The organism is Serratia sp. CY47444 (assembly GCF_052168635.1).
GTDB classification, from domain to species: Bacteria; Pseudomonadota; Gammaproteobacteria; order Enterobacterales; family Enterobacteriaceae; genus Serratia; species Serratia bockelmannii.
This window is the reverse complement of sequence record NZ_JBJNMH010000012.1, coordinates 1-115343: the sequence shown is the minus strand read 5'-3', so window position 1 is coordinate 115343 and position 115343 is coordinate 1. Positions and strand designations below refer to the sequence as shown.

The following is a 115343-nucleotide window of genomic DNA, read 5'->3' as shown; positions in this document are numbered from 1 at the left end:
TTGTCGCGCTCGATCACCAGCCCGTGGGTGGCGTCGATCATGTTGAAGTCGCCGATGGCGTTCTGGTTGTCCTCCAGCACGTACTGCCAGCTGCGGCCGGTCCAGGCCTGCTGTTTCACGTCAAACTCCAGCACCCGCAGGTAGCGTTTACCGCCGACGTTCTCGAACTGCTCGCCGTCCCACAGCGCGCCTTCCAGCAGCGGGTACAGCTTGCTGCCGTCCGGCGAGGCGGCCATGCCTTCAAAGCCCTTGGAACGCGCCACCTGGAAGTTCTGTTTGCCGTCCGGCGCGCCCGGCAGGATCAGCGTCGGGTTGTCCGGCGATTTCACCACCTTGCCGTCCACCTGGGTGTCGAACACCGCCAGCACTTTGCCGTTCAGGTCGGCCTTGATCAGGTAAGGCCCGAACTCTTCACCGATCCATAAGGCATCGTCGGCAAACTGGAAGCTTTCCGGATCGAAATCGCTGCCGGTCAGATAACGCTTCTCGGTGCTCTCGTTGATGATGTGGAACGGCACCTTTTTATCCGGATCGTGCAGGAACACCGTCTTCAGCGGCGCAACCGTGCCGTCTTTGAAATCGATCTTGTAGTGGTTGAGGTACAGCATGGCGTCCGGCGAGTTGGCCTTGCTGCCGAAGCCGTTGTCGGTCAGCACCCAGTAGGTGCCGTCGGGCATGTGTTTGATGCCGGAGTGGCCCTGCAGCGGCTGACCGCTGATCGGCAGGCCGAGGCCGGTCAGGCGATCGGCGGATTTGCCCGCCACGCTGCCCAGCTCGGTGACGCGTTTGCCGCTGGTGTACTTGCCGCTCTGCTGCAGATCGCTCGGCGCGTCCTTCGGTGTGGAAACGGCGGATTTCACCGGCAGCAGCGCATGCCCGGCCAGCGTCGCTTGCACCGGCTGCGCGTCGGCCCACAGGTTGGCGCTCAGCGCCATGCAGCCGACCAGCAGCGCCAACCGGGTTTTGGTGTTGTGCATGTCATTGTCCCTTTTCGTTGTTATCGCCCAGAAGTAAAAGCAACGTCACTATAGGGAGCGGCAATGACAGAAATATTATTCGGCGAACGCCCGCCGGTAGCTGTGCGGATGGAAGCGCCAGGTGATGGCGATCAGCACCACCACCAGCAGCGCGTGGATCTGCCAGTCCAGCACGAAGCCGCCGCTGTAGTCGCGCAGCAGGCCGGAAAGGTAGGGCGTGACGCCCGCCAGCAGGAAGCCGACGCCCTGCATGAAGGCCACCAGTCGCCCGGCCGCCGCCGGCTGGTGCAGGTGATCGAGCGCCAGCACCAGGCACAGCGGGAACGCGCCGCCCAGCCCCAGCCCGGAAAGCAACACCCACAGCCACGGCAACGTCTGCGGCAGATAAATCAGGCCGATAAAGCCGATCAGCTGCATCATCAGCGCCAGCAACAGCAGCGGCCGCCGGTCATGATTGCGCGCCAGCGCCGGCAGCAGCAGCGCCCCCACCACCTGGCCAAAGGTCATCAACGCCAGCAGCGAACCGCTGGCCTGCGGCTGCCAGCCGAGCTGCATGTAATACGGCGGCAGCCAGGCGATCAGGCTGGTATAGCCGCCGTTGATCAGGCCGAAATAGGCGCCGAGCAGCCAGGCGCGCCGGTTGCGCAGCAGGCCTGGCCCGCGGTGTTCTCCCGCCGCGCCCAGGCGAGACAGCCCACGGCTGACCGGCCACCAGGCCACTAGCGCCACCAGGGCCGGCAACGCCCACCAGGCCAGCGCGCTGTGCCAGTCGTGCCCTACGCTCATCAGCCACGGGGTGATCGCCGCCCCCAACCCGCCGCCGCCCATCAGCGCCGCCGACCACAGCCCGGCCACCAGCGCCATGCTTTTAAGGAAGTGATGCTTGATGATGCCGGGCATCACCGCCTGGATCACCCCGATACCGAGCCCGCCCAGCACCGCGCTCATCAGCAGTTGCACGCTGCCGGGGGCCAGTTCGCGCCAAAGCGCGCCCAGCCCGATCGCCAGCAGGCTCAGCGTCACGGCGCTGCGTTCGCTGAACAGCCGATTGATCGCGCCGCCCGCCAGCGCCATCAGCCCCATCATCAGCACCGGCAGCGTGGTCAGCAGCGCCGCGCCGCCAAAGCTCAGCCCGGTAGCCTGGCGCAGCGTCGGCAGCAACGGGCCGATCGAGGTCAACAGCGGCCGCATGTTCAGGCCGATCAACACCAGCGCCAGCAACAGGGGGTTGAACCAGCGGCGCGAGGAGGATGAATTAACAGAATGATTTAACAAGGTATATTCCTGGTACTGCGAAATGAAGAGTGCGGCGTCACAGCGCGATCGCCGCAGCGTTGCGTTACTGTAGGCAACGCCGCTAGTATTGGGAAATTAAATAATAAAATAGCCAACAGTGGGAAAATGAATCGCTACCCGATGTTCAATCCGCAGCTGCTGCTCAGCTTCGTCGCCGTATGCGACAGCAACAGCTTCACCCGCGCCGCAGAGCGGGTGTTTTTGTCGCAGTCCACCGTTAGCCAGCAGGTACGCCGGCTGGAAGAGATGCTGGGCAAGCCGCTGTTTGAGCGCTCCTCGCATCAGGTGCTGCTGACCGAAGAAGGCGTCAAGCTGTTGAGCTACGCGCGCCGCATTATCGCGCTAAATGAAGAAGCCCACGACGCGCTGACCGGCATCTGGCGCGACGGCGTGCTGCGGATCGGCATGCCGGAAGATTTCGCCGTGCCCACCACCGAGCTGCTGGCCGACTTCAGCCGTGAGCACCCGCACCTGCGGCTGGACGTCGCCAGCGGCCTGAGCGCCGATCTGCACAGCGCCTACGCGCGTGAAGAGCTGGATCTGATCCTGGTGAAGCAGCGCCGCCGGCAACCGCCGCGCGCCGCGCGGCCAGAACCGCTGCTGTGGCTGGACAGCCTGGCCTTCCCGGCCATCGAGCAATCGCCGGTGCCGCTGGCGGTATTTCCGCTCAACGGCCTGTACCGCGAAGAGCTGTGCCAGGCGCTGGACACCCTCGGCAAACGCTGGCGCATCGGTTACAGCAGCGCCAGCCTGGCGGCGCTGACCGCCGCTTCCGCCGCCGGGCTGGGCGTCACCCTGCTGCCGGCCGGCTGCCGTCTGCCCGCGCACCGGGTTCTGGGTGAGGCCGAAGGATTACCGCCGATAGACAGCTTCGAACTGGCGCTCTACTACCGCGACGGCGCCCCCGCCGCCACGCTGGCGCTGGCCCAGCGGCTGGCGGTGTTTTGCGGGTTGAAGTGAGACCACTTACGCCACTATCTGCGGATATTCGCGCTGCAGCCAGTCGATAGTCCGTACCCACAGCGCTTCTGTCTGCTCAAGGCAAGCCTGTACCGCCGCATCCGTCACCAAATCACCGGAGTAATCCGCCACATTGCGCTGTTTTCGCAATGCATCCAGGCAGATCATTGCCTCGCGCGGCAACCCTACAGTGAGCGGCAACGTTTGGATCATGGTCTGGTGATGACCAAGCCTGCTGGTCAGCGTACGGTATCCCTTGGCGTGCAAAGCGGCATTAGCCATTTGCATGACCGCCTTATATGCCATGTCGAAACGGCTCTCATTGCTGAGCTGAGTGATACCCGCATCGCGTCGGTTGCGAGCGGCGGCGGCCAGCAATTTTTTAATCGCCCCCGCGTCAGGCGTTATCACCTCCAGTCCCAGCCCGACCAGATTGTCCAGCGTCATCCTTGTCTCCCGCAATCCAGAGTTGGGGTTTCTGCATAATGTCCTGAATAAACGCGGAGTTCTCGGCCAAAGCCGCTCGCCACTCTTCCGGCGAGTACAATTTGGGGTTAATTTCCCGACCCAGCGTTGCCTGCAGCGGATAAACCGCCTGAATTACATCCGTAAAAGACAGTTTACCGACGATCAGAACATCGATATCACTGGCCGCCGTTGCTTTGCCACTGGCGACGGAACCAAAGATGAAAGCCCGTTCGATGTCCTCCCCAAATCCAGTCAGCACCTGCCGTAAGCGCGCAGCCGGGCCGCAGGTCTTGCGGAAAATCGCCGCCAGCTCGGGAAAAATCAGGCAATCGGCGTTAGCCTGATAGCAAATTTGGTTGCCCTGCCGCTGCCTGAGCAAGATGCCGCCTTCAGCCAGCCGGCTCAACTCTTTATGTAAAGTCCCGGCCTGAGTTGCGGTGCGCCGCGCAATTTCTCGCACATGAAACGCCTGCCCGGCTTCAATAAACAGCAGGCTTAGCACTTTTCTACGGTATTCGCTGAACAGTAATTCGAGCATCGGATCGTGCATCACGCTGACCTCAATGTAGCTTTAATGACTACAAATGTAGCCATTAAAGCTGCGAAAGAGCAAGCCAAGAGCACCCTTCCGCCGGCAGACGCCGATCATTACCAAATCGAATAGTCACCAGTGGCAAATGTCGCTGCCAACCGGTCGGTTCCTCTCCTAAATTGGGGGATGTTTTCACTCCCTCACCTCTGGATTAAGGAACCGAACGTGGAAAACCCTCAGCAACCGGGCCGCAGAGCCTTCCTCAGCCAAACCGGCAAACTCACCACCGCCTGCGCGGTGATCGGCCTGACCGGCGGCATGGCGCAGGCCGCTTCGCCTGGCGGCGAGCCATGTGCGCCAACGCCGATGACCCTGACCGATCGTCACTACTGCCTGAGCGAGGTGCGGCTGGAAGACGGCTTTGAATACGACGGCGAAACGGTGATCGGCACCCGCACCGCGCTGTACACACTGGAGATCAAAGACGGCAAGATCGCCGCCATTCACGCCGCCAACGCCGCGTTGCCCGCCGGCGTGCCCCGCTATCAGGCGCGGGGCCAGCTGCTGCTGCCGGCGTTCCGCGATATGCACATCCACCTGGACAAAACCTTCTACAGCGGCCCATGGCAGGCACCGCGCCCGCGCCAGGGCAAAACCATCATGGACATGATCGCGCTGGAGCAGACGCTGATCCCGAAACTGCTGCCCACCTCGCAGCAGCGGGCGGAAAACCTGATCGCCCTGCTGCAGTCCAAAGGCAGCACCGTGGCACGCAGCCACTGCAATATCGATCCGGTCAGCGGCCTGAAAAGCCTGGAACACCTGCAGCGCGCGCTGGAAAACCACCGGGCGGATTTTAGCTGTGAAATCGTCGCCTTCCCGCAGCACGGTCTGTTGCACTCCAAGGTCGATGCGCTGATGCGCGAAGCGATGCAGATGGGCGTACAGTACGTCGGTGGTCTCGATCCGACCAACGTCGACGGTGTGATGGAGAAATCGCTCGACGCCATGTTCCAGATCGCCCTCGATACCGGCAAAGGCGTGGATATCCACCTGCATGAAACCAGCCCGGCTGGGGTCGCCGCCATTAACTACATGATCGCCACCGTGGAGAAAAACCCGGCGCTGCGCGGCAAGGTCACCATCAGCCACGCTTTCGCCCTGACCACGCTGACGCCGGGCGAACTGGCGGAAACCGCCACCCGGCTGGCGGCGCAGCAGATTACCATCGCCTCCACGGTACCGATCGGCGGCCTGATGATGCCGCTGCCGCAGCTCAGCGAGAAAGGGGTGTTCGTGATGACCGGCACCGACAGCGTGATCGACCACTGGTCGCCGTTCGGCACCGGCGACATCCTGGAGAAGGCCAATCTGTACGCCCAGCTGTACCGCGGTTCCGACGAGTATCACCTGTCGCGTGCCATGGCCATCTCCACCGGCGGCGTGCTGCCGCTGGACGATAAGGGGCAGCGCGCCTGGCCGAAAGCCGGCGATGCCGCCGAGTTCGTGCTGGTCAACGCCAGCTGCTCCGCCGAGGCGGTCGCCCGTCTGCCGGCGCGCAACGCCACCTTCCATCAGGGGCGCCTGGTCGCCGGCCAGGTGAGCAAAGCCTAAGGTCGGTCCGCTGTTGTCATCATGATGGCCGTTTTTGGCCTTCTGCCAGAGTCAGTAGCGGCGCAAGATGGTCGCTACACACACTGGCGGAGGGCCGAAAATGTCACAGAGCGCGTTATTGATCATCGATGTCCAGCAATCATTCCAGCACCGTCCATTCTGGCAAGAGGACGACCTGCCGGCGTTTCAGCAGGCGCTGGCCCGCCTGATCGCGGGCTGCCAACGGCACGGCGCGGCGCTGGTCGACGTGCTGCACGTTTCGCCGCAGGGGCCATTCTCACTGGCTTCAGGCCATGTGCAGCGCCTGCCGTTCCTCACCCACCAGGCGGATATCACCGTGCATAAGCATGTGCACAATGCGCTGACCGAATCCGGCCTCGACGCCTGGCTGCGCGAACGGAATATCAACCACCTGATCGTCTCCGGCATCCGCACCGAGCAGTGCTGCGAAACCACCACCCGGGTGGCGTCCGATCTCGGTTATCGGGTGACTTTCGTCACCGAGGCGACGCTGACCTTCCCGATGCGCCATCCCGACGGCGAAGTCTTTACCCCCGCGCAGTTGAAACGGCATACTGAAACCGTACTGGTCGATCGTTTTGCCCGCATCGCCAGCGTGGATGAGGCGCTGGCGCAACTCGCACAGGAGTAACCATGTCGCAGGCCGTCTATTTTCTGCTGTTGCCCAACGTGTTGTCGCTGGACGTCAGCGGCCCGGCGGAAACCCTGCGCCTCGCCGGGCAGTTCACCCTGCGTTATCTCAGCCCGGCGCCGCAGATCGTCTGCTCCATCGGCATGACGCTGAGCGGCCTGCAGCCGTTGCCCGAGCGCCTGGAAGACGGTGCCATCCTGGTGCTGCCGGGCGTCGGCGATTCGCAGCGCTATTTCGCCGGGGAAGAGGCCGAGCAGGCGCGCCGCTGGCTGGCGACGCTGCGGCCCGACCTGCAGCGGCAGCGCATCACCCTGGTGTGCATCTGTTCCGGCGCGCTGCTGGCGGCGCAGGCCGGGCTGCTCGACGGCTATCAGTGCACTACCCACCACGACGTCATCGAACGTATCCGCCGGCAGGCGCCGGCAGCGCAGGTGAAAGAGAACCGTATCTTCGTCGAAGATCGCGGCGTCTACACCAGCGCGGGCATCACCACCGGCATCGATTTGGCGCTGCACCTGGTCCACCGCCACTGCGGTTCCGGCCGGGCGCGCGACGTCGCCCGCGATATGGTGGTCTATTTCCGCCGCGCCGGCGACGATCCGCAGCTGTCGCCCTGGCTGCGCTACCGCAACCACCTGCACCCGGCGGTGCACCGCGCGCAGGACATGATGGCCGCCGAGCCGGAGGCCGACTGGTCGGTGCCGCAGATAGCGGAGAAGGCGCACGTCAGCAGCCGCCACCTGGCGCGGCTGTTTCGCAGCCACGTCGGCATCAGCGTGCGGGAATATCATGAGCAGCTGCGGCTGGCGGTGGCGCAACAGCGCCTGCAGCAAGGGTATGGCTTGGAGAAGGCCGCGCTGGCGGCCGGTTTTTCTTCCGGGCGGCAGCTGCGCCGCGCCCAGCAGCGCCAGCACTCGCCGCTATGACACCAGCCGGCGGGTATCCAGCCGCTGCAGGCCGACAGACAGCAGCAGGCTGAGCCCCAGCGCCACGCCGAACACCCAGAAGATATCCAGCAGCGGGTGGCCGGTGAAGTCCAGGTGCCGGCTGCGCATCACGTTGACGATCAGGGCGTGAAAACCGTAGATCGCCAGCGAATGGCGGGAGAACGCGCTCAGCCAGCCGATCGGCTGCGGCAAACAGTGTTTCACCCACACCAGCAGCGCCACCGCCGCCATAAATACCAGCGGGCCGCTGTAGATGTAGTAGGTATCGGCGAAGTTGCCGTTGATGAACAATTGGTGTTTGGTGCCGCGAGCGATCAGCGCCACGCACAGCGCAAATCCCAATGCCGCCAGCCAGCCCACGGCGCGCCCGCGCGCCTCCATCATGCCAATCGCCCGCCCGGCCAGCGCATACAGCAGGTAGTAGAAGGTATCGCCGTAGATATACAGGTTAACCGGCAGCAGGTGCGCGTTGCCGAAGGTCAGCTTGTCGGTATTCGGGTTGGCGATCACCGCCAACACCACCAGCGCGGCGGCCAGGGCGTAGCGCGACACCGGTTTGACGCTGATCAGCGGCGACAGCAGGTAAATCACCGCGATGGCGTAGAAAAACCACAGATGATAGAACACCGGCTTTTGCAACATGCCGCGCAGCGATGGCCAGAAACCGATCTTGGTAAAGGCCGCGATATAGATCAGCGCGATGGCGCTGTAGAACAGAATGCAGCAGATGATGCGGGTGAAATGCCGGCGGCCGGCGCTCTTTTCGCCGAAGAACAGGTAGCCGGAAATCATAAAGAACAGCGGCACCGATACGCGCGACAGCGAGTTCAGCACGTTGGCGATATCCCAGTTGTGCAGCCCTATCGCCGCGCCGTTGGTGACGTAATAGGTGGTGGCGTGGATCATCACCACCATCATGCACGCCATCGCCCGCAGGTTGTCTATCCAGCCGATTTTCTCGCTCAAACGCTCGCCCGATCTTGTGTCATATTGATATGTTAAGAAGAGGTTATCGGGCACGGCGTTCGGCGACAACCCAAAAGCGAAATATCAGAATGCACTTAAACAACACCTTATGATTGCGAAGGTGAACAATTGGCGGCAAAATAGCCGCCATAACTCGCTCAGTTTGCGCTTCCCGCCCTGGCAGTTCCTTTTTCTCTTTTACTATCAGTACAATAATATGAAAACGACATTACCACCTGCGGCACGTTTGGGCCGACAGGCGCTTTTATTCCCTCTTTGTCTGGTGCTGTTCGAGTTCGCCACCTATATCGGCAACGATATGATTCAGCCGGGCATGCTGGCCGTCGTGGCGGATTTCAACGCCGGCGAAGAGTGGGTGCCTACCTCGATGACCGCCTATCTGGCCGGCGGCATCTTCCTGCAGTGGCTGCTCGGGCCGCTGTCGGATCGCCGCGGCCGTCGCCCGGTGATGCTGGCCGGGGTGGCGTTCTTTATCGTCTCCTGCCTGGCGATCCTGCTGGTCACCAACATCGAGCAGTTCATCGCCATGCGTTTCCTGCAGGGCATCGGCCTGTGCTTTATCGGCGCGGTCGGCTACGCCACCATCCAGGAGTCGTTTGAAGAATCGGTGTGCATCAAAATCACCGCCCTGATGGCCAACGTGGCGCTGATCGCCCCGCTGCTCGGGCCGCTGGCCGGCGCGGCGCTGATCCACGTCGCGCCGTGGCAGAGCATGTTCGTGCTGTTTGCGGCGCTGGCGGCCATCGCCTTCTACGGCCTGTGGAAAGCCATGCCGGAAACCGCCACGCTGCAGGGCGAGGCGTTTTCCGCCGCCAACCTGTGGCGCGACTACCGCCAGGTGCTGGGCAACCGCCGCTTCCTGTGCGGCGCGCTGGCGATCGGTTTCGCCAGCCTGCCGCTGCTGGCCTGGATCGCCCAGTCACCGGTGATCCTGATCAGCGGTGAGTCGCTGTCGACGCTGGACTACGGCCTGCTGCAAATCCCGGTGTTCGGCGCGCTGATCCTCGGCAACCTGACGCTGGCGCGCCTGACCGGCAAAAACAGCGTGGAGCGCCTGATCAAGCTGGGCGCGGGCCCGATGCTGCTGGGGCTGCTGATCGCCGCGCTGGCAACCCAGTTCTCCAGCCACGCCTACCTGTGGATGACCGCCGGCCTGAGCCTGTACGCTTTCGGCATCGGCCTCGCCAACGCCGGGCTGTACCGCCTGACGCTGTTCTCCAGCAATGTCAGCAAAGGCACGGTGTCGGCCACTATGGGCATGCTGAGCATGATGGTATTCACCGTCGGCATCGAGCTGGCCAAGGTCGCCTACGTCTGGGGCGGCAGCGGGCTGTTCAACCTGTTCAACCTCATCAGCGGCCTGTGCTGGCTGACGCTGGTGGCGCTGTTCCTCGGCAAACGCCGCAACGGCGACCCCACACCGCAGCCGACCGGCGCGGTGTAAACGCGACGATAAAACGCCGGTCCGGTTTCCCGACCGGCGTTTTTTTATGCGGCCTCAGCCGAGCAGCCCCCACAGCGCATACCCCGCTCCCACTACCGCCACCCCCAACAGCAGCAACGCCGACAGGACAGAGATCGCCCGCCGCGCGCGCTGCAGCGCCTTTCCCGACAGCAGGGTGATATAGGCCAGCAAGATGGCGAAATCCGCCAGCACCCACAGCGCGGTCAGCAGCGTCAGGCTGGCGCCGATCGAGGGAGTGACGGCGATGAACTGCGGGAAAAAGGCGACGAAGAAGATGATGTCCTTGGGGTTAGCGATGCCTACCAGAAAACCGTTTGCCATCGCCGAGCGTTTTTGCGATGGTGCAACGGGCTGCGCATCGGGGGTTCGTGCGGATAAATCCTCATACAGCGAGGCGATCGCCATGCGGCCGATAAACAGGCAGCCCAGCAGGCCTATCCACTGCAGCAAGCGCATATCCACCGCGAACAGCCCGGTGACAACCAGCGCGGCAATACCGATCAGCAACAAAGAGGCCCCATTGCTGCCCAGCGCGGTCAACAGCGCGCGCCGGGCGCCAAAGCGCGCCGCGGTGTTGGCGACCATCATCACCACCGGCCCTGGCGTGGCGATCAGCAAGAAAATGGCGGCGAAATACGCCGCCAGCAACGACAGGTTCATCTTTATTTCACTCACATTCAGGCGGTTGGCGTCGGATCATTATGGTGCCGTAGCCCCCGCCTTGAAAAAGGAGTAATCCTGTCGTTTACTGTGAGCCAGACTCATTCTTAGAGACGCCGCGATGGCCAGTTCCCTTCCGCCGCTTTACGCCCTGCGCGCTTTCGAGAGCGCCGCCCGCACCGGCTCGTTCACGCTGGCCGCCGACGAGCTGCATCTCACCCCCAGCGCCGTCAGCAAGCACATCAAAACGCTGGAGCAGCACTTCGGCTGTCGGCTGTTCCAGCGCAACGGCCCACGCATCGAGGTCACCCCGCAGGGAAAAATCTTCGCCGCCGAGCTGCAGCAAGGGTTTGGCCGCATCGAACAAGCCTGCGAGCTGTTCAGAAGCCACCGCGATCTGCTGCGGATGAAGGCGCCCTCCACCCTGACCCTACGCTGGCTGCTGGACTGCCTGAGCCGATTCCGGCAAACGGCGCAGGCGTTCGAGGTGCAGGCAGCCAGCGTGTGGATGGACATCGACAGCGTGGATTTTTTCAGCGAACCCTACGACTGCGCCATCCTGCTCGGCAACGGCCATTTCGGCGCCCACACCGCCGCCGCCAAGCTGTTCGACGAATGGCTGATCCCAATTTGCGCCCCCGCGCTGCTCGCCGACGGGCAGCGCGATCTCGCCACCTGCCCGCTGATCCATCCTTCGCCCGATCGGCGCGACTGGCGGCGCTGGCTGCAAAAAAGCGGCATCGCAGCCCCGATCGATCTCACACGTGGCCAGGTATTTGATTCACTGGAACAGGGCAACGCGGCGGCCATCGCCGGGCACGGCGTTTCGATCGGCGATCTGGCGCTGAGCCTGCGGACGATTGAGGAGGGGTTATTGGCGCTGCCTTGTGACGCCGCCGTGCGTACCGGCGACGGTTACTATCTGGTTTGGCCGGAAGAATCGGCAAAACGGCCGCTGATCGAACGTTTACAGGCGTTTCTCACCGCCCAAACGCCCGACGTCAGCCGGGCCGCCGTCAGGTTTATCGGGTAGGGGACTCGCTACCGAACAGCCCGCCGTCGCGCAGCAGATGCTCGTTGCCCTTGCGGCGGGTAAAGCCGCTGCGATCGAAGAACTCCAGCACCTGGATCGCCAGCTTGCGCCCGACGCCGAGCCGATCGCGGAAATCGGCGGCGTTGGCGCCCCCGCGCTCCGCATCCAGCTCGCGGATCAGCGCCGCGAACTGATCGATGCGCCGGCTGAGGTAGTAGCGATCCACCACCACCGCCGTCACATGGCCCAGTTGAGCCGCCTTGCGCAGCAGCGCCCGTACCCGGCTCTCTTCCTCGCCCAGTTCGCTCGCCAGATCGCGCACCCACCACGGCTCGTCGCCGAACAGCGGTTCGATGCGCGCCCACAGCGGCGCCTCGTCGGCGCTGAACGCCAGGCCGTGTTCCGGCAAGTGCAGCCAGCCGCGCGTATTGCGCAGCGCGCCGGCCTTCAGCAGCCGATCGATCATCATAAACACCAGCGCTTCCGGCTGCTGAGGCAGCGCCATGCGCCGCAGGCGGGCGCGTCCTAACCCCAGCTGGTCGGCGTGCTGTTGGTGATACTCCGCCAGCACCTGTAGCAGGCGGCTCTCCGCCTGTTGCACCTGCTCCTGCGCCAGCGCTCGGTCACCGACGATCAGCAGATCGCGGTTCGCCAGCAGTGCCGCCAGGCCGTCGTCGGTCAACTGACGCGCCCAGGCGAACGCCACCAGCGACAACGCGCCGTGCGGCAGCTCAAGCGCCAGCGCCCGCACGTCGTCTTGCGCCTGCGCCAAGGCCTGCAGCCATGCCAGATAGTCCGGCTGACGCTTGCCGCGCTTGGGCGCATTCAGCCTGAGCACCCGGGCCGCGCCCAGCGTTTGCCGCGCGCCGATATCGCGCAGCACCAGCCGATCGTTTTCCGCCAGCCACAGCGGGCGATCGAGGATCAGTTCCGCCAGTCCGTCGTTCAGCAGCGAAATGCGCCCGGTGATGTGGCTGGCGGCATGGTGCAGATGCAGCGGCTGCCAATGGCGGATCGGCCGATCCGTCTCCAGCGCCACCAGAATGCGTTCCGCCGCTTCGGGCGGACGCTGCGCCAGCAGCCAATCGCCGCGCGCGATCCGCTCTTTATCGACATCGCCGCTGATGTTAAGCGCGATGCGTTGCCCGGCCTGCGCCTGTTCCACGGTTTGATTCTGGGCATGCAGGCCGCGCACCCGCACCGGCGCGTCGGCGCCGGTCAGCCACAGCGTATCCCCCACCTTCACCCGGCCGCCCAGCGCGGTGCCGGTCACCACCAGCCCCGCCCCTTTGACGCTGAACGCACGGTCTACCGCCAGGCGAAAACGGCGCGTCAGCGCGTGCTCGCCGGGCGACAACGCCAGCAAATGCGCGCGCAGCGCCTCGATGCCCTCTCCCGCCGCCGCAGCGGTGACAAACAGCGGCGCATCGGGCCAGCCCTGGCGCGCCAGCTCGTCGCGCACCTGACTGCGCACCTCGTCGACACGCGCCGCCTCCACCCGGTCGGCCTTGGTCAGCGCCACCGTCAGCGCCGGGCGCCCGCTCAGGCGCAGGATCGCCAAATGCTCGCGGGTCTGCGCCATCACGCCATCATCGCAGGCCACCACCAGCAGCGCATGGTCAATGCCGCCGACACCCGCCAGCATATTGGCGAGGAATTTTTCGTGGCCGGGCACGTCGATAAAGCCCAACACCCGGCCGTCCGGCTGCGGCCAGTAGGCGTAGCCCAGATCGATGGTCATGCCGCGGCGCTTCTCTTCCGGCAGGCGATCCGCATTGATCCCCGAGATCGCCTGCAGCAGGGTGGTTTTGCCATGATCGACATGGCCGGCGGTGGCGATGATCATGATGCGCTCAACGCGTCGATCAGCGCCCCTTCCTGTGCCAGACAGCGCAGATCCAGCCACAGCCGGCCGTCGCCGAGGCGGCCGATCACCGGCTGCGGCAGGCGGCGCCAGCGCTCAGCCAACGCTTCCAGCGTGGCGCCGCGGCCGTCGCGCGGCGTGAAGGTCAGCGCATAGCTGGGCAGGCGATCCACCGGCAGCGAACCGCTGCCAATCTGCGACCAGCACGGTTCGGCGCGCAGGTCGAAATCGGCGGTGAACCGTGGTCTCAGCGCCGCCAGCAGCCGCTCGGCCGCCTGTTGCATCTCCTGCTGCGGGCGGGTCAGCAGCCGCAGCGTCGGCAGCTGCTCAGCCAGTTTTTCCGGCTGCAGATAGAGCCGCAGCGTGGCCTCCAGGGCCGCCAGCGTCAGCTTGCCGACGCGCAGCGCGCGCTTGAGCGGATGCTGCTGCAGGCGAGCGATCAGCGCCTTTTTGCCGACGATGATGCCGGCCTGCGGGCCACCCAGCAGCTTATCGCCGGAGAACGTCACCAGATCGACGCCGGCGGCCAGCAGCCGCTGCGGCATCGGTTCGGCGGGCAGGCCGTACTGCGCCATATCGATCAGTGAGCCGCTGCCCAGATCGGTGGCGGTCGGCACGCCCTGTTCGGCCCCGAGCAGCGCCAGTTCAGCCTCGTCGACCGCCGCGGTAAAGCCCTGAATGCTGTAGTTGCTGGTGTGCACTTTCATCAACAGGCCAGTCTGCTCGCTGATGGCCTGGCGGTAATCTTTCAGATGGGTGCGGTTGGTGGTGCCGACTTCCACCAATTGGCAGCCGGCCTGACGCATCACGTCGGGAATGCGAAACGCGCCGCCGATTTCCACCAGCTCGCCGCGCGACACCACTACCTCTTTGCCGGGGGCGATCGCCGCCAGCATCAGCAATACCGCCGCCGCGTTGTTATTGACGATGCAGGCGTCTTCCGCGCCCGTCAGCCGGCACAGCAGATCCGCCACAGCCCGATCGCGATGACCGCGCCCGGCGCCGTCCAGATCGTACTCCAGCGTCACCGCCTCTCCCATCACCGCGCTGACCGCGTCCTTCACCGGCTGCGCCAGCAGGGCGCGCCCGAGGTTGGTGTGCAGCACGGTGCCGCTGAGGTTGAACACCGGCAATAACGCCGGGCGTTGCTGCCGGGCCAGCTCCGCCCGCAGCGCCTGCGGCCAGTCGCCGCACCAGGCCGGTAAACGTTGCTGTTGCTTGATAGCGTCGCGCGCCTGGGCCTGCAGCCGGCGCAACAGTTCGCCGATCAGCGTCTGGCCATGCTGAGCCACCAGCGGTTCAATCGCGGGTTCACGCAGCAGACGGTCGATGGCGGGCAGTTGACTGTAAAGAAGGTGGGATTCAGTGCTCATGGTCGCTCGGTTTTCAATTTAGACGTATCGGCATAGCAAAACCCCGCCGCGGCGGGGAGAAAAGAACGTTCAGGGCGGTGCCGTGCGGGCGAAACTTTCGCGGGCGAACAGGCGTTCGGCCAGCTTGACCAGCGCCGGACGTTGGACGCACCAGTTGGGCAGAATGTGGCGGAAATTGAGGTAGCCCAACGCGCAGCCGGTGGCGATATCCGCCAGCGTCAGCCGCTCGGCATTGAGCCACGTTTTTTCCTGCGCCAGCGCCTCCAATGCGTCCAGGCCCTGCGTCAGCTTGTCACGCTGGCGTAGCATCCAGTTTTCGTCCTGCTTTTCCGGCGCGCGCCGGCTTTCGCGGAACAGCGTCGCCGCCGCTTCAGTCACGCCGTCCGCCAGTGCCGCCACCCGGCGGACGCGCAGCGCGGTGGCGCGATCGGCCGGCAAAAACGCCGGCTCCACCGTCAGCAGTTCGAGGTATTCGGCCACGATCGGCGAGTCGTAAAACACCTCGCCGTCATCAGCGATCAGCACCGGCACTTTGCCGAGCGGGTTCTGCTCCTTCACCCGGCTGCCGGGCTCATACGGCGGATCGTTGACGAATTCAAACGCGATCCCCTTCTCCAGCAGCATCACGGAAATCTTGCGCACAAAGGGGCTGGTGTAACTGCCGATAAGCTTCATCCGGTCTCCTCCGCTTCGTCCTGGCCGCGGCGCAATGCCCTTACTTCACCGCCAGAGTATCGATAATCCGCTGCACCAGCGCCTGATGCACTTCCGGCGTTTTGGCCGGCGACAGCATTTGCAGCGTTACCACCCGTTTGTTGAACACCGTCAACACCAGGGTGGACACCACCTTTTGGCCGTTGACGGTCTGCTCGGTATCCACCCGGCGAAACTTCTGTTTGCCGACGGTGAAGTTCTCTTCTTTGGTGGTCTGGATATTCTGATAGCGCTCGGCCAGCACCGTAATGGCGCTCTGCGTCAGCTCTTTCAGCATTTTGTCGCTGGTATTGATCTTCATGCCGTCCGGCGGGATCACTTCGGACGAAACCGCGCTCTGGCGCGACTTGCCATCGAGGAAGCGCTGGATAGTGGAGGTACTGTCATTGACGATGCCGCTGTTCAGCGTTTGATCGCTAAAGCCTGACGGCAACTCGAAGGTGATTTTGCCCTTCTGCAGCGACACGTTCAGCCCCGGCGGCGCGGGCGGGGTTTCTACCGGCGCAGGCGGCGGTGGCGCGGGCTGCGTCACGGTCGGTTTGGTATCCGGTGGCGGCACCGCCGGTTTGGTGTCGTCCTTGTTGTCGCAGGCCGCCAGTCCGATCGCCAGCACGGCGACCGCGGTCAGTTTTGCCAGGGTGTTTAACATCGTGGTTCCTTTCGCTTGGCGCGTCATGGCCTAAACGTAGCAACTCGCCCGGGCGAATGCCAGAAGCCCGTTCTTAAATTGCGGGTCCGGCCCCGCGCGAACGGGGCCGGGCGGTTACTCCGCCGGGAACAGGAACGGATTGATGCTGCTGCGGCCGAAGCCTTCCTCTTCCATGCGGGCGTCCAGCACCAGCGAAGCCAGATCGTCGGCCACCGCTTCAACCTGCGGGTCTTTTTCCTGATAGAGGATCTTCAGGTAAGTGCCGCAGTCGCCGCAGCTTTCCGCCTTCACCGCCGCCTGTTCGCTGTCCAGCGACCAGTAGTTGAGATCGCGGGTCTGCTCACAGTTGCTGCACTTCACCCGCACCACGTGCCATTCGCTTTCGCACAGGTTGCAGTGCAGGTAGCGCAGGCCGTTGACGGTGCCGATATGCACCATGCTGGAGACCGGAATGCTGCCGCACACCGGGCAGAACTGACGCTGCTCGCCGTATTCGGCGCGCGCCTTGCCGGGGATCAGGCTGGCCATCTGCGCCCAATAGAGCGACAGCGCGGCCCAGAGGAACGGCGCCTTCTCGCTGCCCACCTTGCCGAACTCGCGGTTGAGCAAGGCGTCGGCCATCAGCTCCAGCTCGTGCGCCGAGGCCTTCTCCAGGTTGTCCAGCACCGCCAGAATGTGCTCCGGCGCCTGCGGACGCAGCTCGGCGATCAGCGACGTCAGCAGCTTGCGCCAGTGCTCGCTGCGCGGGAACACGCTCAGATCGAGCGGCGGTTTGCCGCTGGCGGCGCCCTGCGCCAACGCTTCGCTCAGATCGAGCGCCAGCGGATTATCGTGCAGCGCATGCTGCTGCGCCTGCGCCAGTTCGGCGGCGAAGTTAAGGTAGTCGCCCAGCGGGTTGTCGACCGCCAGCTGACGCAGACGGTCGGCGCGGCGGCTGTACAGGCTTTTCAGGTTGGCGAAAAGTAACGGCGGGATGTTCTCCGCCGTTGTGGACTTCTCACGCTGTGCCCCTAACTGCTCTTTAGGAACGATGCGGATACTCATCAGGGTTTATCTTCCTGTCGTTTCTCGCGGACCTCACGGTACCAGCGCGGATGATGTTTCTTGGCCCAGGCCGCCGGCACCCAGCCTTCCACCATCGCGGTAATGGTGCCTTTTACCCACAATGCGGCGTAAATGTGCACCATAATCACAATGATAAGGCCGACCGCGGCCAGCGAATGCACCAGCAGCGCGATGCGGATCAGCGGGATGGAGAACGACGGCGCGAAATACGGCCGCCAGATCACCACGCCACTGGCCAGCAGCAGCACCAGGCTGATAATCGCCGCCCAGAACACGCACTTCTGGCCGAAATTATAGCGCCCGGTGTCACCCACTTCCTCGTTCATGGCGATTTTGTGGATGTTCTTGGCCCAGACGATATCTTCCCGGTTGATCAGGTTATGCTTCCAGTAGCGCAGGAACATCAGCAGGAACGCGGCAAACATGATCACCCCGACAAACGGGTGCAGAATGCGCGCCAGCTGCGGCGTCCCGAAGATGTTCATCAGCCAGTTGAAGGAGGGGAAGAAGAACCCCAGCCCGCTGATGGCGGCGAACACGAAGCAAAACGCCACGATCCAGTGGTTGATGCGCTCCGGTGCGCTGTAACGCTGAATGGGCTTTTCCTTTCTCATTTGCGCGTCTCCTCGTCATGCGACTCGTCGTGCTCATCCTCATCGTCGACGCGGTTAGGCCCGACGCCGACATAGTGGAACACGCTGGCCGCGAAGGTGGCGGCAAAACCGATGGCCGCCAGGGGTTTCCACACGCCCTTCCAGAAGGTCACCGCCGGGCTGATGCTCGGGTTGTCCGGCAAACCGTGGTACAGCTGCGGTTTGTCGGCGTGGTGCAACACGTACATCACGTGCGTGCCGCCCACCCCTGCCGGATCGTACAGACCGGCGTTCTGGTAGCCGCGGGTGTTCAGCTCGCTGACGCGATCCGCCGCCACCTGCTTCATCGCTTCCTTGGTACCGAAGTGAATGGCGCCGGTCGGGCAGGTTTTCACGCAGGCCGGTTCCTGGCCGACGTCCACGCGGTCGACGCACAGGGTGCACTTGTACACCCGGTTGTCGTCCTTGTTCATGCGCGGCACGTCGAACGGGCAGCCGGCGATGCAGTAGCCGCAGCCGATGCAGTGCTCGGACTGGAAGTCGACGATGCCGTTGGCGTACTGAATGATCGCGCCTTCCGACGGGCAGGCCTTCAGGCAGCCCGGATCGGCGCAGTGCATGCAGCCATCCTTGCGGATCAGCCATTCCAGCTTGCCGTTTTCCTCCACCTCGGAGAAGCGCATCACCGTCCACGACTTGGCGGTCAGATCGGCGGGGTTATCGTACACCCCGACGTTGTGCCCCACTTCGTCGCGGATGTCGTTCCATTCGGAACAGGCCACCTGACAGGCCTTGCAGCCGATACAGGTGGTGACATCGATCAGTTTGGCCACTTCTTCCTGGTGGTCACGGGCGCGCGGCGCCGGCGTGAAGCCATTGGTGGCGGATTTACGAATGATGTCTTGAGATTGCATGGCCATAATTCGTCTCCGTTACACCTTTTCCACGTTGACCAGGAACGCCTTGAACTCCGGCGTTTGCGTATTGGCGTCGCCGACGAACGGCGTCAGCGTGTTGGCGATAAAGCCTTTCTTCGCCACCCCTTCGTAACCCCAGTGGATCGGGATGCCGATGGTGTCGACTTCCTGGCCGTGCACCTGCAGCGTGCGAATACGCTTGGTCACCACCGCCTTGGCCTTGATGTAGCCGCGGTTGGAGCTGACCTTCACAGTATCGCCCTGCTTGATGCCCTTCTTCTCCGCCAGCTTTTCGCCGATCTCCACGAACTGCTCCGGCTGCGCGATGGCGTTCAGCCGCGCGTGCTTGGTCCAGTAGTGGAAGTGCTCGGTCAGACGATAGGTGGTGCCGACGTACGGGAACTTGTCGGATTTGCCCATCGCCGCCAGATCGTCCTTGAACACGCGCGCCGCCGGGTTGGACACCACATTCGGGTGCAGCGGGTTGGTGCCGAGCGGCGTTTCGAACGGCTCGTAGTGTTCAGGGAACGGCCCTTCCGCCATCTTGTCGGTGGCGAACAGGCGGCCCATGCCTTCCGGCTGCATGATGAACGGCCCGACGTCGCTGCCCGGCGCAGCGGTGCTGTAGTCCGGGATATCGGCCCCGACCCACTTGGCGCCGTCCCACTCCAGCAGCTGGCGTTTCGGATCCCACGGTTTACCCTGCGGATCCGCCGAGGCGCGGTTGTACAGAATGCGGCGGTTGAGCGGCCATGCCCAGGCCCAGCCCAGCGTGTTGCCGAGGCCGGACGGATCGGCGTTGTCGCGCCGCGCCATCTGGTTGCCGGCCGGCGTCCAGCTGCCGGCGAAGATCCAGCAACCGCTGGCGGTGGTGCCGTCGTCGCGCAGCTGCGCGAACGAGCTGAGCAGCTCGCCTTTTTTCACCACCACTTTGCCGTCGGCATCCAGCAGATCCGCCAGCGCCTTGCCGTTGTTCTCCTGCGCCACCTCTTCCGGCGCCGGGTTGTCCGGCGTCAGGTAGTCCCAGCGCATGTTCAGCACCTGTTCAGGCACCGCACCGCCGTCGCGCGCATACATCTCGCGCAGGCGACTGAAGATGCCCGCCAGGATCTCGCCGTCGTTCAGCGCTTCGCCCGGGGCGTCCGCGCCTTTCCAGTGCCACTGCAGCCAGCGGCCGGAGTTGACGATCGAACCGTTCTCTTCGGCGAAGCAGGTGGACGGCAGGCGGAACACTTCGGTCTGGATCTGCGAAGGATCCACCTCGTTGAACTCGCCGTGGTTCTGCCAGAAGTTGGAGGTCTCGGTGTTCAACGGATCGATGGTCACCAGGAACTTCAGCTTGGACAGCGAAGCCACTACCTTGTTTTTGTTCGGGAACGATGCCACCGGGTTAAAGCCCTGGCAGAAGTAGCCGTTGACCTTGCCCTGCGCCATCATCTCGAAGTACTGCAGCACGTCGTAGCCTTTGTCCCACTTCGGCAACCAGTCAAAGCCCCAGCTGTTGTCCTTCTGCGCCTTATCGCCGTAGAAGGTCTTCATCATGCTGACGAAGAATTTCGGGTAGTTGCCCCAGTAGTTTACCTGGCCCGGCAGCAGCGCCTTCGGCGTGTTGGCCTTCAGGTAGGTGTCGAGATCGGTCTGTTTCTCCGACGGCAGCGTCATGTAGCCCGGCAGGCTCTGCGACAGCAGGCCGAGATCGGTCAGACCCTGGATGTTGGAGTGGCCGCGCAGCGCGTTGACGCCGCCGCCCGCCATGCCCATGTTGCCGAGCAGCAGCTGGATCATCGCCATGGTACGGATGTTCTGCGCGCCGACCGAGTGCTGAGTCCAGCCCAGGGCGTACAGGAACGAAGCGGTTTTATCCGCGACGCAGGTTTCGGCGATGTATTCGCACACCTTGAGGAAATCGTCCTTCGGCGTGCCGCAGATGTTGGTCACCACGTCAGGCGTGTAGCGGCTCACGTGCTGCTTCAGCAGGTTCCACACGCAGCGCGGATCCTGCAGCGTGACGTCGCGCTTGGCGAAGCCGTTCTCGTCGAACTGGTAGTTCCAGGTGGTTTTGTCGTACTTGCGGTTTTCCGCGTCGTAGCCGCTGAACAAGCCGTCTTCGAAGGCAAAGTCTTCCCGCACCAGCAGGCTGGCGTTGGTGTAGGCCTCGACGTACTCGCGGTTAAACTTGTTGTTGGTCATCAGATACAGCAACACGCCCGACAGGAAAGCAATGTCGGTCCCGGAGCGGATCGGCGTGTAGAAGTCCGCCACCGATGCGGTTCGGGTAAAGCGCGGATCGATCACGATCAGCTTGGCATTGTTGTGTATTTTGGCTTCCATCGCCCAGCGGAACCCCACCGGATGCGCTTCCGCCGCATTACCGCCCATGACGATAATCAAATTCGCGTTCTTGATATCAACCCAGTGGTTGGTCATCGCACCGCGACCAAATGTTGGAGCAAGACTTGCTACCGTTGGTCCGTGTCAGACACGCGCCTGGTTGTCTACGGCAAGCATGCCGAGAGCGCGACTAAATTTTTGCGACAGAAAACCGGTTTCGTTGCTGGCGGCCGAGGCGCACAGCATGCCGGTGGTCAGCCAACGGTTGACGGTAACGCCCTGGTCGTTGGTTTTGATGAAGTTGGCATCGCGGTCTTCTTTCACCAGCTTGGCGATGCGGGTGAAGGCGTCGTCCCAGCTGATGCGTTGCCATTTGTCCGACCCTGGCGCCCGGTATTCCGGGTACTTGAGGCGGCTTTCGCTGTGGATGAAGTCAACCAGGCCGGCACCTTTCGGGCAAAGCGCGCCGCGGTTTACCGGGTGATCCGGATCCCCTTCGATATGGAAAATGCTTTCTTTGGCGTTCTTGGCGCCATCACCAAGGCTGTACATCAACAGCCCACAGCCGACGGAACAATACGTACAGGTATTACGGGTCTCACGGGCGCGCAGCAGTTTGTACTGCCGGGTTTCCGCCAACGCCACTTCGGGGGCAAAGCCCAGCGCGGCCACCGTCGTTCCTGCCATACCGCCAGCGCAGATCTTAAAGAACTGCCTTCTGCTGACCTGCATGGGGGTCTCCTTTACTCTCGATTGTCACATTGTTTAAATGCGCCTGCCCCGCTAGCGCGGCAAACGCGAATGTCACTGTTGTTATGCTTGCTACGAACGCCGGCCATATTACCACAGCGTGCTTGTGGTTGTTACACACTCGTGCTCATTCAGTGAACGCATTGGCACATTTCGATACATTTCGACCTTGGCGCTCCCTACAGTATAGAGAGTAACCAACGTGCCGGGGCGATGGCTTGACGCGGCCACCCGCCGCCCTCTTCTATCAGTATGTTAGCGCATCGATTTGTACATTAACCACACACTTCACAGGGCATTGATAATCATTTTCAATATCATTTAATTAACTATAATGATCCGACTGCTTACGCGGTGCTCGCCCTTTGCGCCGCCCATACACCACTGGAGATGATGATTATGAGTTATTCACTGCCATCCCTGCCGTACGCTTACGACGCACTGGAACCGCATTTCGACAAGCAGACGATGGAAATCCATCACACCAAACACCACCAGACCTACGTCAACAACGCCAACACCGTGCTGGAAGCCTACCCTGAGCTGGCCAAATACAGCGTTGAAGAGCTGATCCAGGATCTGGATAAAGTGCCTGCCGACAAACGCACCTTCATGCGCAACAACGCCGGCGGCCACGCCAACCACAGCTTCTTCTGGAAAAACCTGAAAACCGGCACCACGCTGGGCGGCGATCTGAAAGCGGCCATCGAGCGCGATTTCGGCAGCGTTGAGAAATTCCAGGAAGAGTTCGAGAAAGCCGCAGCCACCCGCTTCGGTTCCGGTTGGGCCTGGCTGGTGCTGAAAGACGGCAAGCTGGCCGTGGTGTCTACCGCCAACCAGGACAGCCCGCTGATGGGCGAAGCCGTCGCCGGCGCTTCCGGTTTCCCAATCATCGGTCTGGACGTGTGGGAACACGCTTACTACCTGAAATATCAGAACAAACGCCCTGACTACATCAAGGCGTTCTGGAACGTGGTCAACTGGGACGAAGCCGCCGCACGCTTCGCCGCGAAGAAGTAATTCGCCCCCGTTGATGAAGATGCCCGCCGCCGGCGGGTATTTTTTTGCCTGAAATCCGCTAAAGTTTGACCACTTCTTGCCGATGGTTTGTTCAATTGACGTTCGCCCGGAGAAGGAAAAACGCTATGGCGGCATTGCAAGCATTAGCAGGAAAGTTCACTCATCTCACCGTAGGTAAAAAGCTCGGCCTCGGCTTCGCGCTGTTGCTGCTGTTGGCGGTCGTCATCGCCGGCACCGGGGCGCAATACCTGCACATCATCGAATCCCGCGCCGATCGCATCGACTTCAGCAACCGGCTGAACGAGGAGATCAACCAGGCCAAATACAACCGCGCCATGTACGGCCAGACCTACCAGCCGGAGTATCTGCAGAACAATCGCGCCAATATCGATAACGCCGTCAAACTGATAGACCAGGGCCAGGCGTTGGACTGGGACGCCCAAAGCCGCAAGGATCTGCAGCGTCTGGTGACGCTGATTGGGGAATATCAGCAACAGCAAAAAATCTTTGAGCAGGCGGTCTCGGCGAAAGACGCGGTGCGCCAGAGCTGGAACATGTCGGAAGTGCAGGCCAGCCTGAGCCAGGTGGAGCGCCAGCTCACCAACGGCGATCTGCAGTTGGCCTTCATTCAACTGAACCAGAAGCTGACCCAGGTGCGCTACGGCGCGCGCGGTCTGCTGCTGAGCCTGAACAAGGAAACCGAAGCGCCGCTGATGGCGGCCATCGACGACGCGCGCGACGCGGCCAACGCCCTGAGCCGCCGGGTCAGCGACGCGCAGCGCCCGCAGCTGCAACCGCTGCTGGCCGCCCTGGACGATTACAAAAACCGCATCGCGGCCTACCTGCCGGCCTATGAGCACGAACAGCAGATCAGCCGGCAGCTCGGCGAACGCGCGCATGAGATCGGCACGCTGGTGAACGCCTTTATGCAGGACGAACTGGCGCAGACGCGCAGCAACATCAACCTGGCGCAGCTGCAGATGGGCATCACCACCCTGATCGCCATCATCGCCGGGATACTTATCGCCTGGCGTATCACGCTGCAGATCACCCGTCCGCTGCACAGCACGCTGGCGATGGCGGAACGCATCGCCAGCGGCGATCTGCGCCAGGCGCAGACCAGTACCCGCCGCGACGAGCTGGGACAACTGCTGAACGCGGTGGCGGCGATGAGCCAAAATCTGCGCACTATGATTGAGAAGATCCAGATGGGGGTCAGCCAGGTCTCCACCGCCTCCGCGGAAATCGCCGCCGGCAACACCGATCTCTCCTCCCGCACCGAACAGCAGGCGGCGGCGGTTGAAGAAACCGCGGCCAGCATGGAACAGCTGACCGCCACGGTGAAACAAAACGCCGACAATGCCCATCACGCCAATCAGCTGGCCACCGACGCTTCGCAGACCGCGCAACAGGGCGGCAAGCTGGTGGAGAACGTGGTCAGCACCATGCGCGATATCTCCAGCAGTTCGCAGCGTATCGCTGAAATTACCACCCTGATCAACGGTATTGCCTTCCAGACCAACATCCTGGCGCTCAACGCCGCGGTGGAAGCGGCGCGCGCCGGCGAACAGGGACGCGGCTTCTCGGTGGTCGCCAGCGAAGTGCGCAGCCTAGCGAGCCGCAGCGCCCAAGCGGCCAAGGAGATCGAAGGGCTGATCGCCGAGTCGGTCAGCCGGGTGAAAACCGGCACCGAACTGGTGGAAAGCACCGGCAACACCATGGAACAGATCGTCCGCTCGGTCACCCACGTGCGCGACATCATGGCTGAAATCGCCGCCGCCTCCGATGAGCAGACGCGCGGCATCGCCCAGATTGGCCAGGCGATCGTCGAGATGGATCACACCACCCAGCAGAACGCCGCGCTGGTGGAAGAGTCCGCCGCCGCCGCCGATTCGCTGGAAGAACAGGCCGACATGCTGCTGCAGAGCGTTTCGGTGTTCCGTTTGGCGGAGCAGACCGAACCCACCGCCGTGAAAACCGCCGCGCCGAAAGCGCCTGCCGTAAAAACCACGGCCGCCAACGCCGCAGCGGAGGAGAACTGGACCACCTTCTGACGCCACGCCCCCGCCCGAGGATTTTCGGGCGGGTTGTTATGTCCCCCTGACACAACTCAGGCTATGCTGAGCCCTCGACGCGAGACACGGAGGCGCACATGCATCACCCAGACGTTTACATCGGCAATATTCAACCCTATGAAGGCGGGCGCCCCAGCGCCATCGCCAAACGCCAGGTGGATGGCGCCATCCGGCTCACGCCGCTCGGCCTGGAAGGCGACGAGCAAGCCGAGAAAAGCTACCACGGCGGGCCGGACCGCGCGCTGTGCCACTACCCGCGCGAGCATTATGCCCACTGGCGCGAACAGTTTCCGGCGCAGGCCGAGCAGTTTTGCGCCCCGGCCTTCGGCGAGAATATCTCCACCGAAGGACTGACCGAACACAATGTGTTTATGGGCGACATCTTCCGCTGGGGCGAAGCGCTGATCCAGGTCACCCAGCCGCGCTCGCCGTGCTTCAAGCTCAACTACCACTTCGCCATCGAGGATATTTCGGTGCTGATGCAGCAAAGCGGCCGCTGCGGCTGGCTGTATCGGGTGGTCTCGCCGGGTGCGGTCAGCGGCGATCGTCCGCTGGAGCTGGCGGCGCGCAACAGCGACGTGTCGGTGGCCGAAGCCATCGCCATCGCCTGGCACATGCCGTTCGACGCGGAACAATATCGCCGCCTGTTGGCGGTGGCCGGCCTCTCCGCCAGCTGGAGCAAGACCATGCTCACGCGGCTTGCCGAAGGGCGCCTCGAGGACTTCAACCGTCGCCTGCTCGGCCGTTGAAATCGCTGGCGGAAAAGATGAAAAACGTGCGCCGAATGCCGCGTTAACCCTCTTCTTCCGCCTATACTGTAGCCGCGTGTTTTTCAGCCAGGAGCCAGGTATATGACCACCCCGACCCATTCGATTCATCACGCCGCCGCCGAGGGCTATCAGGCCAACGCCGATCGCTATGTGAAAGGCCGGCCGGATTACCCGCCGGAAATCGCCGCCTGGCTGCGTGAGTCTATCGGCCTGCACGCCGGCATGACGGTCATCGATCTCGGCGCCGGTACCGGCAAGTTCACTCCGCGCCTGCTGGAAACCGGCGCGCAGGTGATCGCCGTCGAACCGGTGCCGCAAATGCTGGAAAAATTGTCGGCGGCGCTGCCGCAGGTGAAAACGCTGGCGGGCACCGCCGACGCGATCCCGCTACCGGACGAGTCGGTCGATGCCGTGGTGTGCGCCCAGTCCTTCCACTGGTTCGCCACGCCGCAGGCGCTGGCGGAAATCCAGCGTATTCTCAAGCCCGGCGGCAAACTCGGTCTGGTGTGGAACATGCGCGATGCGCGTGTCGGTTGGGTGCGTAAACTGAATCAGATCGTCGACAGCCACGAAGGGGATGCGCCGCGTTTCTATACCGGCGAATGGCGCAAATTCTTCCCGTTCAAAGGCTTTGAACCGCTGCAGGAGCAGGTCTTTATGCTGGGCCACCGCGGCGCGGTGGAGGACGTGATCTACAACCGGGTACGTTCAACCAGCTTTATCGCCGCACTGCCACAGGCGCAACAGGAGCAGGTTATCGATCGGTTGCGCCAACTGGTGGCGGAAGAAGAGGAGTTGCAGGGCCAGGACACGGTCACCGTGCCCTATCAGACCAAGGCGTATTTCACCACCAAGGTCTGACGCCCGGGGGTTCAGAACGCTTTCTTGGCGTAACCGGTGACCGCTTTCAGGCCCATCTCGCGGCCCAGCGCGGTCATCGGGTGCACCACAATCAGCCCGCGCGCGCTTTTCTTCAGCGCGCCCATATCGGCCTGCTCTTTCTTGGTGATCTCGCGGCTGAACGGCAGCTTGCTCAGCTTCTGCGCTTCGGCGCTCAGCTTCTCGCCACGCACGTCTTTCAGGCGCTCGATCTCCGTCGCCAGTTTCTCTTTTTCTTTGGTGTGCTGCGCGATCAACTCAGGGTTGCCCTGTTGGATCACGGTGGCGTCTTTGTGGTTCAAGGCGTCCAGCAGGTCGCTCAGGCGCTTGATCTCTGCCTTTTCTTTCTCTTTCATGGTCTCTGGCCCGTTGTGCCCAAAATGGCACGCTAATCAATGATACCGGCATTGTAGCAAAAGGCGCGCGCCGTTACCCGTCCTGCGCAATACCGGGCGGCAGGCCGCTCATCTCGCAGGCCTTGGCGCCGAGCCGGGCCAACGCCTGGGTGTAGCGCGCGTTGAACGGGTAGCAGCAGGAGAGCCGCAGCGCATTGCGGTAGCGCCCGCTGGGGGAATACAGGGTGCCCGGCGTCAAACAGATCTGCTCCTCCAACAGCTGGTGGAACAGCGCCACGCTGTCCACGCCGGGAGGGAATTCGACCCAGAACACGAAGCCGCCCGCCGGCTGCGTGGCCAGCGTGCCGCGTGGGAAATGCCGGGCGATCAACGCCCTCGCCTCGTCGACCTGCGCCGCATAGCGCTTGCGCAGGTTGCGCAAATGGTGATCGTAGCCTCCGCTCTCCAGGAAGGTCGCCAGCGTTTCCGACAGCAGCTGCGACTCGGACATCGACGACACCGCCTTCAGCTTGCGCAACGCCTCGTGAAAACGGCCGCCGCAGATCCAGCCGACGCGAAAATCCGGCGCCAGCGTTTTGGTGAAGCTGGAGCAAAACAGCACCCAGCCGTCGCGATCGAACGCCTTCACCGCCGGCGACAGCGCGCCGCCGAACTGGATCTCGGCATACAGCCCGTCTTCAATCAACGGCACCTGATGATCGTTCATCAGCCGCGCCAGCCGCTTTTTCGCCGCCAGCGGCATGGTACAGCCCAACGGGTTTTGCACCGTCGGCATGGCGATCACCGCGTTCAGCCGCTTCTCGTTCAATAGCAACTCGAGCGCGTCCAGCGACAGCCCCAGCTGCGGATCGGTGGGGATTTCCAGCGCTTTCAGCCCCAGGCTGGCCAGCAGCGGCAGCAGATAAAAGTAGGTTGGCGACTCCAGCCCGACGCAGTCACCCGGTTTGGTGGTGACGCGCAGCGCCAGCTGCAGCGCCTCCATGCAGCCATGGGTCAGCACTACGTCGCCCGGCTCCAGCAACATGCCCAGCGTCATCGAGCGGCGGGCGATCTGCTGGCGCAGCCGTAGGCTGCCGGGCGGCAACGGATACTGCCCGATCAGATCCGGCTGGCGGCGCAGCTGAGAAGACAACATACGCCCCAGCTTGCCGCCGGGATAGAAGTCGCTGGTCTGCGGGCAGGCCAGCGCAATGTTAGTGAAGGCCGGATTCTGCTGGGCGGCGAATACCGTATCGATCAGCGCCAGCACGTCGTCCGCCGGCGGCTCGATGCGGCCGCTGGGCGCCGAGGCCATCTTCAGCGCCGGCAGCGTGCTGCGGACATAAAACCCCGACTGCGGTCGCGCTTCGATCAGCCCGCGATCCTCCAGCGTGCGGTAAGCCGACACCACGGTATTGATGCTGACGCGGTGCGTTTGCGCACAGCGCCGCACCGAAGGCAAGCGGTCACCGGGCAGCAGCGTGCCGCGTCGAATGGCCTCGGCCAACGTATCCGCCAGCTGCAGGTAGCGGGTATCCGGGGTTTCATCGAGCAAGGTCACAGTTTCTCTCCAGGTAATGGGTACAGTTTACATTTTGCACAACTGTAACCATGACAATATCCGATTTGTGGTTCTGTCACCATCCCATTGCAGCGATTATGCTGATCCTCTCGTTATCACCGTCATTTTCAAGGAACCTGCCATGCTGGACTCCGCCTTTGTCAGCTACGTCACCGTCATGTCGATCACCCCCGGCCCCAACAACCTGCTGCTGGCCTCGTCGGGCGTCAACTTCGGCCTGCGCCGCACCCTGCCGATGCTGTTTGGCATCTGTGTCGGTTGTGCGGTACAGCTGGCGATCATTATCCCGCTGCTGGCGCTGGCGTTGAGCTGGGCCGGCGTCATCCGCCTCCCGCTGGCGGTGATCGGCTGCGCCTATCTGCTGTGGCTGTCATGGAAGCTGTTTCAGGCGGCCTCGCCGGACGCCAAAGAGCAGGCGCAGCCGATGAGCCTGCTCAACGGTGCACTGTTTCAGGCGGTCAACCCCAAAGCCTGGCTGATGGTGATCAACGTGGCGATCCTGTTCACCCCGCGCGAAGGCGCCACCTTCGTCCATACGCTGTCGGTCATCGCCGGTTTCGCGCTGCTGAACCTGCCGTGCGTGCTGCTGTGGGCGGTGCTGGGCGACCGGTTGCGCAACGCGCTGCGAGTGACCTGGAAACTGCGCGCCTTCAACGGCGTGATGTCCGGACTGATGGCCGCCACCGCGCTGTGGCTGTTGTTCGACGAGTGGCGCGCGGCCTTTGCTTAGCCGCGGCCGAGAGGAGAGAGTCGGGAAGGTTGTTTGGCGCCGATGCCGGCGATCAGATCGGTAATGGACAGCACCATAGTGGAGCGCACCATCTGCTGATAGCGCTGGCGCTGCATGGCAATCAGCGCTTCATCCGCCTCGCCCGGCTGCAGGAAGGTCGGCACCGGCGGCAGCGCGGCCACGCAGTGCAGCTCGCCGAACGGCCCGAGAATTTCGTCATCGACGAAGCGGTATTCCGACCCGTCGTGGTTCAGCTCTTCGCGCATCGCCATCAGCAGTTCGGCGTCTTCATATTCGTGGCGGGAAATCACCCCCAGGCCGTACATCAGCTTCAGGCGCACCGACAGCTCCCCCAGCGGGCCGCTGCCGGACAATAGCGGTTCGACGGCATATTTCACCGCGTAGTCATCCTTGCGGAATACCTGCACCACCAGCACGTTGAGCGCTTCCGCCAGCAGCTCTACCGCTGCGATCAGGAAGCTGCGCACCGTTTTGCCCGCGTTCAGCTTTTCCAGAACCTGGTTTTCAAATGCCTGTGCTTCTTCCATCGTCGCTTTTCGAAAGGCGTGGGGAGGGCCGTCGATGCCGAACTCGGGTTGCAGGAGCGCAGCAAGCTGCGCTCGGGTGTTCATCATCACGATTCTACTTGTGCATGGCGTTATACACAGCAACGGCCTCTTCTACAACCTCGCTTTCCGCCGGCAGGCCGGAAATTTGCGCCAGCGCGGCTTTCGGCCCGAGCGTGTTCAGCAGTTCCGCCAGTTCCTGCGCCTGCGGATCCTGTTCGCTGCGGTAGCTCATGGCGGCGGCGATGCCCTGGATCAGGTTGGCATGCGGCAGGCCGTATTCCAGCGTGCCCAGCAGCGGTTTGATCAGGCGATCGCCGACGCTCAGTTTGCGCAGCGGTTGGCGCCCTACGCGCTCGACGTCGTCGTGCAGATACGGATTTTCAAAGCGGCCGAGGATTTTGTTGATGTAGGCGGCGTGCTTGTCGGCGTCGAAGCCGTAACGCTTGATCAGCACCGCGCCGCTCTCTTCCATCGCCCCTTTCACCACGCGGCGGATCGCCGGGTCGAGAATGGCGTCACGAATGGTTTGCAGCCCGGCCAGTTGGCCGAGGTAGGCGGTGATGGCGTGACCGGTGTTGAGGGTGAACAGCTTGCGCTCGACGAACGCCATCAGGTTATCGGTCAACTCCATGCCGGCGATCGCCGGAGGCTGGCCTTTGAACTGGGTCTGATCGACGATCCATTCGCTGAAGGTTTCCACCGTCACTTCCAACGGGTCGTTGCTGTCCGCCGGCGGCACAATGCGATCGACCGCCGAATCGACGAAGCCGACATGCTGCTCAGCCCATGCCTGCTCATCCTGCGGCAGCGCGGCGAACACATGCTGTTTCAGCTGGCTGGTGCCGCGCACCATGTTCTCGCAGGCGATGATGTTCAGCGGTTGCACATTGCCCTGCTGATGACGCAGCAACAGCCCTTTGGCGATCGTGCCGGCGATTTTGGCGAGAATTTGCGGGCCAACGGCGGTGGTCACCAGATCCGCTTCGGCGATCAGCGCCACCGCCGCCTCACTGCCGCTGTTGACGGCGCTGACGTTGTTGACGCTCTCCACGCGTTCTTGCTCGCCCACCACGTGCACCGCGTAGCTTTTACGGCTGTTCAGCAGATCCAGCACCGTTTGATTGACGTCGGCGAAGGTCAGTTCAACCCCGGCGTCCGCCAGCAGCTTGCCGATAAAACCGCGGCCGATATTCCCTGCGCCAAAATGTAATGCTTTCATAACTCTACCTTCTTAATGTCGAAGGGTGCAGCAAGCTGCACCCTTTAAAATGATTCTGTTATCCAGCTTTTTTGCCGCCGAGCAGGTCCAGCACTTCCTGGACGCTGGTGGTATTCGCCAGCCGCTCAATCACGCTCTCGTCATCCAGCGCGTTGGTCAGGCTGGTGATCACCTGAATATGCTCGTTGTTGCGCGCGGCGATGCCGATCACCAGGCGAGCCACTTCATCCTCTTCATCGCCGAAGCGCACGCCCTGCGGGTACTGGCAGAACACCACGCCGGTGCGCAGCACCCGGTCTTTGGCCTCGATGGTGCCGTGCGGCACGGCGATCGACTCGCCCAGGTAGGTGGAGGTGAGCTTTTCGCGCTCCAGCATCGCCGGCACGTACTCCGCCTCGACGTAGCCGCCTTTCACCAGCTGCTCGCCGGCGAAACGGATCGCCTGCTCTTTGTCGCTAGCCTGCAGGTTGAGGAACACATTGCTTTCGCTCAGCTTGAACAGGTTCGGTTCCCCGGCTTCGAAGCTGTCGTCCAGCGCGCCCAGCACCTTCTGCTGGTTGTCGGTGGTTTTGTTGACCGCTACCAAACGGTCGACCAGATCGCTGTACAGCTTGCTGTCGAGGAAGTTGGTCAGCGAGATGTGCTGGGCCTGCGGCGCGTGGCGCATCGCGCGCTCCGTCAGATCGCGGTGCGTGATGACCAGATCCACATCGTCCGGCAGGCTGTTGATGGCGCTGTTAGTCACCGAGATGTTCTTCAGCCCGGCGTCCGCCACTTTCTTGCGCAACACCCCGGCGCCCATGGCGCTGGAACCCATGCCCGCATCGCAGGCGACGATGATTTTGCGCACGGTGCTCAGATCGCCGTCGACCGACGCTGGCGCCGCTGCGCCGCCTTTGGACTGCGATTTCATCTCTTGCATGCGGCGGGTCGCGGCTTCCAGATCGTCATCCTCTTTCACTTTGGAGGTTTTCAGCAGGAAAGCGGACACCACGAAGGAGACGGCAAAGGCTGCGCACACCGCCGCAATGTTGGCGAAGTAGGCGCCTTTCGGCGTCATCGCCAGCACCGCCAGGATCGAACCCGGGGAAGCTGGAGAAACCAGGCCGCCGTTCAGCATCGTCAGGGTGAATACGCCGGTCATGCCGCCCAGGATCACCGCCAGAAGCAGACGTGGATTCATCAGCACGTAAGGGAAGTAGATTTCGTGGATGCCGCCCAGGAAGTGAATGATCGCCGCACCGCCGGCGGATTGCTTGGCGCTGCCGCGGCCGAAGAACATGTAGGCCATCAGCACGCCCATGCCCGGGCCTGGGTTGGCTTCAATCAGGAAGAACACCGACTTGCCGGCTTCCGTGGCCTGCTGGATACCCAGCGGCGAGAAGATGCCGTGGTTGATGGCGTTGTTCAGGAACAGGATTTTCGCCGGTTCAACGAAGATGGACGCCAGTGGCAGCAGGTTGTTCTTCACCATCACGTGCACGCCCGCCGCCAGCAGCTTGGAGAGCACCTCCACCAGCGGCCCGATGCCCAGGAAGGCCAGGATCGCCAGCAGCATGCCGATGATGCCGGCGGAGAAGTTGTTCACCAGCATTTCAAAGCCGCTTTTGATCTTACCGTCCACCCAGCGGTCGAAATGCTTGATAGCCCAGCCACCCAGCGGGCCGGCGATCATCGAGCCGAGGAACATCGGCATGTCGGCACCGACGATGACGCCCATGGTGGTGATGGCACCCACGACGCCGCCGCGATCGCCGCCCACCAGCCGCCCGCCGGTATAACCGATCAGCAGCGGCAGCAGGTAGGTGATCATCGGGCCGACCAGCTTGGCTAAGGTTTCATTCGGCAGCCAGCCGGTTGGAATGAATAGCGCGGTGATAATCCCCCAGGCGATAAAGGCGCCGATGTTGGGCATCACCATGTTGCTCAGGAAGCGGCCAAAGTTTTGCACTTTAACCTTGATGTCTGGTGAAAACATAAAACACACCCCTATTGTTACGCGCTGACAATAGAGCGCGTGATTATTGTTGTGACGATCCAGCCGTGTTGCCGCTGTATGCGAAACGGACTCTATCACGCTGTTTTTGTCACGCGAACTTCACGAATTTTTTGTGATACAAGTCACACACAACACCCCAGCAAACCCTCATTTATAGTGATAAAGATCACATTTATGACGTGTAAAAAAAGCACAGTGAGAAAAAAGTCGCCACAAAACCCCCAATAAAGTGACTATGATCACATTTTTAAATTGGCGTTTTGTTTTTGAATTGTGACATTAGTCACAATTTATTTTTAGCTGCAGCGCCGATCGCAACGCTCTGTTTGATCTTCCCTGTGAGCACTCATCCCGCCGGGAACTAGCGAAGTGATGAATGAAAGAAAACTACATTGCCTAATGAATGGATTAATTGAAGTGTAGTACAGAAGCCTGCGCAATAAACCAGCAAGCTATTGGAAACGCTGAGGGGAAATAAAACAGGCCGGCAATGCCGGCCTGTTTCGCGCCTGGACGCGTTATTATTGCGTCACGCTTTGAATGGTCTTCTGCGCATTCATCAGGTTCTGCTGTTTGGCCACCAGATTCGACATCATGGTGTTGTACTGCGCCACCTGCTGCGCGGTGCGGAACTGCACGCCGTTGTTGTTGAAGCTGACCTGATTGCCCTGGCTCTGCAGGAAATCGCCGACCTGCACCAGATCCTGCACAAAGCTGGCGGTGGTCGGGATCGCCGGCATCAAGGCGTTGGCCGGTGCGGTGACGATTTTGTCATAGGCCTGGTTGTACACCGCCTTCAGATCGTCAGGCTGTTTCAGCGCCGCGTGGGCAGTATCCGCCTGCGATTTGGCAGACTGGATCTGCTGGCCCAGCAGGTTCAACGCCCCGACCGATTGCTGCAGCGCGTCGCGTTTGTTCAGGTAGTCCTGCGCGGTGCGGATCTGGTTAATCTGATCCAGCGCCGGGGTCAGGCTGGCGCCGACCGATTTGGACAACTGCTGCGAAAAACCGACCAAAATCGCGTAATCGCCGGCATAGTTGCCGAACTTCTGCTTCTGATCTTCGCTCAACGTGGGGATATTCGCCCCGCTGCGCATCACGGTATTCTGTAAGTAATCGATAAATGCTTTGCGCTGTTCCGGCTCTTTATCGCCGCAGGCGGTCAATTGCATGACCACCAACAATGCCAATACCGGTGCCAACCAACGCGCGAAACCTCTGCTCTGGATCCCTACCGCCATGTGACATAACTCCTGTTATAAACCTGCTTTTTCATTGGACTCCGCCCCTTTTTGCGCACTCCGTGCGCCTATAAGAATAGATCAACTGGCGGCGTTCCGATACGCGATTCCGTTTGCGATGAGCATTGCCCCGGCCGGATGCGGTTGAAAATCGTGCGCAAAACGCACTGAGGTTCATTGCCGTCGGCGACCGGACGCTTCAATTTCCCCAAGTAGCCCCCCCAAGTCGCCAGGCGACCTTGCCTTCGCACCCAGGAAACGGAAATAAAAAAGGCGCCCGCAGGCGCCTTTTCACAGCAGAGAATCGCTTACTGCAGCACGGAGATATCCGCCACCTGCAGGAACAGTTCGCGCAATTTGCTCAGCAGCGTCAGGCGGTTTACGCGCACTTCCGCATCGTCCGCCATTACCATCACGTTGTCGAAGAACGCATCCACCGGCTCACGCAGCGCGGCCAGTTCCACCAGCGCTTCCTGGTAGTTGCCCGCCGCGAAGTACGGCTGCAGCTTGTCGCGCAGCACCACCAGGTGAGTCGCCAGCTGGATCTCCGCCGCGTCCTTCAGCACCGAGGCGCGCACGCTGTCGTTCAGCGTTTCGGTAGACTTCGCCAGAATGTTGGAGACGCGTTTGTTGGCCGCAGCCAGCGCCGCCGCCTCGTCCAGCGTGCGGAAGTGGGATACCGCCTTGACGCGCGCGTCGAAGTCGGCCGGCTTGGTCGGACGGCGCGCCAACACCGCCTGAATGGTATCGACCGCGTGGCCTTCTTCCTGATACCAGGCGCGGAAGCGGCCCAGCATGAATTCCACCACCTCGTCGACTACCTTGGCATTGGTCAGCTTGCTGCCGTACAGGCGCACGGCCTCTTCGGTCAGTGTCTGCAGATCCAGCGGCAGGTTTTTCTCGACGATGATACGCAACACGCCCAGCGCGGCACGGCGCAGCGCAAACGGGTCTTTATCGCCCTTCGGATGCTGACCGATGCCGAAGATGCCGGCCAGGGTGTCCATCTTGTCGGCGATCGCCAGGGAACAGGCCACCAGCGACTGCGGCAGCGCATCGCCAGCGTAGCGCGGCTGATACTGCTCGTTCAGCGCAACGGCGACGTCTTCCGCCTCACCGTCGTGGCGCGCGTAGTGCATGCCCATCACGCCCTGGGTGTCGGTGAATTCGAACACCATGTTGGTCATCAGGTCGCACTTCGACAGCAGGCCCGCGCGGGTGGCGTGGTTGACGTCAGCGCCGATCTGGCCGGCAACCCAGCCCGCCAGCGCCTGAATGCGGTCGGTCTTGTCGCGCAGGGTGCCCAGCTGCTGTTGGAACAGCACGGTTTCCAGGCGCGGCAGGTTGTCTTCCAGACGCTTCTTGCGGTCGGTGTTGAAGAAGAACTCGGCGTCGGCCAGACGCGGACGCACCACCTTCTCGTTACCGGAGATGATCTGCTGCGGGTCTTTCGACTCGATGTTGGCTACGAAGATAAAGTTCGGCAGCAGTTTGCCCGCGGCGTCGTACACCGGGAAATACTTCTGGTCGCCCTTCATGGTGTACACCAGCGCTTCCGCCGGCACCGCCAGGAATTTCTCTTCGAATTTGGCGGTCAGCACCACCGGCCATTCCACCAGCGAAGCCACTTCTTCCAGCAGGCTTTCACTCAGATCGGCCTTGCCGCCAATCTTCTGCGCCGCCAGTTCGGCATCGCGCTTGATGAGGGCTTTACGCGCTTCGTAGTCGGCGACCACTTTGCCGCGCTCCAGCAGGATCTGCGGGTATTGGTCGGCATTGTCGAGGGTGAACTCGGCTTCGCCCATGAAGCGGTGGCCGCGCACGGTGCGCGCGGATTCGATGCCCAGCACGGTGCCTGGGATCAGATCGGCGCCCAGCAGCATCGTGACGGTGTGCACCGGACGCACGAACTGCACGTCGGAATCGCCCCAGCGCATCAGTTTCGGGATCGGCAGCTTGCCGAGCGCAGTGCTGACCATGCCGGCCAGCAGTTGTTGCGCCGACTGACCTTTGACGTGGGCGCGGTACATCAACCACTCGCCCTTGTCGGTCACCAGGCGTTCAGCCTGATCGACGGTGATGCCGCAGCCGCGCGCCCAGCCTTCGGCCGCTTTGCTCGGTTTACCTTCGGCGTCGAACGCCTGGGCGATCGCCGGGCCGCGTTTTTCAATTTCGCGATCGGCCTGTGCCGCGCTCAGGTTGGCCACTTTCAGCGCCAGGCGGCGCGGTGCGGCGAACCAGCTCACGTCACCGTGTTCCAGGCCGGCGTTGTCCAGCTCGGCGGTGAAGTTGGCGGCGAAAGATTCCGCCAGGGAACGAAGCGCCTTCGGCGGCAGCTCTTCCGTGCCGATTTCCACCAGGAAAGTCTGTTGAGTCATGGCTGCCTCTTAGTTCTCGTTCTTCTTGTTGCACATCGGGAAGCCCAGCGCTTCGCGGGAAGCGTAGTAGGCTTCGGCAACGGCTTTGGTCAGCGTGCGGATGCGCAGAATGTAGCGTTGACGCTCGGTCACCGAAATCGCCTTGCGCGCGTCCAGCAGGTTAAAGGTATGGCCCGCCTTCAGGATGCGTTCGTAGGCCGGCAGCGGCAGCGGTTTTTCCAGCGCCAGCAGCGATTGGGCTTCTTTCTCGTACTGCTCGAAGCAGGAGAACAGGAAGTCGACGTCGGCGTATTCGAAGTTGTAGGTGGATTGCTCCACTTCGTTCTGGTGGAACACGTCGCCGTAGGTGGTGACACCCAGCGGGCCGTTGCTCCACACCAGATCGTATACGCTGTCCACGCCCTGGATGTACATCGCCAGACGCTCCAGACCATAGGTGATCTCGCCGGTCACCGGCTTGCACTCCAGGCCGCCGACCTGCTGGAAGTAGGTGAACTGCGTCACTTCCATGCCGTTCAGCCACACTTCCCAACCCAGGCCCCAGGCGCCGAGCGTCGGGTTTTCCCAGTTGTCTTCCACGAAGCGAATGTCGTGGATGGTCGGATCCAGACCCAGCTCTTTCAGCGAGCCCAGGTAGAGTTCCTGAATGTTGTCCGGCGATGGCTTAATCACCACCTGGAACTGGTAGTAGTGCTGCAGACGGTTCGGGTTTTCGCCGTAGCGGCCGTCGGTCGGGCGACGGGATGGCTGCACATAGGCGGTCGCCATCGGCTCCGGCCCCAGTGCGCGCAGGCACGTCATCGGGTGTGAGGTTCCCGCGCCGACTTCCATGTCCAATGGTTGAACGATGGTGCAGCCCTGGCGCGCCCAATAATCCTGCAGTGTCAGGATCAGGCCCTGGAAGGTCTTGGTATCAAACTTTTGCATGTTGAATTCGCACGCGATACAAGTGGATTTAGATGGAATGCGCCAGTATACCCTTTGACCGTAAGATATACAGCCAGAATCCGGCAACAAGTGCGAATCGGGGTGAGAAGCGCTGGATTTTCACGCGGCGGGCACCGAGGGAAGGACAACGCGCCGGCCGGTCGCCTCGCCGTTCAGAAAGACACACCCGGCAAAAACATTAGAGTATCTAAACAAAAATATCACTCACCGCCGTTTAAATAGTCAATTAGCTGAACGCTATTTCTCCCCTCGCCGGTCAAATTCAGGCTGATTTCCGTGCGTGTATCTTTATATTTGCCACGAGATAAAGTTGCGACAATGTTATTTTTGTTAATTTTATCAACTAAAAAACTCCCCTCATCGAGAGATAATGTGATCAAGTGCCAGATTATTTCTTATTATCGTGAACAATAAGGCGATATCACGCGGCGTGCCGACGGTCGGGGCATGGGAGGAACGGCCAGGGATGAAAGACGGCGCTAACGGGCCACAGAAACAAATTGACAGTTAATCTTTGGTTATACAATAATAAATAAAATTTTCCCTGGTGTTGGCCAAGTGGCTACCTGATCCTTTCATAGGATCAGTTTTTTTTTGTATTTCCGCCAACGTCATTGCGGCCCGCATAATTCACCCCAGGCCGCCTTCCTCATAAATCCCTTATCAGACCTTATGACTATCCTGCGCCCTTGAGCGCGCCGATGGCCAATTCAAAAACGCGCGCTGACGCCGACGTTATACATAAACTGCTCGCCGCTGCTCAGCCCGCCGGTTTGCGAAACGGTGGCGAAGGCCGATACCCTGTCCGTCAACGGCATGTTGGCCCCCAGCGTGACATCCACCCAGTTTTTGTCCTGGCCCGCACTGTCGCGGGTAAACGAGGTTTGCGTCGATTTCAGGCCGCCGCCGGCGCGGTAGACGTCGTCGCCGAACTGATGCTGATAACTCACTTCCGCATAAGGGTTAAACACGCCGAATTGCGTATCCAGCCGCCAGCCCAGCGCGCCGATCTGCGAGTGATAGGTTTGATCGTTGAAGCGCATGGCGGTGCTGTCATCGCCGTCTTCACCGTAGCCGGAAACGCGGCTGTAATCCCAGGCGAACTGCGCCACCGGCCCGGTGGTCAGGTAAGAGGCGATCGGGAAGTCATAACCGGCGGTCACGCGCGCGCCCCACTGCTTGCCGGTGGTCGACCCGGTTTCGGTACGCGTCAGCGGCCCCAGCCGCATGCTGCGGCGGATGTCGTCATAATCCATCCTCGCATAGTGCAGATCGGCGTTGACCCAACCGTGCTCGAACAGCGCCAGCGAACTGAAGGCCGACAGCAGCAGCCCACGCGCCTTGTAATCAAAACGGCTGGAAGGATGCTGATCGTCGTTGGAACCGGCGATCAACGCACCGATCAACCAGCTGTCGGTCAGTTGATAGTCCACGCCGACGGTCAGGTTGTGGGTGGTGGCGTTGCCGTCCCCCGCCGCCCGATTATCGGCATAGTCGTAGTGCTGGCCGGCGTAGCCGCCGAACACGCCCAGCGAGCCCTGCGGGTTGTCGCCGTTGCGCAGCTGCTGGAAACGGCTGTCGAGCGTAGCGCGGCTGTCACGCGCCATCGCCGCCGTCGCCTGATTCAGCGCCACCACCTGCGCCGGGCCATCCAACACCGCCTGAATATAATCCGTAATCAGCAGGTGCGCCTGCGGGCTGGGGTGGAAATGGTCGGAGAACAGATAGGACTGGCCAGCGTCGAAGCCGGGCATGTCGGAACGGCAAACCGCCGAGGAAACGCCCGCCGGGCAAGCCATGCCGGCCGTGTTGGCGAAGCCGAACTGCGCCGGATTGGCGATCGCTTCGGCGAACAGCTTGTTGACGTCCACCCGCACGATATTGCCGCCCCCCTGCGCCAGCAGACGGTCTTCACTTTGATTATAGAAATCGGTCAGCTGAGCGGCCTGCGCGCTCAGGCTGTCATACGCCGCGATAAGCTGCGCGGCGATCGCCTGCTGCACCTGAGGAATGGCGCTGCCCTGCTTCGCCGCGGCGGCCAACGCCGCGTGGATCGCCTGCGTGCGCGAAGCGTTGTCCGGGGTAGCCACCGAATTAAGCGTGGCATAGGCCGCCTGGATCGCCGCCCCCTGTACCGGCGGCAGCGCCTGCTGAATGATCAGTTCCATCAGCTGCGGCGTGGAGCCGATGTTCGGCACCGTCGGCACGATCACCGTGCCGGCACCGGCGTTCAGCAGCGAATGCACCTGCGCGGCGGCGGCCGCGGCACTGTTATAGGCCACGCCGGGCGCGGTAGCGGCATTCAGCGCCGCCGCCGCCAAATCGTTACCGCCGATCCAGTGAATATACAAACCGTCGCCATCGGCCTGGCCGTTAACCCGATTCAGGTAGCGCTGCACCTGATCTTGGGTGTTGTCGACCGGGTTCAGGCCCGGCACCGCCACGGCGCCGCCGGCGGCGTAGTTTTCACCGCCGTTGTCCGAGGCCACCAGCGCCGCGCCGATGCGTTGCGCCAACGCTTCGTCGTACAGCAGGTGCTGACTGCCGTCATAGGTGAACCGGCCGTTGTTGCCGGTATCGCTCAGGCTATCGCCAAAGACGTACAGTTGATCGTACGCCTGAGCCGGAAGGGTCATACTGCAAAGCAACGCCACTGCAAGCGCCGCCGGGCGGGGCATGCACGTTATTTTTAGAGGCATGAATCGACTCCTGAGAGCCTGCAAATGAAGGCAATGTCGTTTTTATCGTTGGCCGGTTTTCCACCGGCCATGTAGTAACTATTGTCGGCTTTTTCACCACGTCAAGCGGGCTGATGACAAAACAATCAGAGGCTTGCCAAGTTCGGCGCTTCGAGCGATGATTACTGTTCATAAACACAGCATAAGGACAGTCAGGATGGCAGACGAACGTTGCGGTTGGGTGACGGCCGATCCGTTGTATCTCGAGTATCACGACAAGGAATGGGGCGCGCCCACCACCGACGCGCGCGAGCTGTTTGAAATGCTGTGCCTGGAGGGGCAGCAGGCCGGCCTTTCCTGGATCACCGTCCTGAAAAAGCGCGAGAATTACCGGCGTGCTTTCCATGGTTTCGATCCGCAGCGGGTCGCCGCCATGACCGAGCAGGACGTGGAAAACCTGCTGCAGGACAGCGGCATTATCCGCCACCGCGGCAAGATAGAAGCCATCATCACCAACGCCAAAGCCTATCTGGCGATGGAGGCGTCCGGCGAGAATTTCGTTACCTTCATCTGGGACTTCGTCGGCGGCCGGCCGCAGCTCAACCGCTGGCAGGCGCTGAGCCAGGTGCCGGCTAAAACCGAGCAGTCCGACGCCATGTCCAAAGCGTTGAAAAAGCGCGGCTTCAAGTTTATCGGCTCCACGATCTGTTACGCCTTCATGCAGGCCAGCGGGCTGGTGAACGATCATCTCACGGGGTGCATGTGCTACCCAAAGCCACGGTGATCCGCCCCTGTGGCCCAGAGGATATCGAACGGCTGATGGCGCTGTGGCTGCCCAGCACCATCGCCGCCCATCCGTTCGTGGCGGAAAAATACTGGCATGAGAGCGCCGCACTGGTGCGGGAAAACTACCTGCCGCGCGCGCAAAGCTGGGCCTGCTGGCATAACGACGAGATCGTCGGCTTTATCAGCGTGCTGGACGAGCAGTTCATCGGCGCGCTGTTCGTCGATCGGGCGTATCACGGCCGCGGCGTCGCCCAGGCGCTGATGACGCACGTGCAGCAGCGCTACCGCCGGCTCAGCCTGGAGGTGTATCAGCAGAACCTGCGAGCCTGCGCGTTCTACCACAAGCACGGTTTTCAGGTGACGCAACGTCTATTTAACGACGAAACCCAAGCCTATACGCTGATCATGAACTGGCCGGCAATCGAGAATTCAACCGGTTACGGTTAAAAAAGGCGCATTCGCGCCCTGGCGGCGCGCAATTAGGAATCCGCTGCATGGCGCCGCCCGGCGTTTTATCGCATAACTCCCCCAGCACTTACCCGCGCTCATCATTTGTCACGTTTTTCTCCGGAACTGCCGGCGAGCCAACGCGTCATAGTAGCGCGGTGATGCGGGCCCCACCTGCGTCGCCTACTTTTTGCGCCCCCGTGTTGGGCCGGCGCGTACAGAATTGATGCCATTAAGGACAAGAACATGAAAAAACGCATTGCAATTATTGCCGGCGCAGTGAGCGTCGCGCTCACGCTGTCGGCCTGTACCACCAACCCTTACACCGGCGAATCCGAAGTCGGTAAATCCGGCATCGGCGCGGGCCTCGGTGCCGCACTGGGCGCCGGCGTCGGCGTGCTGTCCTCTTCCAAGAAAGATCGCGGCAAGGGCGCGCTGATCGGCGCAGCGGCCGGTGCAGCCCTCGGCGGCGGCGCAGGCTATTACATGGACGTGCAGGAAGCCAAACTGCGCGACAAGATGAAAGGTACCGGCGTCAGCGTCACCCGCCAGGGCGACAACATCGTGCTGAACATGCCGAATAATGTGACCTTCGACAGCAGCAGCGCCACGCTCAAACCGGCGGGCGCCAACACCCTGACCGGCGTCGCCATGGTGCTGAAAGAGTATCCGAAAACCGCGGTCAACGTGGTCGGCTACACCGACAGCACCGGCTCCCGCTCGCTCAACATGAACCTGTCGCAGCAGCGCGCCGACGGCGTAGCCAGCGCGCTGATCACCCAGGGCGTGGCGGCGAACCGTATCCGCACCACCGGTGCCGGCCCGGACAACCCGATCGCCTCCAACAGCACCGCGGAAGGCAAGGCGCAAAACCGCCGCGTCGAGATCACCCTCAGCCCGCTGCAGTAATCCCGTGCGGGGCGCCACCGGTGCCCCGCCGCTTCCTCCCGACTTTCTCCTTATCCTTCAATATTCCCGCTCGCACATCGGGTATGGTAGTCTCCTTGGCAATTAACCGCAGGAGGGATCGGCTGTGAGCACAGGCAAGGCAACGCGCACCTCAGGACGCGCCACCATCAGCGATGTGGCCAGCATCGCCAAAACCGGCAAGACCAGCGTGTCGCGCTATCTGAATGGTGAACAGCACCTGCTTTCCGACGATCTCAAACAGCGCATCGAACAGGCTATCCAGCAGCTCGACTACCGGCCAAGCCAGATGGCGCGCAGCCTGAAGGGCGGCCAGACCCGCCTGATCGGCCTGATCCTCGCCGATATCACCAACCCCTATTCGGTGGACGTGATGCGCGGCATCGAGGCCGCCTGCCGTCAACACGGTTTTACCCTGCTGGTGTGTAACACCAACAACGAAGTCAATCAGGAACAGCACTACCTGCAGCTGCTCAGCAGTTACCGGGTAGAAGGCATCGTGGTCAACGCGGTCGGCATGCGCGAGGAAGCATTATCCACGCTGCAACAGTCGATGCTGCCCATGGTGCTGATCGATCGAAAAATCCCCGACTTCGCCTGCGACGTGGTGGGCCTGAACAACCGCGAAGCCGCCACCGTCGCCACCGAACACCTGCTGCAACAAGGTTTCGAAGCGATCCTGTTCCTCAGCGAGCCGCTCGGTACGGTTAATACCCGTCTCGAACGCCTGCACGCTTTCAGACATACCATGGCGCAGCACCCCGCGCTGTTGGCGGAGCAGGCCGAAACGCCGCTCAACGATCGGCAGAAGCTGGAGCAGGTGCTGAGCGATTTCAGCGGCCGCCATCGCGGCATGCGCAAAGCGGTGATCTCCGCCAACGGCGCCCTGACGCTGCAGGTAGCGCGCGCCATGCGTCGGCTCGGCATCCAGTGGGGCAACGACATCGGCCTGCTGGGCTTTGACGAGCTGGAGTGGGCGGAGCTGGCGGGCGTCGGCATCACCACGCTGAAACAACCTACCTACCAAATGGGACACGCGGCGCTGGAGCGGCTGGTGCAGCGCATTCAGGGCCTGGCCACCCCCAGCGGCGAGCAGATGTTCTCCGGCGAGCTGATCGTCCGCGGCTCCACCACCCGCTAATCCACCTTCTCCGGGGCCGTTGACCGCCCCGCCTCTATCTGAGTCGGCTGTTTTTTGCTCAGCTTCGTGATTGCGATCATATTTTTACACTCTGTCGCTTTTCGCTGGAACCGGTTCCATTTAACGTACCGGTAACAGCAGCGGCGGCGACAATGCCGCCTCAGGAGTCAAAATGAAAACAGAAATCATCGTGGTCACCGGCGCCTACGGCACCGATACCGTCAAACAACACGGCGGCCAGCGCGCGCTGTTGCCCATCATCGCCGGCGCGGGCGCCGACGGAGTGGAGATCCGCCGCGAACTGTTCACCGCCGGTGAACTGGACAGCCTGCCGGCGCTGGCGCAAGAGATCGATCGCCAGCAGCTGTTCGCCGTCTATTCCGCCCCTGAGGCGCTGTTCACACCGCAACATACGCTGAACCCCAACCTGTCGGCGCTGCTGGCGGAAGCGCAGGCGCTGAACGCGCGCCAGCTGAAGCTCTCCCTCGGCCATTTCCGCCCCGGCTTCGATTTTACCGAGTTGAAAGTGGCGCTGGAGCAACACCCGGTCAAGCTGGTGGTCGAGAACGACCAAACGCCGGACTGCGGCATTTTGTCGATGCTGAACGCCTTTTTCCACGCCGCGGAAGATAGCCACCTGCCGGTCAGCATGACCTTCGATATGGCCAACTGGCTGTGGGTGGGGCAAGACGCCTTCGCCGCCGCCGAACGCCTGGCCCGCCACGTCGGTTACGTGCACGTCAAAGCCGCCACCCAAGGCCCGCGCGGCTGGCGCGCCGTCGCGCTGGACGAGACCGACGGCAGCTGGCGCGACCTGCTGGCCCGCCTGCCGCACGATGTGCCGCGCGGTATCGAATTCCCGTTGCAGGGCGATGACCTGGAAGCCGTCACCCGCCATTACGTCAATATCTTGCGTGCGGAGTAACCCCATGATGACAACGTTAACGGCAACAACGGCGCAGCAGGCGCCCCTGGATGTGGTCACGCTGGGTGAAGCCATGGCGATGTTCGTGGCGGCACAAACCGGCGATCTGGCGGAGGTGGAAACCTTCACCAAACGCATCGCCGGCGCCGAACTGAACGTGGCGATCGGCCTGGCGCGTCTGGGTATGAACGTCGGCTGGGTCAGCCGCGTCGGCAACGATTCGTTCGGGCGCTTCACCCTGCAGCAGTTGAAAAAAGAAGGCATCAATTACCGGCAGGTGACGGTCGACGGCCACTACCCCACCGGTTTTCAGGTGAAATCCAAAACCACCGATGGTACCGATCCCAGTGTGGAGTATTTCCGCAAGGGCTCGGCGGCCAGCCACCTGTCGATTGCCGATTTCAACCGCGAGTATTTCGGTTCCGCGCGCCACCTGCACCTGAGCGGCGTGGCGGCGGCGCTGTCCAGCGAGTCGCTGGCGCTGTGCCACCATGCGGCGCGCGAGATGCGTGCCATGGGTAAAACCATTTCGTTCGATCCCAATCTGCGCCCGGTGCTGTGGCCCAGCCGCGAGGTGATGATCGAGCAGCTGAACCAGCTGGCGTTCGCCGCCGACTGGGTTCTGCCGGGGTTGAAAGAGGGACAGATCCTCACCGGCCAGTCGACACCGGAAGGCATCGCCGATTTCTATCTGGAGCGCGGCGTGCAGGCGGTGATCATCAAAACCGGCCCGGACGGCGCCTGGTTTAAAACCGCCGCCGGCGATAAAGCGGCAGTGGCCGCGGTCAAGGTCGACAACGTAGTGGATACCGTCGGCGCCGGTGACGGCTTTGCCGTCGGCACCCTCAGCGCCCTGCTGGAAGGCAAAACGCTAATACAGGCAGTGCAGCGCGGCAACAAAATCGGCTCGCTGGCGATCCAGGCCATCGGCGACAGCGAAGGCCTGCCGACCCGTGCGGCGCTGGCCGAATAACAATAAAAAAAACGACTTCTCCGCATGACGTCAGCCTCTGGCCCTACAACCGGGACGCGTCGGGAGAGCATCTGCCCCTTCGTCTTTCACGCCCAGCGTGCCGGGCGAAGGGGATGCAACACCACTGAAGGATACTGAACATGAACAAAGCGACTGTCGCGGCCAAACGCTGGTGGTACATCATGCCCATCGTGTTTATCACCTACAGCCTGGCCTATCTCGATCGCGCCAACTTCAGCTTCGCCTCTGCCGCCGGCATCAATGAAGATCTCGGCATCACCAAAGGCATGGCCTCGCTGCTGGGCGCGCTGTTTTTCCTCGGTTATTTCTTCTTCCAAATTCCCGGCGCCATCTACGCCGAACGTCGCAGCGTCAAAAAACTGATCTTCTGGTGCCTGATCCTATGGGGCGGCTGCGCCTCGCTGACCGGCGTGGTCAGCAATATCCCGATGTTGGCCGCCATCCGCTTTATCCTGGGTGTGGTGGAAGCGGCGGTGATGCCGGCGATGCTGATCTACATCAGCAACTGGTTCACAAAATCGGAGCGGTCACGCGCCAATACCTTCCTGATCCTCGGCAACCCGGTGACGGTGCTGTGGATGTCGGTGGTATCCGGTTACCTGATCCACGCCTTCGGCTGGCGTGAAATGTTCATCATCGAGGGCATTCCGGCGGTTATCTGGGCGTTCTGCTGGTGGGTGCTGGCGAAAGACAAACCGGCGCAGGCCGGCTGGCTGAGCGCCGATGAGAAACAGGCGCTGCAGCAGCAGCTGGACGAAGAGCAAAAAGGCATCAAGGCCGTGCGCAACTACGGCGAAGCTTTCCGCTCACGCAACGTGATCCTGCTGTGCGTGCAGTACTTCGCCTGGAGCATCGGCGTGTACGGCTTCGTGCTGTGGCTGCCTTCCATCCTGCGCAGCGGCATGCAGATGGGCATGGTGGAAGCCGGCTGGCTGTCGGCGGTGCCTTACCTGGCGGCAACCATCGCCATGATCGTGGTCTCCTGGGCGTCGGACAAAATGCAAAACCGCAAGCTGTTCGTCTGGCCGCTGCTGCTGATCGGCGCGCTGGCGTTCTTCGGTTCTTACGCCGTCGGCGCCAACCACTTCTGGATCTCCTACGGCCTGCTGGTGGTCGCCGGCGCCGCGATGTACGCCCCCTACGGGCCGTTCTTCGCCATCATTCCGGAAATGCTGCCGAAAAACGTCGCCGGGGGCGCCATGGCGCTGATCAACAGCATGGGCGCGCTGGGTTCGTTCTTCGGTTCGTGGTTCGTCGGCTATCTGAATGGCGCCACCGGCAGCCCGGCGGCTTCCTACATGTTCATGGCCATCGCACTGGTGGTGGCGGTGGTACTGACGCTGATCGTCAAGCCCGCCCGCAACGAGATCCAGCCGCAATTGGCTTGATCCAGTTATACTTTTTATCTGTTAACCCAACCGGGGGGGGCACCATGCCCCCTTTGGCCCAGCTGGAGTTCGTGATGAAGCCTTCTATCGTATTGTACAAAAGCCTGCCCGCCGATCTGCTTGAACGTCTGGAACAGCACTTCACCGTGCACGCCTTCAACGGCCTGCAGCCGGATAACCGCGACGAACTGCGCCAGGCGTTGCAGCAGGCCGAAGGGATCATCGGTTCCGGCGGTAAAATTGACGAAGCCTTCCTGCAGCAGGCGCCCAAACTGCGCGCGGCCTCGACCGTTTCCGTCGGCTACGACAACTTCGACGTCGAGGCGCTCAACGCCCATAACGTGCTGTTGATGCACACCCCGACGGTGTTGACCGAAACCGTCGCCGACACCATCATGAGCCTGGTGCTGGCGACCGCGCGCCGGGTGGTGGAAGTGGCGGAGCGGGTGAAGGCCGGCGAATGGCGCGGCAGCATCGGGCCGGACTGGTTCGGCGTCGACGTGCACCACAAAACCATCGGCATCCTCGGCATGGGCCGCATCGGCCTGGCGCTGGCGCAGCGCGCGCACTTCGGCTTCGGCATGCCGGTGCTCTACAACGCCCGCCGCACGCACGAAGAGGCGGAGCAACGCTTCAACGCCCGTCGCTGCGATCTGGATACCCTGCTGGCCGAGTCGGATTTCGTTTGCATCACGCTGCCGCTGACCGAACAAACCTTCCACATGATCGGCCGCGAACAGCTGGCGAAAATGAAGAAAAGCGGCATTCTGATCAACGCCGGCCGCGGGCCGGTAGTGGATGAGCAGGCGCTGATCGAAGCGCTGCAAAACGGCGTGATCCACGCCGCCGGGTTGGATGTGTTCGAGAAAGAGCCGCTGCCGGCCAACTCGCCGCTGCTCAGCATGCCGAACGTGGTGGCGTTGCCGCACATCGGCTCCGCCACCCATGAAACGCGCTACGGCATGGCCGCCTGCGCGGTGGATAATTTGATCGCCGCGTTGACCGGCACGGTGAAAGAAAACTGCGTCAACCCGCAGCTGTTGCGGAAATAACTCAGCGCGGCCGGTGGTCTGAGGATAACCGGCCGTGTTGCTCTTCCTGCTGCGGCGCGAACAGCGCCTGCAGCTGATGTTCTTCGGCGAAGTGCTGCAATTCGGCATCCTGAATTGCCTGAACGATCTCTTCTCGCCAGTTTTTGTCCGTCATCGCTAACCTCCTTTGATGTTCACCGTTTAATCTGCCGCAGCGCGCGCACAAAGCCAAGCCGAATCAATCCGAAAACGCTCCGCCCTTCCTCTCCTCCTCGAAAAACCCTCGCAGGGAGGAGGCCATTTTTCCGTCGTTTGCCACACTGGGCGCTACCCTGCGAGAAAAACGCTTCCTGCCGCGCGTAAGGAGAGCCATGAAACTGTTACCCCTGCCCTTATTGATGCTGCTGTCGCCTTCGGCGCTGGCCAGCTGGACACTGCCGGGTTTCCCGGCCCTCGACGAAACGGCCGCCGGGCTGTTCACCAGCCAGGCCACGCTGCCCAAAGGCCAGCTGCCGCTGCGCCTGTATCAGGATAACCACTGCTGGCAACCGGCGGAGGCGGTAAAACTTAACCAGACGCTGTCGCTGCACCCGTGCGGCGCCCACCACCCGGTCAGTTGGCGGCAGTTCCGCGCCGGCGACTATCAGGTGCGCGTCGATACGCGCAGCGGCACGCCGACGCTGCAGCTCAGCCTGAGCAGCGTGCCGGAAAGCGCCGCCGTTGCCGTCCGCAGCTGCCAGCGCTGGGACGGTAAGCCGGTCACGGTCGACGTCACCTCCACCTTCACCGAAGGCGAAACGCTGCGCGATTTCTATTCCGGCCAAACGGCGCAGGTGAGCCAGGGAAAAATCACGCTGCAGCCCGCCCCCGCCAGCGGCGGCCTGTTGCTGCTGGAATCCGCCGCCACGGCGAAACCGGCGGCGTTCAGCTGGCATAACGCCACGGTCTACTTCGTGCTGACCGATCGCTTTGAGAACGGCAATCCGGCCAATGACCACAGCTACGGGCGCCGCAGCGACGGCCTGCAGGAAATAGGCACCTTTCACGGCGGCGATCTGGCCGGCCTGACGCAGAAGCTGGACTATCTGCAGCAGCTCGGCGTCAACGCCTTGTGGATCAGCTCGCCGCTGGAGCAGATCCATGGCTGGGTCGGCGGCGGCACCAAAGGCGATTTCCCGCATTACGCCTATCACGGCTATTACGCGCTGGACTGGACTCGCCTCGACGCCAACATGGGCACCGAACAAGAGCTGCGCACGCTGGTCGAGCAGGCGCATCGGCGCGGCATTCGCATTCTGTTCGACGTGGTGGTGAACCACGTCGGCTACGCCACACTGGCGGATATGCAGACGTTCCACTTCGGCTCGCTGTACCTGCAGGGCGCGGAGGTGGAGAAAACCCTGGGGAAAAACTGGAACGACTGGCGCCCCGGGCCAGGGCAAAACTGGCACAGCTTCAACGACTACATCAACTTCAGCGACAAGGCGGGCTGGCGCCCATGGTGGGGGAAAAACTGGATCCGCACCGACATCGGCGACTATGACTCACCGGGCTATGACGACCTGACGATGTCGCTGGCCTTCCTGCCGGACATCAAAACCGAAGCGCCCGGCGCCAGCGGCCTGCCGCTGTTCTATCGCCACAAACCCGACACCGCCGCGCGCGACATGCTCGGCGCCACCACTCGCGATTACCTGACCGTCTGGCTCAGCCAGTGGGTGCGCGATTACGGCATCGACGGTTTTCGCGTCGATACCGCCAAGCACGTGGAAAAACCGACGCTGGCGCTGTTGAAACAGCGCGCCACGGCGGCATTGGCGGCGTGGAAAGCGGAGCATCCGCAGCAGGCGTTGGATGATGCGCCGTTTTGGATGACTGGCGAGGCCTGGGGCCACGGGGTGATGAAAAGCGACTATTACCAAAACGGCTTCGACGCGATGATCAACTTCGACTTCCAGGACCAGGCGGCGCAGGCATTGGGCTGCTTCGCCGACATCGACGCCACCTACCGGCAGATGGCCGAGCGGCTGCAGGATTTCAACGTGCTGAGCTACCTCTCTTCGCACGACACCCGGCTGTTCTTCGCCAGCGACGCCAAAGGCTCGCTGCCGCTGCAACAGCGGGCGGCGAACCTGCTGTTGCTGGCGCCGGGCGCGGTGCAGATTTACTACGGCGATGAAAGCGGCCGCCCGCTCGGCCCAACCGGTTCCGATCCGCTGCAGGGTACCCGCTCCGACATGAACTGGCGTGAGCTACAGGGGGAAAAAGCCCCGCTGCTGGCCCACTGGCAACGGTTGGGGCAGTTCCGCGCTCGCCACCCGGCGATCGGCGGCGGCGTGCAAACCCCGCAGGCGCACGCCGCCTATTACGCCTTCAGCCGCCGGCTCGGCGACGATAAGGTGATGGTGGTGTGGGCCGGCGAACGGTCACAATAATCCAGCGTAATATGCTGCTAATCGGCCAATGAGCGAAGTTTGTGCCCATTGGCCGATTTGTCGGCCGCATTGCAGCGGGATTTGTCTGGCGGTATGGTGGGTGATTACCTGCTAAGAAACAGTACTGCTGCACCTATGACTTTCTCACTTTTCGGCGAAAAATTTACCCGTTATGCGGGCATTACCCGTTTGATGGACGACCTGAACGAAGGCCTGCGCACCCCCGGTGCCATCATGCTCGGCGGCGGCAATCCGGCGCAGATCCCAGAGATGGAAGCCTACTTCACACAGCTGTGCCAGGAGATGCTCGACCAGGGCAAACTGACCGAGGCGCTGTGCAACTACGACGGCCCGCAAGGCAAGGACGCGCTGCTGAAAGCGCTGGCCAATCTGCTGCGCGACGAGCTCGGCTGGGAGATTTCGCCACAGAATATTGCACTGACTAACGGCAGCCAAAGCGCGTTTTTCTACTTGTTCAACCTGTTCGCCGGCCGCTACGCCGACGGTTCGCGCCGCCGCGTGCTGTTCCCATTGGCGCCGGAATATATCGGCTATGCCGACGCCGGGCTGGACGAAGGGCTGTTCGTCTCCGCCAAACCGAACATCGAGCTGCTGCCGGACGGCCAGTTCAAGTATCACGTCGATTTCGAACATCTCACCATCGGCGATGACATCGGCATGATCTGCGTTTCACGGCCGACCAACCCGACCGGCAACGTGATCACCGACGAAGAGCTGATGAAGCTCGACCTGCTGGCGCAGCAGCGTGATATTCCGCTGGTGATCGACAACGCCTACGGCGTGCCGTTCCCCGGCATCATCTTCAGCGACGCCACGCCGCTGTGGAACCCGAACACCATCCTGTGCATGAGCCTGTCCAAGCTCGGCCTGCCGGGCTCGCGCTGCGGCATCGTGATCGCCGACGAGAAGGTGATCACCGCGCTAACCAACATGAACGGCATCATTAGCCTGTCGCCAGGCAGTATGGGGCCGGCGATGGCGACGGAAATGATCGCGCGCGGCGATCTGCTGCGCCTGTCGAACGAGGTAATTCGCCCGTTCTACAAACAGCGCGTCGAGCACACCATCGAGATTATTCGCCGCTACCTGTCGCCGGAGCGCTGCCTGATCCACAAACCGGAAGGGGCTATCTTCCTCTGGCTGTGGTTCAAGGATCTGCCGATCACCACCGAAGTGCTGTATCAGCGCCTGAAAAAGCGCGGCGTGCTGATGGTGCCGGGCCACTACTTCTTCCCGGGGTTGGAGCATGAATGGCCGCACACCCACCAGTGCATGCGCATGAACTACGTGCCCGATCCGGAGAAAATCGAGCGCGGCGTGGCTATTCTGGCGGAAGAGATCGAGCGCGCACATCAGAAAGGCTAACGCCGACTGATTGAAAATTGACCGACAAAGATATACGATGCATATATCGTATATCTTTTTTTGGAGGGCCAACGATGACTCGCATCGTGATCGATTTACCTGAAGAAGACCTGCGGCAGCTCGATAATCTGAAAAATATCCGCCACGTTCCGCGGGCCGAGATCATTCGTCAAGCAGTCTCCCGCTATCTGACGGAGAACCACGTGGAAGATCCCAGCAACGCTTTCGGGCTCTGGTCCGGGGCGATGGGAGATGGCGTGGAGTACGAAAATCGTCAGCGCGAGGAGTGGGAATAATGGTGGCTCAACGGGCGTTATTCGACACCAATATCCTGATCGATTATCTCAACGGCATTCCTCAAGCCAGGGACGTTCTGGTCGAGTATCACATCAATCCGGCCATCAGCGCCATCACCTGGATGGAAGTGATGGTAGGTGCTAAAAAACAGGGTCCGGCACTGGAGCTGAAAACACGTCAGTTTTTAGGGCAATTTCTGCTGCTGCCTATTACCGATGAAGTCGCTGAACGCGCCGTAGAACTGCGCCACTCACAGCATGTGAAACTGCCAGACGCCATTATCTGGGCCACAGCGCAGGTGGGATTCCGGATGCTCATCTCCCGCAACCCCAAAGATTTCGGCACTGACAATGGCGTGTTGATGCCTTATCGGCTGTAGACGATCCGCACTACAGCGTCCAGAACAGCACCGCCAGCAGCTGCGGCGACATGATGCGCAGGAACATCGCCAACGGATACACGGTGGCGTAAGACAGCGCGGCGGCGCCGCTGGTGGGATGCAGACCGTTGGCGAAGGCCAGCGCCGGCGGATCGGTCATCGATCCCGCCAGCATGCCGGACAGCGTCAGGTAGTTCATCTTGCCCACCGTGCGTGCCAGAATACCGACGCTCAGCAGCGGAATGGCGGTGATTAACGCGCCATAACCAATCCATGTCAGCCCCTCGCCGTGCAGCAACGTATCGATAAAATTGCCGCCCGATTTCAAACCGACCACCGCCAGAAACAGCACGATGCCCAGTTCGCGCAGCGCCAGGTTGGCGCTCGGCGGCATAAACCAATACAGCTTGCCGATGCTGCCGATGCGCCCCAGGATCAGCGCCGCCACCAACGGCCCGCCGGCCAGCCCCAGCCGCAATGCCGCCGGGAAGCCGGGCACGAACAGCGGAATGGAGCCCAGCAGCACCCCGAGACCGATGCCGATAAAGACCGGCAGCATCTGCACCTGCTGCAGTTTTTGTTGGGCGTTGCCGACGATTGCCGTCACCGCGTCGATGGCCTCCGGCCGGCCGACCAGGTTGAGAATGTCGCCGAACTGCAGCGTCACGTTGCTGCCGGCCACCAGCTCCACGCCGGCGCGGTTGAGGCGTGAAATCACCACGTCATACTTCTGCTTCAGGTTCAGCTCGCGGATTTTCTTGCCCAGCACCTGCTCGTTGGTCACCACCGCCCTCACCACCTGCAGCGCGGTGCCGCGCGTCGACAGCGAAGCGTCCACCTCTTCGCCGATCACCAGCCGGGCGTTCTCCAGATCTTCACGCTTGCCCACCAGATGCAGGTAGTCACCAAGTTCCAGCCGCTCGTGTGGCGCCGGCACCATCAGCAGCTCTCCGCGCTTGAGGCGCGAACAGACGATCGCTTCACCGTTGAGCAACGGCACCTGCTTAATCGCCATGCCCTGCAGGTTGGGATTGCGCACCGCCACGTTGATGGCGTGCAGCAGCTCACGCTGATTGCCCAGGCTGTTTTCAAACGCCTGCGCCTCGCGCTCGATGTTGATGCGGAAAACCAATCGGATCAGCCACATCACCAGCAAGATGCCGCAAATGCCGAACGGGTAGGCCATGGCGTAGCCCATCCCCATGCCGTCCACCAACGCCGGATCGGAACCGAGATCGGTCAGGATTTGTTGACCGGCGCCCAGCGCCGGGGTGTTGGTGACCGCGCCGGAGAACACGCCGAGGATGATCGGCAGCGGCACGTCGAACAGCTTGTGCACCGCCGCCGCCACGACGCCGCCGGTCAGTACCAGCAGCACCGCGAAGGCGTTGAGGCGCAGACCAGAGACGCGCAGCGAAGAGAAGAAACCGGGACCGACCTGGATGCCGATGGTGTAAACGAACAGGATCAGGCCAAACTCCTGGATAAAGTGCAGCATGTCACCATTCAGGCTGATTTGCCCGCTCTGGGCAAAGTGGCCGACCAGAATGCCGCCGAACAGCACGCCGCCGATGCCCAGCCCGACGCCGTACAGCTTCCAGTTCCCCATCCACAGCCCAATGACGGCCGCCAGCGCCAACATGCTGACGGTCAGGGCGATATCGCTCATAGGTCACATCCTTGCCAAAGTTGAACATGGGATTTGCGGACAAAGACACACAATTAACAAGGATTATGGCATCGGGCAGACGGGGGGACTGTGGCGTGCGCCACATAACGCAACGGGGGAGATCCGTCTGGATCTCCCCCGCATGATGATGACCGTTTTTCAGTCGGTTATTTGGCTTCCAGCTCCGGCGTCGCGCCGATGGCAATGCGCTGAGGCTGCAAGGCTTCCGGCACCTGACGCACCAGATCGATGTGCAACAGGCCATTTTCAAATTTGGCCTCGGATACCTGCAGGTGTTCCGCCAGAGTGAAGGTCAGCTGGAACTCTTTGCACACCAACCCCTGATGCAGGTACTCGACCTGTTTTTCCGGCGGCGTGGGTTTACCGCTGACGGTCAGCCGCGGCCCTTCCACTTCGATATTCAGTTCGCTCTGCCGGAAACCGGCCAGCGCCAGAGAAATGCGGTAGTGATTGTCATCGCTTTTCTCGATGTTATACGGCGGGAACCCCTGGGGTTCCTGGCCCCCCATGGAACTGGCCAGTTTATCAAAACCAATCCATTGACGCAGAAGCGGGGATAGATCGTAATTACGCATAGGAACAACTCCTTTCATTAAGCGAGATGTGTTTATTCAGCCCCCTGACGGCAGGCGGATTGTTACTGCATATTTGCCGACAGCGTTCCTGCCGGCGAAAAGGGAATTATTTAATTTCGATACGGCGCGGTTTTAATGTTTCCGGCACGATGCGCTGCATATCGATATACAGCAGGCCGTTTTCCAGTTTGGCGCCTTTAATTTGAATATGTTCAGCCAGCTGGAATTTACGCTCGAAATTACGCTCAGCGATGCCCTGATATAAATAGGTTTTTTCTGCCGGTTCGTTATTGTGCGCACCGCGCACGATCAGCAGATTATCTTGCGTGGTGATCTCCAGCTCCTGCTCGGCAAACCCGGCTACCGCAATGGCGATGCGATAATGATTTTCGTCCACCAGCTCGACATTATAAGGGGGATAACCGCCGTTGCCCTGGCTCTGGCCGGCCTCCAGCGCGTTGAACAGGCGATCGAAACCAATGGCGGAACGGTATAGCGGAGAAAGATCGAAATTACGCATAAAACAGCCTCCTAAGGCACTTCAGCGAGGTTGAAATAAATACGCCTTCCATTCTGGACAGGCTAATTAAGCCAGAATTCCCTTACGGCAAATTCTCAATCCGGCTCTGATGATAAAATGGGGGTTGATTTCATCAATTCAACGGGCGAGGATCAAAAAAAGCGCTTTTCGGTTAGGTGAAAGTTTTTTTACCACTTACACTAAAGTGAGAGAGCCGCCACAGAGCGGGATTTTGCTTCTTTTAAAGCAGCAACAGGATGTTATAAATCAGCTTAATTTAGGGGCACAGCAACCCTGCAGGATGGATTAATGACGACGATGAAAGCGATAGCGACGGGCTGCATGTTGTTGGCGACCAGCGGTTGCTCCAGCGTGATGAGCCATACCGGCCCGAATCAGGGTTACTATCCCGGCACCCGCGCCAGCGTGGACATGCTGAAGGACGACAACACCAGTTGGGCGATGATGCCGCTGGTGGCGCTGGATCTGCCGTTCTCCGCAGTGATGGATACCGTGCTGCTGCCTTACGACTATCTGCGTTCAGGCAATGACGCCACCGCAGACTCGCCAAAAGCGCGCATCCTGCGCAGCGAGCAGCAGAATCTGGCGGCAACCGGCAATCCCGGTGAAGGCAACGAAAGCACTGCCACGCACTAATCACGCACGCAGCGGGCCGCCAGGCCCGCCTACACCTCAACCACAAAGATCTGGTTGAATCCCGCTATCTCGCGCATAAACGCCACTTTCCTGCCATCCGGCGAAAACACCACGGCATCCCCCGACGGTGACTGCACGCTGCGCTGCGTTAAACGCTGCAGGCGGCCGCTGGCGACCTCACACAGCATCACGCTGTTGTCACACACCAGGGCTATCGCCCCGCCCTGCGGGTGCCAGCTGAACGCCGACTGGATGTCATGCTCGCCGCGGCTGACCTGGCGCGGCTCACCGCCGTTCGGCGACACCGTCCACAGTTGCACCACGCCGCCGTCATCCTTCATCAGAAAAGCTATCTGGCTGCCGTCCGGCGAGCTGCGCAGCCAATGGCGCGGCGCACCGACCACGCCCGGAAAACGGCGTTCACCGGTAAAGGTCACCCGCCGCTGCCTGACGCCAAGCGGCGGCGCCGGCAGCTCGCTTTCCGTCCCCTGCAGCGGCAAAGCGCCCGCCCTGGCGTAATCGGCATCGTTCTCCGGCAGGTCGACAATAAACACCTCCGGCAGTTTCTCTCCGGCGGCGGACAACGTATCGCCAATGAACGCCAGCGCCCAGCGCTGCCGACTGCCGTCGGCCTTACGGTAGCCTTCGCGGCCAATCCAGCCCTCTTCGTAGGCGCGATTGATCTGATCGCTGCCCGGCTGCGGCTGCGGCACGGTCTCGCTGACCAGCACGCAATAGTGGCTGCCGTCATATTCACGGGGATGCTGTTTCGGCGGATTGACCCCGTGCAGCGGCACGGCCACGCCGACGTTGCGCAGATCGCGCGCCGGATCGCATTCATGCATCACGTGATCGTTGTAGGTAAAGCTGAGGCGGCTGCCGTCCGGACTGAAAACGTGCACATGGCTGCCGCCGCGCAGCGCGCCGGGCGTGTAGGGCGCGGTGATATCCAGCGCGTCGAGGGTGATGGCCAACTCGCGATCCGGTTCGCTGACGATCACCCCGCGGCGGTGGTGAAAATCATACTGCCAGGCGCTGTCCGGGTGCTCCGGGCCGTGGATGAAGACGTAGCGCGCCGGTGCATCGGGGCTGACCGTAACCACGCCGACGTGCGCGCCGTGCTGGGCGCGATAAACCACCTCCACCGCGCCGCTGGCGACGTTGACCCGCTCGATGCTCAGACCAGTGAAAGAGGCGCCGCGCGGGCGCACGTCATAAGCCAGCCATTGGCTGTCCGGCGTCCAGACGTTGATATTGGTTAACTGATGCCCACGAGGGTCGAAAGTCAGTTGTTTTTCCCGATGGCTCATGGCGGCTCTCCTGCGCATGCTGGCACTGAACGGCCATCTTACCGGATCGGCAGCCGCGTTTCATATGGCCGGCGAGGACGAGCCGGGGGCTTTCCCGCGTCGAAATTTCCATGAGACTTATCCGTTAAGCCTATCGACGACGCCGGCAGGAAATAAACGCCCGGCAAGCCGGCCGTATTCCAGGCAGTGAAACTCAGCGGTGCCCATGCCGTATAGGCAGATGCCGCGAGCGCTATTTTTTCATTCTCATTTACTTGATCAAAATAATTCAGCGGCAGCGCCTTTCTTAACGCAAATAAATAAAAAATCGTGCCGCTAAACGCCCAGTAATGTTTATTTTCACCGCATACGCGATGCCGTACCCCGGCCATTTCCGCTTTCTGGCCGGGTTGCCCGACGGGGTTTACAATCAATACAAAAAAGTACAAACTGGATTTTTAAGTCCAAAATATTCTGGAGCCGGTATGAATCCCCTCTTCGATGCCATTGTTTCTGCCCATCAGCAACTGCGCCCTCAGGTTCGGGTCACGCCATTGGAGCGCAGCGTACTGCTTTCTCAGCAATTGGGCTGCGAGCTGTATTTGAAATGCGATCATCTGCAGCACACCGGCTCCTTTAAATTTCGCGGCGCCAGCAACAAGCTGCGGCTGCTGGATAACGAGCAACGCCGGCGCGGCGTGATCGCCGCCTCAACCGGCAACCACGGCCAAGCGGTCGCCCTGGCGGGGTACCTGATGGGGGTTGGCGTCACGGTTTATGCGCCAGAGACGGCCGCGAGCATCAAGCTCGACACCATTCGTGCACTGGGCGGCACCGTGGAATTGGTGCCGGGCGATGCGCTGAACGCCGAACTGGCGGGGGAACAGGCCGCACGCGAACAGGGAAAAACCTATATCTCGCCGTATAACGACGAGCAGGTGATCGCCGGCCAGGGCACCTGCGGCATGGAGCTGGTTGAACAACTCACCGATCTGGACGCGGTGTTCGTGGCGGTCGGCGGCGGGGGTTATATCGCCGGCATCGGCACCGTTCTGCGGCAACTGTCGCCGAACACGCAGCTTATCGCCTGCTGGCCGGAAAACGCCACCAGCCTGTACAGCGCGTTGGAAGCGGGCCATATCTTCCCGGTGGAAGAGCAAGAAACCCTGTCCGACGGCACCGCCGGCGGCGTCGAGCCGGGCGCCGTGACCTTTCCGCTGTGCCAACAGCTGATCGACCGCAAAGTGCTGGTTAGCGAGGCAGAGATCAAACACGCGATGCGCCGGATCGCCGCCAGCGATCGCTGGATTATCGAAGGCGCGGCCGGCGTGGCGCTGGCGGCGGCGATCAAACTGGCGCCGGAATACCAGGGTAAAAAGGTGGCGGTGGTACTGTGCGGCAAGAACATCGTGCTGGAGAAATACCTCAAGGCCATCGCCGATGCACATCCTTAATCGGCAGCAAATCCTCGCCGCGTTCGACGCCGAGACCATAACGCCGCTGCTGAAGCAGGGTTTTATCGCCTACTCGCAACAGCGAGTGCAACAACCGCCGGTGCAGCATTTCCTGTTCGAGCGTGCCGCCGGCGACTGCTGCATCAAGTCCGCCTGGCTGGAAGGTGACGAACTGTTCGTGGTCAAGATCTCCGCCGGTTTCTATCGCAACGCCGAACACGGCCTGCCGAGCAATCAGGGGCTGGTGATGGCGTTCTCCGCCCAGACCGGCGAACCGCAGGCGCTGCTGCAGGATGAAGGTTGGCTGACCGCGTTGCGCACCGCCCTGGCCGGCCGCATCGCCGCCGAGCTGTGCGCGCCGCCGCATATTCAGGCGATCGGCATGGTCGGCACGGGTCTGCAGGCGCGGCTGCAGCTGCAATGCCTGAAACCGGTGACCGATTGCCGAGACGTATGGGTGTGGGGACGAGACGAACAGGCGCTGGCGGCGTATCGGCGCGATGCCGAAGCCGAGGGTTTTCGGGTGCGGGTTACGCAGAATGCGGCGGAACTGGCAGCGCACTGTCGGCTGATCGTGACCACCACGCCCAGCCGCGAACCGATATTGCAGGCGGCGGATATTCGGCCCGGCACGCACATCACCGCCGTGGGCGCCGACGCGCCCGGCAAACAGGAACTGGCGACCGATTTGGTGGCCAACACAGACGCGCTGCTGGTCGATGCCCTGACGCAGTGCGCGGACTATGGCGAGATCGCGACGGCTTATCGGCAAAACAGGCTGATTTCAACGCCAATCGTCGAAATGGGCGCCGTCTTGGCGCAGGGAGGGCGGGTACGACGCGAGCCGCAGCACATCACCATCGCCGATCTCACCGGCTTGGCGATTCAGGATCTGCAGATCGCCAAAGGGGTGTTGGCGAAAGTATAAAGGGGCGCCGCAGCGCCCACGCGTTATCAGGCGTTGAGCACGAACTTCTCGATAGCGCGCGCCACGCCGTCCTCTGTATTGCCGCTGGTGACAAACTGCGCCACCGCTTTCAGTTCGGGAATGGCGTTGCCCATCGCTACGCCGACGCCGGCATATTCGATCATCGCCGTATCGTTGGCCTGATCCCCCAGCGTCATGATGTTTTCCCGCGCCACGCCCAAATGCTCGGCCAGCATTCTCACCCCGGCGCCCTTATCGACGTTCTTGTGCAGGATCTCGAGGAAATAAGGCGCGCTTTTCAGGATGGTATAACGCTCGCGCGTTTCCGCCGGGATGCGCGCGATAGCGCGGTCCAACAGCTCCGGCTCGTCGATCATCATCACTTTAGGGAACCGCATCTGGCGATCCATCTCTTCCACGCTGCGATATTTCAGCGGAATGCCGGTCATTTCCGCCTCGTGTATGGTGTACTTGCCGATATCCTTGTTCGGGGTATACAGGGTATCGAAATCAAACGCCTGGTAGTGAACGCCGAACTCGCGCGCCATCTGCTCAAAGTGCAGATAATCCTCAAAGCCCAGCGTTTCTTGCAGAATGCAGGCGCCGTCAACCGCACGCAGCACCAGCGCGCCGTTATAGGTGATACAGAAATCGCCGGGGCCCTGAATGTCCAACTGGCGCAGATAATCCTGCACGCCGACATAAGGCCGCCCGGTGGCCAACACCACGTGCACCCCTTTGCGCCGCGCCGCCGCGATAGCCTGCTTTACCGCCGGCGTGATTTGGTGCTGCGGATCCAGCAACGTGCCGTCCATGTCGATCGCAATCAGTTCAATAGCCATTCAACGCTTCTCCCAGTGGTTTTTTCCCATGCTAACGCGTTTCAGCCTCGGCTGTCAGCGCCAAAAAGGGCGCAAAAAAAATCCGCGCAGGTCGCCCGGCGCGGATTTTCACAGCCATTAACGCATCAGATATCGATGTTCGCCGCTTTCAGGGCGTTTTCTTCGATAAAGGCGCGGCGCGGTTCAACCGCATCGCCCATCAGCGTGGTGAACAGCTGATCGGCAGCGATGGCATCCTTGACGGTCACGCGCAGCATACGGCGGCTTTCAGGATCCATGGTGGTTTCCCACAGCTGCTCCGGGTTCATCTCGCCCAGACCTTTATAACGCTGCACCGACAGGCCGCGGCGCGACTCTTTCACCAGCCACTCCAACGCCTGCTCGAAGCTGTCTACCGGCTGACGGCGTTCGCCGCGCTCGATGAACGCGCCCTCTTCGACCAGCCCGCGCAGCTTCTCGCCCAGCTGACAGATCTTGCGGTATTCGCCGCCGTGGATGAAGTCGAAGTCCAGCTTATAGTCGGTATCCACGCCGTGGGTGCGGATGCGCAGCGCCGGCTCGAACATCTGGCGCTCGCGGTTCTCGAAGATAACGAAGTCATAGCTGCTGCCGTGCTGCTCTTTGTCGTTCAGCGCCTGCACCAGCGAAGCAATCCAGGTTTTCACCTTGGCTTCATCGCTGAGATCGCCTTCGTTCAGCGTCGGCTGATAGATCAGGCTGTTCAGCAGCGCGCGCGGGTAGCGGCGCTCCATGCGGCCGATCAGCTTCTGCACGCCATAGTGCTCAGCCACCAGTTTTTCCAGCTGTTCGCCACCCAGCGCCGGTGCGCTGGCATTGGTGTGCAGCGTAGCGCCGTCCATCGCAATAGCGATCTGGTACTGATCCATCGCCTCGTCATCTTTGATGTACTGCTCTTGCTTACCTTTCTTCACCTTGTACAGCGGCGGCTGTGCGATGAACACGTGGCCACGCTCGATGATTTCCGGCATCTGGCGATAGAAGAAGGTCAACAGCAGCGTACGGATGTGCGAACCGTCGACGTCGGCATCGGTCATGATAATGATGCTGTGATAACGCAGCTTGTCCGGGCTGTACTCGTCGCGGCCGATGCCGCAACCCAGCGCGGTGATCAACGTCGCCACTTCCTGCGAGGAGAGCATTTTGTCGAAACGCGCTTTCTCGACGTTGAGGATTTTCCCCTTCAGCGGCAAGATAGCCTGGTTCTTGCGGTTGCGCCCCTGCTTGGCAGAGCCGCCCGCGGAGTCCCCTTCCACCAGGTACAGTTCGGACAACGCCGGGTCGCGTTCCTGGCAGTCCGCCAGCTTGCCCGGCAGGCCGGCCAGATCCAGTGCGCCTTTGCGGCGGGTCATCTCACGCGCTTTACGCGCCGCTTCGCGCGCGCGCGCCGCGTCGATGATTTTGCCGACCACGATTTTCGCGTCGCCTGGATTCTCCATCAGGTAATCCACCAGCTTCTCGTTCATCAGCGTTTCAACCGCGGTTTTCACCTCGGAAGAGACCAGCTTGTCCTTGGTCTGAGAAGAGAACTTCGGATCCGGCACCTTCACCGAGACCACGGCGATCAGGCCTTCACGTGCGTCATCGCCGGTGGCGCTGACCTTGGCCTTCTTGCTGTAGCCTTCCTTCTCCATGTAGCTGTTCAGCGTACGGGTCATCGCGGTACGGAAACCGACCAGGTGCGTGCCGCCGTCGCGCTGCGGGATGTTGTTGGTGAAGCAGTAGATGTTTTCCTGGAAACCGTCGTTCCACTGCAGCGCCACTTCCACGCCGATATCGTCTTTCACGGTCGAGAAGTAGAACACGTTCGGGTGGATCGGGGTTTTGTTCTTGTTCAGGTACTCGACAAACGCCTTGATGCCGCCTTCGTAATGGAAGTGGTCTTCACGGTCGGTACGCTTGTCCTTCAGGCGGATAGACACGCCGGAGTTGAGGAAGGACAGCTCGCGCAGACGCTTGGCCAGAATGTCATACTCGAACTCGGTCACATTGGTGAAGGTCTGGTGGCTCGGCCAGAAGCGCACCATGGTGCCGGTCTGCTCGGTTTCGCCCACCACGTTCAGCGGCGCCTGCGGCTCGCCGTGGCTGTAAGTTTGTTCGTGCACTTTGCCTTCGCGGCGGATCACCAGCTCCAGTTTCTCCGACAGGGCGTTAACCACCGAGACGCCCACGCCGTGCAGGCCGCCGGAAACTTTATAGGAGTTGTCGTCGAATTTACCGCCGGCGTGCAGCACGGTCATGATGACCTCTGCGGCTGAAACCCCTTCTTCCGGGTGAATGCCGGTCGGAATGCCGCGGCCGTCATCCTGCACCGATACCGAGTTGTCGGCATGGATGGTGACCTGAATGTCACTACAGTGGCCCGCGAGCGCTTCGTCGATAGCGTTGTCCACAACCTCGAATACCATGTGGTGCAGACCGGTGCCGTCATCGGTATCGCCGATATACATGCCCGGGCGCTTGCGCACCGCATCCAGCCCTTTTAATACCTTGATACTTGAGGAGTCATAAGAATTCGACATCAACGTTTCTCGCTCATTTTAGTCCTGTGGTTGAACCTCTATTTTACCCTGTTCCACGCGGAACATCTTGCCCTTTTCACCGGCCATGTCGGTCACTTGTTCAGCGCTGACTGCGCTGACAAAAACCTGGGCCTGGGTGGCTTTCAGGCGATCGGCCAGCAACCGGCGACGGCCGGTGTCCAGCTCGGAGGCAAAATCATCAATCAGATACAGGCAACGCCGCCCGCTCTGCCGGGTGAGAAACTCACCCTGCGCCAAGCGCAACGCGCACATCAGCAGCTTAAGCTGACCGCGCGATAACAAATCCTCTACCGGCGTGCCGTCGGCACGAATGCGAAAGTCCGCTTTATGCGGCCCCACCGCGGTATAGGTCAACGCCCTGTCGCGCTCAAACTGGCGCTCCAGCAGCTCGCCGTAGTCGCTCTCTTTGTCCCAGCCGCGTTGGAAGGAGAAGCTCAGGCCGAATTCAGGCAGAAACTGCGCACAGGTCGCGGTGATATCCGCGGCGATCGCGTCGCTGTATTCCGCCCGCCATTCGCTGATGCGCTCCGCGAGCGGGATCAGTTCCTGATCCCAAGCGCGGATCTGCGCATAGCGACTCACCTGGCGCAGCGCGGCATTGCGCTGCTTCAGTAACCGTTTCAGGTTGCTCCAGGCGGTGAAAAAACCGGGTTCGTTATGAAAACAGCCCCAGTCCAGGAAGGCGCGCCGGAATTTCGGCCCGCCGTTCAGCAGGGTAAAACCTTCGGGGGTGATCAGCTGCATGGGCAGCAGCTGCGCCAGCTCGGCCACCTTGTGGCCGTCGCTGCCATCGATGCGTACTTTGCTGTCACCCTGACGGCTCTTACTCAATCCTACCGACAGCTCGCGCTCCGCACCTTCGATGCGGCCATGCAACACGAACTCCGGTTGGTCGTGGCGAATCACCCGACCAGCCTGCAGGCTGCGAAAGGCGCGGCCGTGGCCGAGCGTATACACCGCTTCCAGCACGCTGGTCTTGCCGCTGCCGTTGGCGCCAACCAGGAAGTTGAATCCCGGCGCTAGCGCCAAATCCGCCGCCTCGATATTGCGGAAGTCTTTAATCAATAAACGCGTCAGAGCCATGCAATCTCTTTACCGATGACGGTGCTGTAATTCAAGGTAACGAGACTACAACCGCATTGGCATGACAACGTAGGCCGCCGCCTGGCTGGCGCCGTCTTCGATCTGCACGCTGGAGACCGAGTCGGTCAACAGCAGGCGCACGTCTTCACACTTGAGCGCGTTCAACACGTCCAGCACGTAGCTGACGTTGAAACCGATCTCCATCTCCGCGCCGTCGTAGCTGACGTCGAGGATCTCTTCCGCCTCTTCCTGCTCCGGGTTGTTGGCGGTGATCTTCAGCTGGTTCTGGCTGACGTACAGCCGCACGCCGCGGAATTTCTCGTTCGAGAGAATGGCCGCGCGGGCAAACGCCTGCTTGAGCAGATCGCAGCCGGCTTCCAGCGTTTTATCCGGGTTCTTCGGCAAGACGCGACGATAGTCCGGGAAACGGCCGTCAACCAGCTTCGACGTGAAGATGAAATCGCCGACGTGGGCGCGGATGTTGTTGCTGCCGATCTGCAACTGCAGCAGCGAATCGCCGCCGTCCAGCAGGCGCACCAGCTCCATCACCCCTTTACGCGGCACGATCACCGAATGCGACGGCAGCTGCTGGCCGATCGGCATCGAGCACACCGCCAGGCGGTGGCCGTCGGTCGCGACGGTGCGCAGCTCTTCGCCTTCGGTTTCAAACAGCATGCCGTTCAGGTAGTAACGCACGTCCTGATGGGCCATCGAGAACTGGGTAGCTTCGATCAGGCGCTTCAGCGTCGCCTGCGGCAAGGTGAACTCCACCTCGCTCTGCCAGTCGTCCAGGTTCGGGAAGTCCGCCGCCGGCAGCGTAGACAGTGAGAAACGGCTGCGGCCGGACCGCACCAGCATGCGCTCGCTCTCCAGCGTGACGGCGATCTCCGCCCCTTCCGGCAGGCCACGGCAGATATCAAAGAATTTGCGCGCAGGCACGGTGGTCGCGCCCGGCTCATGCGGTTGGGACAGGGCGACGCGCGCCACCATCTCCATCTCCAGATCGGTGCCAGTCAGCAGCAGGGAGCCTTCCGTCACCTGCAACAGCAGGTTGCCCAGGATCGGCAAGGTCGGGCGGCCGCCCAGCGGGCTGCTCACCTGTTGCAGCGGTTTTAGCAGATGCTCACGTTCAACGATAAATTTCATAGCGCTATGAAGATAATGTTCTGATTAAATTGGAGAAATCTTCTTTGATGTCGTGACTTTCCTCACGCAGCTGCTCGATCTTCCGGCAGGCGTGCAACACCGTGGTATGGTCGCGGCCACCAAACGCATCGCCGATTTCCGGCAGACTGTGGTTGGTGAGTTCCTTCGCCAGCGCCATCGCCATCTGGCGCGGGCGGGCAACGGATCGCGAACGCCGCTTGGACAGCAAATCCGCGACTTTAATCTTGTAATACTCCGCCACCGTCTTTTGGATATTGTCGATGGTGACCAGCTTTTCCTGCAGCGCCAGCAGATCGCGCAGCGCTTCGCGCACGAAATCAATGGTGATAGCCCGGCCGGTAAAGTTGGCGTTGGCGATCACGCGGTTCAATGCCCCTTCGAGCTCACGCACGTTGGAACGCAGGCGCTTGGCGATGAAGAACGCCACTTCGCCCGGTAGGCGAATGTCGTTTTCGTCGGCCTTTTTCATCAGGATCGCCACGCGGGTTTCCAGCTCCGGCGGCTCGATCGCCACCGTCAGCCCCCAACCGAAGCGGGACTTCAAGCGATCTTCCACCCCGTTGATCTCTTTAGGGTAGCGATCCGAGGTCAGGATGATCTGCTGATTGCCTTCCAACAGGGCGTTAAAGGTATGGAAGAACTCTTCCTGCGAACGCTCCTTGTTGGCGAAAAATTGGATGTCATCGATAAGTAAGGCGTCGACCGAACGGTAGTAGCGCTTAAACTCTTCGATGGCATTATTTTGCAACGCTTTGACCATGTCCTGCACGAAGCGTTCCGAGTGCATGTAGACCACTTTGGCGTTGGCCTTGCGCGCCATGATGCCGTTGCCGACCGCGTGCAGCAGGTGAGTTTTACCCAGGCCGGTACCGCCATACAGGAACAAAGGGTTGTAGGCGCCGCCCGGATTGTCCGCCACCTGGCGAGCCGCCGCGCGCGCCAGCTGGTTGGACTTACCCTCGACGAAGTTGTCGAAGGTGTGTTTAGGATTGACGTTGGAGCGGTAAGAGAGCTCGGGCTGCGCCGCCGCGTTGTCCCAGCTCGGGCGCAAAGGTGCAGCCGTACGCGCCGCCGGGGCCGCAGGGGCGCTGCTGACGCTGGCGGTCACGGTCTGGCTGATCACCTGCGTGATCGGCTTGCTGCCGACTTCAAAACGCAGCAAAGGCGCATCCGTGCCGCAGAAATCATTCAGCAGACCATTGATGTTGTTTAAGTACTTATCGCGAACCCAATCCAGCACAAAACGGTTAGGCGCGTACAGCGCCAGGGTGTTGTCACTCAGTTCCGCCTGCAATGGGCGAATCCACATACTAAATTCTGTGGCAGGTAACTCATCCTGCAATCGGGCAAGACACTGCTGCCAAAGCGAAAGTGACACGGCGGACTCCACTCGAACAAGATCAATAAAGAAAAGAAACGGGCAACTTTTTTATAACTCATGATTTTTGACACATACCCGGCATCGGCTGTTTGCCTGTGGGGGATGCGAACCGCCTTTCACGGTTTGTGTCCCTCACGATCCCGGCATGAGGGATCGCGATCGGAATGACGGATCATAGCGCAATCCGAGCAAGAGATCCTCCCCTTCCTCACAGATTAGATCCATTTTATCCACAGGCCGCGGCCGGCGGCGATCTTTTCACCGCCAACGCCGAATGACCGCGCAGATCCCGGCCGCTGCGCCGCGTTTTTTACATTGTCAACCGGTTATACCCTGTTATCCACGTCGGATCCTGGGATCGCGCGCAAAGGATCTCACGGGGATCCTTGCGATTTCACCCCGAGTCCGTATAATCTTCGCCCTACGTGTGATACCTGGTTCCTTATGGTGCGTCATTAGCCAGACAGGATTCTGCGGTGACCACGGGCCAAGACCGGATTTTGTTCCGTTATTGGCAGACAACCAGGTAGGCTGGCGCGATGCGAATTGACTCAGGACTGTACAATTATTACAATCCCGCTTCTTTATGTATTGCGATTGAGGCGTCGGTCATCTTCACGCCGAGTAGCCAAACGCGTTTACTGATCAGTAATTATTTTAAGTTTAGGTAGAAATCGCTATGAAACGCACTTTCCAACCGTCCGTATTGAAGCGCAACCGTAGCCACGGTTTCCGTGCTCGTATGGCCACCAAAAATGGTCGTCAAGTTCTGGCCCGCCGTCGTGCGAAAGGCCGTGCTCGTCTGACTGTTTCTAAGTAATAAAGCTAACCCGCTGAGTGGTTAAGCTCGCTTTTCCCAGGGAGTTACGTTTGTTAACTCCCACTCATTTCACTTTCGTCTTCCAGCAGCCACAACGGGCTGGCACGCCGCAAATCACCATCCTCGGCCGCCTGAACCAGCTGGGGCATCCCCGCATCGGTCTTACCGTCGCCAAAAAACACGTCAAACGCGCGCACGAGCGTAATCGGATCAAACGCCTAACCCGCGAAAGCTTCCGCTTGCGTCAGCACGAATTACCGGCGATGGATTTTGTCGTGGTGGCCAAAAAGGGGATAGCGGATTTGGATAACCGCGCGCTGACGGAAGCTTTGGATAAATTATGGCGTCGCCACTGTCGCCAGGCTCCCGCATCCTGATCGGGCTGGTGCGGGCCTATCAGCTCGTCATCAGTCCGCTGCTAGGGCCTCGTTGTCGCTTCCAGCCGACATGCTCTCATTACGCAATTGAGGCATTAAGCAGGTTTGGCATGATAAAAGGCAGTTGGTTAGCATTGAAACGCGTATTAAAATGCCACCCTTTGAACCCAGGTGGCGATGATCCGGTGCCGCCAAAAACCGACGATAACAGAGAACACTAACGATGGATTCGCAACGCAATCTTCTCCTCATCGCTCTGCTGTTCGTGTCTTTCATGATCTGGCAGGCATGGCAAACGGACAATGCTCCGCAGCCGGCCGCACAGACCACGCAACAGACTTCGAACGCAGTAGCCGGTGATGCCGCCAGCCAGGCCGTGCCAGCCAGTGGTCAGGGTAAGCTGATTACCGTGAACACCGACGTGCTGTCACTGACCATCAACACCCGTGGTGGCGATATCGAGCAGGCTAAACTGTTGGCCTACCCGGATACCCTGGGTTCATCGACTCCGTTCCAACTGCTGGAAACCACTCCGTCGTTCGTCTATCAGGCACAAAGCGGCCTGACCGGTAAAAACGGCCCGGACAACCCGGCCAACGGCGAGCGCCCGCTGTATCAGGCGGCGCAGGACAGCTACACCCTGCCGGAAGGCCAGGACGAGCTGCGCATCCCGCTGACCTACACCGATAAAGACGGCGCGATCTACACCAAGACCTTCGTGCTCAAACGCAATCACTATGCGGTCGGCGTGGATTACAGCATCGACAACAAAGGCGCGACGCCGCTGGAGCTGACCCTGTTCGGCCAGCTGAAGCAGACCACCGAATTGCCTAAGCACCGCGACACCGGCAGCAGCAACTTCGCGCTGCACACCTTCCGCGGCGCGGCGTACTCGTCCAGCGAGGACAAGTACCAGAAATACGCGTTCGACAAAGACGAAAACCTGAGCGTCACCACCAAAGACGGTTGGGTCGCCATGCTGCAGCAGTACTTCGCCACCGCGTGGGTACCGGCGACCAAGGGTGACAACACCTTCTACACCGCCAAACCGGGTGACAACCTGTCCACCATCGGCTTCAAATCTACCCCGGTCGTGGTGCAGCCGGGCGCTCAGCAGCAGCTGAACGCGACCCTGTGGGTCGGCCCGGAGCTGCAGGATCAGATGGCCCAGTTGGCGCCGCACCTGGACCTGACCGTGGATTACGGCTGGCTGTGGTTCATCTCCCAGCCGCTGTTCAAACTGCTGAAGTTCATCCACGGCTTTATCGGTAACTGGGGCTTCTCCATCATCATCATCACCTTCATCGTGCGCGGCATCATGTACCCGCTGACCAAGGCGCAGTACACCTCGATGGCGAAAATGCGCATGCTGCAGCCGAAGCTGCAGGCGATGCGCGAGCGCATCGGCGATGACAAACAGCGCATGAGCCAAGAGATGATGGCGCTGTACAAGTCGGAGAAAGTGAACCCGCTCGGCGGCTGCCTGCCGCTGATCATTCAGATGCCGATCTTCCTGGCGCTGTACTACATGCTGATGGGCTCGGTCGAGCTGCGCCACGCGCCGTTCGCCCTGTGGATCCATGACCTGTCGGCGCAAGACCCGTACTACATCCTGCCAATCCTGATGGGCGTGACGATGTTCTTCATTCAGAAGATGTCGCCAACCACCGTGACTGACCCGATGCAGCAGAAAATCATGACCTTCATGCCGGTGATCTTCACAGTGTTCTTCCTGTGGTTCCCGTCCGGTCTGGTGCTGTATTACATCGTCAGTAACCTGGTGACCATCCTGCAGCAGCAGCTGATTTACCGTGGTCTGGAAAAACGCGGTCTGCACAGCCGCGACAAGAAAAAAAGCTAAGCGTATTGTAGGGGTTCGGCGCGCCGACCCTTGCAGTCACCCCAAAGGCGGTCATTAGACCGCCTTTTTGCATCTTAATCGTCAGAGAGAACCGTTATGAGCACCACCGATACCATCGTTGCCCAAGCCACCCCGCCGGGACGCGGCGGCGTCGGCATTCTGCGCATTTCTGGAAGCAAGGCCAAAGACGTCGCCCAGGCGTTGCTCGGCAAGCTGCCGAAGCCGCGCTACGCTGACTATCTGCCGTTCCGCGACGCCACGGGCGCCACCCTCGATCAGGGCATCGCGCTGTGGTTCCCGGGGCCGAACTCCTTTACCGGCGAAGACGTGCTGGAACTGCAGGGCCACGGCGGGCCGGTGATCCTCGATCTGTTGCTCAAGCGCGTGCTGGCGCTCCCTGACGTGCGCATCGCACGGCCCGGCGAGTTCTCCGAGCGCGCATTTCTCAACGACAAACTCGATTTGGCGCAGGCCGAAGCGATTGCCGATTTGATCGACGCCAGCTCCGAGCAGGCGGCACGTTCGGCTATGAACTCGCTGCAGGGCGCGTTTTCCACCCGCATCCACCAGCTCGTGGAAGCGCTCACTCACCTGCGAATCTACGTGGAAGCGGCGATCGACTTCCCGGACGAAGAAATCGACTTCCTGTCCGACGGTAAAATCGAGGCGCAGCTCAACGACGTAATGGCGGATCTGGACAACGTGCGCGGCGAAGCGCGCCAGGGCAGCCTGCTGCGCGAAGGGATGAAGGTGGTGATCGCCGGGCGCCCCAACGCAGGTAAATCGAGCCTGCTCAATGCGTTGGCCGGGCGCGAGGCGGCGATCGTGACCGATATCGCCGGCACCACCCGCGACGTCTTGCGCGAACATATCCATATCGATGGCATGCCGCTGCACATCATCGACACCGCCGGCCTGCGCGATGCCAGCGACGAAGTAGAGCGTATCGGCATCGAACGTGCGTGGAGCGAGATCGAACAGGCCGACAGGGTACTGTTTATGGTTGACGGCACCACCACCGCCGCCACCGAGCCGGCGGCGATCTGGCCGGAGTTTATGGCGCGCCTGCCAGGCACGCTGCCGATTACCGTGGTACGCAACAAGGCCGACATCACCGGTGAAACGCTGGGTCTGACGGAAGTGAATAACCACTCACTTATTCGCCTGTCGGCCCGCACCGGCGAAGGCGTCGATGTGCTGCGCGATCATCTTAAACAGAGCATGGGCTTCACCAGCAATATGGAAGGCGGCTTCCTGGCGCGCCGTCGCCACCTGCAGGCGCTGGAACTGGCGGCACAGCACCTGGTGCAGGGTAAAGAACAGTTAGTGAGCGCTTACGCGGGGGAGCTGCTGGCCGAGGAACTGCGCCAGGCGCAGCTGGCCCTGAGTGAAATCACCGGCGAATTCACCTCCGACGATCTGCTGGGCCGTATCTTCTCAAGCTTCTGTATCGGGAAATAATCGACTGCGAGCGCCGTATCCTACTCGGCGCCCGCATGTTACTTCTCCCGGCGGCATCAAAACTCACCTAAGCTTATCTCATCAATTTTGCTGCGTGAGAGATAAGCTTACATGAACGAACCTTTAGACTTGATCGGCGTGGGATTGGGGCCTTTCAATCTCAGTCTGGCCGCTCTGGCCGCCGAAAGCGGCGCCGTCAATTATACCTTTCTCGATCGTAACGCCAGCTTCCGTTGGCATCCCGGTATGCTGCTACCCTCAGCTTATATGCAAACCTATGTACTTCAGGATCTGGTTACCGCCGTCAGCCCACGCAGCCAATTTTCATTTATTAATTACTTGGTCGAACAGAAAAAAATTTATCGTTTTTTAATCACCGAGCAGCAAATTATCAGCCGGGAAGAATTTTCCGACTACCTGAGTTGGGCCTGCGAAAGGTTAGACGGGCTACAGTTTTCACAGTCCGTAGAGCGTATTGATTTCGACGATGAAAAAGGTTTGTTCAAGGTATGTACCCACAACCAGACCCTGTGGGCGAAAAATATCTGTCTGGGTACCGGACATGACCCTTGGTTGCCGGAAGCATTTTACCCGGCGCTGGGTGAAAACTGCATGCATGCCGCCGAAATAGCCCTGCGCAATCCAGACTTCAGCGGCAAGCGGGTTATGGTGGTGGGCGGCGGCCAAAGCGGCGCCGATGTTTTTTTGAACGCGTTGCAGGGACACTGGGGCGAGCCGGCACAGCTGGATTGGCTCTCGCGTCGTCCCAATTTTCAGCCGCTGGACGAGTCCCCCTTCACCAACGAATATTTCACTCCTGAATACGTCGACTATTTCTATACGCTGCCGGCCGAGATCCGCGCACGTGAAATCAAAACACAGAAATTGCCGGCAGACGGCATCAGCAATCATACGCTGCGAACCTTGTACCGTGAGCTTTATATGCGTTTTGACGTGATGCGCCAGGCACGCAATGTGCGTTTACTGCCCCATCGTACTCTACTGACCGTCGAATCAATGGATGAGGCTTTTCATCTGGGCACGCTTCACGGTCTGGAAAATCGCCGGGAAAGTTTCAGGGCTGATATCGTCATTCTCGCCACCGGCTATCGCGCCTCTCTGCCCGCGTACCTGAAACCCTTGGTGCCACGCATCCCGCTCGATTCGAAGCAGCATCTACCGCTGCTGCCGAATTTTAATCTTGAATGGCTCGGGCCGGAGCAAAATCGAATTTATGCGGTAAATGCCGGGATACACAGCCACGGCAGCGCAGAAGGCGGACTGAGCCTGATGGCCTGGCGTTCAGCGCGCATCCTCAATCACTTGCTGGGCAAGCCATACTTTGATTTGGCACCGAACGCATCAATGATCCAATGGTGGAGCGATGCCGCGTCGGACGATACCTCTTCCATCGTTAATAAATAGGATAATCCGCATAGTGTTTTTTGATGATAAATCCTCAACTTAGTCTTAATCTAACACCCCTGCGTTCTTAGCGACCCTCTGTCATGGAGTGAACAATGGCGTGTCATTTTGCCCGATGGACCCCGGCCTCCGCTGTCCTGGATACCCAGAGACTCTCCGACGAAGTGATAGCCGCCACCCGCACCTTTTCCGTTAAGCGCCGCACGCGCTACCTGCAAGGGCGCATTCTGCTCGCCGAAATGATGTTCTACCTGTACGGCTTGCCGACGCTCCCCCCTATAGCCACCACGCCGACCGGCCGCCCCTGTTTCGCCGATCATCAGCTGCCCGACTTTAGCCTCGCTTACGCCAGCAACACCGTGGGCGTGCTGCTCAGCGACGAAGGCAAAGTCGGACTGGATATCGAAGTGATGCGGGCGCGCGGTACCCGACAAAGCGCGCTGCAACACGCACATCAGACGCCGGCGGAGAATGCCTGGATCGGCGCGCAGGACGATCGGCTGGAGGCAGAGACTCAGCTGTGGAGCATCCGGCAAAGCGTGCTGAAAATTTCCGGCCTCGGTAACAGCGGCCAGTCTACGCTGCGTCTGCATCCCTTCTCCGGCCACCTGCGCTCCAGTGCCACGCCGGACGTTCAGGTGATGAGCGACGCCGACGAATACCTGAGCTGGGCCTGCGCCGGCAGCCCTGGGCTGGATCGCCTGCTGTGCTGGCGCTACGAAGAGCGCGGTGGACTGCACAAAGACGGGGAAATCTCACCGCGCAGCCCGGCGGCGTCCTCGCGCTTCGTTAAACTGACGGGCCTGAAGACGCCCGGTTAACGCGGCGCAAAGCGGATAACGCTGTCTTTACCGCTCGAGTCGCTGGATTAAATTGTAAAGACAGCTAAATGTTGAGCAATCGCCTATTCTCGACCCGCGCTTTAGCCTACTATTCGCCCATGTTGTACGCTGAATCTGCTCATTCGAAAGGGAGAATCATCATGTCAGACCAAGCCTTAAAAATCGTCACTCTGCTCGGCAGCCTGCGTAAAGGCTCTTACAACGCCATGGTGGCCCGCGCTCTGCCAGGGCTGGCTCCGCAGGGCGTCACCATTGAAGCGCTACCATCCATCCGCGATATCCCACTGTACGACGCCGACATGCAACAGGGTGAAGGCTTCCCTGCCGCTGTCGAGGCGATCGCCGAACAGATCCGCCAGGCCGACGGCGTGATCATCGTCACCCCTGAATATAACTATTCCGTGCCCGGCGGGTTGAAGAACGCCATCGACTGGCTGTCTCGCTTGCCGAATCAGCCGCTGGCCGGCAAGCCGGTCGCCATTCAAACCAGCTCGATGGGGCCGATCGGCGGCGCGCGCTGCCAATACCATCTGCGCCAGATCCTGGTATTCCTCGATGCGATGGTAATGAACAAGCCTGAGTTTATGGGCGGCGTGATCCAGAGCAAGGTCGATGAACAGGCCGGTGAACTGAGCGATCAGGGAACGCTGGACTTCCTGACCGGCCAGCTGTCCGCGTTCAGCGATTTTATTCGCCGCGTGGAGTGACCGTCTCGCGGCGCCCACCGGGTGCCGCAACAGGACATGAAGTCCGTCAATTCATTGAAAATTAAAGCCATAGCATCATGTATTTTTTCATTTTAGCGTTATTTTTTGTTTCCATCACCAGTCCCGCTTTCGCCGCAGACATGCGTTATCCCGCCGGTGAAGAACCGCTGGAGCTGCCGGCACACAGTGCGCTCAACGCCCAGCTGTCGCGATCCGCGCAAAACCAGGAAGACAAAAAGCTGGGCGCCATGTCGCTGTACCTGACGCTGATGCGCGAAGACGGCCGCAATGTCTGGGCGCCCTACCAGTTGGCGGTGTCGTCGGCAGAGAAAGGGCAAACCGAGCTGGCGGAACGCTACCTGCAGCTGAGCGCCGACCGCGGCCTGTGGTACTACTACAACCTGCTGGAGGACGACGCCTTCAACAGCATTCAACATTCCGCCACCTACCAATCCATTTTGGCCGCCACCAAAGCGCGCTATCTGCAGCACGCTCGCCGCTATGAAGGCAAAGCCAGCTACGCGATGCCGGACGGCGAAGCGCCGCCCGAAGGCTGGCCAACGGTGATCTTCCTGCATACCTACGGCAAAGCCGCCGCTATCAGCCCCGAAGAACGGCTGCTGTTCGGCGAAATGGGCGTAGCCTACATCGAGATCAACGGCACGCAGATGCTGTCGGAAAACAGCTTCCGCTGGTCGAATTACAGCGATGAGAGCACCCAAACCGCCATTCAGCGTACGCTGCAACAGCTGGCTCCGCAGCTAAAGCTGAATACCCAACGGATTTACCTCAGCGCCCGCGGCCAGGGTGCACTGCACGCCGCCAACCTGATCGCGAAGTACCCGCAGTTTTACGCCGGCGCGCTCCTGATCGCCCCCAACGGGGAGATCAAGCCGGCCCAGCAGTCGCTGGCGGCGCAAAAGAAAATCGTGATGGCGTATTACGATCGGCAGAACTTCAGCGAGCAGGCGCTGGCGTTGCACTTCGCCAATCTGTTTGGAGAGGATAACCAGGTAGAGACGCTGCACTTCGCCCAGGGCGAGGATGCCGCCGGCAGTTGGCAGGCGCGCTTCCGGCGGCCGTTGCAGTGGGTGTTGGACCAGGCGCCGGACGCGACGCCGGGAGTCTAGCGTTCAGGGCCGACAGACGTCGGCCCTTTGGCTGTCAATGGCCGTCGACAAAGACGATTTTCAGTACGAACAGCAGCGCCACCACCACCACGCACGGGCTGATTTCACGCCAGCGGCCGGTGCCGAGCTTCATCACGCAGTAGGAGATAAAGCCGAGCGCGATACCTTCGGTGATCGAGAAACTGAACGGCATCATCACCGCGGTGACAAATGCCGGTACCGCTTCGGTCAGATCGTCCCACTTCACCCGCGCCAGGCTGGAGGTCATCAGTACACCGACATAGATCAGCGCGCCGGCGGCAGCGTAAGCCGGCACCATACCCGCCAACGGCGACAGGAAGATCACCAGCAGGAACAGCAGGCCAGTGACCACCGCCGTCAAACCGGTGCGGCCGCCGACGGCGACGCCGGACGAGCTTTCGATGTAAGCGGTCACGGAAGAGGTACCCGCCAGCGAACCGGCCACTGAGCTGATGCTGTCAACGTACAACGCCTGCTTCATACGCGGGAATTTGCCCTGGTTGTCGGTCAGGCCGGCTTTATCGGTAACGCCGATCAGGGTGCCGGAAGAGTCGAACAGGTTCACCAGCATAAACGAGAAGATAACCCCGGCCAGCCCGATGTTCAGCGCGCCGGCCACGTCGACCTGGCCCACCACCGAGGTGATACTCGGCGGCAGGGAGAACAGGCCACCGTATTTCACGTCGCCCAGCATCCAGCCGATCAGGGTGGTGACCACGATCGACACCAGCACCGCCGCGTGGAAGTTACGCGAAGAGAGCACGGCGATGATGAAGAAGCCGAGCGCCCCCAGCAGCACGTTGTGCGAGGTCAGGCTGCCGATGGTCACCAGCGTGTCCGGGTTAGCCACTACGATGCCGGCGTTTTTCAGCCCCATCATGCCGATGAACAGACCGATGCCGCTGGTAATGCCGACCCGCAGGCTGACCGGAATGTTAGCGATCATCCAATAGCGAATGCGGAAAATGGTCAGCAACAGCAGGCCGACCGCCCCCCAGAAGATGGCGCCCATGCCCACCTGCCAGGAGATGCCCATCGCGCCGACCACCACGAAGGCGAAGAAGGCGTTCAGGCCCATCGCCGGCGCCAGCGCCACCGGCAGGTTCGCCAGCAGGCCCATAAAGATGCTGCCGAAGGCGGCGATCAAACAGGTGGTGACAAATACCGCCTGGGTATCCATGCCCGCCGCGCCCAAAATTTGCGGGTTAACGAACACGATATACACCATGGTGAGAAAGGTGGTGATACCGGCAATCGTTTCCGTACGCGCCGTCGTGCCATGTTGCTTGAGTTTAAACACGCGCCCAAGCAAGCCTTGCTCAGCGTCAAGGCCAGATACTGGTTTGGTCATTATCAGAATTCCGAAAATGGGAATGGACAGTCGCCGGCTATCCTATAACAAAAAGTGGGGCTTTTGATGTCGGTCACAGGTTTTTTTCGCCGTCTTTACGGCTAAACGCGTCAACGGCTTGTATTTACAGGCATTCATCCCCCTTGCCGCCCGCTGCGTTGCCGTTTGCCGGCACGGCCGATAAAATGGCCTATCGCCCCTCTATCCCTATCCGTTAAAAACAGGAATCCGCATGTCTTCGACCTTTATCGATAAGCTGGCGTTGATCGCGCTGAAAGATGACAAAGTGGCGCTGGTGCGCTCACACAATAAGACGCTGTTTTATATGCCGGGCGGAAAGCGCGAAGCGGGCGAAACCGACGAACAGGCGCTGTGCCGCGAAATCGACGAAGAGCTGACCGTTGCGCTGCTGTCGCAATCCATCGCGTTTTACGGCGAATTCACCGGCCCGGCGGACGGCAAGCAGGACGGCACCCAGGTGCGCATTCGCTGCTACCAGGCCGACTTTACCGGGCAGCTGCAGCCGGCCGCCGAAATCGCCGAGCTGAAGTGGTGCGACAGTCGCGATCTGCCGCAGTGCTCACACGTCGCCGCGCTGATTTTGCACGATCTCAAGGCGCGTAACCTGATCAAGTGATCGCTGAGCGGCCTCAGCGGCGTTAACCCGAAGGAACCTGTCCCGCATGAATCAGATTGACTGCATTTTGTTCGACTGCGATGGCACGCTGGTAGACAGCGAAGTGCTGTGCAGCAAAGCCTATGTGCACATGTTCGCCCACTACGGCATTCATCTGTCGCTGGAAGAGGTATTCAAGAAATACAAAGGGGTGAAGCTGTACGAGATCATCGATCGGGTCAACGCCGAGCAGGGCACTGACCTGGCCAAAGAGACACTGGAGCCGCTGTATCGGCAGGAAGTGGCGCGGTTGTTCGACAGCGAACTGCAACAGATTGCCGGCGCCCGCGAGCTGCTGGCGCAGATAACGGTGCCTGTCTGCACCGTCTCCAACGGGCCGGTCAGCAAGATGCAGCATTCGCTCGGCCTAACCGGCATGCTGCCTTATTTTGATGACCGGTTATTCAGCGGCTATGACATTCAGCGCTGGAAGCCGGATCCGGCGATCGTGTTTCACGCCGCCGAACAGATGCAGGTGCCGGTGACGCGCTGCATCCTGGTGGACGATTCGCCCGCCGGCGCGCAGGCCGGCATCCATGCCGGCATCCCGGTCTTTTACTTCTGCGCCGATCCGCATAACCCGCCGATTGACCACCCGCTGGTGACCACGTTTGACGACCTGGCCCAACTGCCCGCGCTGTGGCGCGAACGAGGCTGGCGGCTCACGGCCGATTAACTGGCCGGCAACGGCGGCTTGTTGCGCCACCAGCGCCAGGACCTTTTCAGCGCGCGGGTTTGCGCGCCGAAGCGGCGGTTGACCGCGTTGGCCAGCAGATCGAGCGCCAGGCAGAACACGAAGTAGACCAGCGCCACGAACAGAAACACTTCCATTGGATAGACCATGCTGCGGTTGTTGACCTGGGTCGCCAGGAAGGTCAGTTCGCCAACGCCGACGATATAAGCCAGCGAGGTGTCCTTGATCAGGGAGATCCACTGGTTGATGAACGACGGCACCATCATGCGCAGCGCCTGCGGCAGCACGATCATGCGCAGCGTCTGCCAGCGCGTCAGCCCCAGAGAAAGCCCGGCCTGCCACTGGCCGGGGCCGATCGCGGCGATGCCGGCCTTCACCGCATGGGCCAGATAGGCCGAGGCGATCAACGCCAGCGCGCACACCACGGTGGTGATTTCCGGGATCTCGACGCCAAACACCATCGGCAGCAGGAAATAGGTCCAGAAGATCAGCATGATGACCGGAATGGCGCGGAAAAAGCCCAACACCGCCGCCAGCAGCCCGGCGGCGACGCCGCGTGACATCGCCAGCGCCACGCCGAGTAAGGTGCCGAGCACCGCCGAGGCCACGCCGGCCATCAGGCTGATCGCCAACGTCAGCGCCGCGCCGCCCAGCGGCCCGTCCGGCCAGGTGCCCCACAGCAGGTAACCCAGGTTGTCGTGAATCACGCTGAAATCCATCTCAATGTCCTCCCAGCGGTTTACGCTGTTGTCGCCACATGCCCCAACCTTCCAGCAGCGCGATGATGGCGATATACAGCACCGTCGCCACGCCGAACGCCTGGAAGGTGCGCAGGGTTTCGGTTTCGACCTGACGCGAGGCGTAAGAGAGTTCGGCAACGCCGATCGCCATGGTCAGCGACGAGTTCTTGATCACGTTCATGTATTGCCCCAGCAGCGGCGGCAGCGCGATTTTCAGCGCCTGCGGCAACACCACGTAGCGCATCGCCTGCCAGCCGGTCAGTCCCAGCGCCTGAGCGGCATATTTCTGCCCGCCGGCGACGCCGCGAATGCCGGAGCGGATCTCTTCGGCGATAAAGGCGGTGGAGTAGAGCGTCAGGCCAAAGAAACCGGCGAGAAACTCGAACGACGGCCACTCAAGCGGGCCGACCTGATGTGAGCTGTTCAGCCACTGCATGGCGGCGGACGGCAGGATCTGCCCGGCGGCGAAGTACCAGAAGAACAGCTGCACCAGCAGCGGCGTATTGCGAAACAGCGAGCTGTACCCCATCGCCAGCCAACGCAACGGCCGCAGGCTGCTGTCGCGCATCGCCGCCAGCACAAAGCCCAGCAACGTGGCCGCCAGGCCCGCGCAGGCGGAAAGCCACAGCGTCAGCAGAAAGCCATGCCACAGCCAGCTCAGGTATTGCGGCGCCAGCAGCCAGTCCAGGTTCATGTTCAATCCTTGTCTTGCAGAATGCATCAGGGGCGCAGCAAGCTGCGCCCCTCCGTGCCTATCTCACCGCAAGCGGTTAAGTCAGGCTTTTGGTTGCTGATCCAAAGGCGCGATTTTGAAATCGCCGCGCGGTTGAGCGGATTGGGTTTCCGGCCCGAACCAGCGATCGTAAATCTTAACCGCTTCGCCGTCGTTTTCCAGCTTGATCAGCGTCTCGTTCACCGCGGCGGTCAGGCGATCTTCGCCCTTGGGAATGCCGACCCCCTGATACTCTTTGGTCAGGCTGAACGGCGAAATTTCAAACTCCGCCTTTTGCGCCGCCGGCAGGTTGCCGAGCAGGCCGACCAGCTTGGCGTCGTCCTGAGTGATCGCCTGCACGTTGCCGTTACGCAGCGCCACGAACGCCAGCGGGGTATCATCGTAGGAGATCACTTTCGCCGTCGGGAAACGCTCGCGCAGGGTGATTTCCTGCACCGTGCCCTTGTCCGCGCCGATGCGCAGTTTCTTGATGTCTTCCGGCGTTTTCAGCACGCCTTTACGGGCGATGAATTTCTGCCCAGTGGCGAAGTACGGCACGCTGAAGTTCACTTCCTTGGCGCGCTCGTCGGTAATGGTGAAGTTGGCGGCAATCAGGTCAACCTTCTTCGACACCAGCAGCGGAATGCGGTTGGCCGGGTTGGTGGCGCGCAGCTCCACTTTCACCCCCAGCGCTTTGCCGATCGCGTCGGCGACGTCCACATCGTAGCCCACCAGCTTCTTGCTCTGCGGATCGATGTAGCCGAACGGCGGGTTACTGTCGAACACCGCGATGCGCACCACGCCGGCTTGCTTGATATCGTCAAGTTTGTCCGCGTGCGCGGCGCCGGCGGCGAAACCGGTCAGACTGGCTAACAACGTTAAGGCCAAAGCGCGATGTTTCATAGAAAGCTCCTAAGTGGTTGATGTCCTGCTGGCGGATAAGCTAGCAAGCGCCACATAGGTCAGGAAATAATATAAAAAGCTATATTTATAACCTTTTTATCTTTACGCGTTTAAGATGGAATAAAGGCGCGGGAAACCGCGCCTTGGGAGGATATTACCCGGAAAGGGTTAGTCATCTTTTTCGTCTTTACCGTCCGGAGAGAGCAGCTTTTCCAGGGCGTCGCCGCCCAAATGACGGAAATCCTGTCCTTTGACGAAATAGAAGATAAATTCGCAGATGTTCTGGCAGCGATCGCCGATACGCTCGATAGAACGGGCGCAGAACAGCGCGGTCAGCACGCTCGGAATGGTGCGCGAGTCTTCCATCATGTAGGTCATCAGCTGACGCACGATGCCTTCGTATTCCTGGTCGACCTTTTTATCTTCCCGGTAAATACGGATCGCTTCGTCCAGATCCATGCGCGCGAAGGCGTCCAGCACGTCGTGCAGCATCTGCACCGTGTGGCGCCCCAGCGACTCCAGGCTGACCAGCAGCGGCTGGTGCTGGTGCGAGAACTTCTCCAGCGCGGTGCGGCAGATCTTGTCCGCCACGTCGCCGATGCGCTCCAGCTCGGAAATGGTTTTGATGATCGCCATCACCAGACGCAGATCGCTGGCGGTCGGCTGGCGCTTGGCGATAATGCGCACGCAGGCTTCGTCGATCGCCACTTCCATCATGTTGACCTTGGCGTCGCCTTCGATCACGCGCTTGGCCAGCTCGCCATCCTGATTGTGCATCGCGGTGATGGCGTCGGTCAGCTGCTGCTCCACCAGCCCGCCCATGGTCAGCACCTGAGTGCGGATATGCTCGAGCTCTGCGTTGAACTGGCCGGAAATGTGTTTGTTTAAATTCAGGTTATCCATGATGCTTCCTATCAACCATAACGGCCAGTGATGTAGTCTTCAGTCTGCTTTTTCTGCGGCGCAGTGAACAGGTTATCAGTATCACTGAACTCGATCAGCTCGCCCAGATACATAAATGCGGTAGAGTCGGAGCAGCGCGCCGCCTGCTGCATGTTGTGCGTCACGATCACCACGGTGTAATCAGCCTTCAGCTCGCTGATCAGCTCTTCAATCTTGCCGGTGGAGATCGGATCCAGCGCCGAGCAAGGCTCATCCAGCAACAACACTTCCGGACGAATGGCGATGCCGCGGGCGATGCACAGACGCTGCTGCTGGCCGCCGGAGAGGCTGTAGCCGCTCTGGTGCAGCTTGTCCTTGGTTTCATTCCACAGCGCCGCTTTGGTCAGCGCCCACTGTACGCGCTCGTCCATATCGGCACGCGACAGCTTTTCAAACAGGCGAACGCCGAAGGCGATGTTGTCATAAATCGACATCGGGAACGGCGTCGGCTTCTGGAACACCATGCCGACCTTGGCGCGCAGCAGTGCGATATCCGAGTTGTCGGTCAGGATGTTCTGGCCGTCCAGCAGGATGCCGCCTTCCGCTCGCTGTTCCGGGTACAGCTGGTACATCTTGTTGAAGGTGCGCAGCAGGGTGGATTTGCCGCAGCCGGACGGGCCGATAAACGCGGTGACCTTGTTCTTGGCGATATCCAGCGTGATGTTCTTCAGCGCATGGAATTTGCCATAGTAAAAGTTCAGATCGCGTACCTGAATTTTGCTGCTGGAAGCGTCAGTAACCATACTCATCAAGACTTCTCTCTTTTCATCAGCGCCGCCAAAGCGGCGCTCAAAATTTTATGAATGCTTTTTCTTGGCGAAAACCACGCGCGCCAGGATATTCAGTAACAGTACGCACAGGGTGATCAACAGCACCCCGGCCCAGGCCAGCTGTTGCCATTCGGCGAACGGGCTCATGGCGAATTTGAAGATGGTCACCGGCAGGTTGGCGATCGGCTGCATCAGGTCGGTGCTCCAGAACTGGTTCGACAGCGAAGTGAACAGCAGCGGTGCGGTTTCCCCCGCGATGCGCGCAATCGCCAGCAGCACGCCGGTGATGATGCCGGACACCGACGCCTTCAGCGTGATGGCGGAAATCATGCGCCATTTCGGCGTACCCAGGGCATAAGCGGCCTCGCGCAGCGTATCCGGTACCAGTTTCAGCATGTTCTCGGTGGTACGAATGACGATCGGCACCTGCAGCAGCGCCAGCGCCACAATGCCGGCCCAGCCGGAGAAGTGTTCCATCTTCGCCACCACGATGGTGTAAACGAACAGGCCCACCACGATCGACGGTGCGGACAAAAGAATGTCGTTGATAAAGCGGATCACTTCCGCCAGCCAGGATTTACGGCCGTATTCCGCCAGGTAGATGCCGGCCATGATGCCCAGCGGCGTACCGAAAAGGGTCGCCCACAGGATCAACAGGCCGCTGCCGGCGATGGCGTTGGCCAGGCCGCCGCCCGCGGTATTCGGCGGTGGGGTCATCTCGGTGAACAGCGCCAGCGACATGCCGTCGAAGCCTTTGGTGACGGTGGCGATCAGGATCCAGATCAGCCAGAACAACCCGAACGCCATGGTCGCCATCGACAGGAACAGCGCGAGGCGGTTTTTCTGCCGGCGCCAGGCCTGCATTTTGCGGCGGCTTTCCGCCAGAACGACTGCGTTTTGCATATCCATCGTCGCCATGTTAACGCCCCTCATTCTTGGCCAGACGCATGATCATCAGTTTCGACAGCGCCAGCACGATAAAGGTGATAACAAACAGAATCAGGCCCAGCTCCATCAACGCCGCGGTGTGCACGCCGGACTCAGCTTCGGCGAATTCGTTGGCCAGCGCCGAGGTGATGCTGTTGCCCGGCATATACAGCGAAGCGCTGTCGAGCTGGTAGGTGTTGCCGATGATAAAGGTCACCGCCATGGTTTCCCCCAACGCTCGGCCCAGGCCCAGCATCACGCCGCCGATAACGCCGTTTTTGGTGAACGGCAGCACGATGCGCCAGATGACTTCCCAGGTGGTGCAGCCAATGCCGTAGGCCGACTCTTTCATCATTACCGGGGTCTGTTCAAACACGTCGCGCATGACCGCAGCGATGTAAGGAATGATCATGATCGCCAGGATCACCCCGGCGGCCAGGATGCCGATGCCGAAAGCCGGGCCAGAGAACAGCTCGCCGACGATCGGAATGCCCGACAGCACGTCGCCCACCGGCGTCTGGAAGTATTCGGCGAACAGCGGAGCAAACACGAACAGGCCCCACATGCCGTAGACGATGCTCGGGATGGCCGCCAGCAGTTCAATGGCGATGCCCAGCGGCCGCTTCAACCAGTTCGGTGCCAGTTCGGTCAGGAACAGCGCGATGCCGAAGCTCACCGGCACGGCGATGATCAGCGCAATGAGCGAGGTGACCACGGTGCCGTAGATCGGCACCAGCGCGCCGAACTGCTCCGCCGGCGCGTCCCACTCTTTGGTCCACAGGAAGGCGAAGCCGAATTTCTGCATGCTTGGCCAGGAGGCGAAGATCAGCGAAACGATGATGCCGCCCAGCAACAATAGGGTAATCAGCGCAGCCAGTCTCACCAGCGCGCTGAAAATGATGTCACCGTTTTTGCCCGGTGCTTTGATGGTCGGCTTGTACTCAGCCATAGATTACTCTCTGTTTGAACCCTGGCAGCCCCAACCGGGATCGGAGCCTGAAGAACTTGTGGGGCGCGGCGAACCCGCGCCCCTGCGTTGTTAGTACAGCGCTTTACCTGAACTGTCTTTTACGTTGGTTTTCCAGGCCGCGCGCACCTGCTCAACCACTTCTGCCGGCAGGGTGGCGTAATCCAGCTCGTTCGCCTGCTTGGCGCCGGTTTTGTAAGCCCAGTCGAAGAACTTCAGCACTTCGGCGCCCTGAGCAGGGTTTTTCTGCTCTTTGTGCACCAGGATGAAGGTAGTGGAGGTGATTGGCCACACGTTGTCGCCTTTCTGGTCAGTCAGATCCTGAGCGAAGGTCTTGCTCCAATCCACGCCTTTGGCCGCGTTGCTGAAGCTCTCTTCGGTCGGGCTGACCGGTTTGCCGTCGGCGGATACCAGCTTGGTGTAAGCCAGGTTGTTCTGCTTGGCGTAAGCGTATTCTACGTAGCCGATAGAGCCAGGCAGACGCTGAACGAAGGCGGCGATGCCGTCGTTGCCTTTGCCGCCCAGACCGGTCGGCCAGTTAACGGTAGAACCGGCGCCAATCTTCTCTTTCCACTGCGCGTTGGCCTTGGACAGGTAGCTGGTGAACACGAACGAGGTGCCGGAACCGTCGGCGCGGCGCACCACGGCGATGTTCTGGTCAGGCAGTTTCACGCCTGGGTTCAGCTTGGTGATAGCCGGATCGTTCCACTTTTTGACATTGCCCAGGTAAATATCGCCCAGGGTTTTACCATCCAGCGTCAGTTCGCCGGATTTGATGCCCGGAATATTCACGGCCAGCACCACGCCGCCAATCACGGTCGGGAACTGGAACAGGCCGTCGGCCGCCAGCTTGTCGTCAGACAACGGGGCGTCGGAGGCGCCAAAGTCAACGGTGTTGGCCACGATTTGCTTCACGCCGCCAGAGGAGCCGATGCCCTGATAGTTAACTTTGTTGCCGGTTTCTTTCTGATAAGAATCTGCCCACTTGGCGTAAACCGGAGCGGGGAATGTCGCACCTGCACCGGTCAGGCTGGCAGCAGCGAACGCGGACACGGCGGTCAGGGAGAAGGTCGCTGCCACAATACTGGCGACGGTGGTACGCATCAGTTTCATAATCCCTCCTAATGGGATACTTAAAATCGACTTCGAGTCGTTTTAATCAGAGTAAGTATTGCTGCAGGAGGGAAAATAGGACAGTTTGGTGACAGAAAAATGTACGCAATATGACAGTTATATTACAGTGCGTTTGATGGGTATTGTTTTATCTATAAATCAAAAAGTTAGTTGTGAAACAGCACATTTGCCAAGCAATAAAAAAACCGTTTTGGCGCGGCCTATCCGCTTGAATATGACAACGTTTATCGCCGAATCGGTCGCGCTGTCATCTTTAAGGCCGCTCATGAAAAAAGCCGGCGCGAAGGCCGGCTTTTGCAGTTTACCTGCGGCAAATTACTCTACGGTGACAGACTTCGCCAGGTTGCGTGGCTGATCAACGTCGGTGCCTTTGATCAGCGCCACGTGGTAAGACAGCAGCTGCAACGGCACGGTGTAGAAGATCGGCGCGACGATTTCCTCGACGTGCGGCAGAGGAATGATGGTCATGCCTTCGCTGCTGACAAAGCCGGCGTCCTGATCGGCGAACACGTACAGCTGGCCGCCGCGCGCGCGCACTTCTTCAATGTTGGACTTCAGCTTTTCCAGCAGTTCGTTGTTTGGCGCCACCACGATCACCGGCATATCGGCGTCGATCAGCGCCAGCGGGCCGTGTTTCAACTCGCCCGCCGCATAAGCTTCGGCGTGAATATAGGAGATCTCTTTCAGCTTCAGCGCCCCTTCCATGGCGATCGGATACTGATCGCCGCGGCCGAGGAACAGCGCATGGTGCTTGTCGGAGAAGCCTTCCGCCAGCGCTTCGATCTCTTTATCCATCGACAGCATCTGCTCGATACGCGCCGGCAGCGCCTGCAGGCCGTGCACGATCTCCTGCTCTACGCTTTCCGCCATGCCTTTCAGGCGGCCCAGGCGCGCCACCAGCATCAACAGCACGGTGAGCTGCGTGGTGAAGGCCTTGGTCGAGGCTACGCCGATTTCCGTGCCCGCTTTGGTCATCAACGCCAGATCGGATTCACGCACCAGCGAAGAGCCCGCAACGTTACAAACGGCCAGCGAACCAAGATAACCCAGCTCTTTGGACAGGCGCAGCGCCGCTAACGTGTCGGCGGTTTCGCCGGACTGCGACAGGGTGATGATCAGGCTGCCCGGACGCACCGCCGATTTGCGGTAACGGAATTCGGACGCGATCTCGACGTCGCACGGCACGCCGGCCAACGCTTCAAACCAGTAGCGCGCCACCATCCCGGAGTGGTAAGAAGTCCCACAGGCGATGATCTGCACGTGTTGCACCTTGGCCAGCAGCTCGTCGGCGTGCGGGCCCAGCTCGCTCAGGTTGATTTGGCCATGGCTGAAACGCCCTTCCAGGGTGTTTTTCAGCGCCAGCGGCTGTTCGTAGATCTCTTTTTGCATGTAGTGACGGTAAGCGCCCTTGTCGCCGGCGTCATACTGCACCTGGGATTCGATCTCAGGACGCTCGATGGCGTTGCCCTGCTTGTCGAAGATGTTGACGGTGCGGCGAGTCACTTCCACCACGTCGCCTTCTTCCAGGAAGATGAAGCGGCGGGTGACCGGCAGCAGCGCCAGCTGATCGGAGGCGATGAAGTTTTCCCCAACGCCGCGGCCGATAACCAGCGGGCTGCCGGAGCGCGCCGCAACCAATACGCTCGGATCGCGGCTGTCCATCACCACGGTGCCGTAAGCGCCGCGCAGCTGTGGGATCACGCGCTGAACCACTTCCAGCAGCGTACCGCCCTGCAACTGTTCCCAGTGCACCAGGTGCGCGATCACTTCGGTGTCGGTTTCGGAGCTGAAACGGTAACCACGTTCGATCAGCAGCTCGCGCAGCGGTTCGTGGTTTTCGATGATGCCGTTATGCACCACGGTAATGTAGTCGGAAACATGCGGGTGCGCGTTCGCTTCGGTCGGTTCACCGTGCGTTGCCCAGCGGGTGTGAGCGATGCCGGTACCGCCGTGCAGATCGGTTTGCTCCGCCGCTTCGGCCAGTTTTTGTACCTTGCCTACGCGACGCAGGCGACTGACGTTGCCTTTTTCATCGACCACCGCCAGACCGGCGGAGTCATAACCGCGGTACTCAAGACGACGTAAACCTTCCAACAGGATTTCTGCGATATCACGTTGCGCTACTGCGCCTACAATTCCACACATCAGTTATATTCCTAATGAACGCCCTTCATGGGCGCTTTCGATGCCTTGACCTGATTTTTGCCGGTTTTTACCGTGCGTCCCCCGAGCCTGTAGATGGTGGGGGTTATTATGTTTTGTATTGGGCTCGTGAATAGAGCCCAACGCAAAACACACTATGACTTCTTCTTCACCGGACGTTGCCAGCCCTGAATGTGCACCTGCTTGACGCGGCTCAGCACCAATTCGTTCTCGGCAATATCGCGCGTCACCGTGGTGCCTGCGGCGATGGTGGAGCCTTTGCCGACCGATACCGGCGCCACCAGCTGAGTATCGGAACCGACGAACACCCCATCGCCGATCAGCGTCTTGTGCTTGTTGGCGCCATCGTAGTTACAGGTGATGGTGCCGGCGCCGATATTCACGTCATCGCCGATTTCGGCATCGCCCAGGTAGCTGAGGTGGCCGGCCTTGGAGCCTTTGCCCAGACGCGCCTTTTTCATTTCCACGAAGTTGCCGACGTGGGCCCCTGCCGCCAGCTCCGCGCCTGGGCGCAGGCGGGCAAATGGCCCCACGGTGCAGCCGACTTCCAGCACGCTGTCTTCCAGCACGCTGTAAGGACTGATCTCGCAATCATCACCGATCACGCAGTTTTTCAGCACGCAGCCGGCGCCGATTTTCACCCGATCGCCCAACTTGACGTGACCTTCGATAATCACATTCGCATCAATAGTGATGTCGCGGCCGTGAACAAGTTCCCCGCGCAAATCGAAACGCGCCGGATCCAGCAGCATCACGCCAGCCAACAGCAGCTTTTCAGACTGTTCCGACTGGAATACACGTTCCAGGGCCGCCAGTTGCAGGCGGTTGTTCACACCTTCCACTTCACTCAGGCGCGACGGGTGTACAGCCTCGATTTTCTTGCCGTCGGCATGGGCCAACGCAATGATATCGGTGATGTAAAACTCGCCCTGTGCGTTGTCGTTGTTCAGCATCCCCAGCCAGCGCTTCAGATCGCGCCCGTTCGCCACCAGGATGCCGGTATTGATCTCATTAATCTGACGCTGTGCCTCGCTGGCGTCCTTGTGTTCAACGATGCCCACCACGTTGCCCTGCTCGCGCACGATGCGGCCGTAACCGCTCGGATCGTCCAGTTTCACCGTCAGCAGACCGATGCCGCCCTGCGGCTTGGCCGCAATCAGGCGTTGCAGCGTATCCACGGAAATCAAAGGCACGTCACCGTACAGCATCAGCACGTCTTCATCGTCGGCAAAATGCGGCGCCGCCTGCTGCATTGCATGACCGGTGCCCAATTGCTCCGCCTGCAGCACCCAGTTCAGCGCGCCGTCCGTCAGCGTGCTTTTCAATAAATCGCCGCCGTGGCCGTATACCAGGTGAACATGTTGCGCGCCCAGTTTCATCGCGGCATCAATGACGTGCTGCACCATCGGCTTACCGGCCAACGGATGCAACACTTTGGGAAGATCGGAATACATGCGCGTACCCTTGCCCGCGGCGAGGATGACCACGCTCATTGCGCTGTTCGACATAAGCAACCTGATAACTCCATTTTGATAGACGAAAGTAAAACCGTTTAGCGACGATATTACTACATATTTCTCATCACGAACCCGGCGCAGGCCGCGCGCCTCTTGGCCTGCCGCCATCATGGCCGATTCGGCTTCAGGACGAAAAAACTGTCGGCGTTCGGCGACGTTTCTTTCCCGATATCAGGGGTTATACACCACACCGCCCGCCGGGCTGAAATGCTTATTTTAAAGTAAAAAAAAAGCGACCCTATAGGCCGCTTTCTTAAAGTTGGGTGCAGGGCACCCAAACATTACATCGCTTTTCTGGTGAGCTCGATAACGCGCAGTTTTGCGATCGCTTTCGCCAGTTCAGCGGATGCCTGAGCATAGTCGACATCGCCATGAGAGCTGCGAATGTGTTCTTCAGCTTTACGCTTAGCTTCCAACGCTCTCGCTTCGTCGAGGTCAGTACCACGGATAGCAGTGTCCGCCAGCACGGTAACCACGCTCGGCTGCACCTCGAGGATGCCGCCGGACAGGTAGATGAACTCTTCTTCACCGTGCTGCTTAACAATACGCACCATGCCAGGCTTGATGGCAGTCAGCAGCGGCGCATGGCCAGGGAAGATCCCCAGTTCACCTTCGCTGCCTGTCACCTGGATCTTCTGCACCAGGCCGGAAAACATCTGTTTTTCCGCGCTGACTACATCCAGATGGTAAGTCATAGCCATATCACCCTCCTCTCAAGGCGTTACAGTTTCTTGGCTTTTTCCACTGCTTCTTCAATGGTGCCAACCATGTAGAACGCCTGCTCCGGCAGGTGGTCATAGTCGCCGTCCATAATGCCTTTGAAACCACGGATGGTGTCTTTCAGCGATACGAACTTGCCCGGAGAACCGGTGAAGACTTCTGCCACGAAGAACGGCTGAGACAGGAAGCGTTGGATCTTACGCGCACGGGATACGACCAGTTTGTCTTCTTCAGACAGCTCGTCCATACCCAGGATCGCGATGATATCTTTCAGTTCCTGGTAGCGTTGCAGAATGGACTGCACGCCACGCGCTACGTCGTAGTGCTCCTGGCCAACAACCAGCGGATCCAGCTGACGGCTGGTAGAATCCAGCGGGTCAACGGCCGGGTAGATACCCAGAGAAGCGATGTTACGGCTCAGTACCACGGTTGCGTCCAAGTGCGCAAAGGTGGTGGCTGGTGACGGGTCAGTCAAGTCATCCGCAGGAACGTAAACGGCCTGTACGGAAGTGATGGAACCGGTCTTGGTCGAGGTGATACGTTCTTGCAGAACGCCCATCTCTTCCGCCAGCGTTGGCTGATAACCTACCGCGGATGGCATACGGCCCAGAAGTGCGGACACTTCGGTACCGGCCAGGGTGTAACGGTAGATGTTGTCAACGAACAGCAGAACGTCACGGCCTTCGTCACGGAATTTCTCCGCCATGGTCAGACCGGTCAGCGCAACGCGCAGACGGTTACCTGGTGGCTCGTTCATCTGGCCGTAAACCAGGGATACTTTGTCCAGCACGTTGGAGTCGGTCATTTCGTGGTAGAAGTCGTTACCCTCACGAGTACGCTCGCCCACGCCCGCAAACACGGAATAACCGGAGTGCTCGATCGCGATGTTACGGATCAGCTCCATCATGTTTACGGTTTTACCTACGCCCGCACCGCCGAACAGACCAACTTTACCGCCCTTGGCGAACGGACAAATCAGGTCCATTACCTTGATACCGGTTTCCAGCAGTTCCTGGGAGCTGGACAGCTCTTCGTAGCTTGGCGCCGCGCGGTGAATCGCCCAACGCTCTTCTTCGCCGATGTCGCCTTTCATGTCGATCGGTTGGCCCAATACGTTCATGATACGGCCCAGGGTAGCTTTACCCACCGGCACTTCAATCGGGTGGTCCAGGTTGTTCACTTTCAGACCGCGACGCAGACCGTCGGAGGTCCCCATTGCGATACAGCGAACCACGCCACCGCCCAGCTGTTGCTGAACTTCCAACACCAGTTTTTCGGTGCCGTTTTCTACCTCAAGGGCATCGTACACTTTTGGTACGGCATCCTGAGGGAACTCGACGTCCACCACGGCGCCGATTACCTGGATAATCTTTCCAGTAGCCATCTTGAATCCTCTACGTAATTCGTAAACCTAGCTTAAACCGCGGAGGCTCCCGAAACGATCTCGGTGAGTTCCTGAGTGATGCTGGCCTGACGCGCCTTGTTGTATACCAACTGCAGCTCTTTGATCAGGCTACCGCCGTTATCGGTTGCGGCTTTCATCGCGACCATTCGTGCGGCCTGCTCGCTGGCCAGGTTTTCCACGACGCCCTGATAAACCTGCGACTCCACATAGCGGCGCAGCAAGGTATCAAGCAGCACTTTTGGATCGGGTTCATACAGGTAATCCCAAGGCGTTTTCTTCAGCTCTTCGTCATCGGCTGGCGGTAACGGCAGCAGCTGAAGCACCTGTGGCTCTTGGGACATCGTATTAACAAATTTGTTGCTGACAATGTACAGCTTGTCCAAACGACCTTCGTCGTAGGCCTGCAGCATCACTTTCACCGGCCCGATCAGATCCGACAGGGAAGGTTTGTCCCCCATGCCGGTCACCTGGGCAACCACGTTGCCGCCCACGGAACCAAAGAAAGAGGCCGCTTTAGAGCCAATCAGCGCCAAATCGGTTTCGACGCCTTTTTCGGACCAGGCTTTCATCTCCGCCAGCAGCTTTTTGAACAGGTTGATGTTCAAGCCGCCGCAGAGACCACGGTCAGTAGACACCACCAGATACCCGACGCGCTTAACGTCACGCTCATCCAGGTACGGGTGCTTGTACTCCAGATTCCCTAACGCAAGGTGACCAATCACTTTGCGCATGGTCTCTGCATAAGGACGGCTGGCCGCCATGCGATCCTGCGATTTACGCATTTTGGAGGCGGCGACCATTTCCATCGCTTTAGTGATCTTTTGCGTGTTTTGCACGCTAGCGATCTTACTACGTATCTCTTTTGCGCCGGCCATCTCTGCTTCTCCTCAGTGCCAGACGGCCTGCTGTCTTTCAACAGCAGGACCGTTCGGCGTTACCAGGACTGGGTTTTCTTGAAGGTCTCGAGGACGTCTTTCAACTTGCCCTCGATCTCATCATTGAAGTTGCCAGTTTGGTTGATGTGGTTCAGCAGTTCGGCGTGCTCGCGGTCCGCATAGGCGACCAGCGCGGCTTCGAAGCTCACCACTTTGGCGACTTCGACGTCGTTCAGGTAACCGCGTTCTGCGGCAAACAGCACCAGAGACTGTTGTGCAACCGACATCGGCGCATACTGTTTCTGTTTCAGCAGCTCGGTCACTTTCTGACCGTGGCTCAGCTGTTTGCGGGTCGCGTCGTCCAGATCGGAGGCGAACTGGGAGAACGCAGCCAGCTCACGATACTGTGCCAGCGCGGTACGGATACCACCGGACAGTTTCTTCATGATCTTGGTCTGCGCGGCGCCACCAACACGGGATACGGAGATACCCGGGTTAACTGCCGGGCGAATACCGGAGTTGAACAGGTTGGATTCCAGGAAGATCTGACCATCGGTAATCGAGATTACGTTGGTCGGAACGAACGCGGAAACGTCACCCGCCTGGGTTTCAATGATCGGCAGAGCGGTCAGTGAACCGGTTTGGCCTTTAACTTCACCTTTGGTGAAGGCTTCAACGTATTCGGCGTTAACGCGCGCTGCACGCTCCAGCAAGCGGGAGTGCAGGTAGAATACGTCGCCTGGGTAAGCTTCACGACCTGGCGGACGACGAAGCAGCAGGGAAATCTGGCGGTAAGCAACGGCCTGTTTGGACAGGTCATCGTACACGATCAGCGCATCTTCACCGCGGTCACGGAAGTATTCGCCCATTGCGCAACCGGCATATGGCGCCAGGTATTGCAGTGCAGCGGATTCGGAAGCGGTCGCCACAACCACAATGGTGTTGGCCAGTGCGCCGTGCTCTTCCAGTTTGCGCACCACGTTAGCGATGGTGGACGCTTTCTGGCCGATAGCCACGTAAACGCATTTGATGCCGGAGTCGCGTTGGTTGATGATCGCATCGATCGCCAGCGCGGTTTTACCGGTCTGACGGTCACCGATCACCAGCTCACGCTGGCCACGGCCGATTGGAATCATGGCGTCAACGGATTTGTAGCCAGTTTGAACCGGCTGATCAACGGACTGACGCTCGATAACGCCTGGCGCGATAGCTTCTACCGGAGAGAAGCCGTCGTTTTCAATCGGGCCTTTGCCGTCGATAGGTGCGCCCAGGGTGTTAACTACGCGGCCCAGCAGACCACGACCGACTGGAACTTCCAGGATACGGCCAGTACATTTAACCTTCATGCCTTCGGCCAGATCCGAGTACGGACCCATGACCACGGCACCGACGGAGTCGCGCTCCAGGTTCAATGCGATTGCGTAACGGTTGCCAGGCAGCGCGATCATTTCGCCCTGCATAACTTCGGCCAGGCCGTGTACGCGGATGATCCCGTCGCTGACGGAAACGATAGTACCTTCATTGTGAGCTTCGCTCACTACATTGAACTGAGCAATGCGCTGCTTGATCAGTTCGCTGATTTCGGTGGAATTCAGTTGCATGCTCCAGTCCCCTTAAGACTGCAAGACGTCTGTCAGGCGTTCAAGACGACCGCGAACGCTGCCATCAATCACCATATCGCCGGCGCGAACAACGATGCCGGCCAGTACAGACTTGTCAATTTTGCAATTCAGCTTAACTTTGCGTGACAGACGTTTTTCCATCGCAGCGGCGATTTTCGCCTGCTGTTCGTCGCTCAGCGCGCTCGCAGAGAGCACTTCGACTTCGACGGTGGATTCCAGCGAGGCGCGCAGTTCGATGAACTGCTGCAGCACGGCAGGAAGAACCAGTAAACGTCCATTTTCGGCCATTACACGGATAAAGTTCTGGCCATGTTCGTCGAGCCGATCGCCACAAACCGCGATGAACGTCTTGGACAGCGTTTCTGGCGCAACCGCGCCAGACAGCAGTTCAGAAATCTGTTCATTGCGAGTGACTTCAGCCGTAAACGCCAGCATCTCCTGCCAGCGCTCTACGCTTTGGTGCTCAACGGCAAAGTCAAAAGCTGCTTTGGCGTAGGGGCGAGCTACAGTTACAAATTCAGACATCAGCCCCTCCCTCCTTACAGTTCAGCGACCAGTTTATCAACGATGTCGCTGTTAGCAGCTTCATCCACGGAACGTTCGATGATCTTCTCGGCGCCGGCAATTGCCAGCATCGCGACTTGCTTACGCAACTCTTCACGAGCGCGCTTACGTTCGGCTTCGATCTCAGCCTGAGCCTGCGCCACGATTTTGTTACGTTCCTGCTCGGCTTCGGCTTTCGCTTCATCCATGATCTGAGCTTTGCGTTTGTTCGCTTGCTCGATGATCACCTGAGCTTCTGCTTTAGCAGTTTTCAGCTGGTCGGTCGCATTGGCTTGCGCTAAGTCCAGATCTTTTTTGGCACGCTCTGCAGAAGCGAGGCCGTCAGCGATTTCTTTCTGACGTTTCTCGATGGCAGCCATGATCGGCGGCCATACGTACTTCATGCAGAACCAGACAAACAGAACGAACGCGATGGCCTGGCCGAGGATTGTTGCGTTAAGATTCACAGCACAATGCCTCTTTAAAAGTTAATAGTTTGGTTACGTCGTAGAGGGTTACTCTACTTACGCGACGGCGAACATCACGTACAGACCCAGACCTACAGCGATCATCGGGATGGCGTCGACCAGACCCATAACGATAAAGAACTGTGTACGCAGCAGAGGAATCAGGTCAGGCTGACGAGCAGCGCCTTCCAAGAATTTACCACCCAGGATGCCGATACCGATCGCAGCACCGATTGCCGCTAAACCCATCATCACAGCGGCAGCCATGTACAGCAGATCCATACTCAGGTTTTCCATGACAGTCTCCAGTTTGTTTCAGTTTAAAAGTGCAAGTGTTTTAAGAAAATCAGTGCTCTTCAGACGCCATCGACAGATAGACGATCGTCAGAACCATGAAAATAAAGGCTTGAAGCGTAATGATCAGGATGTGGAAGATAGCCCAAGGCAAGCTCAGGACCCACTGTGACCACCACGGCAACAGGCCGGCAATCAGGATGAAGATCAACTCACCCGCATACATGTTGCCGAACAGTCGCAGACCCAGTGAAACAGGTTTGGACAGCAGGCTGACACCTTCAAGAATCAGGTTGATAGGAATGAATACAGGGTGGTTGAACGGCTGCATGGTCAACTCTTTAACGAACCCGCCAACGCCTTTCATTTTGATGCTATAGAACAGAATCAGGATAAACACGCCCAGCGCCATAGACAGCGTGACGTTCACGTCAGCGGTAGGCACCACGCGCAGCGCAGGCAGACCGAGATGCGCCCCGATGAACGGCAGGAAGTCTACCGGAATCAGGTCCATCAGGTTCATCAGGAACACCCAGACGAACACGGTCAGCGCCAACGGCGCAATCACCTTGCTCTTGCCGTGGTACATGTCGCGCACGCTGCTGTCGACGAAACCAACCACCAGCTCCACGGCGGTTTGCAGTTTACCCGGCACGCCGCTGGTGGCGTTTTTAGCCACTTTGCGGAAAATCACCAGGAACAAAACCCCGAGGACGACGGAGAAAAACATCGAGTCGAGGTTAATCGACCAAAACCCAGTCCCGACCTGAAGCTGCGTCAGGTGGTGACCGATATACTCCTGTGGACTGTTGTATCCCTCTGCAGACATGATGCCTCTACCCTTTATTTAGTTAATTTCGGTAACTGTTAATCACGGCCGGTGCCACTATCTGCACCACTAACACCGCTAAATAGGTCAGGCCAAGCGGTATAAACTCCGCCTTGAACACCCCCAGCGCCACGATCAGCAAAACGATGGTGATCACGACCTTTAGCCCCTCGCCGATGGCGAACGACCAGGCAACCCTACCGGGCGCCGGCGTTTGCGCCTGATGGCGCAAGGCAAACAGCATAAACATTGCACTCGGCAACCAGGCGGCGAGACCGCCTGCCAGCGCCGAAGCGCTCCATTCCGGGCTTTTCAGCCAGAAAGCAACGCTGATCAGAACAAAAGTCATTAACTGCAAAAACAGCAGTTTGCGTGCGACTTTCCCGCTGTAAAGGGACACAGACATGACGTTTGTTCTCTCCGTACCCCTGAGGGGGTATGCTGAGTGACGTATACAACTGTTTTTGCTGTCCTGAGTCAAGCAGCAAAAAACGAGCAAATTATACGGGGCATACCAACGAATTCAATCGATAAGTAGCGAAAAGGTGAACAATTATTTAAATTTCCCTATTCCAGCCTATTTTCACAAGAAAACGGTCGGAATAATAGGGCGCATTTAATTGTCTGATTATTCCAGCGTTGCGTTTAGAAACGCGAGGCCGATCACAGTAATGTCCCTTCCTGATTTATAGCCGATGGTCAACCAAACCGTCTTTAGCAATTTGAGCGATCAAAAGATTATATAAATCAAAACATTATCAGTTAACTGTTCAAAAACAATCCGTATACCCGATGAAAACCTTTTATTGACAAGCAGCGGGGCAATATTCCAACAGCCAATTAACATTAGCAGCAAACGCCAATCTTTCGCACATGATTGCTAACGTGACTATTTCTAAATGCAATTACTCTATTGTCGCTAATTAGCCGCGTTTTTTGTGTTAATAGAAAGTAAATTAACTAAAAAAAGCGACCAACTAATTAGCCTGCTTACCTTTCTGCTGAGTACTGCCTTTTAATTCACGCTTGTTTGATCAAAAGCAAACTCAGTTTGCCTTAAGAATCACCAGATGGCGTTCGCCTTCCAGTTCAGGCACCTGCAACCGCACGATGGACTCCAGGCTTACGCCAGCCGGCAGCTGCGTCAGCTCTTCATCCGGGCGCACGCCTTTCAACGCGTAAAAACGCCCCTGCCCTTTCGCCGGCAGATGATGACACCAGGACAGCATATCCTGCAGCGAAGCGAACGCGCGGCTGATCACGCCATCAAACGGTGGCTCAGCCGGAAACGCTTCGACGCGGCTCTGCACCGGCTCGATATTGTTCAGGCCCAGCTCATGCTGCACCTGGCGCAGGAAGCGCACGCGCTTGCCCAGGCTGTCGAGCAGCGTGAAATGCGCGTCCGGGCGCACGATCGCCAGCGGAATGCCCGGCAAGCCGGGGCCGGTGCCGACATCGATGAAACGCGAGCCCTGCAGATGCGGATTGACCACGATGCTGTCGAGGATGTGGCGCACCAGCATTTGCTGCGGGTCGCGCACCGACGTGAGGTTATAAGCCTTGTTCCACTTATCCAGCATGCCAACATAACCCAGCAGCTGCTGTTTTTGCTGATCGGGCAGCTCAATGCCTGCCGCCGCAAGCAGCGAGTCTAATTTTTTTTGCACAACGGATCCTCTGGCAGGCTCTGAACGACCAGCGGATGGTTAGCTGGCGCAATGAGGCGACTATGATAATTCAGGGCGCAAGTGATGTCAGCGGCCGTTTGGCTACGGGATGAACAAACGGCCGCCTGGATGCAAGATTTATGCGCTGCGGCGCAGCAGTCCCTGCTTTTTCAGCCAGATCAGCAAAATCGAGATCGCCGCCGGCGTAATGCCGGAGATGCGCGAAGCCTGGCCGATGGAGTTCGGTTTGTGATCGTTCAACTTGGCGATCACCTCGTTCGACAGTCCCGAAACCTGACGGTAGTCGAGATCCAACGGCAGCAAGGTATTCTCGTTGCGCTGCTGTTTTTCGATCTCTTCCTGCTGACGAGCGATGTAGCCCTCGTATTTGACCTGGATCTCAACCTGTTCAGCCGCTTGTACGTCGCCCAGCGGCGGCGCGAAGGCGTCGGTGCCGGTCAACTGCGCGTAATCCATCTCCGGACGGCGCAGCAGCTCTTCGCCGTTCGCTTCACGCGACAGCGGCGCTTTCAGCAGCGCATTGACCTGTTCGACGTTCTCGGCGTGCGGGTGCATCCAGATGTCGCGCAGGCGCTGGCGTTCGCGTTCGATTCGCTCCAACTTCTCGCTGTAACGTGCCCAACGCACGTCGTCCACCAGGCCGAGTTCACGGCCTTTTTCCGTCAGGCGGAGATCGGCGTTGTCTTCGCGCAGCATCAGACGATACTCGGCGCGTGAGGTAAACATGCGGTACGGCTCTTTGGTGCCGAGGGTGCTGAGATCGTCCACCAGCACGCCCAGGTAGGCCTGATCGCGGCGTGGCGCCCAGCCTTCTTGTTCGTCGGCGAAACGCCCAGCGTTCAGACCGGCCAGCAGGCCCTGCGCAGCCGCTTCTTCATACCCAGTGGTGCCGTTGATCTGACCGGCGAAGAACAGCCCCTGGATGAATTTGCTTTCCAGCGTCGGCTTCAGGTCGCGCGGATCGAAGAAATCGTACTCGATAGCATAACCAGGGCGAATAATACGCGCGTTTTGCATTCCTTCCATCGAACGGACGATCTGCATCTGCACGTCGAACGGCAGGCTGGTGGAAATCCCGTTAGGGTAAATCTCGTTGCTGGTTAGGCCTTCCGGCTCGAGGAAGATCTGGTGCGCGTTGCGATCGGCAAAGCGCATGACCTTGTCTTCGATCGACGGGCAATAACGTGGGCCGATCCCTTCGATGATCCCGGCATACATCGGGCTGCGATCGAGGTTATTGCGGATCACGTCATGGGTTTTTTCATTGGTGTGGGTGATGTAGCACGCCATTTGTTCCGGGTGTTGGCTGGCATCGCCCAGGAACGAGAATACCGGCACCGGCGTATCGCCGTGTTGTGGCGCCAGTACGCTGAAATCGATAGTGCGGGCGTCGATGCGCGGTGGCGTACCGGTTTTCAAGCGGTTAACGCGCAGCGGCAGTTCTCGCAAACGCTGTGACAGCGAGATCGAAGGTGGATCCCCGGCGCGACCACCGCTGTAGTTTTCCAGACCGATATGGATCTTGCCGTCCAGGAAGGTGCCTACGGTCAATACCACCGCCTTGGCGCGGAATTTCAGGCCCATTTGGGTGACGGCGCCGACTACGCGATCGTTTTCGACGATCAGATCCTCAACAGGTTGTTGGAAGATCATCAGGTTGGGCTGGTTCTCCAACGCGGTACGGATCGCCTGGCGATACAGTACGCGATCCGCCTGAGCGCGTGTGGCACGAACGGCTGGGCCTTTGCTGGCGTTTAGTATCCTAAACTGGATGCCGGCGTGGTCGATCGCCGTTGCCATCAGGCCACCGAGTGCATCAATTTCCTTAACCAGATGTCCTTTACCAATACCGCCAATCGCCGGGTTACAGGACATCTGTCCCAGCGTATCGATATTGTGTGTCAATAATAAAGTCTGACGTCCCATGCGTGCCGCGGCCATGGCGGCCTCGGTACCTGCATGGCCACCACCGATGATGATGACGTCAAATTGATCTGGATAAAACATGGAACTGCACCTCGCCGTATTGCGAACGATCGTATTTGCCCTGGGGTCGGGGATTCTACTCAAGTTTAGACGATCGACCAAGTGGTCAGGATCGTCGGTAATTAAAAGAAGATCTTTTTTATTTAAAGATCTCTTTATTAGATCTCTTATTAGGATCGCGATCCTCTGTGGATAAGTGACTATTCACGATGAAGATCAGCAGATTAAGGAGGATCGTTTGCTGTGAATGATCGGTGATCCCGACGCAGATAAGCTGGGATCTAAAAGGCTTGTTATGCACAGGACAAAAAGCGCACTACGGTTGTTATTGGGATAACTACGGCTTTTACCCTGCTTTTAAGCTTAGTTATCCACAATCGTTCGCGCGATCTTTAGACGAATTAGAGTAAATTAATCCAGGTTTTTACCCATTCCTCGGCCGGATCCTCGGGAATTTCATGCTCGGTCACGTCGATCTCGAGACGATCGCCGATCCTTTTAGCGCCTCTGGCGATCAACAGATCGTCGATCTGTTTGATCGCGCCGCAGAAGGTGTCGTATTCCGAACTGCCCAAACCGACGGCGCCGAACTGCACCTCGGAAAGATCCGGCTGCTGTTCAGCGAGCTGTTCCAACAGCGGCTGAAGGTTATCCGGCAGTTCGCCGGCGCCGTGCGTGGAAGAGACCACCAGCCAGCGGCCGGTCAACGGCAGTTCATCCAGTTCAGGGCCGTGCAGCATCTCGGTAGAGAAACCCGCGTCTTCCAGCTTTTCAGCCAAATGTTCAGCCACGTATTCGGCGCTGCCAAGCGTACTGCCACTGATCAGAGTAATGTCTGCCATGAACCAACGATCCCAACCTTCTCACTCAAAGTGGCTGCATTGTACGCTGTGAATCGGCTGGGATCTACCTGTGGATAATGTGGGTATGCAATTTGGCGGGTTACGGCACGATGGTGCGCATAATGGGGTTCTGCAGCGAGATCAGCGTTTCGGTAGACTGGATCTCGTCGATAGTCTGGATCTTGTTGATAAGTACCTGTTGCAACGCGTCGATCGATCGGCACATTACCTTAATAAAGACGCTGTAGTGGCCGGTGGTGTAATAGGCTTCTACCACTTCTTCCAGGCTTTCCAGCTTCTTCAGCGCCGAAGGGTAGTCCTTGGCGCTCTTTAATATGATGCCGATAAAGCAGCACACGTCGTAGCCCAGTTGTTTGGGGCTGACGTCGATGCGCGCGCCGGTGATGATCCCGGCCTGTTTCATCTTCTCCACCCGCACATGAATGGTGCCGGGGCTGACGGCGAAGTTTTTCGCCAGTTCGGCGTACGGTGTGCGCGCATTGTCCATCAGGGCGTTGAGGATGCCACGATCGAGATTATCGATCTGATAAATTTCCGCCATTTAATCCCCCATTAATTAACGATTGTTGAATTCTGTCCGGGTAAAAATGAACGATTAAAAGTGAAAAGGCAATATTGATTAATGGATATTGAATTGATGTGTCATTTTGTTGCTTAATCGATGGCAACAGAGACAGGTTTACAAGAGAAACGGCAATGAAAAAACAGTTTATCCAAAAACAACAACAAATCAGCCAGGTCAAATCCTTCTTCTCCCGCCAGCTGGAGCAACAGCTCGGCCTGATCGAAGTGCAAGCGCCGATCCTCAGCCGTTTGGGCGACGGCACGCAGGATAACCTCTCCGGCAGCGAGAAAGCGGTGCAGGTCAAAGTCAAAACCTTGCCGGACGCCACTTTCGAAGTGGTGCATTCGCTGGCGAAATGGAAACGCAAAACCCTGGGCAGCTACGATTTCGGCGCCGGCGAGGGCCTGTATACCCATATGAAGGCGCTGCGCCCGGATGAGGACCGCCTGACGCCAATCCACTCGGTGTACGTCGATCAGTGGGACTGGGAGCGGGTGATGGGCGACGGTGAGCGCAGCCTGGACTACCTGAAAAGCACCGTGCGCAGCATTTACGCCGCGATCAAGGCGACGGAAGCGGAAGTCAGCCGTGAGCATGGCCTGACCCCGTTCCTGCCGGAACAGATCCACTTCGTACACAGCGAAACCCTGCTGCAGCGCTATCCGGATCTGGACGCCAAAGGGCGTGAGCGGGCGATCGCCAAAGAATTGGGCGCGGTGTTCCTGATCGGCATCGGTGGCAAGCTGTCGCACGGCAAATCGCACGATGTGCGGGCGCCGGATTATGATGACTGGACCACGCCGACGGCGGATGGCCTGGCGGGCCTGAACGGCGATATCGTGGTGTGGAACCCGGTGCTGCAGGACGCTTTCGAGCTGTCTTCCATGGGCATCCGCGTCGACGCCACGGCGCTGAAACATCAGCTGGCGCTGACCGGCGATGAAGAACGCATGAAGCTGGAATGGCACCAGTCGCTGTTGCGCGGCGATATGCCGCAGACCATCGGCGGCGGCATCGGTCAGTCGCGTTTGGTGATGCTGCTGTTGCAGCTGTCGCATATCGGCCAGGTGCAGTGCGGCGTGTGGTCGCCGGAAGTGCGCGGGGCGGTCGAAGGCCTGCTCTAACCGCCTAGCGCCGCCATCGGCGCATTAAACGGCTTTTCAGCCCGGTATCAAAGCGCCAGATATGATCGAAGATGCGCATGATGCCGGGTTTGCCGTAGGCGGACATCGCCACCGCATGGAAACGCTGCTGGTGGCTTTGCTGCTGTTGTTTCACCTTCTTTATTACCTCCTCCGGCAACCGCTGGGCGATAAAATCGGAAATGATCACCGCATCGGCGTCGAACCAGCCGCTCTCCGCCATTTTGGTGACGGTGGCGTTCAAGCAGGCCGCCAGATCGGTGCCGCCGCGAAACTGCTGACCGAGAAAACGCACGGCCTGCTCGATGCCGCTGGCGGCGGTGAGTTCGTAATGCACGATCTGGTTGGCGAACAGCATGATGTAGCAGCGGCGGTTGTCCGCCAGCGCAATGCGCAGCAGCGCCAGACAGAACGCCTTGGCGCACTGTTCGTTGAAGCCGCCCATCGATCCTGAGGTGTCCACGCAGACGATAAACGGCCCGCGCGGCTGCTGATCCTGCTGCTGGTGGGTGACCTGACGGATCAGGATCTGTTCCTGCCAGACGTCGCCCTGCAGACGGTAGCTCAGCAGTCGCTTTTCCAACAGACGGCGATAAAACTCGAATTCCAGCTCTTCAATCCCCAGCGTCGCCAGCTCCGGCGGCAGCAGACGCAGGATGTCGTCGCTCTGATGAATGCCGCTCACTTCTTCCGGCAGCGTGGCCGGCACCTGCACCATGACCCTGAACGGTTCCGGCTGCGCGTCCTGTTGCTGCACCGCCTTGGCCTGATAGCTGCGGCCCAGCTGCTGCGCCAGCTTTTTCAGCTCCGGCTGCTGCTGCAAAAAGTTGCCGTACTCCACCAGCCGTTGGTAATCGCCGCGCTGCAGCTGGCCTTTGCTCATATCCCACAGCCTGCCGGCGGCGGTGTCGTTTTCCGACAGCAGCGGCTCCAGCGCGCCGCTCAGCGCCAGGCGCTCCTGCAGTTCCGCCATCAGCTGCTCGCGCTCTTGTTCTAGCAGCTGGTGGTGCAGCATGGTGGCCTGCAGCGTCAGGCTGATGCGCCAGCGCTGCAGGAACAGGGTTTGGAAGCTGTCGTCCAGCGGGTGGTTGGGCAGATCGGCGGCGTCCACCAGCGCGCGTGCCTGTTCATAAAACGGCGAGACCAGCTGACGCAGCAGCTCCATCGTGTCATTGAGGTTGTGATAGAACTGGGTGTTGTTCTCCAGCTGGCACTGCTGGTAGCGGTAAAACTCCTGCGCCAGCGCCGGCGGCACCATAGCCTCCTGCAGACGCTCCTTGAGCTGCAGTTTCCAGCGTGGCAGATCGCGATCCAGCGCCCGGCGAAGGGCCGGAAACTTTTTAAAGAACACCGACAGCTGCGGCGCCGCCAGCATGCCGACGATCATCTCCTCGATCATCTCGCCTTCGGTGATCGCCAGCAGCAGATCGAGCGTCTCCAGACTGAGCATGGTTACTGGCCGCGCATTTGCTGCTGTTGCTGTTTAACCTGTTCCGCCACTTGCAGCAGACTGGCTTCGATCTTGGCCAGGCCAGCGGCAGGCGTGAACAGACAGGGCTGATGTTGGCTGAAGGCGCGGCGCTGCTCCGCCAGGCGCTGGGCCAACGCGTCCATTTCATCCAGCAGCGCCTGCGGCGTGGCGGTGGCCTGTTTGCCCGGCAGCGCCAGCAGCGAAGGCTGGCGGCTGACGTCCAGCACCGTCAGGTGCAGTTGGTCATCGACGTCCAAATCGATCGGCTGCGCGAAGCCAATGCCGTTCAGCTTGGCGCGCACGTCGCCGCCTTTTTGCAGCCAGTTATCCAGCACGCTGCTCTCAATGCTCAGATGGTTGACCTGAATGTCATGCAGCTGCAGCGGTTTTTGCAGCAGCAGGGTGAGGGTGCCGCCGGCGAACGGCGTGGCCGGCGCATATTGCGGTTTGCGGCTGAACATGCCGCCCTTTTTCACCAGGCTGATGGCCTGCCGATCGCTTTGCTGCTGCTGGTCCTGCAGCCAGCGGGTATGGATCTGTTGCAACTGGATCAGCATCGACTGCTGCTGATAGGCCGACTCGGTCAGCAGCTGATCGATCTGCTGTTGCAGCAGCTTCAGCGAGGTGAGATCGTGCCACAGGCAGTCTTTCAATAGCATCAGGTCGAGCGGGGCGATGGCATCGCGCCCGCTGAAGAAGGCGCAGGCCTGCAGCAGGCGCAGGGCCTTTTTCCAGCGTCGGTCAGATACGTACGGCGCCTGTTCCAGCGCGTCCAGCCGCTGGCGCAGCTGGAAAATCAGCTCAAAGCAGGCTTCCGGCAGCGCCACCTTGTCGATCTGCGGCTGCCACTGCAGAAACTCTTCGTCGCTGACGCTCAGCGCCGCCGGCACCGGGTTTTGGCTCTCATTCTGGCGGTTGACCAGCAGCGAGCGGAAATTCTGCTTATCCTGCACCTTGTCCAGCCACAGGCGGATCAGCATGCGGTCATACAGGGCTTCGAGGCTGTTGTCCGCTTCGGGCAGTTCGTTGGAGGCGGTGACCAGCAGGCGCAGCGGGATCGGTTCTTCGCTGTTGCCGTTGCGAAAGCGCCGTTCGTTAATCGCCGTCAGCAGGGTGTTGAGGATCGCCGGGCCGGCCTTCCAGATCTCGTCCAGAAACACGATCTCCGCTTCCGGCAGGTAGCCGGCGGTCAGGCGCTGATAGCGCCCTTCGTCTTTCAGCGCCTGAATCGAGAGCGGGCCGAAGACCTCTTCCGGCGTAGAAAAGCGCGTCATCAGGTATTCAAAGGAGCGGGCGTTGCGGAAGGCAAACTTCAGCCGGCGCGCGATCAGGCTCTTGGCGATGCCGGGCGGGCCGAGCAAGAATACGCTTTCGCCGCTCAGTGCCGCCAGCAGGCACAGGCGGATTGCCTCTTGCCGCTCATAAAGGCCGCTCTCCAGCGCGCTGCTGAGGCGGGAAATTCGTTCTGCCAGAAGGGATGATGGCGTCATATAATCGTCGCATTGTCCGAGAGTTAGCCAATCTTGGTCGATAATCCGATGATAAACCACCATTATTTTTAATGGTATAGCTCATTGATTAGTAATATTTTTCTAAGTTGTGCCGGATATCCGGTTCACATTTTGTTTATTTTTCGGCTCTGATATAAGGGTAGGCAAGCCGTATAAATGGTGCATACTGTGCGGCTTTCTGGTGGGCGTGACGGATCTTTGAGCCCGTATTTTGCCTGATGCGGATGCATCGCTAACGGATGTTCTGATAAAGAAACGAATTATGAGCGCAGAGCATAAGCAGTCCTTATCGGCGGTAACCCTGGCGGCCATCGGCGTGGTCTACGGTGATATCGGCACCAGCCCTCTCTATACGCTGAGAGAGTGTTTCTCCGGCCATTACGGCTTCGATGTTCGTCCAGACGTGGTTTTCGGCTTCCTGTCGCTGATTTTCTGGATGCTGATCGTGATCGTTTCCCTCAAATATCTCACCTACGTGATGCGGGCGGACAACGCCGGCGAGGGCGGTATTCTGACGCTGATGTCGCTGGCCGGGCGCAACACCTCGGCGCGCACCACCGCGGTGCTGGTGATACTGGGCCTGATCGGCGGCAGCTTCTTCTATGGCGAGGTGGTGATCACCCCGGCGATCTCGGTGATGTCGGCGATAGAAGGATTGGAAATCGCCGCGCCTGCGCTCGACGCCTATATCGTCCCGCTCTCCATTCTGGTGCTGACGCTGCTGTTCGTTATCCAAAAACACGGCACCGGCAGCGTCGGCAAGCTGTTCGCCCCGGTAATGCTGCTGTGGTTCATCGTGTTGGCGGTGCTGGGCGCGCGCAGCATCATTTCGAACCCGGAAGTGCTGCAGGCGCTGAACCCCAAATGGGCGCTCAACTTCTTTATGGAATATAAGAAGGTGTCGTTCTTCGCGCTGGGGGCGGTGGTGCTGTCGATCACTGGCGTCGAGGCTCTGTATGCCGATATGGGGCACTTCGGCAAGTTCCCGATCCGCCTGGCCTGGTTCACCGTGGTGCTGCCTTCGCTGGTGCTCAATTACTTCGGGCAGGGGGCGCTGCTGCTGAAAAACCCTGAGGCGATCAAAAACCCGTTCTTCCTGCTGGCGCCCGACTGGGCGCTGATCCCGCTGCTGATTTTGGCGACCCTGGCGACGGTTATCGCTTCGCAGGCGGTGATTTCCGGCGTCTTCTCGCTGACCCGCCAGGCGGTGCGCCTGGGCTATCTTTCGCCGATGCGCATCATTCACACCTCGGAAATGGAATCTGGCCAGATCTACATTCCGGTGATCAACTGGACGCTGTACATCTCGGTGGTGCTGGTGATCATCGGGTTCGAGCACTCCAGCAACCTGGCGGCGGCGTACGGCATCGCCGTCACCGGTACCATGGTGCTGACCAGCATTCTGGTCACCTCGGTGGCGATCAACAACTGGCACTGGAATCGCTTCCTGGCGATCGGCATTGTGACCATCTTGCTGATCATCGACGTGCCGATGTTCTCCGCCAACGCCCTGAAGCTGTTCTCCGGCGGCTGGTTGCCACTGACCTTGGCGCTGGTGATGTTCGTCATTATGACCACCTGGAAGAGCGAGCGCTTCCGCTTGCTGCGCCGCCTGCATGAACACGGCAACTCGCTGGAGGCGATGATCGCCTCGCTGGAGAAATCGCCGCCGGTGCGGGTGCCGGGGACCGCGGTGTTCCTGTCGCGCGCCACCAACGTCATTCCTTTTGCGCTGCTGCACAACCTGAAGCACAACAAGGTGCTGCATGAACGCGTGGTGCTGCTGACGCTGCGCACCGAGGATGCGCCTTACGTGCACAACGTGCGCCGGGTGACCATCGAACAGCTGTCGCCGACCTTCTGGCGGGTGGTGGCCAGCTACGGCTGGCGCGAAACGCCGAACGTCGAGGAAGTGTTCCACCGCTGCGGGCTGGAAGGGTTGCCGTGCCGCATGTCGGAGACGTCGTTCTTCATGTCCCATGAATCGCTGATCCTCACCAAGCGGCCATGGTACCTCTACCTGCGCGGCAAGCTGTTCGTCGCTCTGAGCCGCAACGCGCTGCGGGCGCCGGATCAGTTTGAGATCCCGCCGAACCGGGTCATCGAGCTCGGCACGCAGGTCGAGATCTAACCCGCCTGACAGGGGCTCAGCATGGCTGAGCCCCTTTTGTTTGCGCTTTTTCCACGCGCGAACGAAACGTTTCGATAGCGATCACACTTCTGCATTGTCCCGGTTGCCTTCCCCTGCCGTTTTTTTAAACTCCTCCAGAGAGCGAAACGTTTCGCTGGCGGAGTGAGAAGATGAAAAAAGGCGTATTACTGAATTCCGACGTGTCTGCCGTGGTTGCCCGGCTGGGGCATACCGACCAGCTCACCTTGTGTGACGCGGGCCTGCCGATACCGGCGGCGACGCAGCGCATCGATCTGGCGCTGACGCAGGGCGTGCCGACCTTCATGCAGGTGTTCGCGGCGGTCACGCAAGAGATGCAGGTAGAAAACGCCATCCTGGCGGAAGAGATCGTGAAACAAAATCCGTCGCTCCACGAGGCATTGTTGGCTGAACTGACCGCACTGGGCCAACGCCAGGGCAATACCATCAGCGTGCGCTATATCAGCCATCAGGCGTTTAAAGCGCAAACCGAGCACAGCCGGGCGGTGATCCGCAGCGGAGAGTGTTCGCCTTACGCGAACGTGATCCTGTGCGCCGGCGTAACTTTCTGAGGCGCGTATGCAACCTTTACTGCAACTGAAAGGGATTGATAAAGCCTTTCCCGGCGTGAAGGCGCTTTCCGGCGCCGCCCTCAGCGTCTATCCCGGCAAGGTGATGGCGCTGGTGGGGGAAAACGGCGCCGGGAAGTCCACCATGATGAAAGTGCTGACTGGCATCTACCAGAAAGACGCCGGCAGTCAGTATTTTCTCGGTAAAGAGGTGGTATTCAACGGGCCTAAGGATTCGCAGGAAGCGGGCATCGGCATTATCCATCAGGAGCTGAACCTGATCCCGCAGCTGACGATTGCGGAAAACATCTTCCTCGGCCGCGAGTTCGTCAACCGTTTCGGCCGCATTGACTGGAAGCGCATGTACGCCGAGGCCGATCGCTTGTTGGCGCGCCTCAACCTGCGCTACAGCAGCCACCGGCTGGTGGGGGAGCTGTCGATCGGCGATCAGCAGATGGTGGAGATCGCCAAGGTACTGAGCTTCGAATCGAAAGTGATCATCATGGACGAACCGACCGATGCGCTGACCGACACCGAAACCGCCTCGCTGTTCAAGGTGATCAACGAGCTGAAGGCCGAAGGGCGCGGCATCGTTTATATCTCGCACCGCCTGAAAGAGATTTTTGAAATCTGCGACGACGTGACCGTGTTCCGCGACGGGCAGTTCATCGCTGAGCGGCCGGTGAGCGAGCTGCAGGAAGATTCGCTGATAGAGATGATGGTCGGCCGCAAGCTGGAAGAACAATACCCGCGCCTTGATTTGCCGCGCGGGGAAAAGCGGCTGGACGTCAGCCACCTTTCCGGACCCGGCGTTGAAGACGTCAGCTTTACGCTGTACCGCGGCGAGATCCTCGGCGTGGCCGGGCTGATGGGCGCCGGGCGCACTGAATTGATGAAGATCCTGTACGGCGCCGCGCCGCGTAAGGCCGGCACCGTCAGCCTGGACGGCCGCGACGTGGTCACTCACTCGCCGCAGGACGGGTTGGCGAACGGCATCGTCTATATCTCGGAAGACCGTAAGCGCGACGGCCTGGTGCTGGGCATGTCGGTAAAGGAAAACATGTCTCTGACCGCGCTGCGCTACTTCAGCCGCGCCGACGGCAGCCTGAAACAGGCCGATGAGCGGCAGGCGGTGGGGGATTTCATCCGCCTGTTCAATATCAAAACGCCGTCGATGGAGCAGCCGATCGGCCTGCTTTCCGGCGGCAACCAGCAAAAAGTGGCGATCGCCCGCGGCCTGATGACCCGGCCGAAGGTGCTGATCCTCGATGAGCCGACGCGCGGCGTCGACGTCGGCGCCAAAAAAGAGATCTATCAGTTAATCAACCAGTTCAAGCAGGAAGGGCTGAGCATCATTCTGGTGTCTTCGGAAATGCCGGAGGTGATGGGCATGAGCGATCGCATTCTGGTGATGCACGAAGGGCATCTCAGCGGCGAGTTCCCGATTGAACAGGCCACCCAGGAAGCGTTGATGGCGGCAGCCGTCGGCAAGCAATACGGCGTAAAGCAGGAGTAATCAGATATGAGTTCCCAGACTATCGCAGCCAAGCGCTGGTTCAGTAAAGAGTGGCTGTTAGAGCAGAAGTCGTTGATTGCGCTGCTGGTGCTGATCGCCGTGGTCTCTTCCATGAGCCCGAACTTCTTCACCCTGAACAACCTGTTCAATATTCTGCAGCAGACTTCGGTGAACGCCATCATGGCGGTGGGGATGACGCTGGTGATCCTCACGTCCGGCATCGATCTGTCGGTAGGATCGCTGTTGGCCCTGACCGGCGCGGTGGCGGCGTCGATCGTCGGCTTTGAGGTCAACGCGCTGGTGGCGGTGGCGGCGGCACTGGCGCTCGGCGCCGCGATTGGCGCCTGTACCGGGGTGATCGTCGCCAAAGGCAAGGTGCAGGCCTTTATCGCCACGCTGGTGATGATGCTGCTGCTGCGCGGCGTCACCATGGTGTACACCAACGGCAGCCCGGTCAATACCGGTTTCACCGACGTGGCCGACACCTTCGGCTGGTTCGGCATCGGCCGCCCGCTGGGCGTGCCTACGCCGATCTGGATCATGGCGATCGTGTTCATCGCCGCCTGGTATATGCTGCACCATACGCGCCTGGGCCGCTATATTTATGCCCTGGGCGGCAACGAAGCGGCGACCCGCCTGTCCGGCATCAGCGTCGATAAAGTGAAGATTATCGTCTACTCGCTGTGCGGCCTGCTGGCGGCGCTGGCCGGGGTGATCGAAGTGGCGCGCCTGTCGTCGGCGCAGCCGACCGCCGGCACCGGCTATGAGCTGGACGCTATCGCCGCCGTGGTGCTGGGCGGCACCAGCCTGGCCGGCGGCAAGGGGCGTATCGTCGGCACGCTGATCGGGGCGCTGATCCTCGGCTTCCTGAACAACGGCCTGAATTTATTGGGTGTTTCTTCCTACTACCAAATGATCGTGAAGGCAGTGGTGATACTGCTGGCGGTTCTGGTAGATAACAAAAGCAACAAGTAACCTCCCCCTACAGGAATCACGATGATGAAAATGAAAAAACTGGCAACCTTAGCTTCCGCCATCGCGCTGAGCGCCACCCTGAGCGCCAATGCCATGGCCAAAGACACCATCGCGCTGGTGGTGTCCACCCTCAACAACCCGTTCTTCGTCTCGATGAAGGATGGGGCGCAGCAAGAGGCCAACAAGCTGGGCTACAACCTGGTGGTGCTGGATTCCCAGAACAACCCGGCGAAAGAGCTGGCCAACGTGCAGGATCTGATGGTGCGGGCGCCCAAGCTGCTGTTGATCAACCCGACCGACTCCGATGCGGTGGGTAACGCCATCAAGATGGCCAACCAGGCTAAGATCCCGGTCATCACGCTGGACCGCGTGGCGAGCAAGGGTGACGTGGTGAGCCACATCGCTTCGGATAACCGCGTGGGCGGCAAAATGGCCGGTGATTTCATCGCCAAGAAAGCGGGCGCCGATGCCAAGGTGATTCAGCTGGAAGGCATCGCTGGCACCTCTGCCGCGCGTGAACGCGGTGAAGGCTTCAAGCAGTCGCTGGATCAGAATAAATTCAAACTGTTGGCCAGTCAGCCGGCCGATTTCGATCGCACCAAGGGCCTGAACGTGATGCAGAACCTGCTGACCGCGCACCCGGATGTGCAGGCGGTGTTCGCCCAGAACGATGAAATGGCGCTGGGTGCGCTGCGCGCGCTGCAAACCGCCGGTAAAACCGACGTGATCGTGGTAGGCTTCGACGGCACCGCTGACGGCGTGAAAGCGGTCGAAGGCGGCAAGCTGGCGGCGACGGTGGCGCAGCGCCCCGATCAGATCGGCGTGATCGGCGTGGAAACCGCCGATAAAGTGCTGAAAGGCGAAAAAGTGCCGGCGACCATCCCGGTCGATTTGAAACTGGTCACTCAGTAAGTCATACCAGCGCCATCGGAACGGGGCGTTTACGATGGCGCGCAATTCAGGAATCAATGCGATGGAAACAGGTAAGCTGGTGGTTCTTGGCAGCATCAATGCCGACCATATCCTCAATATTGAACAGTTCCCCCACCCGGGCGAAACGGTGATCGGGAAACAGTATAAGGTGGCGTTTGGCGGCAAGGGCGCGAATCAGGCGGTGGCGGCCGGGCGCAGCGGGGCGAAGATCGCCTTTATCGCCTGCGTGGGCGCCGACGATATCGGCGAACGTGTCCGCCGGCAGCTGGCGAGCGATCGCATTGATACCCAGCCGATTGAAGCCATCGCCGACAGCACCACCGGCGTGGCGCTGATCTTCGTCAACGCCGAAGGCGAGAACGTGATCGGCATTGATGCCGGCGCCAACGCCGCGGTGACGCCGGATTACCTGGCGCGCTACCAACAAAAAGTGATCGACGCCGATGCCCTGCTGATGCAGCTGGAGTCGCCGCTGGAGACGGTGATTGCCGCCGCCCGCCTGGCGAAGCAACATCACACGCAGGTGATCCTCAACCCGGCTCCGGCGCGCGAGCTACCTGACGAGCTGCTGGGCATGATCGATATGATCACCCCGAATGAAACCGAAGCCCAGCGCCTGACCGGCATCGCCGTGGACAACGACGTCGATGCGGCGCGTGCGGCGCAGGCGCTGCACGACAAGGGCATCGCGACGGTGATCATCACCCTCGGTAGCCGCGGCGTGTGGCTGAGCGAAAACGGCAACGGCAAATTGGTGCCCGGTTTCAAGGTGCAAGCGGTGGATACCATCGCCGCCGGCGATACCTTTAACGGCGCGCTGGTGACCGCCCTGCTGGAAGGCAAGGTCATGGCCGACGCGGTGCGTTTCGCCCATGCGGCGGCGGCGATCGCCGTGACCCGCCCCGGCGCGCAGCCTTCGGTGCCGTGGCGTGAAGAGATCGACGCCTTCTTGCAGCAGCAGGGGTGATCCTTTGGCCACCATGAAAGATGTCGCCCGCCTGGCGGGCGTTTCAACCTCTACCGTTTCGCATGTGGTCAACAACAATCGCTTTGTCAGCGACAGCGTGCGCGACAAGGTCATGGCGGCCGTGGAACAGCTGAACTATGCGCCTTCTGCGCTGGCGCGCAGCCTGAAGCTCAATCAGACGCGCACTATCGGCATGCTGGTGACCGCCAGCAACAACCCGTTTTATGCCGAAGTAGTGCGCGGCGTAGAGCGCAGCTGCTATGAACGCGGCTACAGCCTGATCCTGTGCAACACCGAAGAAGACGCCGCGCGCATGAACCGCAGCATGGAGACGCTGCTGCAAAAGCGCGTCGACGGTTTGCTGTTGATGTGCACCGAAAACCACCGGCCATCGCAAGATGCCCTGAGCCGCTACCCGTCATTGCCGATCGTGATGATGGACTGGGCGCCGTTCGAGGGCGCCAACGACATTATTCAGGATAACTCGCTGCTGGGCGGCGAGATGGCGACCGATCATTTGATCGCCCGCGGCTACCGCAAGATTGCCTGCATTGCTGGCCCGGAGGATAAAACCACCGCTCGTCACCGACTGGAAGGCTATCGCAACGCAATGCGTCGCGCCGGATTGCCGGTTTCGCCAGGGTATGAAGTGCATTGCGATTTTGAGTTTGAGGGCGGGGTAAACGCCATGCGCCAACTGCTGGCGCTGGACGAGCCGCCGCATGCGGTGTTCGCTGGCAACGACGCGGTGGCGGTAGGCGTTTATCAGGCGCTGTATCAGGCCGGGCTTTCCGTGCCGCAGGATATGGCGGTGATGGGCTACGATGACATTGAGTTGGCCCGTTATCTGGCGCCGCCGCTGAGCACCATTCATCAGCCGAAGGATTCGCTGGGCGAACTGGCGATCGATGCGCTGATCAACCGCCTGCAAAACCCGGAGCGCGCGCCCCAGGTGCTGGTGCTGACGCCCGAGCTGGTGGAACGCGCCTCGGTGGGCCGCCGTTAGCTCGCCACCTTCGCTTCTTTCTTGCTTTCCTGGCCGCTGATCAAATTGCGGCCATCTTTCCTTCTCAGCAACATAAACACCAGCGCCGACGCCACGGTGACGATCCCCATGGTGATAAAGGTGTAATGGAAGTGGTCGATCATGGTGCCTAACGACAGGGATTCGTAAAAACGCAGCACCGCTGCGCTGATCGCCACGCCGAAGCTGATGGACAGCTGCTGGGTGACCGCCAGGACGCTGTTGCCGGCGCTGGCGTTGGCGTCGTTCAAATCCGCCAGGCTGATGGTGTTCATGGCGGTAAACTGGGTGGACATCGCCATGCCCAGCACGAACAGCGGCAGGATCATTAGCCACAGCGGCATGCCCGGGCTTTGCAGGGCGAACTGGGCGATCAGCACTCCGATGATAACGGTAATGCCGACCAGCGTTTTACGGTAGCCGAACCAGCGCAGCACCTGAGTGACGGTGGATTTCGCCATCAGCGAGCCGATGGCGGTTGGCGCCATCATGCAACCGGCGACGATCGCCGTATAGCCGAATCCCACCTGCAGCATGAGCGGCATTAAAAATGGCACGCAGCCGGTGCCCAGCCTGGAGGCGACGTTGCCAGCGATACCGACCGAGAAGGTACGGGTTTTGAACAGGTCGAGACCGATCAGCGGCTGAGGGTGACGGCGGGCGTGCGCGATGTAGCCGAACAGCATCACAAAGCCGCTGAGCAGAATACCCAGCGAAACGTAGCTTGCCAGTACCCGCTCGCCAAACAGCTCCAGCCCGGTGGAGATCAGCACCAGGCTCAGGCCGAACAGCATGAAGCCAAGAAAATCGAAGCGGCGTTTGGGCGTAGTGAAGTCCGGCATGTATTTGCGCGCATAGAAGATGCCGAGCAGGCCGATAGGGATATTGATCAGGAAAATCCAGTGCCAGGTGGCGTAGGTGACCAGCCACCCGCCCAGCAGCGGCCCCAGAATCGGCCCGACCAGGCCGGGCATGGTGACGAAGTTCAGCACCGGCAGCAGTTCGCTGCGCGGGTAGGCGCGCAGCAGCGCCAACCGCGCGACCGGCATCATCATCGCGCCGCCGATGCCCTGCAGCACGCGAGAGGCGACCAGCGCGCTCAACGTGGGGGAGAGGGCGCACAGCAGCGAGCCGAGGGTGAATAGCGTGACGGCGAAGATGAACACGCGCCGGGTGCCGAAGCGGTCCGCCAGCCAGCCGCTGACCGGGATCAGCATTGCCACCGTCAGCGTGTAGCTGATGACGGCCGATTGCATCGCCAGCGGCGATCGCCCCAGGCTTTGGGCGATCGCCGGTAGCGCCGTGTTGAGGATGGTGGCGTCCAGCGCCTGCATAAAGAACGCCATTGCGGCGATCCACGGTAGCCCTGCCATACTGCGCGCGGATTGGGTCATGGTCGGTCCTGGTTAAATGGTCGTCTGTCCCTCGTCTCTTTCTTCTATATATAAGCGGGGAGCGTGTCTAGTCTTTCTCTTTCAGCAGCACCTGGCAGGCGACGAGCGCGCCGGCGCTGTCCCCGGCGAGTATCGCATCGACGATAGCCTGATGATGGCGCAGCTTAATGACTTCATTGCCGGTGATGGCGCGGAAGTAGCTTTGGTACACCGAACTGAACAGGTTGGCGAACGAGGTCAGGAACGGGTTGCCGCTGGCCTCATAGATGAGCTGGTGGAATTGGGTATCGACCTGGATCCAGCGCTCGCGGTCAAACTGGGTATGCAGCGCGCGCATTTCCGCCATCAGTTCCGCCAGCAGCTTGGTTTGCTGCGGGCTGGCGTGGTCTGCCGCCAACGCGCAGGCCTGTGGCTCCAGCGAGGTGCGCAAGATAAGGAAGTGTTGCATCACCTGATCGAAGTTTTCCCGCGTCATCCACCAGGTCAGTAAATCCTGATCGAGGAAATTCCATTGGCTCTGCGGCATCACGCGGGTGCCGATGCGCGGGCGTGGTAGCAACATGCCTTTGGCGGCTAACATCTTTACCGCTTCGCGTACTGCGGTGCGGCTGACGCCGAATTGCTCGCCCAGTTCCATTTCACCGGGCAGGATGCTGCCGGCCTGATAATCGCCCGCCAGAATTTGTTGGCCGAGTTTCTCTGCAAGCAGATAAGAAAGATTGCGTTGGGCGGCCTGTTGTTGTGCATTTAACGGCATGGCTGCGGGTCCTTACTGACATCGTTATTTCTATTTTACTCCAGCGATCGCCAGCTTTTATGGCTGTTTGCCTGAAAAAGTGACATAAATTCGTCGCTTTTTCGCCCTTTTGCCGAAAAAAACCGCGCTTGAAAAGTTTTTTGCATTTAGGGGTTGCGGCCTGCCGAGAACTCCCTATAATGCGCCTCCACTGACCGGGAACAACGACTGACAAGCCGCCGGGTCAGCGAGAGAAAAGCGAAATAAACGCTTGACTCTCCGGGTGAAAAGCGTAATATACGCCACCTCGAGTTAGCAAGCGAAAGCGCCTAACTCACTGCTCTTTAACAATTTATCAGACAATCTGTGTGGGCACTCCACAAGACGATATCCAGCATCTTCGGAT

107 protein-coding genes (1 of these 107 running past the window's edge) are annotated in these 115343 nt (G+C 60.3%); 45 read left to right on the top strand and 62 right to left on the bottom strand.

The features are described 5' to 3' along the window. Positions 1–977 carry the 5' portion of an esterase-like activity of phytase family protein gene (locus tag ACJ8IL_RS16355; RefSeq protein WP_261426320.1) on the bottom strand. The gene continues 367 nt to the left of window position 1, outside the view, so 977 of the gene's 1344 nt are visible here — the first part of the coding sequence; its start codon is at positions 975–977; its stop codon lies off the left edge, out of view. Positions 978–1052: 75 nt separating this feature from the next. Continuing rightward, positions 1053–2252: a cyanate transporter gene (locus ACJ8IL_RS16350; RefSeq protein WP_442516667.1), complete on the bottom strand. Its 1200-nt coding sequence runs from the start codon at positions 2250–2252 to the stop codon at positions 1053–1055. A gap of 126 nt (positions 2253–2378) precedes the next feature. Between ACJ8IL_RS16350 and ACJ8IL_RS16345 the strand changes: the two genes are divergently transcribed. Beyond that, on the top strand, positions 2379–3233 hold the full coding sequence (locus ACJ8IL_RS16345; protein WP_060434874.1) for a LysR family transcriptional regulator: 855 nt from the start codon (positions 2379–2381) through the stop codon (positions 3231–3233). Between the two features lie 6 nt (positions 3234–3239). Here the strand turns inward: ACJ8IL_RS16345 and ACJ8IL_RS16340 are convergent, their stop codons facing one another. Together ACJ8IL_RS16340 and ACJ8IL_RS16335 are read right to left on the bottom strand one after the other, a co-directional pair. Beyond that, the gene (locus tag ACJ8IL_RS16340; protein WP_060434876.1) at positions 3240–3680 is read right to left on the bottom strand and encodes a hypothetical protein; all 441 of its coding nucleotides are present in this window, start codon (positions 3678–3680) and stop codon (positions 3240–3242) included. Next, a complete protein-coding gene (locus ACJ8IL_RS16335; RefSeq protein ID WP_043140802.1) occupies positions 3631–4251 on the bottom strand; it encodes a nucleotidyltransferase domain-containing protein in 621 nt (206 codons plus the stop codon). Before ACJ8IL_RS16335 ends, ACJ8IL_RS16340 begins: the two co-directional genes overlap by 50 nt. A gap of 207 nt (positions 4252–4458) precedes the next feature. On the opposite strand from ACJ8IL_RS16335, the gene ACJ8IL_RS16330 reads away from it, so the two are divergent. From ACJ8IL_RS16330 to ACJ8IL_RS16320, 3 genes are all read left to right on the top strand, one after another. After that, positions 4459–5847: an amidohydrolase family protein gene (locus ACJ8IL_RS16330; RefSeq protein ID WP_442516666.1), complete on the top strand. Its 1389-nt coding sequence runs from the start codon at positions 4459–4461 to the stop codon at positions 5845–5847. A gap of 100 nt (positions 5848–5947) precedes the next feature. Continuing rightward, positions 5948–6499, top strand: coding sequence for an isochorismatase family protein (locus ACJ8IL_RS16325; protein ID WP_141996944.1), 552 nt, complete (start codon positions 5948–5950; stop codon positions 6497–6499). Between the two features lie 2 nt (positions 6500–6501). Next, positions 6502–7425 (top strand): GlxA family transcriptional regulator, encoded by a 924-nt coding sequence (locus ACJ8IL_RS16320; protein ID WP_442516665.1) that lies wholly within the window; start codon positions 6502–6504, stop codon positions 7423–7425. Here the strand turns inward: ACJ8IL_RS16320 and ACJ8IL_RS16315 are convergent. After that, the gene (locus ACJ8IL_RS16315) at positions 7420–8412 is read right to left on the bottom strand and encodes an acyltransferase (protein WP_141996941.1); all 993 of its coding nucleotides are present in this window, start codon (positions 8410–8412) and stop codon (positions 7420–7422) included. The two genes, ACJ8IL_RS16320 and ACJ8IL_RS16315, sit on opposite strands and share 6 nt — an antisense overlap. A gap of 217 nt (positions 8413–8629) precedes the next feature. Between ACJ8IL_RS16315 and ACJ8IL_RS16310 the strand changes: the two genes are divergently transcribed. After that, positions 8630–9877: an MFS transporter gene (locus ACJ8IL_RS16310; RefSeq protein ID WP_342117599.1), complete on the top strand. Its 1248-nt coding sequence runs from the start codon at positions 8630–8632 to the stop codon at positions 9875–9877. Positions 9878–9931: 54 nt separating this feature from the next. Here the strand turns inward: ACJ8IL_RS16310 and ACJ8IL_RS16305 are convergent, their stop codons facing one another. After that, entirely contained in the window at positions 9932–10558 is a 627-nt protein-coding gene (locus tag ACJ8IL_RS16305) for a LysE family translocator (protein WP_060434888.1), read from the bottom strand. A 121-nt stretch (positions 10559–10679) separates the two neighbouring features. Between ACJ8IL_RS16305 and ACJ8IL_RS16300 the strand changes: the two genes are divergently transcribed. Continuing rightward, positions 10680–11591, top strand: coding sequence for a LysR family transcriptional regulator (locus ACJ8IL_RS16300; protein ID WP_197826769.1), 912 nt, complete (start codon positions 10680–10682; stop codon positions 11589–11591). Here ACJ8IL_RS16300 and selB read toward each other — a convergent pair. The 8 genes from selB to fdnG form a co-directional block, all read right to left on the bottom strand. Further along, positions 11581–13437 carry a selenocysteine-specific translation elongation factor gene (gene selB / locus ACJ8IL_RS16295; protein ID WP_414104982.1) on the bottom strand — a complete coding sequence of 619 codons (1857 nt, stop codon included), beginning with the start codon at positions 13435–13437 and terminating at the stop codon, positions 11581–11583. The genes ACJ8IL_RS16300 and selB overlap by 11 nt on opposite strands. Beyond that, positions 13434–14828: an L-seryl-tRNA(Sec) selenium transferase gene (gene selA / locus ACJ8IL_RS16290; RefSeq protein ID WP_060434891.1), complete on the bottom strand. Its 1395-nt coding sequence runs from the start codon at positions 14826–14828 to the stop codon at positions 13434–13436. Before selA ends, selB begins: the two co-directional genes overlap by 4 nt. Positions 14829–14897: 69 nt before the next feature. Further along, entirely contained in the window at positions 14898–15503 is a 606-nt protein-coding gene (locus tag ACJ8IL_RS16285) for a glutathione S-transferase (RefSeq protein WP_141996935.1), read from the bottom strand. Positions 15504–15543: 40 nt separating this feature from the next. Continuing rightward, positions 15544–16191: a DcrB-related protein gene (locus tag ACJ8IL_RS16280; RefSeq protein WP_060448334.1), complete on the bottom strand. Its 648-nt coding sequence runs from the start codon at positions 16189–16191 to the stop codon at positions 15544–15546. 114 nt (positions 16192–16305) lie between these two features. Then, a complete protein-coding gene (fdhE, locus tag ACJ8IL_RS16275) occupies positions 16306–17235 on the bottom strand; it encodes a formate dehydrogenase accessory protein FdhE (RefSeq protein ID WP_025304790.1) in 930 nt (309 codons plus the stop codon). Continuing rightward, positions 17235–17870 (bottom strand): formate dehydrogenase cytochrome b556 subunit, encoded by a 636-nt coding sequence (gene fdoI / locus ACJ8IL_RS16270; protein WP_004934017.1) that lies wholly within the window; start codon positions 17868–17870, stop codon positions 17235–17237. The genes fdhE and fdoI overlap by 1 nt, the downstream gene beginning before the upstream one ends. Further along, positions 17867–18769, bottom strand: a complete 903-nt coding sequence (fdxH, locus tag ACJ8IL_RS16265; RefSeq protein ID WP_033649532.1) for a formate dehydrogenase subunit beta — start codon at positions 18767–18769, stop codon at positions 17867–17869. Before fdxH ends, fdoI begins: the two co-directional genes overlap by 4 nt. 12 nt (positions 18770–18781) lie before the next feature. After that, a complete protein-coding gene (gene fdnG, locus ACJ8IL_RS16260; protein WP_442516664.1) occupies positions 18782–21829 on the bottom strand; it encodes a formate dehydrogenase-N subunit alpha in 3048 nt (1015 codons plus the stop codon). A gap of 417 nt (positions 21830–22246) precedes the next feature. Between fdnG and sodA the strand changes: the two genes are divergently transcribed. From sodA to ACJ8IL_RS16240, 4 genes are all read left to right on the top strand, one after another. Then, entirely contained in the window at positions 22247–22867 is a 621-nt protein-coding gene (sodA, locus tag ACJ8IL_RS16255) for a superoxide dismutase [Mn] (RefSeq protein WP_004934003.1), read from the top strand. Between the two features lie 125 nt (positions 22868–22992). Next, positions 22993–24921, top strand: coding sequence for a methyl-accepting chemotaxis protein (locus ACJ8IL_RS16250; protein ID WP_167324697.1), 1929 nt, complete (start codon positions 22993–22995; stop codon positions 24919–24921). Between the two features lie 98 nt (positions 24922–25019). Continuing rightward, positions 25020–25691: a 6-hydroxyaminopurine reductase gene (gene yiiM, locus ACJ8IL_RS16245; RefSeq protein WP_025304787.1), complete on the top strand. Its 672-nt coding sequence runs from the start codon at positions 25020–25022 to the stop codon at positions 25689–25691. Between the two features lie 102 nt (positions 25692–25793). Continuing rightward, positions 25794–26573 (top strand): class I SAM-dependent methyltransferase, encoded by a 780-nt coding sequence (locus ACJ8IL_RS16240; RefSeq protein ID WP_043140768.1) that lies wholly within the window; start codon positions 25794–25796, stop codon positions 26571–26573. A gap of 11 nt (positions 26574–26584) precedes the next feature. Here ACJ8IL_RS16240 and ACJ8IL_RS16235 read toward each other — a convergent pair whose 3' ends face one another. Further along, entirely contained in the window at positions 26585–26947 is a 363-nt protein-coding gene (locus ACJ8IL_RS16235) for a YibL family ribosome-associated protein (RefSeq protein WP_025304785.1), read from the bottom strand. A gap of 73 nt (positions 26948–27020) precedes the next feature. Then, positions 27021–28487 (bottom strand): aminotransferase-like domain-containing protein, encoded by a 1467-nt coding sequence (locus ACJ8IL_RS16230; RefSeq protein WP_025304784.1) that lies wholly within the window; start codon positions 28485–28487, stop codon positions 27021–27023. Between the two features lie 142 nt (positions 28488–28629). Between ACJ8IL_RS16230 and ACJ8IL_RS16225 the strand changes: the two genes are divergently transcribed. Continuing rightward, positions 28630–29238 carry a LysE family translocator gene (locus ACJ8IL_RS16225; protein WP_025304783.1) on the top strand — a complete coding sequence of 203 codons (609 nt, stop codon included), beginning with the start codon at positions 28630–28632 and terminating at the stop codon, positions 29236–29238. Here the strand turns inward: ACJ8IL_RS16225 and ACJ8IL_RS16220 are convergent. The 7 genes from ACJ8IL_RS16220 to ACJ8IL_RS16190 form a co-directional block, all read right to left on the bottom strand. Further along, positions 29235–29786 (bottom strand): MltR family transcriptional regulator, encoded by a 552-nt coding sequence (locus ACJ8IL_RS16220; RefSeq protein ID WP_016929575.1) that lies wholly within the window; start codon positions 29784–29786, stop codon positions 29235–29237. The two genes, ACJ8IL_RS16225 and ACJ8IL_RS16220, sit on opposite strands and share 4 nt — an antisense overlap. A 94-nt stretch (positions 29787–29880) precedes the next feature. Continuing rightward, a complete protein-coding gene (locus ACJ8IL_RS16215) occupies positions 29881–31026 on the bottom strand; it encodes a mannitol-1-phosphate 5-dehydrogenase (RefSeq protein WP_442516663.1) in 1146 nt (381 codons plus the stop codon). A 58-nt stretch (positions 31027–31084) separates the two neighbouring features. Next, positions 31085–33004 carry a PTS mannitol transporter subunit IICBA gene (locus tag ACJ8IL_RS16210; protein WP_025304781.1) on the bottom strand — a complete coding sequence of 640 codons (1920 nt, stop codon included), beginning with the start codon at positions 33002–33004 and terminating at the stop codon, positions 31085–31087. 542 nt (positions 33005–33546) lie between these two features. After that, positions 33547–34266, bottom strand: coding sequence for a DUF3053 domain-containing protein (locus tag ACJ8IL_RS16205; RefSeq protein ID WP_025304780.1), 720 nt, complete (start codon positions 34264–34266; stop codon positions 33547–33549). 308 nt (positions 34267–34574) lie between these two features. Then, complete coding sequence (glyS, locus tag ACJ8IL_RS16200; protein WP_049207117.1) at positions 34575–36644, bottom strand: glycine--tRNA ligase subunit beta; 2070 nt, start codon at positions 36642–36644, stop codon at positions 34575–34577. A 9-nt stretch (positions 36645–36653) separates the two neighbouring features. Further along, a complete protein-coding gene (gene glyQ / locus ACJ8IL_RS16195; RefSeq protein WP_043140757.1) occupies positions 36654–37571 on the bottom strand; it encodes a glycine--tRNA ligase subunit alpha in 918 nt (305 codons plus the stop codon). A gap of 731 nt (positions 37572–38302) precedes the next feature. Then, positions 38303–40291, bottom strand: a complete 1989-nt coding sequence (locus ACJ8IL_RS16190; protein WP_197781342.1) for an autotransporter outer membrane beta-barrel domain-containing protein — start codon at positions 40289–40291, stop codon at positions 38303–38305. A gap of 196 nt (positions 40292–40487) precedes the next feature. On the opposite strand from ACJ8IL_RS16190, the gene ACJ8IL_RS16185 reads away from it, so the two are divergent. The 8 genes from ACJ8IL_RS16185 to ghrB all read left to right on the top strand — a co-directional run bounded on the left by ACJ8IL_RS16185 (position 40488) and on the right by ghrB (position 47930). Next, the gene (locus tag ACJ8IL_RS16185) at positions 40488–41054 is read left to right on the top strand and encodes a DNA-3-methyladenine glycosylase I (RefSeq protein ID WP_025304776.1); all 567 of its coding nucleotides are present in this window, start codon (positions 40488–40490) and stop codon (positions 41052–41054) included. Continuing rightward, the gene (locus ACJ8IL_RS16180; RefSeq protein WP_043140746.1) at positions 41051–41503 is read left to right on the top strand and encodes an N-acetyltransferase; all 453 of its coding nucleotides are present in this window, start codon (positions 41051–41053) and stop codon (positions 41501–41503) included. Before ACJ8IL_RS16185 ends, ACJ8IL_RS16180 begins: the two co-directional genes overlap by 4 nt. 246 nt (positions 41504–41749) lie before the next feature. Beyond that, on the top strand, positions 41750–42412 hold the full coding sequence (locus ACJ8IL_RS16175) for an OmpA family lipoprotein (RefSeq protein WP_016929583.1): 663 nt from the start codon (positions 41750–41752) through the stop codon (positions 42410–42412). Positions 42413–42536: 124 nt separating this feature from the next. Continuing rightward, positions 42537–43571, top strand: coding sequence for a LacI family DNA-binding transcriptional regulator (locus tag ACJ8IL_RS16170; protein WP_025304774.1), 1035 nt, complete (start codon positions 42537–42539; stop codon positions 43569–43571). Positions 43572–43743: 172 nt separating this feature from the next. Further along, positions 43744–44496: a sugar phosphate isomerase/epimerase family protein gene (locus tag ACJ8IL_RS16165; RefSeq protein WP_060434905.1), complete on the top strand. Its 753-nt coding sequence runs from the start codon at positions 43744–43746 to the stop codon at positions 44494–44496. 7 nt (positions 44497–44503) lie between these two features. Beyond that, positions 44504–45469 (top strand): sugar kinase, encoded by a 966-nt coding sequence (locus ACJ8IL_RS16160; RefSeq protein ID WP_025304772.1) that lies wholly within the window; start codon positions 44504–44506, stop codon positions 45467–45469. 140 nt (positions 45470–45609) lie between these two features. After that, the gene (locus ACJ8IL_RS16155; protein ID WP_033639091.1) at positions 45610–46878 is read left to right on the top strand and encodes an MFS transporter; all 1269 of its coding nucleotides are present in this window, start codon (positions 45610–45612) and stop codon (positions 46876–46878) included. Positions 46879–46952: 74 nt separating this feature from the next. Continuing rightward, positions 46953–47930 carry a glyoxylate/hydroxypyruvate reductase GhrB gene (ghrB, locus tag ACJ8IL_RS16150; RefSeq protein ID WP_442516662.1) on the top strand — a complete coding sequence of 326 codons (978 nt, stop codon included), beginning with the start codon at positions 46953–46955 and terminating at the stop codon, positions 47928–47930. A gap of 1 nt (position 47931) precedes the next feature. Here the strand turns inward: ghrB and ACJ8IL_RS16145 are convergent, their stop codons facing one another. After that, on the bottom strand, positions 47932–48084 hold the full coding sequence (locus tag ACJ8IL_RS16145; protein WP_162837931.1) for a hypothetical protein: 153 nt from the start codon (positions 48082–48084) through the stop codon (positions 47932–47934). Positions 48085–48280: 196 nt separating this feature from the next. Here ACJ8IL_RS16145 and ACJ8IL_RS16140 point away from each other — a divergent pair, with 196 nt between their 5' ends. From ACJ8IL_RS16140 to ACJ8IL_RS16125, 4 genes are all read left to right on the top strand, one after another. Beyond that, entirely contained in the window at positions 48281–50344 is a 2064-nt protein-coding gene (locus ACJ8IL_RS16140; RefSeq protein ID WP_442516661.1) for an alpha-amylase, read from the top strand. A gap of 135 nt (positions 50345–50479) precedes the next feature. Continuing rightward, the gene (locus ACJ8IL_RS16135; protein WP_089181469.1) at positions 50480–51730 is read left to right on the top strand and encodes a valine--pyruvate transaminase; all 1251 of its coding nucleotides are present in this window, start codon (positions 50480–50482) and stop codon (positions 51728–51730) included. 74 nt (positions 51731–51804) lie between these two features. Further along, complete coding sequence (locus tag ACJ8IL_RS16130) at positions 51805–52026, top strand: ribbon-helix-helix domain-containing protein (protein WP_025304767.1); 222 nt, start codon at positions 51805–51807, stop codon at positions 52024–52026. Then, positions 52026–52406 (top strand): type II toxin-antitoxin system VapC family toxin, encoded by a 381-nt coding sequence (locus tag ACJ8IL_RS16125; protein WP_025304766.1) that lies wholly within the window; start codon positions 52026–52028, stop codon positions 52404–52406. Before ACJ8IL_RS16130 ends, ACJ8IL_RS16125 begins: the two co-directional genes overlap by 1 nt. Before the next feature lie 10 nt (positions 52407–52416). On the opposite strand, the gene ACJ8IL_RS16120 is transcribed toward ACJ8IL_RS16125, so the two are convergent. The 3 genes from ACJ8IL_RS16120 to ibpA all read right to left on the bottom strand — a co-directional run bounded on the left by ACJ8IL_RS16120 (position 52417) and on the right by ibpA (position 55191). Further along, the gene (locus ACJ8IL_RS16120) at positions 52417–54075 is read right to left on the bottom strand and encodes a putative transporter (protein WP_099816906.1); all 1659 of its coding nucleotides are present in this window, start codon (positions 54073–54075) and stop codon (positions 52417–52419) included. Positions 54076–54242: 167 nt separating this feature from the next. Next, positions 54243–54671, bottom strand: a complete 429-nt coding sequence (ibpB, locus tag ACJ8IL_RS16115) for a small heat shock chaperone IbpB (RefSeq protein WP_004933922.1) — start codon at positions 54669–54671, stop codon at positions 54243–54245. A 106-nt stretch (positions 54672–54777) separates the two neighbouring features. Then, positions 54778–55191, bottom strand: coding sequence for a small heat shock chaperone IbpA (gene ibpA / locus ACJ8IL_RS16110; RefSeq protein ID WP_004933919.1), 414 nt, complete (start codon positions 55189–55191; stop codon positions 54778–54780). A gap of 309 nt (positions 55192–55500) precedes the next feature. Between ibpA and ACJ8IL_RS16105 the strand changes: the two genes are divergently transcribed. Further along, complete coding sequence (locus ACJ8IL_RS16105; protein WP_197811665.1) at positions 55501–55848, top strand: YceK/YidQ family lipoprotein; 348 nt, start codon at positions 55501–55503, stop codon at positions 55846–55848. 29 nt (positions 55849–55877) lie between these two features. Here the strand turns inward: ACJ8IL_RS16105 and ACJ8IL_RS16100 are convergent, their stop codons facing one another. Then, complete coding sequence (locus ACJ8IL_RS16100; RefSeq protein ID WP_197811666.1) at positions 55878–57158, bottom strand: DUF3748 domain-containing protein; 1281 nt, start codon at positions 57156–57158, stop codon at positions 55878–55880. Positions 57159–57196: 38 nt separating this feature from the next. Then, the gene (locus ACJ8IL_RS16095; protein WP_173889430.1) at positions 57197–57586 is read right to left on the bottom strand and encodes a hypothetical protein; all 390 of its coding nucleotides are present in this window, start codon (positions 57584–57586) and stop codon (positions 57197–57199) included. A gap of 36 nt (positions 57587–57622) precedes the next feature. On the opposite strand from ACJ8IL_RS16095, the gene ACJ8IL_RS16090 reads away from it, so the two are divergent. Both ACJ8IL_RS16090 and ACJ8IL_RS16085 read left to right on the top strand, forming a co-directional pair. Beyond that, on the top strand, positions 57623–58591 hold the full coding sequence (locus ACJ8IL_RS16090) for a threonine/serine dehydratase (protein WP_089181466.1): 969 nt from the start codon (positions 57623–57625) through the stop codon (positions 58589–58591). Beyond that, the gene (locus ACJ8IL_RS16085; protein ID WP_442516660.1) at positions 58578–59519 is read left to right on the top strand and encodes an ornithine cyclodeaminase family protein; all 942 of its coding nucleotides are present in this window, start codon (positions 58578–58580) and stop codon (positions 59517–59519) included. Before ACJ8IL_RS16090 ends, ACJ8IL_RS16085 begins: the two co-directional genes overlap by 14 nt. Positions 59520–59545: 26 nt before the next feature. Here ACJ8IL_RS16085 and yidA read toward each other — a convergent pair whose 3' ends face one another. The 5 genes from yidA to dnaA all read right to left on the bottom strand — a co-directional run bounded on the left by yidA (position 59546) and on the right by dnaA (position 66550). Then, positions 59546–60361: a sugar-phosphatase gene (yidA, locus tag ACJ8IL_RS16080; RefSeq protein WP_197769435.1), complete on the bottom strand. Its 816-nt coding sequence runs from the start codon at positions 60359–60361 to the stop codon at positions 59546–59548. A gap of 125 nt (positions 60362–60486) precedes the next feature. Further along, positions 60487–62901: a DNA topoisomerase (ATP-hydrolyzing) subunit B gene (gyrB, locus tag ACJ8IL_RS16075; RefSeq protein WP_025304759.1), complete on the bottom strand. Its 2415-nt coding sequence runs from the start codon at positions 62899–62901 to the stop codon at positions 60487–60489. Positions 62902–62919: 18 nt separating this feature from the next. Then, on the bottom strand, positions 62920–64005 hold the full coding sequence (gene recF / locus ACJ8IL_RS16070) for a DNA replication/repair protein RecF (protein ID WP_025304758.1): 1086 nt from the start codon (positions 64003–64005) through the stop codon (positions 62920–62922). Positions 64006–64050: 45 nt separating this feature from the next. Continuing rightward, positions 64051–65151, bottom strand: coding sequence for a DNA polymerase III subunit beta (gene dnaN, locus ACJ8IL_RS16065; RefSeq protein WP_004933892.1), 1101 nt, complete (start codon positions 65149–65151; stop codon positions 64051–64053). Between the two features lie 4 nt (positions 65152–65155). Beyond that, on the bottom strand, positions 65156–66550 hold the full coding sequence (gene dnaA, locus ACJ8IL_RS16060) for a chromosomal replication initiator protein DnaA (RefSeq protein WP_071826153.1): 1395 nt from the start codon (positions 66548–66550) through the stop codon (positions 65156–65158). Between the two features lie 682 nt (positions 66551–67232). On the opposite strand from dnaA, the gene rpmH reads away from it, so the two are divergent. The 9 genes from rpmH to ACJ8IL_RS16015 all read left to right on the top strand — a co-directional run bounded on the left by rpmH (position 67233) and on the right by ACJ8IL_RS16015 (position 75176). After that, the gene (rpmH, locus tag ACJ8IL_RS16055) at positions 67233–67373 is read left to right on the top strand and encodes a 50S ribosomal protein L34 (RefSeq protein WP_000831330.1); all 141 of its coding nucleotides are present in this window, start codon (positions 67233–67235) and stop codon (positions 67371–67373) included. A gap of 17 nt (positions 67374–67390) precedes the next feature. Then, positions 67391–67750: a ribonuclease P protein component gene (gene rnpA, locus ACJ8IL_RS16050; RefSeq protein ID WP_004933883.1), complete on the top strand. Its 360-nt coding sequence runs from the start codon at positions 67391–67393 to the stop codon at positions 67748–67750. After that, positions 67714–67971: a membrane protein insertion efficiency factor YidD gene (gene yidD / locus ACJ8IL_RS16045; protein WP_004933881.1), complete on the top strand. Its 258-nt coding sequence runs from the start codon at positions 67714–67716 to the stop codon at positions 67969–67971. Before rnpA ends, yidD begins: the two co-directional genes overlap by 37 nt. A 2-nt stretch (positions 67972–67973) precedes the next feature. Then, positions 67974–69611, top strand: a complete 1638-nt coding sequence (gene yidC, locus ACJ8IL_RS16040; RefSeq protein WP_025304756.1) for a membrane protein insertase YidC — start codon at positions 67974–67976, stop codon at positions 69609–69611. A gap of 96 nt (positions 69612–69707) precedes the next feature. Then, positions 69708–71072, top strand: a complete 1365-nt coding sequence (gene mnmE / locus ACJ8IL_RS16035) for a tRNA uridine-5-carboxymethylaminomethyl(34) synthesis GTPase MnmE (RefSeq protein WP_197837360.1) — start codon at positions 69708–69710, stop codon at positions 71070–71072. Positions 71073–71183: 111 nt separating this feature from the next. Beyond that, entirely contained in the window at positions 71184–72497 is a 1314-nt protein-coding gene (locus tag ACJ8IL_RS16030) for a lysine N(6)-hydroxylase/L-ornithine N(5)-oxygenase family protein (protein ID WP_442516659.1), read from the top strand. 95 nt (positions 72498–72592) lie between these two features. Continuing rightward, positions 72593–73318: a 4'-phosphopantetheinyl transferase family protein gene (locus ACJ8IL_RS16025; RefSeq protein ID WP_442516658.1), complete on the top strand. Its 726-nt coding sequence runs from the start codon at positions 72593–72595 to the stop codon at positions 73316–73318. A gap of 161 nt (positions 73319–73479) precedes the next feature. Further along, a complete protein-coding gene (locus ACJ8IL_RS16020; protein WP_025304752.1) occupies positions 73480–74046 on the top strand; it encodes an NADPH-dependent FMN reductase in 567 nt (188 codons plus the stop codon). 77 nt (positions 74047–74123) lie between these two features. After that, positions 74124–75176, top strand: a complete 1053-nt coding sequence (locus ACJ8IL_RS16015) for a hypothetical protein (protein WP_025304751.1) — start codon at positions 74124–74126, stop codon at positions 75174–75176. Between the two features lie 34 nt (positions 75177–75210). Here ACJ8IL_RS16015 and ACJ8IL_RS16010 read toward each other — a convergent pair whose 3' ends face one another. Beyond that, positions 75211–76548: an NCS2 family permease gene (locus tag ACJ8IL_RS16010; protein ID WP_004933851.1), complete on the bottom strand. Its 1338-nt coding sequence runs from the start codon at positions 76546–76548 to the stop codon at positions 75211–75213. Between the two features lie 232 nt (positions 76549–76780). On the opposite strand from ACJ8IL_RS16010, the gene ACJ8IL_RS16005 reads away from it, so the two are divergent. Next, the gene (locus tag ACJ8IL_RS16005; RefSeq protein WP_016929609.1) at positions 76781–77185 is read left to right on the top strand and encodes an NUDIX hydrolase; all 405 of its coding nucleotides are present in this window, start codon (positions 76781–76783) and stop codon (positions 77183–77185) included. Between the two features lie 46 nt (positions 77186–77231). After that, positions 77232–77900, top strand: coding sequence for a 6-phosphogluconate phosphatase (gene yieH / locus ACJ8IL_RS16000; RefSeq protein WP_025304749.1), 669 nt, complete (start codon positions 77232–77234; stop codon positions 77898–77900). Here yieH and ACJ8IL_RS15995 read toward each other — a convergent pair. The 23 genes from ACJ8IL_RS15995 to asnC form a co-directional block, all read right to left on the bottom strand. Beyond that, on the bottom strand, positions 77897–78637 hold the full coding sequence (locus ACJ8IL_RS15995) for an amino acid ABC transporter permease (protein WP_004933841.1): 741 nt from the start codon (positions 78635–78637) through the stop codon (positions 77897–77899). The genes yieH and ACJ8IL_RS15995 overlap by 4 nt on opposite strands. Position 78638: 1 nt before the next feature. Further along, positions 78639–79352: an amino acid ABC transporter permease gene (locus ACJ8IL_RS15990; RefSeq protein ID WP_025304748.1), complete on the bottom strand. Its 714-nt coding sequence runs from the start codon at positions 79350–79352 to the stop codon at positions 78639–78641. A gap of 81 nt (positions 79353–79433) precedes the next feature. Further along, a complete protein-coding gene (locus ACJ8IL_RS15985) occupies positions 79434–80273 on the bottom strand; it encodes an ABC transporter substrate-binding protein (protein ID WP_060434924.1) in 840 nt (279 codons plus the stop codon). A gap of 168 nt (positions 80274–80441) precedes the next feature. Then, a complete protein-coding gene (gene phoU / locus ACJ8IL_RS15980) occupies positions 80442–81176 on the bottom strand; it encodes a phosphate signaling complex protein PhoU (protein ID WP_442516657.1) in 735 nt (244 codons plus the stop codon). 11 nt (positions 81177–81187) lie between these two features. Beyond that, positions 81188–81958 (bottom strand): phosphate ABC transporter ATP-binding protein PstB, encoded by a 771-nt coding sequence (pstB, locus tag ACJ8IL_RS15975; RefSeq protein ID WP_016929614.1) that lies wholly within the window; start codon positions 81956–81958, stop codon positions 81188–81190. 54 nt (positions 81959–82012) lie between these two features. Beyond that, complete coding sequence (gene pstA / locus ACJ8IL_RS15970) at positions 82013–82903, bottom strand: phosphate ABC transporter permease PstA (protein ID WP_025304746.1); 891 nt, start codon at positions 82901–82903, stop codon at positions 82013–82015. 1 nt (position 82904) lies between these two features. Next, complete coding sequence (pstC, locus tag ACJ8IL_RS15965) at positions 82905–83861, bottom strand: phosphate ABC transporter permease PstC (RefSeq protein ID WP_016929615.1); 957 nt, start codon at positions 83859–83861, stop codon at positions 82905–82907. Between the two features lie 90 nt (positions 83862–83951). Beyond that, the gene (pstS, locus tag ACJ8IL_RS15960) at positions 83952–84992 is read right to left on the bottom strand and encodes a phosphate ABC transporter substrate-binding protein PstS (protein ID WP_261456737.1); all 1041 of its coding nucleotides are present in this window, start codon (positions 84990–84992) and stop codon (positions 83952–83954) included. A gap of 336 nt (positions 84993–85328) precedes the next feature. Next, positions 85329–87158 carry a glutamine--fructose-6-phosphate transaminase (isomerizing) gene (gene glmS, locus ACJ8IL_RS15955; protein ID WP_043140722.1) on the bottom strand — a complete coding sequence of 610 codons (1830 nt, stop codon included), beginning with the start codon at positions 87156–87158 and terminating at the stop codon, positions 85329–85331. A 152-nt stretch (positions 87159–87310) separates the two neighbouring features. Beyond that, positions 87311–88684: a bifunctional UDP-N-acetylglucosamine diphosphorylase/glucosamine-1-phosphate N-acetyltransferase GlmU gene (gene glmU, locus ACJ8IL_RS15950; RefSeq protein ID WP_442516656.1), complete on the bottom strand. Its 1374-nt coding sequence runs from the start codon at positions 88682–88684 to the stop codon at positions 87311–87313. Between the two features lie 290 nt (positions 88685–88974). Beyond that, positions 88975–89394 carry a F0F1 ATP synthase subunit epsilon gene (locus tag ACJ8IL_RS15945; RefSeq protein WP_004933814.1) on the bottom strand — a complete coding sequence of 140 codons (420 nt, stop codon included), beginning with the start codon at positions 89392–89394 and terminating at the stop codon, positions 88975–88977. A gap of 20 nt (positions 89395–89414) precedes the next feature. Continuing rightward, complete coding sequence (gene atpD, locus ACJ8IL_RS15940; RefSeq protein WP_004933813.1) at positions 89415–90797, bottom strand: F0F1 ATP synthase subunit beta; 1383 nt, start codon at positions 90795–90797, stop codon at positions 89415–89417. A gap of 32 nt (positions 90798–90829) precedes the next feature. Beyond that, complete coding sequence (gene atpG / locus ACJ8IL_RS15935; protein ID WP_004933811.1) at positions 90830–91693, bottom strand: F0F1 ATP synthase subunit gamma; 864 nt, start codon at positions 91691–91693, stop codon at positions 90830–90832. A gap of 59 nt (positions 91694–91752) precedes the next feature. Next, positions 91753–93294 (bottom strand): F0F1 ATP synthase subunit alpha, encoded by a 1542-nt coding sequence (gene atpA, locus ACJ8IL_RS15930; RefSeq protein WP_025304742.1) that lies wholly within the window; start codon positions 93292–93294, stop codon positions 91753–91755. A 12-nt stretch (positions 93295–93306) separates the two neighbouring features. Beyond that, on the bottom strand, positions 93307–93840 hold the full coding sequence (atpH, locus tag ACJ8IL_RS15925) for a F0F1 ATP synthase subunit delta (protein ID WP_025304741.1): 534 nt from the start codon (positions 93838–93840) through the stop codon (positions 93307–93309). A 14-nt stretch (positions 93841–93854) separates the two neighbouring features. After that, positions 93855–94325 carry a F0F1 ATP synthase subunit B gene (gene atpF / locus ACJ8IL_RS15920; RefSeq protein ID WP_004933804.1) on the bottom strand — a complete coding sequence of 157 codons (471 nt, stop codon included), beginning with the start codon at positions 94323–94325 and terminating at the stop codon, positions 93855–93857. 57 nt (positions 94326–94382) lie between these two features. Further along, positions 94383–94622: a F0F1 ATP synthase subunit C gene (gene atpE, locus ACJ8IL_RS15915; protein WP_004093904.1), complete on the bottom strand. Its 240-nt coding sequence runs from the start codon at positions 94620–94622 to the stop codon at positions 94383–94385. A gap of 49 nt (positions 94623–94671) precedes the next feature. Continuing rightward, positions 94672–95448 carry a F0F1 ATP synthase subunit A gene (atpB, locus tag ACJ8IL_RS15910; protein WP_025304740.1) on the bottom strand — a complete coding sequence of 259 codons (777 nt, stop codon included), beginning with the start codon at positions 95446–95448 and terminating at the stop codon, positions 94672–94674. A 22-nt stretch (positions 95449–95470) separates the two neighbouring features. Continuing rightward, complete coding sequence (gene atpI, locus ACJ8IL_RS15905) at positions 95471–95854, bottom strand: F0F1 ATP synthase subunit I (protein WP_025304739.1); 384 nt, start codon at positions 95852–95854, stop codon at positions 95471–95473. Between the two features lie 640 nt (positions 95855–96494). Beyond that, a complete protein-coding gene (gene rsmG / locus ACJ8IL_RS15900; protein ID WP_015379471.1) occupies positions 96495–97115 on the bottom strand; it encodes a 16S rRNA (guanine(527)-N(7))-methyltransferase RsmG in 621 nt (206 codons plus the stop codon). A gap of 138 nt (positions 97116–97253) precedes the next feature. Further along, positions 97254–99143, bottom strand: a complete 1890-nt coding sequence (gene mnmG / locus ACJ8IL_RS15895) for a tRNA uridine-5-carboxymethylaminomethyl(34) synthesis enzyme MnmG (RefSeq protein ID WP_089181460.1) — start codon at positions 99141–99143, stop codon at positions 97254–97256. Between the two features lie 380 nt (positions 99144–99523). Further along, positions 99524–99964, bottom strand: coding sequence for an FMN-binding protein MioC (mioC, locus tag ACJ8IL_RS15890; protein WP_049204643.1), 441 nt, complete (start codon positions 99962–99964; stop codon positions 99524–99526). Between the two features lie 100 nt (positions 99965–100064). After that, on the bottom strand, positions 100065–100526 hold the full coding sequence (asnC, locus tag ACJ8IL_RS15885; RefSeq protein ID WP_004933786.1) for a transcriptional regulator AsnC: 462 nt from the start codon (positions 100524–100526) through the stop codon (positions 100065–100067). A 155-nt stretch (positions 100527–100681) separates the two neighbouring features. Between asnC and asnA the strand changes: the two genes are divergently transcribed. Further along, entirely contained in the window at positions 100682–101674 is a 993-nt protein-coding gene (asnA, locus tag ACJ8IL_RS15880) for an aspartate--ammonia ligase (protein WP_060434930.1), read from the top strand. A gap of 4 nt (positions 101675–101678) precedes the next feature. On the opposite strand, the gene viaA is transcribed toward asnA, so the two are convergent. Then, positions 101679–103142 (bottom strand): ATPase RavA stimulator ViaA, encoded by a 1464-nt coding sequence (viaA, locus tag ACJ8IL_RS15875; RefSeq protein WP_004933781.1) that lies wholly within the window; start codon positions 103140–103142, stop codon positions 101679–101681. Positions 103143–103144: 2 nt separating this feature from the next. Further along, complete coding sequence (gene ravA / locus ACJ8IL_RS15870; RefSeq protein WP_197834003.1) at positions 103145–104653, bottom strand: ATPase RavA; 1509 nt, start codon at positions 104651–104653, stop codon at positions 103145–103147. 283 nt (positions 104654–104936) lie between these two features. Between ravA and kup the strand changes: the two genes are divergently transcribed. From kup to rbsR, 7 genes are all read left to right on the top strand, one after another. Next, entirely contained in the window at positions 104937–106805 is a 1869-nt protein-coding gene (gene kup, locus ACJ8IL_RS15865) for a low affinity potassium transporter Kup (RefSeq protein ID WP_049207096.1), read from the top strand. A 170-nt stretch (positions 106806–106975) separates the two neighbouring features. Further along, positions 106976–107395, top strand: coding sequence for a D-ribose pyranase (rbsD, locus tag ACJ8IL_RS15860; protein WP_406903230.1), 420 nt, complete (start codon positions 106976–106978; stop codon positions 107393–107395). Between the two features lie 7 nt (positions 107396–107402). Further along, the gene (gene rbsA, locus ACJ8IL_RS15855) at positions 107403–108908 is read left to right on the top strand and encodes a ribose ABC transporter ATP-binding protein RbsA (protein WP_025304731.1); all 1506 of its coding nucleotides are present in this window, start codon (positions 107403–107405) and stop codon (positions 108906–108908) included. A gap of 6 nt (positions 108909–108914) precedes the next feature. Further along, on the top strand, positions 108915–109883 hold the full coding sequence (gene rbsC, locus ACJ8IL_RS15850) for a ribose ABC transporter permease (protein ID WP_025304730.1): 969 nt from the start codon (positions 108915–108917) through the stop codon (positions 109881–109883). A 24-nt stretch (positions 109884–109907) separates the two neighbouring features. After that, on the top strand, positions 109908–110795 hold the full coding sequence (gene rbsB / locus ACJ8IL_RS15845; protein ID WP_025304729.1) for a ribose ABC transporter substrate-binding protein RbsB: 888 nt from the start codon (positions 109908–109910) through the stop codon (positions 110793–110795). Positions 110796–110856: 61 nt separating this feature from the next. Then, entirely contained in the window at positions 110857–111783 is a 927-nt protein-coding gene (gene rbsK, locus ACJ8IL_RS15840; RefSeq protein ID WP_099816896.1) for a ribokinase, read from the top strand. 4 nt (positions 111784–111787) lie between these two features. Continuing rightward, a complete protein-coding gene (gene rbsR, locus ACJ8IL_RS15835; protein WP_025304727.1) occupies positions 111788–112789 on the top strand; it encodes a ribose operon transcriptional repressor RbsR in 1002 nt (333 codons plus the stop codon). Here rbsR and mdtD read toward each other — a convergent pair. Continuing rightward, a complete protein-coding gene (mdtD, locus tag ACJ8IL_RS15830; protein WP_099816895.1) occupies positions 112786–114201 on the bottom strand; it encodes a multidrug transporter subunit MdtD in 1416 nt (471 codons plus the stop codon). The genes rbsR and mdtD overlap by 4 nt on opposite strands. A 67-nt stretch (positions 114202–114268) precedes the next feature. After that, positions 114269–114958: a FadR/GntR family transcriptional regulator gene (locus ACJ8IL_RS15825; RefSeq protein WP_033652336.1), complete on the bottom strand. Its 690-nt coding sequence runs from the start codon at positions 114956–114958 to the stop codon at positions 114269–114271. Positions 114959–115343: the final 385 nt, after the last annotated feature.

Excerpts from the sequence above, each read along its gene's own strand:
- ACJ8IL_RS16220 (WP_016929575.1), bottom strand. The coding sequence starts at position 29,786 with ATGGAAGAAGCACAGGCATTTGAAAACCAGGTTCTGGAAAAGCTGAAC.
- ACJ8IL_RS15945 (WP_004933814.1), bottom strand. The coding sequence starts at position 89,394 with ATGGCTATGACTTACCATCTGGATGTAGTCAGCGCGGAAAAACAGATG.
- rbsK (WP_099816896.1), top strand. The coding sequence starts at position 110,857 with ATGGAAACAGGTAAGCTGGTGGTTCTTGGCAGCATCAATGCCGACCAT.
- ACJ8IL_RS16300 (WP_197826769.1), top strand. The coding sequence starts at position 10,680 with ATGGCCAGTTCCCTTCCGCCGCTTTACGCCCTGCGCGCTTTCGAGAGC.
- ACJ8IL_RS16085 (WP_442516660.1), top strand. The coding sequence starts at position 58,578 with ATGCACATCCTTAATCGGCAGCAAATCCTCGCCGCGTTCGACGCCGAG.
- atpH (WP_025304741.1), bottom strand. The coding sequence starts at position 93,840 with ATGTCTGAATTTGTAACTGTAGCTCGCCCCTACGCCAAAGCAGCTTTT.
- fdhE (WP_025304790.1), bottom strand. The coding sequence starts at position 17,235 with ATGAGTATCCGCATCGTTCCTAAAGAGCAGTTAGGGGCACAGCGTGAG.
- rbsB (WP_025304729.1), top strand. The coding sequence starts at position 109,908 with ATGAAAATGAAAAAACTGGCAACCTTAGCTTCCGCCATCGCGCTGAGC.
- rbsC (WP_025304730.1), top strand. The coding sequence starts at position 108,915 with ATGAGTTCCCAGACTATCGCAGCCAAGCGCTGGTTCAGTAAAGAGTGG.
- ACJ8IL_RS16005 (WP_016929609.1), top strand. The coding sequence starts at position 76,781 with ATGTCTTCGACCTTTATCGATAAGCTGGCGTTGATCGCGCTGAAAGAT.
- ACJ8IL_RS16175 (WP_016929583.1), top strand. The coding sequence starts at position 41,750 with ATGAAAAAACGCATTGCAATTATTGCCGGCGCAGTGAGCGTCGCGCTC.
- ravA (WP_197834003.1), bottom strand. The coding sequence starts at position 104,653 with ATGACGCCATCATCCCTTCTGGCAGAACGAATTTCCCGCCTCAGCAGC.
- kup (WP_049207096.1), top strand. The coding sequence starts at position 104,937 with ATGAGCGCAGAGCATAAGCAGTCCTTATCGGCGGTAACCCTGGCGGCC.
- fdoI (WP_004934017.1), bottom strand. The coding sequence starts at position 17,870 with ATGAGAAAGGAAAAGCCCATTCAGCGTTACAGCGCACCGGAGCGCATC.
- ACJ8IL_RS16135 (WP_089181469.1), top strand. The coding sequence starts at position 50,480 with ATGACTTTCTCACTTTTCGGCGAAAAATTTACCCGTTATGCGGGCATT.
- mioC (WP_049204643.1), bottom strand. The coding sequence starts at position 99,964 with ATGGCAGACATTACTCTGATCAGTGGCAGTACGCTTGGCAGCGCCGAA.
- ACJ8IL_RS16015 (WP_025304751.1), top strand. The coding sequence starts at position 74,124 with ATGTATTTTTTCATTTTAGCGTTATTTTTTGTTTCCATCACCAGTCCC.
- ACJ8IL_RS16240 (WP_043140768.1), top strand. The coding sequence starts at position 25,794 with ATGACCACCCCGACCCATTCGATTCATCACGCCGCCGCCGAGGGCTAT.
- dnaN (WP_004933892.1), bottom strand. The coding sequence starts at position 65,151 with ATGAAATTTATCGTTGAACGTGAGCATCTGCTAAAACCGCTGCAACAG.
- viaA (WP_004933781.1), bottom strand. The coding sequence starts at position 103,142 with ATGCTCAGTCTGGAGACGCTCGATCTGCTGCTGGCGATCACCGAAGGC.
- ACJ8IL_RS16210 (WP_025304781.1), bottom strand. The coding sequence starts at position 33,004 with ATGTTTTCACCAGACATCAAGGTTAAAGTGCAAAACTTTGGCCGCTTC.
- phoU (WP_442516657.1), bottom strand. The coding sequence starts at position 81,176 with ATGGATAACCTGAATTTAAACAAACACATTTCCGGCCAGTTCAACGCA.
- ACJ8IL_RS16155 (WP_033639091.1), top strand. The coding sequence starts at position 45,610 with ATGAACAAAGCGACTGTCGCGGCCAAACGCTGGTGGTACATCATGCCC.
- gyrB (WP_025304759.1), bottom strand. The coding sequence starts at position 62,901 with ATGTCGAATTCTTATGACTCCTCAAGTATCAAGGTATTAAAAGGGCTG.
- ACJ8IL_RS16020 (WP_025304752.1), top strand. The coding sequence starts at position 73,480 with ATGTCAGACCAAGCCTTAAAAATCGTCACTCTGCTCGGCAGCCTGCGT.
- ACJ8IL_RS16145 (WP_162837931.1), bottom strand. The coding sequence starts at position 48,084 with ATGACGGACAAAAACTGGCGAGAAGAGATCGTTCAGGCAATTCAGGAT.
- ACJ8IL_RS16340 (WP_060434876.1), bottom strand. The coding sequence starts at position 3,680 with ATGACGCTGGACAATCTGGTCGGGCTGGGACTGGAGGTGATAACGCCT.
- ACJ8IL_RS16215 (WP_442516663.1), bottom strand. The coding sequence starts at position 31,026 with ATGAAAGCATTACATTTTGGCGCAGGGAATATCGGCCGCGGTTTTATC.
- ACJ8IL_RS16120 (WP_099816906.1), bottom strand. The coding sequence starts at position 54,075 with ATGAGCGATATCGCCCTGACCGTCAGCATGTTGGCGCTGGCGGCCGTC.
- selB (WP_414104982.1), bottom strand. The coding sequence starts at position 13,437 with ATGATCATCGCCACCGCCGGCCATGTCGATCATGGCAAAACCACCCTG.
- selA (WP_060434891.1), bottom strand. The coding sequence starts at position 14,828 with ATGAGCACTGAATCCCACCTTCTTTACAGTCAACTGCCCGCCATCGAC.
- glyS (WP_049207117.1), bottom strand. The coding sequence starts at position 36,644 with ATGACTCAACAGACTTTCCTGGTGGAAATCGGCACGGAAGAGCTGCCG.
- fdxH (WP_033649532.1), bottom strand. The coding sequence starts at position 18,769 with ATGGCCATGCAATCTCAAGACATCATTCGTAAATCCGCCACCAATGGC.
- ibpB (WP_004933922.1), bottom strand. The coding sequence starts at position 54,671 with ATGCGTAATTACGATCTATCCCCGCTTCTGCGTCAATGGATTGGTTTT.
- ACJ8IL_RS16125 (WP_025304766.1), top strand. The coding sequence starts at position 52,026 with ATGGTGGCTCAACGGGCGTTATTCGACACCAATATCCTGATCGATTAT.
- mdtD (WP_099816895.1), bottom strand. The coding sequence starts at position 114,201 with ATGACCCAATCCGCGCGCAGTATGGCAGGGCTACCGTGGATCGCCGCA.
- ACJ8IL_RS16030 (WP_442516659.1), top strand. The coding sequence starts at position 71,184 with ATGAACGAACCTTTAGACTTGATCGGCGTGGGATTGGGGCCTTTCAAT.
- ACJ8IL_RS16100 (WP_197811666.1), bottom strand. The coding sequence starts at position 57,158 with ATGAGCCATCGGGAAAAACAACTGACTTTCGACCCTCGTGGGCATCAG.
- ACJ8IL_RS15995 (WP_004933841.1), bottom strand. The coding sequence starts at position 78,637 with ATGGATTTCAGCGTGATTCACGACAACCTGGGTTACCTGCTGTGGGGC.
- ACJ8IL_RS16025 (WP_442516658.1), top strand. The coding sequence starts at position 72,593 with ATGGCGTGTCATTTTGCCCGATGGACCCCGGCCTCCGCTGTCCTGGAT.
- ACJ8IL_RS16305 (WP_060434888.1), bottom strand. The coding sequence starts at position 10,558 with ATGAACCTGTCGTTGCTGGCGGCGTATTTCGCCGCCATTTTCTTGCTG.
- pstS (WP_261456737.1), bottom strand. The coding sequence starts at position 84,992 with ATGAAACTGATGCGTACCACCGTCGCCAGTATTGTGGCAGCGACCTTC.
- asnA (WP_060434930.1), top strand. The coding sequence starts at position 100,682 with ATGAAAAAACAGTTTATCCAAAAACAACAACAAATCAGCCAGGTCAAA.
- sodA (WP_004934003.1), top strand. The coding sequence starts at position 22,247 with ATGAGTTATTCACTGCCATCCCTGCCGTACGCTTACGACGCACTGGAA.
- yiiM (WP_025304787.1), top strand. The coding sequence starts at position 25,020 with ATGCATCACCCAGACGTTTACATCGGCAATATTCAACCCTATGAAGGC.
- ACJ8IL_RS16285 (WP_141996935.1), bottom strand. The coding sequence starts at position 15,503 with ATGAAGCTTATCGGCAGTTACACCAGCCCCTTTGTGCGCAAGATTTCC.
- ACJ8IL_RS16105 (WP_197811665.1), top strand. The coding sequence starts at position 55,501 with ATGACGACGATGAAAGCGATAGCGACGGGCTGCATGTTGTTGGCGACC.
- glmS (WP_043140722.1), bottom strand. The coding sequence starts at position 87,158 with ATGTGTGGAATTGTAGGCGCAGTAGCGCAACGTGATATCGCAGAAATC.
- pstB (WP_016929614.1), bottom strand. The coding sequence starts at position 81,958 with ATGGTTACTGACGCTTCCAGCAGCAAAATTCAGGTACGCGATCTGAAC.
- yidD (WP_004933881.1), top strand. The coding sequence starts at position 67,714 with ATGGCGTCGCCACTGTCGCCAGGCTCCCGCATCCTGATCGGGCTGGTG.
- ACJ8IL_RS16165 (WP_060434905.1), top strand. The coding sequence starts at position 43,744 with ATGAAAACAGAAATCATCGTGGTCACCGGCGCCTACGGCACCGATACC.
- ACJ8IL_RS16250 (WP_167324697.1), top strand. The coding sequence starts at position 22,993 with ATGGCGGCATTGCAAGCATTAGCAGGAAAGTTCACTCATCTCACCGTA.
- glyQ (WP_043140757.1), bottom strand. The coding sequence starts at position 37,571 with ATGCAAAAGTTTGATACCAAGACCTTCCAGGGCCTGATCCTGACACTG.
- ACJ8IL_RS16235 (WP_025304785.1), bottom strand. The coding sequence starts at position 26,947 with ATGAAAGAGAAAGAAAAGGCAGAGATCAAGCGCCTGAGCGACCTGCTG.
- ACJ8IL_RS16160 (WP_025304772.1), top strand. The coding sequence starts at position 44,504 with ATGACAACGTTAACGGCAACAACGGCGCAGCAGGCGCCCCTGGATGTG.
- glmU (WP_442516656.1), bottom strand. The coding sequence starts at position 88,684 with ATGTCGAACAGCGCAATGAGCGTGGTCATCCTCGCCGCGGGCAAGGGT.
- ibpA (WP_004933919.1), bottom strand. The coding sequence starts at position 55,191 with ATGCGTAATTTCGATCTTTCTCCGCTATACCGTTCCGCCATTGGTTTC.
- ACJ8IL_RS16205 (WP_025304780.1), bottom strand. The coding sequence starts at position 34,266 with ATGGCGGTAGGGATCCAGAGCAGAGGTTTCGCGCGTTGGTTGGCACCG.
- rpmH (WP_000831330.1), top strand. The coding sequence starts at position 67,233 with ATGAAACGCACTTTCCAACCGTCCGTATTGAAGCGCAACCGTAGCCAC.
- atpB (WP_025304740.1), bottom strand. The coding sequence starts at position 95,448 with ATGTCTGCAGAGGGATACAACAGTCCACAGGAGTATATCGGTCACCAC.
- ACJ8IL_RS15990 (WP_025304748.1), bottom strand. The coding sequence starts at position 79,352 with ATGAACCTGGACTGGCTGCTGGCGCCGCAATACCTGAGCTGGCTGTGG.
- ACJ8IL_RS16185 (WP_025304776.1), top strand. The coding sequence starts at position 40,488 with ATGGCAGACGAACGTTGCGGTTGGGTGACGGCCGATCCGTTGTATCTC.
- ACJ8IL_RS15825 (WP_033652336.1), bottom strand. The coding sequence starts at position 114,958 with ATGCCGTTAAATGCACAACAACAGGCCGCCCAACGCAATCTTTCTTAT.
- ACJ8IL_RS16010 (WP_004933851.1), bottom strand. The coding sequence starts at position 76,548 with ATGACCAAACCAGTATCTGGCCTTGACGCTGAGCAAGGCTTGCTTGGG.
- rbsD (WP_406903230.1), top strand. The coding sequence starts at position 106,976 with ATGAAAAAAGGCGTATTACTGAATTCCGACGTGTCTGCCGTGGTTGCC.
- ACJ8IL_RS16140 (WP_442516661.1), top strand. The coding sequence starts at position 48,281 with ATGAAACTGTTACCCCTGCCCTTATTGATGCTGCTGTCGCCTTCGGCG.
- ACJ8IL_RS16130 (WP_025304767.1), top strand. The coding sequence starts at position 51,805 with ATGACTCGCATCGTGATCGATTTACCTGAAGAAGACCTGCGGCAGCTC.
- atpD (WP_004933813.1), bottom strand. The coding sequence starts at position 90,797 with ATGGCTACTGGAAAGATTATCCAGGTAATCGGCGCCGTGGTGGACGTC.
- ACJ8IL_RS16190 (WP_197781342.1), bottom strand. The coding sequence starts at position 40,291 with ATGCCTCTAAAAATAACGTGCATGCCCCGCCCGGCGGCGCTTGCAGTG.
- mnmG (WP_089181460.1), bottom strand. The coding sequence starts at position 99,143 with ATGTTTTATCCAGATCAATTTGACGTCATCATCATCGGTGGTGGCCAT.
- ACJ8IL_RS16320 (WP_442516665.1), top strand. The coding sequence starts at position 6,502 with ATGTCGCAGGCCGTCTATTTTCTGCTGTTGCCCAACGTGTTGTCGCTG.
- ACJ8IL_RS16310 (WP_342117599.1), top strand. The coding sequence starts at position 8,630 with ATGAAAACGACATTACCACCTGCGGCACGTTTGGGCCGACAGGCGCTT.
- ACJ8IL_RS16345 (WP_060434874.1), top strand. The coding sequence starts at position 2,379 with ATGAATCGCTACCCGATGTTCAATCCGCAGCTGCTGCTCAGCTTCGTC.
- mnmE (WP_197837360.1), top strand. The coding sequence starts at position 69,708 with ATGAGCACCACCGATACCATCGTTGCCCAAGCCACCCCGCCGGGACGC.
- recF (WP_025304758.1), bottom strand. The coding sequence starts at position 64,005 with ATGGCTCTGACGCGTTTATTGATTAAAGACTTCCGCAATATCGAGGCG.
- ACJ8IL_RS16090 (WP_089181466.1), top strand. The coding sequence starts at position 57,623 with ATGAATCCCCTCTTCGATGCCATTGTTTCTGCCCATCAGCAACTGCGC.
- atpI (WP_025304739.1), bottom strand. The coding sequence starts at position 95,854 with ATGTCTGTGTCCCTTTACAGCGGGAAAGTCGCACGCAAACTGCTGTTT.
- ACJ8IL_RS16225 (WP_025304783.1), top strand. The coding sequence starts at position 28,630 with ATGCTGGACTCCGCCTTTGTCAGCTACGTCACCGTCATGTCGATCACC.
- yidC (WP_025304756.1), top strand. The coding sequence starts at position 67,974 with ATGGATTCGCAACGCAATCTTCTCCTCATCGCTCTGCTGTTCGTGTCT.
- ACJ8IL_RS15985 (WP_060434924.1), bottom strand. The coding sequence starts at position 80,273 with ATGAAACATCGCGCTTTGGCCTTAACGTTGTTAGCCAGTCTGACCGGT.
- ACJ8IL_RS16280 (WP_060448334.1), bottom strand. The coding sequence starts at position 16,191 with ATGTTAAACACCCTGGCAAAACTGACCGCGGTCGCCGTGCTGGCGATC.
- yidA (WP_197769435.1), bottom strand. The coding sequence starts at position 60,361 with ATGGCTATTGAACTGATTGCGATCGACATGGACGGCACGTTGCTGGAT.
- yieH (WP_025304749.1), top strand. The coding sequence starts at position 77,232 with ATGAATCAGATTGACTGCATTTTGTTCGACTGCGATGGCACGCTGGTA.
- atpA (WP_025304742.1), bottom strand. The coding sequence starts at position 93,294 with ATGCAACTGAATTCCACCGAAATCAGCGAACTGATCAAGCAGCGCATT.
- rbsA (WP_025304731.1), top strand. The coding sequence starts at position 107,403 with ATGCAACCTTTACTGCAACTGAAAGGGATTGATAAAGCCTTTCCCGGC.
- pstA (WP_025304746.1), bottom strand. The coding sequence starts at position 82,903 with ATGGCGACGATGGATATGCAAAACGCAGTCGTTCTGGCGGAAAGCCGC.
- asnC (WP_004933786.1), bottom strand. The coding sequence starts at position 100,526 with ATGGCGGAAATTTATCAGATCGATAATCTCGATCGTGGCATCCTCAAC.
- atpG (WP_004933811.1), bottom strand. The coding sequence starts at position 91,693 with ATGGCCGGCGCAAAAGAGATACGTAGTAAGATCGCTAGCGTGCAAAAC.
- atpE (WP_004093904.1), bottom strand. The coding sequence starts at position 94,622 with ATGGAAAACCTGAGTATGGATCTGCTGTACATGGCTGCCGCTGTGATG.
- ACJ8IL_RS16335 (WP_043140802.1), bottom strand. The coding sequence starts at position 4,251 with ATGCACGATCCGATGCTCGAATTACTGTTCAGCGAATACCGTAGAAAA.
- ghrB (WP_442516662.1), top strand. The coding sequence starts at position 46,953 with ATGAAGCCTTCTATCGTATTGTACAAAAGCCTGCCCGCCGATCTGCTT.
- pstC (WP_016929615.1), bottom strand. The coding sequence starts at position 83,861 with ATGGCTGAGTACAAGCCGACCATCAAAGCACCGGGCAAAAACGGTGAC.
- ACJ8IL_RS16325 (WP_141996944.1), top strand. The coding sequence starts at position 5,948 with ATGTCACAGAGCGCGTTATTGATCATCGATGTCCAGCAATCATTCCAG.